Genomic DNA, 95,399 nt, shown 5'->3' on the forward strand with positions numbered 1-95,399 from the left:
GCTTCGCGCTGGCGGCTGAGGTCTTCTTCGCGGCGGTCTTTTTGGCCGCCGCAGGTTTCCTGGCCTTGGCCGGCTTCTTGGCATTCGCCGTGCGCAACGCGGCCTCGAAGGCCAGCCTGGCCCAGGGCTGCATCAGCGGCGGCGATTCCAGCGCCTCTTCGGGCGGCTGGTAGTAGCTGATCACCTGTCGCTCGCCGGTCTTGGTCGCATAGCTGAAGGGCTGGCAGCCCGCCGCGACAAAGCGCTCACGCGTCACGTCGTCGGTCTTCAGATAGAGCTGGTTCTGGATGACCAGGGCCATGAAGAGGCCATCCACATAGAGGCCGTGGCCGCCGAACATGCGCAGCGGCCGCACCGGGCCCAGGGGCTGCAGCAGTTCGATGCAGAGTTCGATGTAGGGATCCATGGCGCTTGCGTTCAGCCCTTCCACGTGAACGGAAAGTGCAGCTGGCGCAGGAAGCCGTCCGGCACATAGTCGCCCAGCACGCCGTAGTGCTCCGGCCATTTGCGATCCGACTGCACCGCCGTGCCGAACAGGTGGTCAAGAAACGCGAAGTGAGCCGCGTAGTTCTTGTCCAGCGCTTCCTGGTCCTGCGAGTGGTGCCAGTGGTGGAAGTTGGGCGTCACGATGATGTAGCGCAGCGGCCCCAGGCGCACGCTGACGTTGGCGTGGTTGAACACCGCCTGGAAGCCGACGACGACGATGTAGGCGTCGATGACCTCCTTGCTGAAGCCCAGCACGAAGATGGGCGCCAGCACCAGGGTGCGGGTGATGATGAGCTCCAGGATGTGCTGGCGCGAGCCCGCCAGCCAGTCCATGCTTTTCACGCTGTGGTGCACGGCATGCAGCCGCCACAGCATGGGCACCTCGTGATAGGCCCGGTGCGTCCAGTACTGCACCAGGTCGGCGACCAGGATGATGAGGAAGAGGGCGATGGGGAAGGGCAGGCCCTGCACCCAGCCCTGGATGCCGTCCTTGGCCGCCCAGCCGAAGAATTTGTGCACCAGCAGATTGGTGGCCAGCATCACGAAGCCGACGGCCAGGTGGTTGACGATGAAATGCTGGAAGTCCGTCTGCCACTCCGGGCGGAACACCGGCTGGTCGCGGCGCAGCGCGAACAGCTTCTCGATGAAGACGAAGATCAGCGTCGAGCCCAGCAGGTCGAGGATGAACCAGTCCAGGCCGACATAGGGCGTGTGGTCGGGGAAGTTGGGGTCGACCTCGACCTTGTGGCCGCCCAGGGCCAGCGCCAGGCCCAGCAGCACAAAGGTCCACAGTGCCAGCCAGCGCATGCGGCTGAAGACGATGTTGAACAGCGCCAGCCCGCCCGACAGCACCAAGGCCCAGTACAGCAGGCGCCGGATCACGTCGACGTTGTAGGACTGGCGCAGCTGCGGCGTCGTCAGGTACTCGGGGAAGTGGAAGGCCAGCACGCCGAGAAAGCACAGGATGGCGAGCGTGAGCGCGATGACGCCGCTGATCATGCCGCGGCCCGGCTTGAGCGCCCCGCTCGATTCGCTGAGCTGGCTGAGCTTGTTCAGCATCTGTTGTTCTCCCTGCGTGATGGTTGCGTGGCACGACTTTAGTGATGCCGGCCCATGGCCCACAATGGCCAGATTCCCAGGTTCGCAAGGAAGTCTCACCCTTGGACGCCAACGACCGCGCCGCCATCCGGCACAAGCTGATCGAACAAAGGCTGACTTTGCCCAACCGCCTGGACCTGGCCGCCGAGCTGCAGGAGGTGCTGAGCGTCTGGCTGCTGCGCCGCCGCGAGACCACCATCGGCGCCTACTGGCCCATCAAGGGTGAGTTCGATCCGCTGCCCACCCTCTACCGCTGGGGCGAAAACCATCCCCATCGCCGCATCGGCCTGCCGGTGGTGGACAAGGTGCACGGCACGCTGCGCTTTCATGTCTGGTACCCCGGCTGCCCGATGGAGGAAGACGCCTTCCACATCCCCAAGCCCAAGGACACCGAGGAATTCAGGCCGCAGCTGATGCTGGTGCCCTGCCTGGGCTTCGGGCCCGCTGGCCTGCGGCTGGGCTATGGCGGCGGCTTCATGGACAAGACCCTGGCCGAGATGCAGCCGCGGCCGGCGGCGGTGGGCATTGGGTATGCGCATGGGTTCCTGCCGTTGCTCAAGCCCAGTGCGCTGGACATGCCGCTGGATGCGATGCTGACGGAGGAGGGGGTGGTGTGGGATCGGGAGGGGTGACGATGGTTTGGGTTGCTTTTGCTTAGGGCGTGTCTGCTCGCTGCATTGCCGGGAGTCCGTCCCGGCGGCCGGGTAACTTTCTTCTGCGGGGCCAGAAGAAAGTCACCAAAGAAGAGGCCCTGAACCGCACACCAGCACCACACGGCCGCGTTGCGGCGTGCAACAGCCAACGCGGCATGCCCACAAGCGACCCGCTGCGCTCTCGCGTCTGACTTGTCACGACCAACATCCATCGCACCAGCAGCCCGTCCGACGCGCGGCTGCACGCCGGGCTCACCAAAACAGCCCAATGCAGCGCCGCCCGAGCGGCGCGGCTGTTCGGTATTTGCCGGGCGTCGGCGTGCAGCCGCGACTTAAGCGGCGTGAAGGTCCGATCGCTGGTGCTCGGCACAAGTGGTGGGCGAGAGCGCAGCGGTTCGCTTCGGGGTGCAGCCCGCTTCGAGCAACGCGAGCACCTGGTCCCGCTCGAGTGCGGATTGCATTGAGCGCTCCTCTTTTGGTGACTTTTCTCTGGCGCGTCAGAGAAAAGTTACCCGCCCTCGCGGGGCGGATTCCCGCGGCAGTGCACGCGAGTCATGAGGACTTGGGCAAAGACAACCGGATGAGTCCGCCTGTCTCACAATCCAATATCTCCCCTGACACACGCAAATCCGATGTCCAAGCCCACCCTGCTGATCCTGAGCGCCGCTGCCGCCCTGCTGCTGACCCAGGCCGCCCACGCCGCCGCCAAGCTCGACGCCAAGGGCGTCAAGGGCTATGAGATCAATGCAGTCGACAACGACAAGGTCGGCGACGCCAAGGTCATCGGCAGCTGCGACGGCGGCGCCAAGAAGCTGACCTACGTGCGCAAGTGAATGGAGCGGCAATGAGCCTCTACACCGACCACCTCGCCGCGCTGCAACAGCACGCCGAATCCGCGCTCGAGCGCACCGGCTTCGACACGCTGCTGATCGCCTCCGGCATCGAGAAATACGCTTTTCTCGACGACCGGCCCTATCTCTTCCAGGCCAACCCGCATTTCAAGCACTGGCTGCCGCTGACGAATCACCCGCATTCCTGGCTGGCGGTGCGGCCGGGCCAGAAGCCGCGCGTCGTCTACTTCCAGCCCGATGACTACTGGCATGTGCCGCCGAGCGCACCGAGCGGCGAGTGGGTGGATGCGGTCGAGCTGGTCGTCATCCGTGAGCCGGAAGAAGCGGCCAAGGCCCTGGCCGATCTCGTCACGGCGCGCACGGCCATCGTCGCCGAGGCCGATGCCGCGCTGCCGGGCCTGGAACCCAACAACCCCGAGGCGCTGCTCAACCTGCTGCACTGGGCGCGCGGCGTGAAGAGCCCCTACGAGCTGGCGCAGATGCGCGCCGCACAACGCCGCGCCGTACCCGGCCACAACGCCGCGCGTGCGGCCTTCCTGCGCGGCGAGAGCGAGGCCGGCATCCACCGCGCCTATCTCGTCGCCACCGGCCACACCGACCGCGACCTGCCCTACACCAACATCGTCGGCCTCAATGAGCATGCCGCGGTGCTGCACTACCAGTACCAGGACGAGAGCCCGCCGCCGGAGATGCGCAGCTTCCTCATCGACGCCGGTGCCCAGGTCAACGGCTATGCCAGCGACATCACCCGCACCTGGGTGGCGCCGGGCCATGACGAGTTCGCGGCCCTGGTCGCGGCGATGGAGGTCGAGCAACTCGGCCTCGTCGACGAGGTGCGCGACGGCGTCGACTACCGCGACATCCATCTCAGCACCCATCGCCGCATCGCCCGCGTGCTGCGCGGAGCCGGCATCGTGAAGATGAGCGAGGAGGCCATCGTGGAAGAGGGCGTCACCAAGCCCTTCTTCCCGCACGGCGTCGGCCATCTGCTGGGCCTGCAGGTGCATGACGTCGGTGGCTTCATGGCCAGCGAGAGCGGCGGCGTGGCCGACAAGCCCGAGGGCCACCGCTATCTGCGCCTGACACGGCCGCTGCAGGCCGGCATGGTGGTCACCATCGAGCCGGGCCTCTACTTCATCCCGACGCTGCTGCGCCAGCTGCGCGCCTCGCCCCAGGCTGCCCAGGTGGACTGGGACGCCGTGGAGCGGCTGTCGCGCTATGGCGGCATCCGCATCGAAGACGACGTGGCCTGCCGCGGCGCGGGCGAGGCGCCCGAGAACCTGACGCGGGACGCGTTCGCGGCGGTGTGATGCGTTTACCCCTCGCCCAACCTCGCGTCGCTGAACGCGTGCGAGTCTGGTCGGTCTTGCAGACCGCGCTGCGGCCAGTGCCGCAGCCCTTCGGCAGGCACATCGCGTCCACTGGACGCCATGTGTCCGGCCTCAGCCCCCGCGGGGGCGGCGATGCTCGCGGCATCAAGCCACAAGCACATCGCCCAAGGCGGGCCGGCTAGGGAGCGGCCCGTCGCTCGGCCCGCAAGCTGGCATGGACTTGGTGACCACGTTGCTGGCCAGCGCACTCGCGCTGCCTGCCAGCGCGCCGGCCGCCGAAGCCCAACTGGGCCGCGTCGAGGTCTCGGGCGAGGCCGCCACGGCACGCGAGAAGAAGACGCTGGGCCAGCTCTTCAAGGCCGAGGCGCTGTTCGAGAAGCACCGCGCGCTGGCGCCGGCCGCGGCGCTGAAGTTCAAGGTCTATGCGCGCACCCAGGCCGATGCGGCGCCCAGCCTGGAGCTGGGCTTGATGACGCCGGCCGGCCGGCGGCCGCTGGCACTGGATGGCGAGGACCGCTTCGTCATCGACCCCGCCTGGCGGCAACTGGACGAGCGTACCGAGGTGCGCAGCCGCCTGGCCGATGGCCGCGTGACCTGGCGGCCCGACATCCGCACGCCGGGCGTGCCCGCGGGCGAGCGGCGCCTGGGGGACCTGCGCCTGCAATGCCGCGTCGCCTTTGGCAGCGGCGTGGCGCGCGGTGCGCTGTTGTTCGGCTTCCTGCCCCTGGATACCGCCGACTGTGCAGACCGCGACTGGAGTCCCAGCAACTTCGCCGACAAGCCCGTCTTCGCGGTGACGCTGGTGCACGGTGAGCGGTGGCTGACGCTCAGCGCGCGGCTGCTGCACGGCCTGCGCGACGACGGCGGGCCCAAGTACGACTGGGGCTACTCGCTGCGCGAGCGCATGTTCCGGGTGCCCATGGGTGACGAGAGCTGGCCGGACGACACGCGCGTCGTCTTCGAGGCCATGGATGACCCGCCCGCGGCGCCGGGCGCGGCGCTGCAGGCGCTCAAGGATGAGTGGGCGCTAGCGGCACTGGCCCTCGAGCCCGGCCTGACGCCCGCCGAGGTCGCTCAGCGACTGGGCAAGGCCAGCGACAACACGCGCTTCGAATCGGGTCGGCGGCTACAGCGCCACGTGCGGGAGCTCAAGATGCCGGCAGGACCGCTGCAGTTGGAACTGGTCAGCCTCTTCGATGCCGACGACCGGCTGATCAAGTCCTCGCTGCGACGCTTCGAGTTGCCCAAAAAGCCTTAGCGCGGATCGCCGTACTGCACGCCACGCCCGTGAGTGCCGACATAGACGCGGCCAAACATCTTGGGGTCGCCGCTGATCTGCAGGATCAGGCCCCATTGGTGGGCGTCGTCGTTGATGCGCTGCCAGCTCGCGGCGCCGTCGGTGGAACGGAAGATGCCGTACTGGCCGGCGACGCTGCCGACGAGGTAGAGGGCTGGCTCCTGCTTGCTCGGTGCCGCGCGGCCGAAGCCGAAGGCGTGGATCTGCGAGACGGCGGGCAGGCGCTTGAAGCCCTGGCCGTCGCCGGCACGGTAGAGACCATGGAAGGCCGCCAGCCAGAGCTCGCCTTCGCGGCCGGGCGTGGCGTAGAGCCTGTCCTGGCCGCCACGGTCGTCGCCGCGGTTGCTGCGGTTGTTGCTGCCGGCGGCGGCGCGGGTAACGGGGCCGTCGGGCAGGGCGAGTGGCTTGGCGGCGAAGGTCAGGCCGGCATCGTTGCTGGCGTAGAGCGTGTCGTCGAACAGCGCCATGGCGTGGAAGCGCTGGGGGTTCACGCGGTCGGCGATGACGCGGGTGCCGGCGGGCAGGCGCTGCACCGGCGTCCAGGTCTCGCCACGGTCGTGGCTGACATGTGGCGTGCCGCCTTTGGGCGTCCAGACCCAGGCCTTGCCATCGGCCGACACGGCGACAAAACCGTCGCTGGACTTGGCATCGGGCACGCTGGCCGGCGCGCGCCAGGTGGCGCCGCCGTCCAGCGAATAGCCGAGGTTCTTGCCGCCATCGCGCGGGTGGCCGATGCGGACGATGACCTCGGGCGCGAGTTCCGCCCCGGTCACGTCATGCGTGTTGCCGAAGAAGGGCGGCTTGGGGTTGCCGGCCGCCGGCTTGTCCAGGTCGGTGTGGACGAAGCCCGAGTAGTCGCCGATGGCCGTCACCAGCGGCACGCCTTTCGTCGGGCTGTGCAGGGCCAGGGCCACGGTCTCCTCGATGCCGGCGGCCATGACCTGCCAGTGCGTGGGCTTGGCGGCATCGGCCTGCGTCAGGTCCAGCGTCTCCCAGCCGCCGTAGCCGGTGGTGAAGAGGGCGTGGTCGGGGTTGGCGGGGTTGATCTTGACGTCGTAGAGCCAGTGCAGATGCGTGTCGGCGACGTAGGGGGCGGCCGAGGCGTCGAACTGCGCTGCGGGAAAGAGGGGCCGCCAGGTGGTGCCGCCATCCGTGCTGCGAAACAGCTGGTCGCCCGCGCCGCGGCCGGCGGTGCTGGCCAGCAGTCGCTGCGGATGGCCGGGATCCACGGTCACCGTCGCATAGCCGAAAGGCTGTGTGGCGCTGGGGCGCTCGGGCGTGATGTCGGCCCAGGCCTGCCTGGCAGTGTCGTAGCGCCAGACGGCGCCGTCCTTCATGCGATGCGGGCCGGGATCACTGGCATAGGCGATGTAGAGGCGCCCGTCGCTTGCCAGCGTGGCGCGCATGGGGCGGTGCTGTGTCGGCGCGCCGGGCACGGGTTGCCAGCTTGCGCCGGCATCGCGGCTGAACCACAGGCTGGGCCGGCCCACGACCGAGACACCTGCGTAGATCGTGCGGCTGGGCTGGCCGCGCTTGCCGCTGCTCGGATCGAAGAGGACGAAATTGATGGTGGCCTTGCCATCGTTGCCGCCCCAGCTGGGCGGCGCGCCGTCGGACTCGTTGCGGCGCCAGGCCGAGTCGGGGAAGGTGTCCACGCGCTGGAAGGTCTTGGCCGCATCGCCGCTGCGCCACAGGCCGGCGAGGCGCGAGGCGAGGTAGAGGACGCGGCCATCGTTCGGGTCGACGGCCAGGCGCTCACCATTGCCGCGGCCGCCCTCGTTGCCGCCGAGCTTGAAGGGCAGGTCGGTGCGCTGGAAGCTGCGGCCGCGGTCATGTGAGCGCAGCACGGCGCCATTGGGCACGACGGGGTTGGTGTAGGTGCCGCAGGCAAGGTAGAGGGCGTCGGGGTCGTTGGGGTCGACGGCCAGGCTCTCGACGCCCATCAGGTTGACTTCGCTCAGCGGCAGCCAGTCCAGCAGCGGTTGCCACGGCCCGGTCGCGGTGTCGCGACGGTAGGCGCCGCCCATGTCGGTGCGGGCATAGGCCAGGCCCGGCACGGCGGGATGAAAGGCGATGCCATCCACGAAGCCGCCGCCGACGATGGCGACCGGGCGCCATTGATAAGGTGCGCCGGCCGGCGGTGCAGCAAGCGCCGACGCGGCGGCCAGCGCCAGGGCGCCCAGCCAGGGCTTGATGGGTTTCATGTCTCCGGCTCTTCTTTAAATGACAGCGCTGGACATCGTAATTTGTTCGCGCGACGAACAAATACGGTTTACCCGTGGAAACCGGCTGTCTCGGCTGGCCTGTTGCGGAGGGCACGGCGTCGCCAACAATCACGGCATGCTGAGCGCTGCCCCTTCAACGCTGACCGTCCCGCGCAACTTGGCCCTGCTGCTGCTGGTGCTGGCCACCGCGCCGCTGCACGTTCTCGCCGCGCCCGCGGAGGCTCCCGTTGCCAGCCCGACGCCCCTGAACCTGCGGCTGCCGCGACCCGGCGCTCAGACCGTCGCGCTGCCCGCGCCTGAACGCCAGCGTCCAGCGCTGCGCCTGGAGCCGCGAAAGTCCTTCATCGAGCAAGGCATCGAAGGCAGTCGGGAGGCGTTGATCGCCTGCCAGAACGGCGCCTATCCCGGCGCGACAGTGGCGGCGCATGGCGTGCAGGTCAGCGGTGGCGACTCCCAGCCGGGGCATTGCTACCGGTTCTGAGCGACGCGATCAGCCCATCGCACGCCGCTTCGACGAGATCCAGCACCTCGTTGAACCCCGCCGCACCGCCGTAGTAAGGGTCGGGCACGTGGCGCTTGCTGGCTTGTGGCGCGTAGTCCAGCAGCAGCTTCAGGCGATGGCGTTGGTCAGGCGGGCAAAGACGTTCGGCGTTGGCGAGGTTGTCCGCGTCCATCGCCAGCACCAGGTCGAAGCGACTGAAATCCTCGGCGATCAGCTGGCGTGCGCGCAGGGTGCTCAAGTCATAGCCGCGCTTCAACGCATGCGCCTGGCTGCGCTCATCCGGCGGCGCCCCGACGTGATAGCCATGGGTGCCGGCCGAGTCGACCTCGACGTCCAGCCCAGCCGCTTTCAGCTTGGCGCGCATGACGCCCTCGGCCGTCGGGCTGCGGCAGATATTGCCCATGCAGAAGAACAGGATGCGGCGCGTCATGGCCACATTCTCGGCCGGGCTAGAAGCGCATGTCGGCGCGCAGCGAGACCACGCGGAAGGTGCGGTTGCGCGACCAGGTGTCGGTCATCAGGTTGTGGCTGGTCACCGGATCCACGTAGACCGCCTCGGAAGTGACCTGCGCATCGCGCGGCAGCAGGTTGGCCAGCGACAGCCGCCAGTTGATGCCGTCGCGCACCGAGCCGCTGGCCCAGGAAAGATAGGCGTCGAACTGGCGGCGCGAGGTTTCCTCGCGCCGCAGGTTCTCGGTCTGCTGCACGCGGGTGCCCGGCACATAGTTGAAGTTGAAGCCGCTGCCGAAGTTCTGGCCCAGGGCCTTCCAGCGATGGTCCAGGCCGAAGTTCAGGCTGCCGCGCGGCTGCTGGTCCAGGCGGGCGTTGGAGCCCGGGATGCCCTTGACCTTGCTGTCGAAGACGGCGATGTTGAAGCGCAGCAGCAGCAACTGCCATTCCGGCGGCGCTTCCTCCCACAGCTCGTCCAGGCGCGCCTTGACCTCGAACTCCACGCCCATGGTGCGCGCGCCTTCCAGGTTGCGCGGGCGGCTGACCCAGCGCTGCGAGGTGCTGTCCCAGGGCACGGTCTCCAGTTCGATGCGGCTGCGGATCAGGCTCTTGATGTCGCGCACGAAGGCGCTGCCCGACACGATGCCGCCGGTGGGCAGCCAATGCTCCAGGCTGAGGTCCACGCCGGTGGCGAGTTCGGGCCTGAGGTCGGGGTTGCCGGCGCGGTCGGCATAGGTGGGCAGGTTGGGGCCGGTGGGATAGGTGGTGTTGATGGTCGGCCGCGCGATCAGGTCGTTGAGGTTGGGCGAGCGGTAGCTGCGCGTCAGGCTCAGGCGCACCTGGTCCTTGGGGAAGGCCTCGGGCTTCCACAGCAGGTGAAAGAGCGGCGAGGTGACCTGGGAGACGTTGCGCGTGTCGGGCAGCAGGCCGGCCGCGTCGGCCTGGGTCTCGATGCGCTCGTAGCGGATGCCGGCATAGACCGACCAGATCTTGCTCGGGCTCCACTCGTCCTGCGTATAGCCGGCGAAGCGCTGGCTGCGCGAGCCCAGGGTGTCGCCGAACTTCTGCAGGCCCGGCGATTCCTGGCCGTCGATCAGCGTGCGGCGCACCTGGGTGCGCTGGCTCTGCTCATGCTCGAGGCCGGTCACCCATTGGTGTTCCTTGGCCGTCTTCAGGCTCCACTTGGCGCCCAGGCTGGTCTGGTCGTCGTCGGTGACGTTGTGGTCGTCCTGGACGCGCTGCATGTCGACGCCGACGTCCTTCAGCGTCTCGCGGCGCTGGCTGTTGCTGCTGCTCTTGAAGCCGCCGCGGCCGACGCGGAAATCCCAGGTCTCGCCGACGGCAGGCCGGTAGCTGGCCGACAGGTTGACGCGGATGTTGTGCATGCGCCCGTCGGACTCGCCGTGCACATCACGAAAGCGCGTGAAGCCCACGGCGTTGTTCTGGCTCGAGCCCTCGTTCTGCGACAGCGCGAAGAAGGGTGCGAGGTTGAAGCTCAGCGTGTCGCTGAACTTCCAGCGCAGCCGCGCATTGCCGTTCAGGTTGGTGCTGTGGCCCAGGCTCTGGCCCTGCTGCACGGTCTCGTTGAGTACCTCGCCGGTGTCGGTGTCGACGACGCGGTTGTGCGAGTCGATGTTGTTGAAGCGCCGGTGCATGCCACCGTTGGTGGACACGGCGCCGACGAATTCGTCGCCGTTCGGCCCACCCCACTTCAGGTTGCGCGTCCAGCTGAAGTCGGCCTGTGGCTCGCCGCGGTCCTGGCCGAGGGTGAAGCGAAGCTCGTGGTTGGACTTCTGCAGCGGCTCGCGCAGGATGATGTTGATGGTGCCGGCAATGGCGCGCGCACCGGTCTCGGCGGTCGGGGCACGGTAGATCTCGATGCGCTCGACCTGGTCGGGCGGCAGGTCCTCCACGGCGAAGCCGGCCGGCGCGCGTTCGCCGTCGACGAGGATCTGCGTGAAGCCGCTGCCCAGGCCGCGCATGCGGATGTCGCCGCCGCGGCCCGGGCGGCCGCCGATGGTGACGCCGGGCAGGCGGCGCAGCACATCGCCCAGCACCGTGTCGCCATAACGGTCCAGGTCCTCGCGCTCGATGACGATCTTGCTGGCCGTGCTGTTGCGGCGGCGGCTGTTGGCGGTGGGGCCGCTGTTGATCTCGACGCGATCAAGGCGGTTGCCGCCGCTGCTGGCGGCGGAGGCCGGCGCGGCGGGTGGGGGCGGTTTGGAGGGCGATGTCTGGGCCGCGCACAGGGCGTTGGCACACAGCATTGCCAGCGCAACAAGAAGGCGGCTCATGGCCGCGCATTCTTGCGGAGCGGGGTGGTCCCCGCGCACGTAAAGCGCTCATTTACATGAGCGCAAGCGACGCTCTCAGAACCGCCAGCCGAGACCGACGCTGGCCAATGTCGGGTTGACCTTGAACTTGCCGGCCGACGCACCGTTGGAATAGACGGTCGTGCCCAGGCCGACCTTCTTCAGGTCGAAGTTCAGATAGGTGCCCTTGGTGAGCTCGACATCGGCGCCGACCTGCCAGGCAGCGCCAAAGCTGTTGTGCTTGATGCTGGGCTTGAGCGCGGTCTGCACGGCGGGTGCGAACTCGACCGAGGAGAAGTTGGTGTAGTTCAGGCCGGCGCCGACGTAGGGCCGGATCGTCCCCGTCGGGTTGAAGTGGTACTGCAGCGTCAACGTCGGCGGCAGGTGCTTGAGCGAGCCGATGGCACTGCCGTTGGAATAGAGGGTCTGCTTCTGCGGATAGGTCAGGATCAGCTCGGCTGCGACGTTGGGCGTCACGAAGTAGCTGAAGTCGACCTCGGGAAAGGTCTTGTTGTTGATCGACAGGCCCAGACCCGTGCTGTCCTTGTTGGCCGAATCGAGATGCAGGGCGCGCACGCGCACGAGCAGCGGGCCTTCGTCGCCTTCTTTGGCCAGGGCAGGTTGCAGCGCGAGGGCGGCCGCAGCGATGGCGACCAGGCGCAGGGCAGGGGAGAACTTCATCAATGACTCCAGGTGAATGGGACGGATCCCGATGGAGGCATTGCACGCGCAGCAGGCGCGGCGCGGTTTGAGGCAACACAAGGCGGCGCCGGTCGGCGCCGCGTTCAGCGTGGGGTTTTGCGCTGGCTCAAACCTTGTTGCCAAGGCCGAGGCGTTTGCACAACTCCAGCGTCAGTGCGCTCTGGTTCAGCGTGTAGAAGTGGATGCCGGGCGCGCCGCCGTCGATGAGGCGCTCGCACAACCGCGTGATGACGTCCAGGCCGAAGGCGCGGATGCTGGCGGCGTCGTCCATGAAACCTTCCATCTTCATCTGCACCCAGCGCGGGATGTCGATGCCGTCGCGCTGCGCGAACTGGGCGATGCGGCCGTAGTTGTGGAAGGGCATGATGCCCGGCACGATGGGCTGGGTGACGCCCAGCTTGCGGGCCTCGTCGACGAAGTGGAAATAGGCGTCGGCGTTGAAGAAGAACTGCGTGATCGCGCCGTTGGCGCCGGCACCCATCTTGTCGACGAAGTGCTGCAGGTCGCGCGCCGCATAACGCTGCTGCGGATGCACCTCGGGGTAGGCGGCGACCTCGATATGCCAGTCCCTGCCTTGGGTCTCGCGGATGAAGCTGACCAGCTCGGACGCATAGCGGAACTCGCCCGCCGTGGCGGTGCCGCTGGGCAGGTCGCCGCGCAGCGCGACGACGCGGTGGATGTTCTGGGCGCGATAGGTCGACAGGATCTCGGCAATGCTTTCGCGCGTCGACCCCACGCAGCTCAGGTGCGGGGCGGCCTCGAAGCCCGCCGCGGCGATGTCCATGACAGCGCCCAGGGTCTTGTCGCGCGTGGCGCCGCCGGCGCCGTAGGTCACGCTGAAGTACTGGGGTGACATGGCGCCCAGCTCCTGCACGACGGTCTTGAGCTTCTCGACGCCGACCGGCGTGTTCGGGGGAAAGAACTCAAACGAAACGGCTGTCATCGGGACGCCCACAAGAAGAATTCGCGATTGCCATCACCGCCGGTGATGGGGCTGTCGAAGTAGTCCAGCACCTTGAGGCCGAGGGCCGTGCAGGCCAGGCGCACGCGGGCTTCCAGTCGCGGGTAGTCGGCCTCGTCCTTGACGAGACCGCCCTTGCCCAGGGCTTGTGGCCCCAGTTCGAACTGCGGCTTGATGAGCACGAGCAGATGGCCGTGCACTTCGAGCCACGGCAGCAACTCCGGGAGGCTGCCGATCATGGAAATGAAACTCAGGTCGCCGACGATCAGCGTGAAGCCGCCCGTCGGCTGGTGTTGGCGCAGCACGGCCAGCTCGCGCACATGCACGCCTTCCAGCGCGGTCACGCGAGCATCGGCCTGCAGCTTGGGATGGATCTGGCCGTGGCCGACGTCCACGCCGACGACATGGCGGGCGCCATGGGCCAGCAGGCAGTCGGTGAAGCCGCCCGTGCTCTGGCCGATGTCCAGCACCGTGGTGGCCGTGACGTCCACGCCGACGCGGGTGAGCGCGCCTTCCAGCTTGAGCCCGCCGCGCGACACATAGCGCAGCTCCGCGTCGTCGGTGACGCGCAGCTGGGCCGTTTCGGGCAGGTCCTCGCCGGCCTTCTTCAGCACGGCCCAGCCGGTGGGCGAGGCCCATTCGGCGGCACCGTTGCTGATCAGGCGTTGCGCGACGGAACGCGTCGGCGCAAGGCCCTGGGCGACGAGGAGCTGGTCGGCGCGCATTGAGGGCTTAGTAGCGGTAGGTATCCGGCTTGTAGGGGCCGGCCTTGTTGACGCCGATATACGCGGCCTGCTCTTCGGTCAGCTCGGTCAGCTGCGCGTTCAACGTGGTCAGCTGCAGGCGGGCGACCTTCTCGTCCAGGTGCTTGGGCAGCACATAGACCTGGCCGACGGCGTAGTTGTCCTTGTGCGCGTAGAGCTCGATCTGGGCGATGGTCTGGTTGGCGAAGGACGAGCTCATCACATAGCTCGGGTGGCCCGTGCCGCAGCCCAGGTTCACCAGCCGGCCCTTGGCCAGCAGGATGATGCGCTTGCCGTCCGGGAAGATGACGTGGTCGACCTGGGGCTTGATCTCTTCCCACTCGTACTTCTCGAGGGCCGCGACCTCGATCTCGTTGTCGAAGTGGCCGATGTTGCAGACGATGGCGTTGTTCTTCATCGCGGCCATGTGCTCGTGGCGGATGACGTTCTTGTTGCCGGTCGTCGTCACGAAGATGTCGGCCTTGTCCTGGGCGTATTCCATCGTCACGACGCGGTAGCCTTCCATCGCGGCCTGCAGCGCGCAGATGGGATCGATCTCGGTGACCCACACCTGGGCCGACAGCGCGCGCAGCGCTTGTGCCGAGCCCTTGCCCACGTCGCCATAGCCGGCCACGACGGCGATCTTGCCGGCCACCATCACGTCGGTGGCGCGCTTGATGCCGTCCACCAGGGACTCACGGCAGCCATAGAGGTTGTCGAACTTGCTCTTGGTGACCGAGTCGTTGACGTTGATGGCGCGGAACAGCAGCGTGCCCTTGGCCGACATTTCCTTCAGGCGGTGCACGCCCGTCGTCGTCTCTTCGGTCACGCCGATGATCTCGGCGCTCTTGCGGGTGTACCAGGTGCCGTCCTCGGACACCTTCTTGCGGATGGCGGCGAACAGGATGCGCTCTTCCTCGCTGCCCGGGTTGTTCAGCACGGACAAGTCCGTCTCGGCCTTCTGGCCCAGGTGCATCAGCAGCGTCGCGTCGCCGCCGTCGTCCAGGATCATGTTGGGGCCTTCGCCGGCCGTGCCCTTGTCGCCGAACTCGAAGATGCGGTGGGTGTAGTCCCAGTAGTCTTCCAGCGTCTCGCCCTTGTAGGCGAACACGGGGGTGCCGACGGCGGCCAGCGCGGCGGCGGCATGGTCCTGCGTCGAGAAGATGTTGCACGAGGCCCAGCGCACTTCGGCGCCCAGGGCTTGCAGGGTCTCGACCAGCACGGCCGTCTGGATGGTCATGTGCAGGGAGCCGGTCACGCGGGCGCCCTTGAGCGGCTGCGTGGCGGCGTATTCCTTGCGGATGGCCATCAGTGCCGGCATCTCGTGCTCGGCGATCTTGATTTCCTTGCGGCCCCAGTCGGCGAGCGACAGGTCCTTGACGATATGGGCGGGGATTGCAGCGGTCATGAGCGGGCTCCTTCAAGCGAATGAAGCCGCTGGCGGTGACGGTACGAGGGGAGTTCATCCTCACCCAGGCACGGTCGGCCAGCGGGTGAGCGCAGTTGCAGGGGGCAAACTTCCGAGCCTGGCCTCAAGGGGTGAGGTTGCAACGCTCCTCGGAAGAGGCGGCATTCTAGCCGGCCGCGCTGCGAAGAAGCGAGATGTCTTCTCGCGGCGGGGCGCCAAATAGGCGACGGTATTCACGGCTGAACTGCGAAGGACTCTCGTAGCCGACCCGGTGGGCGGCGCTGGCGGCGTCCAGGCCGTCGCCCAGCATCAGCCGGCGGGCCTGCTGCAGGCGCAGGTTCTTCTGGAACTGCAGCGGCGACAGCGCGGTGAGCTGCTTGAAGCGCAGATGCAGCGTCGAAGGGCTCATGTGGGCCAGCGCCGCCAGCTCGTCGATGGACAGCGGCTCCGCATAGCGGCGCGACAGCTGCTCGATGACACGGCCGACGCGGCGGGTGACGCCGTCGGTATGCACCAGCGAGCGCAGCCGCGGCCCCAGCGGACCGGTCAGCACGCGATACAGGATCTCCCGCTGCACCAAGGGGGCCAGCGTCTTCAGATCCTGCGGGCTGTCCAGCAGCTGCAGCAGGCGCAGGGCCGCGTCCAGCAGCGGTGCGGTGACGGGCGCGACGTGCAGGCCGGTGTCGCCGCCCTCCGGCGGTGCGTCGCCATCCAGCAGCAGTTCGGCCAGCGCCTGCGTCTCGCAGCTCAGGCGCACGCAGACATAGGGCTTGGCCGGGCTGGCCTCCAGCACCTGGCCGCGCGGCAGCATGGTCATGGGCACGACCAGGCACTGCATCGCGTCGTAATGCACCACGCGCTCGCCGAGCTGGGCGCGCTTGCGGCCCTGCAGCACCAGCACCAGGCCGGGCTCGTAGACAGCCGGCACCGGTTGGGCCGGCGCGCTGGCGCGGATCAGCCGCAGCCAGGGCAGGGCGGTCGTGTGCAGGCCGTCGCCGGGCGCTCGAGACAGCGCCGCGGCGATGGCGCGTTCGCGCAAGGTCTGCAGGTCGTCATCAGTGGGCATGTGAGCGATTGTGCAAACGCTTCGGGTTGCCAAGGGCCTTGTGTGGGCTTTGGATCGGAGGATCGGGCAAGCATGGGCTAGGTTTGTGCTGGGCGAGCGGGGGGCGAGTTTCCTAAGCTGTCGTCATCCCGTTGATGATCCCCTTCAAGGAGTTCCACCATGACGCATTCGCACCTTCCCCGCCGCCGCCTCGGCAGCCATGGCCCCGAGGTCTCGGCCCTGGGCCTGGGCTGCATGGGCATGTCCGATTTCTACGGCCCGGCCGACGATGCCCAGTCGCTCAGCGTGCTGCACCATGCACTGGACATCGGCATCAATTTCCTGGACACAGCCGACATGTACGGCGTGGGTGCCAACGAGCGCCTGCTGTCGCGACTGCTGGCCACGCGCCGCAGCGAGGTTGTCATTGCGACCAAGTTCGGCAATGTGCGTGCGGCTGACGGCACCATGCTGCGCATCGACGGCAGCCCGGCCTATGTGCGCGAAGCCTGCGATGCGAGCCTGCAGCGCCTGGGCGTGGAGCACATCGACCTCTACTACCAGCATCGCGTCGACAAGAACACGCCCATCGAGGAGACCGTCGGCGCGATGGCCGAGCTGGTAAAGGCCGGCAAGGTCGGGCACCTGGGCCTGTCCGAGGCGTCGGCCGCGACCATCCGCCGCGCGCATGCGGTGCACCGAATAGCCGCCGTGCAGACCGAATACTCGCTGTGGAGCCGCGACGTGGAAGCCGAGATCCTGCCGACCTGCCGTGAGCTGGGCATCGCGCTGGTGCCCTACAGCCCGCTCGGTCGCGGCTTCCTGACTGGTGCGATCCGCTCGGCCGAGCAACTGGCGCCCGACGACCGCCGCCGCATCCACCCGCGCTTCCAGGGCGGCAACCTGGACCACAACCTCGCGCTGGCCGATGCGCTGTCGGCGTTGGCCGAGGAGTGGAGCTACACACCGGCCCAGCTCGCGCTGGCCTGGCTGCTGCACCAGGGCGACGACATCGTGCCCATCCCCGGCACACGCAGCGTCAAGCGGTTGGACGAGAACGCGCTGGCCGCGCGCATCCACTTCGACGCCGGTCGGCGCGAGCGCATCAACGCACTGCTTGCCGCGCACGCGGTGGCCGGCACGCGCTACCCGGCGGCGCAGATGGGGGCGCTCAACGTTTAGCGGGAAGCGGTCGTGCTGCGTAGGCCCAGAACCGCGGCAGCAGGAAACCGGTGGCGATGACGCCGGCCAGGCAGATCGCGCCGCCGATCCAGATCGCCGGCGCCACGCCCCAGGCATCCGCCATGAAGCCGGCCCGCGCATTGCCGACCAGCGGGCCGGTCAGGTAGCTGATCATCTCGATGCCGGCCAGCCGCCCGCGCAGCGAGTTCGGGATGGTCTCGTTCCAGATCGTGCCGCGGAACACGCCGCTGACCATGTCGGCGGCGCCCGCCACCGCGAGACACACCAGGCCCAGCACCAGGCTGGGCGCGAAGCCCAGGGCCACGATGCCGATGGCCCACACGGCCGCCGCGATGACGACGGCGCGACCGTGGCGGCTGACCTTGCCGGTCCAGCCGCTGAACAGGCCGATGACGAGGGCGCCCACCGACATGGCCGACAGCAGCCAGCCCACCGACTCGGTGCGCCCGTCCGCCGCCGCCATGGCCGGGAACAAGGCGACCGGGAAGGCGAAGGCCATCGCGACGATGTCGACGATGTAGGTGCCCATCAGCTCCGGGCGCTTCCACGCAAAGCGCAGGCCCTCGGCCAGGTCGGCCAGCAGATGCGGGCGTTCTTCGGGCGTGTCGAGCGTGCCAATTGCTTCACGCGGAATGCGGGCGATGAAGTACAGCGCCGCGGCGAAGGTCACGAAGTCGAAGACATAGGCCCCGACCGCCCCCCACTTCGCCAGCAGGATGCCGGCCAGCGCCGGCCCGGCCACCATGCCCACGGTGCCCCGCACCGAGGACAGGGCCGCCACGGCGGCGAACTCCTCGGGCCGCGCAAGCTTCTGCGTCAGCGCCTCCAGCGCCGGGCGGTGGAAGCCGCTGGCGCCCTGCAAGATCGCCACCAGCGCGTAGATGGCCAGCACGCTGGGCGTGGCGCTCAACGCGTTGGCCAGCAGGCCGGTCAGGCACAGCGCCATCAGCGCCTCGGAGCCGATCAAGAGGCGTTTGCGGTCCACGCGATCCGCCACCGCGCCGCCCAGCAGGCCGCAGACGACAACGGGGATCAGCTGCACCAGGCCGAGCAGGCCGACCTGGGCGTTGGAATGTGTCAACTCATAGAGCTGCCAGGGCACGGCCACATAGCTGACCATGGTGCCCAGGCCGGAGATGAACTGGCTGGCGAAGAGGCGTCGGAAGGCGGTGTTGCGGCGCAGCGGCGCTATGTCAAGAAGCATTCAGTGAGCTTGGCTTTCGAAACGAGTGAAGCGCGTTTCGAGGTCCCATTGCAGGCGGGCCTTGGTGTGGGCGGTGAGGAAGTCGCGGCAGCGGGCCGCCTTGGCCTCGCGGCCTGGGCGTTCGCCGGCGCAGGCGGCGTTGACGCGTCCGGTGGCCGTGTCGGCCAGCAGCGCCTGCCCCTCGACAAAGCCGTAGTGGAGGGCATTGCGCGACAGTTGCTTGAAGTCACGGTAGCTCAGCTTCGGATAGCTGGCCGCGGCGCGCTGGTACTCGTTGGTCAGGTCGATGCGGAACACGCCTTCATCGTCGGCCGACAAGGCCGTGGGCACGCCGAACTGGCGGTAAAGCAGGAAGGGATGCTGTTCGCCCTTGAGGTCGTGCACGATGGCATTGCTGGTCAGGTTGATCTCGACGGCGATGCCGCGCCTGGCCATGTCGCGCAGCGTGTCGAAGGCGCCCGTTTCCAGGCCGATGGCCTCGCCATGACCGATGCGGCGCGCGCCGGCGATGTCCAGCGCCTGGCGGATGTGGTCCTTGAAATCCTCGGGCGGTACGAGGCCGAAGCCGAACTCGCCGGCATGCAGGCTGACCTTGACCTCGGGGTAGAGCTTGCCCAAGGCGCCGATGACAGCCATCTGCTCCTTGTAATGGCGCAGCGTGCCGGGGTCGTCCTCGGGTGCGACGAGGTTCAGGCCGACGTAGCGCGGGTCGGCTTTCACGAGCAGGAAGGCCAGCGCGATCTGCGCATTGACCTGCTCGGGTGGGAAGGTGCGGATGACCTGGGCCAGATAGCGCAGCGCCACGCCGCAGCCCGGCTCGGCATTGGCCTGGCCGCAGTGCGACAGCTCGCGCCAGCGCTTCTCGATGCGGTCCAGTTCGGTGCGTGTGTCGGTGACGATGCGCTGCAAAGCCGGGTGATTCGCCCAGTCCTTGGCGGAGCGGTCGGCGCGGAAGGCGCCTGGCTCGGCCGCGGCGATGGCGCGCGCCTTGTCCATGCCCCAGGACTGCAACAGCTCCAGGTAGACCGTGTTCTCGGCGCCGCGTCGGTTGGTCGCCTCGCGCAGCATGTCGCCCTCGCGGCCCAGCGTGCCGGGGATGAAGCGGCCGAAGGTGTCGAAGACCTGGTCGTGGCCCGACTTGGTCCCGCGCTCGTAGTTGCGCACCGAATAAGCGTCGACGAGTTGGCGGTAGTTCACGGCGTCGGCTGCGTAGTCCTTCATGGCCGGCCGCGACGCGTCGCAGGGCGGGAAGCTGATCTGGCCAGTGATCGGCGCCACGCATTTGCCGTCCTCGGCCGCCCACTGGATGATGTTCTCGGCATAGATGCTGCCGTCCAGGTGGTTGTGCAGGTCGCCGCCCTTGGGAAAGGCCGCCATGAACTGGCGCAGCAGCCAGGGGTTGCCGCGAGCCTGCTCAAGCGCGCGGGCGGCACCGGCCTCGTCGGCATGGGCCATCGGGCACAGGGTCAGGGCGAGAAGCAGTGGGGCAAGACAGCGCATGGCGGCAACTCGGGGTCAATCGTGACCGTGCGATCCTAGGGGTGATCTACACACCGCAGCGGTGCGGCCCCCACGTCTGAGTCGTTGCCGCGGCGGCTGCGCGGCCTAAACTGAAGCCAGCGTCACGGCGACGGTTCGTGACCGCGGCGTTGACGTGCGAACCGCGAGGAGATCGCCAATGAAGATCTGGCTTCAGGCTGCCGCAGCATGTTGCACCGCGTGTGTGCTGGCCCCCCCTGCATGGGCCGATCTCGTGATTGACGAGTTGACGATCCACTCGGCAGCGCTTTACTCCGGGCCCGCCGGCGCGCTGTCGCAGATCTCAGACTGGTCGTTGGCGTCCGGGCTGCCACCTGTTGCCGCGGTCGCGAGCGTGCGTCTCGCGGACTCGCTGGCAGCGTCCGCGCGCCTGACCCCCGACGGCTTCTTCATGAGCAAGTCGCGTTCCGAGAACGACTTCTTTCCGCCTGCCGGCACGAACACGGCGGGTGCAGCGACCCGCTACGAACTGACGGTCAGTGCCAACGCGGCCAATACGCCGCTGTTGCTGGATTTCAACGTCTTCGGCAGCAAGGTCTTCGGCAACGCCTACTACGGCGACGGCCGGATGAAGGTCGAAACGTCGGTGTTCATTTCAGCTTCCAGGAACGGCGCACTGGCCAACTACATCTGGGGCTACGGCGACGGTGTCGTTCTCGACAGCACCGCCTCGACAGCCGACCGTTTCAGTCGGGTGTCATCGTCGGTGGACTCGCAAGGGATCGGGCTGCCGGCCGACCACGAGTTCCTCGGCTACCTGCCGATGAGTTTCATTTCCGCTGGCAGCGTCGACCGCGACGCGTTTTCCGGCCATCTGGACTTCGGCCTCTTGCAGCCCGGTGAGACCTTCACGCTGCGCTACGAGTCGCGAACGTATGTGCAGAGCGAAATCCGGTACGCCGGAAAGTCCTCAGCCGAATTGATCGATCCATTTTTGCTCGGCGGCGCGCCGGCGCCCGCGCTGGAACTCTTCGGTCTCGTGCTGCCGCAGGCGGCGCCGGTTCCGGAGCCGGGCCGCGCCGGGCTGCTGCTGGCCGGGTGTGCTGGCCTGTGGTGGGCGTGGCGACGCCGGCCAGTCGGACTCGGACGCTCAAATCTTCCCTAGCCAGCCGCCCGTCGAGCACGCGCTTTCTCGTCAGCCGGCCTCGACCCCCAGGAACTCCGCCAGCCGGATCCTCTCCACCTCCAGCGCCGGTTTGAAGGCCGCGTCGCGGGGTGCCCGGCCGGCGACGTAGCCGCAGTCCAGCTGCAGCCGGCCGCTCTTGACGCTGGCGTTGCCCCAGCCGATGACCTGGTCGCGCCACAGCAAGGGCAGGGCGTAATGGCCGCGCACCCGCTTGGCCGCGGGCGTGTAGGCCTCGAAGCGGTAGGCCCAGCCCCACAGCAGCTCGAAGCGGCGGCGGTCCCAGACGACGGGGTCGAAGGGTGCCAGCAGCCGCACCTGGGAGGGGATGCGCCAGCCGCGCGTCGGGTCTTCATTCGCCGGCCAGTACCAGTCCACGCCGTCGATGCGTGTGTGGGCGAGCCGCTCCTTGGCGCGGGCGATGGTGGCCGGGGCCAGCTCGCGCCACTGATGAGCGCCGTGGAACAGCATGCGGATGACCAGGGACAGGCTGCCGGCCGGCAGCGGCGCGTACTTCTGCACCAGCACGTCGGCCAGCGCGTCCATGGCTTCCTGCGGGTCGGGGTGGGCTTCCCAGGTTGGCCCGAGGCGGTAGACGCGCGTGCCGCTGTCACGCCGCACCACATCCAGATGGCCGCGGTAGTGCAGGCCGTCGAGCAGCTCGGTGGACAGCCGGCTGTTGCCGCCGAACCAGTTTTTCACCGGGCCGTGGCCCAGCGCCGCGTCGACCTCGGCCGGGTGGGCCTCGCCCAGGCGCTCGACCTCGGCCAGCACGGCCTTGGCCAGCTTCCAGCGCGGCTTGTCCCAGACGCGGCGCGTCGTGCGCGGGTGCATCAGCGCGCGCAGCTCGGGCGTGACAAAGCCGTAGTTGATGAAGAAGTCTTCCTGCAACGGCAGGCGCGGGTAGCGGCGCTCCAGGTCGCCGGCCTGGTAACCCTTGACGCGGTGGCGCAGCGTCAGGTCCTGGGCGCGGGCCGGGGCGCGCAGCGGGTCGGCCTGCACGAAGCCGCCGAGCTTCTCGACGGCCTTGACCAGCGTGGTGGGCGTGAAGAGGCTGCGGGCCACCGCGTGGCGGCGCAGCGCAGCGAGATCAAAACCTTGAGACATTCCTGTCGGGTTCCTGCGGCAGCGCCTGCTTGCGGGCGAACATGTCGGCATCGGCATGCCTGAGCAGGCTTTCGGTGTCCTGGCCGTCGTCGGGGTAGAGGGCGATGCCGAAGCTGCTGCCAACCTGGAATTCGGCCGGCGCCAGGCCCGCCAGGCTTTCCAGCGGCGCGCTCATGGCGGCCTCGAGGTGGTTGCGTGCGGCTTCGGCGTCGGCACGGTTCTCGACCGACTCGAGCAGCATGACGAATTCGTCGCCGGCGTAGCGGGCCACGATGTCGCCGATGCGCACGCCGGCGCGCAGTCGCTGGCCGACTTCCTTCAGCACGGCGTCGCCGACGCCATGGCCGAAGCGCTTGTTGACGTCCTTGACGCGTTCGAGGTCGACGAACATGACGGCGAAGGGCCAGCGGTCGCCGCGCCGCCGCTGCTGCAGGATGCGGTCCTCGATGCGGCGCAGGATGGCGCCGCGGTTGGACAAGCCCGTGAGCTGGTCGGTCAGCAGCCGCCTTTGCATGTCGGCGAAGCTGCGCGCGAGCTCACCCAGCTCGTCGGTGCGATGCACCTCCGGCGGCTCGTCGAGCACACCGTCGCCGACGCGCCGGGCCGCCTCGGCCAGCTCGCGCAGCTCGCGCGTGACGATACCCAGCACCGCCCAGCCCAGGCCCAGCGCGATGACGACGCCCAGGCCGGCCAGCATGGCGGCCTGCACGAAATTGCGCTGCACGCCGGCCAGGAAGTCGGCGCGCGGCACGGCGACGATGATGAGCCAGTTCAGGCCCAGGGCCGGCTCGACGCGGGCATAACCGAGCTGCACGATGCGGCCGTTGGCATCGGCGAAGCTGGCCGTGCGCGGCGCGGTGCCCAGCGCTTCGGCCCCGGCCGCCGTGCGCTGGCGCACGGCGTCGAAGGCGGCGACGACGAGGGCGTCGCTGCTCTGGGTGGCGTTCAGCCGCTCGTGCTGGCCGACGCCCAGCGTCTTCATGTGCGCGCCGCGCGACACGCCCACCAACGGGCCGTCCCCCTCGACGACCATCGCGACGGCGTTCTCCGTCAGCGCCAGCCGCTGCAGCAGGGCGTTGACCTGCTTGAGCGGCAGGTCGGTCGCCGCCACGCCCTCGGGCTCGCCGACGTCGTTGCCGACGCGCTTGGTGCGCGTCGTGACGAGGTCCAGCGTCTTGAAGTCGATGTAGACCGGCGTCCAGCTCAAGGGCGCCGGGTTGGCCAGGGCCGCCTGGTACCAGGGCCGCTCGCGCGGCTCGAAGACCTTGTCCTCGGTGACCGGGGAGCGCAGTTCGCCGGTGATGCCGCTGAGGCGGTAGATGGTGCGTGGGCCTTCGCCCTGGGTGCGCGTCCTGACCTCGGCCTCCAGCTCGGAGAAGCGCCACAGGCCGAGAAAGTGGCCGTGGCGGTCACCGTAGTAGACGTAGTTGTTGGGGTCGCGATGCACCGAGGTGGCCAGCCAGAAGCGGGTGCGCAGCGCGCCCAGTTCCTTGGGCAGGTTCTCGGGCGCCGGCAGACCGGTGGGGAAGGCGGCCTCCAGCACGGCGTCGGCGCCGCCGACATGGCGCTCCAGCGACACGGCGATGCGGCCCACGGCCTCGACCAGCAGCTGGCCAGACAGCGTGTCCACCGTGTCGCGCCCGGCCCGCCAGGACAGGGTGCCCACCAGCAGCACCAGGGCCAGCACCAGCACGACATAGGGCAGCGTCAGCAGGCTGCGCAGGCTCAGTCGGTCGGTCAGGGTCCTGATCGGCAAGGGAGGAGCTCCAGGCGGGTTGAGGGCGGCGGCGGCAGGTTAGCAGGGGCGGGCGTCGCGGCGTAGCCCCCGGCGGCCCGTTGGCGGGGTCCTCGGCGCGCCGCACTAGAATTCAAGGTTGCCCTGCGGTTTTTGCGGCCGCCCACCCAAGGAATTCAACGTGTTCATCTCCAACGCCTACGCCCAGGCCGCCCCGGCTGCCGCCAGTCCCGAAAACGGCCTCCTCGGCATGCTGCCCCTGGTGCTGATGTTCGTCGTGCTCTATTTCGTCATGATCCGGCCGCAGATGAAGCGCCAGAAGGAGCACAAGGCCATGATTGAGGCGGTGCAGAAGGGCGACGAGGTCGTCACCGCCGGCGGCATCATCGGCAAGGTTGCCAAGCTGGGCGACAACTTCATCCACCTCGAAGTTGCCAATGGCGTCGAGCTGCAGATCCAGCGCAGCGCCGTCACCCAGGTTCTCCCTAAGGGCAGCTTGAAGTAATCGGCCCTGCGCCCATCTCCCGGGCTCTACGCGCCGGGCGCTGACAAGGAAGTCCCCATGAACCGCTATCCGCTCTGGAAGTACGCGATCCTGCTCGTCGCGCTGCTGATCGGCACTCTGTACACCCTGCCCAATCTGTTCGGCGAAGCGCCGGCGGTGCAGGTGTCGAGCGCCAAGGTGACCGTCAAGGTCGATGCGTCGATGACGTCCCGCATCGAGGCCGCGCTGCAGCAAGCAGGCATCAAGGCGGACTTCGTACAGTTCGACGGCAACTCGGTCAAGGCGCGCTTTTCTGACACCGACGTCCAGCTCAAGGCCAAGGACGCGATCAGCAAGGCGCTCAACCCCGACGCGAACGAGCCGACCTACATCGTCGCGCTGAACCTGCTGTCGCGCTCGCCCCAGTGGCTGTCCAGCCTGCATGCCAACCCGATGTACCTGGGCCTGGACCTGCGGGGTGGCGTGCACTTCCTGATGCAGGTCGACATGAAGGCGGCGCTGACCAAGAAGGCCGAGTCGCTGACCGGCGACGCGCGCACCATGCTGCGCGACAAGAACATCCGCCACGCCGGCATCAGCCGCGATGGCAACACGGTGATCATTGCCTTCCGCGACGCCGAGCAGCGCACTGCCGCGCTGAATCTGCTGAGCAACCAGTTGCCCGATGTCGTCTGGACGCCGCTGGGCGAGGGCAGCGAGCTGCAACTGGCCGGCAGCCTCAATCCCAAGGCGCAGATCGGCGTGCAGGAAGCCGCCATCAAGCAGAACATCACGACGCTGCACAACCGCGTCAATGAACTCGGCGTTGCCGAGCCCGTCATCCAGCAGCAGGGCTCAGACCGCGTGGTCGTGCAACTACCCGGCGTGCAGGACTCGGCCAAGGCCCAGGACATCATCGGCCGTACCGCCACGCTGGAACTGCGCATGGTGGACGACGGCAGCGAAGCGCTGGAGGCGCTCAAGGGCAACGGCCCCGTGCCCTTCGGCACCGAGCGCTTCATCGACCGTGGCTTCGGCCCCATCATCGTCAAGCGCCAGGTGGTGCTGACCGGCGATGCGCTGGTCGACGCGCAGACCGGCTTCGACGAGAACCACCAGCCTTCCGTCGACCTGACGCTGGACGCCAAGGGCGCCCGCATCTTCAAGGACCTGACGCGCGAGAACATCGGCAAGCGCATGGCCATCATCCTGTTCGAGAAGGGCAAGGGCGAGGTCGTGACGGCACCGGTCATCCGCGGCGAGATCCCGAACGGCCGCGTCAAGATCTCGGGGGCGATGACCACGCAGGACGCCAACGACACGGCCCTGCTGCTGCGCGCCGGCTCGCTGGCCGCGCCGATGGAGATCATCGAATCGCGCACCATCGGCCCGAGCCTGGGCAAGGAAAACATCGAGAAGGGCATCGCCAGCGTCACCTGGGGCTTTGCCGCGGTGGCCGCCTTCATGTGCGTCTACTACCTGCTGTTCGGCGTGTTCTCGTCGCTGGCCCTGGGCTTCAACCTGCTGCTGCTGATCGCGGCGCTGTCGCTGATGCAGGCCACGCTGAGCCTGCCGGGCATCGCCGCCATCGCGCTGGTGCTGGGCATGGCCATCGACTCCAACGTGCTGATCAACGAGCGCGTGCGCGAGGAACTGCGCGGCGGCGAAACGCCCCAGCAGGCCATCCGCCTTGGCTACGAACGCGCCTGGGCCACCATCCTGGACTCCAACGTGACGACGCTGATCGCCGGCGTGTCGCTGCTGGTGTTCGGCTCCGGCCCCATCAAGGGCTTCGCCGTCGTGCACTGCCTGGGCATCCTGACCTCGATGTTCTCGTCGGTCGTGTTCTCGCGCGGCCTCGTCAACCTCTGGTACGGCCGCCAGAAGAAGCTCAAGAGCGTGTCCATCGGCCAGGTCTGGAAGCCCGAGCCTGACGCCCAGGCGACCGACGTCGCCAAGGCCTGAGAAAGCTAGAACATGGAACTCTTTCGCATCAAGCGCGACCTGCCGCTGATGAAGCATGCGTTGATCTTCAACGCCATCTCCTTCATCACCTTCGCGGCCGCCGTGTTCTTCCTGATCACGCGCCCCCTGCATTTCTCCATCGAGTTCACCGGCGGCACCGTCATCGAGGTGGCCTATCCGCAGGCGGCCGAGATCGAGAAGACCCGCCACACCATCGAGAAGATGGGCTATGGCGAAGTCCAGGTGCAGAACTTCGGCTCCTCCAAGGACGTCATGATCCGCCTGCCGGTGCGTGCCGGCGAGAAGCAGACCGAGGTGGTCGGCAAGGTCTTCAATGAGCTGTGCGTGGCCGAAGCCGGCACCGTCACCGAGCACCAGGAAGTGACGGCCCAGGGTGAGCAGGTCAGCAAGCAGATCTGCAAAAAGCCTGACGGCGCCGAGCCCATCAAGCTGTCGCGCGCCGAAGTGGTCGGCCCGGCCGTCGGTGCCGAACTGGCCCAGGACGCCGCCAAGGCCCTGGCCGTGACGGTGATCGGCATCATGATCTACCTGGCCATCCGCTTCGAGTGGAAGTTCGCGGTCGCCGGCATCATCGCCAACCTGCACGACGTGGTCATCATCCTGGGCTTCTTCGCCTTCTTCCAGTGGGAGTTCTCGCTGGCGGTGCTGGCGGCCATCCTGGCGGTGCTGGGCTACTCGGTGAACGAGTCCGTCGTCATCTTCGACCGGGTGCGGGAAGCCTTCCGCAAGTTCCGCAAGATGAACACGCACGAGGTCATCGACCACGCCATCACCTCGACGATGAGCCGCACCATCATCACCCACGGCTGCACCCAGCTGATGGTGGTGTCCATGCTGCTGTTCGGCGGCCCGACGCTGCACTACTTCGCCGTCGCCCTGACCATCGGCATCCTGTTCGGCATCTATTCCTCGGTATTCGTGGCGGCGGCCATCGCGATGTGGCTGGGTGTCAAGCGGGAGGACCTGGTCAAGGCCTCGGTGAATCGTGACGACCCCAACGATCCGAACTCCGGGGCCGTCGTGTAGAGTGATCGCAACCATTCACTCAAGCCGCGCCGCCATCAACCGTCCATGACCGCCGCTCGTAACCAGGCCCTGGCGACCCAGGCGCGGCGCGTCTATCTGGAAGCCCTGGTGCGCGGCATGACGCCGCTGGTCGCGGCCGTCGGCCAGGGCGCCGCCCAGTTGCTGGCCCAGGGCGCGCCCCACGCCATCATGATGGCCCGGCGCGACGCCGTGCAGGCCTGGCAGAAGCTGGGCCCGAACTGGCAGATGGCCATCGTCGCGGCGCTGCGCCACGCGGCCGTGCATGGTGTCTCCGACAACGCCCGCGAGCACGATTCGACCGTGCCGGCGCAGTCGCTGAAGATGAGCCTGGTCGATGATTCGACCATCGAGCGCGAGATCACCAGCTCCCGCCTGGCTCTGGTCATGATGGACCGCGCCACCTGGGAGTTCACCGACCTGCGCACCCGCATGCAGGCCCTCGAGGCCCATGACGACCTCGACCCCCTGGACCTGCTGCGCGCCCACGTCGTCGCCCGTGTGGCCCTGGATGCCTGGTCGCGCGTCGGCCTGGACGCCAACATCTGGCAACTGCTGCACCACGAGCTGCACGAGGAATTCGCCCAGCTCATCAGCGAGGCCTATCACGAGACCAACCGCTGGCTGATCGCCCAGAAGGTGCTGCCCGAGGTCGACCTGCGGCCCTTCATCCGCCGCACGGCCCAGGCCGCCGCGGCAGCCACGGCAGCGGCCACCGGAGCGCCTGTCCCCCCGCCGCCGCCGGCGTCGCCCGGCCCCGGTCTGGCCCCCACGTCGGGCCCGGTGCCCATGGTGTCGGCCCGCAGCAAGGCCAGCAGCCAGGCCGATGAGGTCATGGCCCAGCTGCAGCGCGTGCTGGCCCGCCATGTGCCGGGCTTCCCGGTCACCAAGAGCCAGGTGCCGGCGCGCCCCGGTGGCGGCAAGCCCAGCCTGGCCGACGTGGCGCCCAGCCATCCCGCCAGCCTCGGTGGCAGCGCTGGCGCGTCGACCAGCGATGCCTCCGCCGCTGGCGCCAGCAGGCCCTCGCTGGCCGATGCGCCGCCCGCCCTGGCCGCTTCGCCACGGCTGCTGGGCGCCATCAAGCATGCCCAGGAGTCCTTCCAGCGCCGTCCCGGCACGGCCGGGGCCGACACGGGCTCCGGAGGCAGCGCGAGCGCGCCGCGCGCGCTGGAGGAGATCGGCGCCCGCAACCAGGCCTTCAAGCAGGTCCTGAAGCAGGCCGCCAGCAACCCGGCCGAGCGCGCGACCATCGAGATCGTCGCGATGATGTTCCAGAACATCCTGACCGAGGAGCGCATCCCGGCCACGGTGCGGGTCTGGTTCGCGCGCCTGCAGATGCCGGTGCTGCGCGTGGCCGTCAGCGAGCCCGACTTCTTCGCCGCCGCAGACCACCCCGCGCGTCGTCTCATTGACCGCATGGGCGCCTGCGTGATGGGCTTCAACACCGCCCACGCCACCGGGCCGGGCGCGGAGCGCGCCAGCAACGATGCGCTGGAGCGCGAGATCAAGCGCGTCGTGCAGGTCGTCGAGGCCTACCCTGACACCGGCCGCCGCGTCTTCGCGACCGTGCTGACCGAGTTCGAGAAATTCCTCGACCACTATTTCGAGAACGAGAACCAGGCCTCCAAGCGCGGCGTGTCGCTGGCCCAGCAGGTCGAGCAGCGCGAGACGCTGGCCATCCAGTACACCATCGAGCTGCGCAAGATGCTGTCCGAGGTGCCGGTGCAGGATGGCGTGCGCGACTTCCTCTTCCACGTCTGGGCCGACGTGCTGGCCGTCACGGCCGTGCGCGCCGGTGCCCAGTCCGACGTGACCAAGGTCATGAAGCGGGCCGCGGCCGACCTGATCTGGAGCGCCAGCTCCAAGGCCTCTCGCGAGGAGCGTGCCGAAGTCATCCGCCGCCTGCCGCCGCTCTTGAAGACGCTGCGCGACGGCATGGGCCACGCCGGTCTGCCGATCGACAAGCAGGACGAGCATGTCCGCTCGCTCAACAACGCGCTGGCCGCGGCCTTCACGGCCAAGACGGCGGCGATTCCGCGCGAGCGCCTGGACGAGTTGATGGACCAGCTCGAGACGCTGGAAGCCATGCTGCCCGAGGACGTCGAGGGCGGCGACAGCCATGTCGACGAGATGCTGGTGCGCGACCTGTCCGGCCACGAGTCCGAGGGCATGGAAGTCGTTGCCGAGGGCGGTTCGGCGCCGACGCCGGCCATGGTCGCCTGGGCCCGCGAGCTGCAGGTGGGCGGCTGGTTCATGCTGGACTACCGCGGTCGCAACGAGCAGGTGCAGCTGGCCTGGCGCGGCCTGCGCAAGCAGCTCGCCCTCTTCGTCACGCCCAAGGGCCGTGGCGTGCTGTTCTCGCTGAACCGCATGGCCGCCTTCCTGCAAGCCGGCCTCTTGCTGCCGGCCCAGGACGAGGCCCTGACCGTGCAGGCGACGCGCAAGGCGCTGGCCAAGCTGGATGCCGACCCGGGGCAATTGCTCAAATGATTTCGGGTCAGACCTGGGCGCGAAGCGCACTGCTCTGACCCCCACTGACTCAAGAATTGAAAACGGCGCCTGAGGCGCCGTTTCTGTTTGCAGATCCCGAGGATCAGTGGATCAGCCGCTCTTCCGGTGCGACGAAGAGTTCGTCGAGGATCAGCGCATCAGGCTCCTCGCCCAGGCTCCAGAACACCATCAGCACGATGATCTTCAGGTCTTCCAGGTCCATCGGGTTGCCGGAGATGGCCATGGCGCGGTCGATGACCATCTCGCGCATCGGCCCGGGCAGCACGCCGGCGGATTCGAGGAAGCTGACGAAGCTGATCGAGGCTTCGCCCAGGTGCTCCATCTCGGCAGGCGAATAGACACGCATCGCGTGTTCACTCTGCTCGCCCTGGTAGGACTCGCCGGACGCGGCCAGACCGTCCAGCCAGGAGAGGGCTTCCTGGATTTCATCGTTCTCGAAGCCCACCGCCGTCAGCTTGCGCGCCAATTGCGCATGGTCGGGGCAGGCGTCCGGGCGCCAATAGGTCTCGTAGAGATAAACCAGGACATCGAACATCGTGAGGGGATGATAGCCCAGGGTCTGGCGGGCCTCGGACGCGAATAACCCCTCGGATCGGGCTCTGATATCCGCGGTTAAGCTTGCTATCCCGCTCTACGGCGCTGGAAAAGCTGGCCCGCCAGGCGGGCCACCTGGCCGTCCAGTTCCAGCTCCAGCAGGGCCGCGCTCAGCTCGGCTGCCGGCCAGCCGCTGCGGGCCATCAAGGCGTCCAGGCTGACCGGGTCGAAGCCCATGGCGTCCAGCAGCGCCTGCTGCTCGTGCGGTGTCTCCGTGCTCTCCGGCGCCGCGCTGGCGGCGCCCAGCGGTGGCAGCTCCTCCAGCACATCCTCGGCCGACTCGACGAGCTTGGCACCCTGGCGGATCAGCGCATGGCAGCCGCGCGCCTGCGGCGAATGGATGGAGCCGGGGATGGCGAACACCTCGCGGCCGGCCTCGACGGCCTGCCGGGCCGTGATCAGCGAGCCCGACTGCACGGCCGCCTCGACGACGAGGCAGCCCTGGGCCAGGCCGGCAATGATGCGGTTGCGCTTGGGAAAGTTGGCCGGCAGCACCGGTGTGCCCAGCGAGTATTCGCTGACGATGAGGCCGCCGCCGGCCAGCAGCCGGGCGGCGAGCTGGGCGTTGTGGCGGGGGTAGACCTGGTCCAGGCCGGTGCCGACGACGGCGATGGTGGCGCCCTCGGCGTCCAGGGCCCCCTCGTGGGCGGCGGCGTCCACACCCAGGGCCAGGCCCGAGACGATGGTGTAGCCGGCACGCGCCAGCGCGCGGGCAAAGGCACGCGCGTTGTCGCGGCCCTGGGCGGTCGGGTTGCGGCTGCCGACGACGGCCAGGGACGGCGTCGCCAGCAGCTCGCGGCGGCCCTGCAGCCACAGCAGCAGCGGGGGGTCGGCCGTGGCCAGCAGGCGTGGCGGGTAGTCGGCATCGCCGAGCGCGAGCAGGTCGTGGCCGGGTTCAGTCAGCCAGGCCTGGGCCTGGGTGATGAGTTCCTGGAGATGGTCAGGCGGCTTGCTGAAGGCTTCGCGCTGTTTGCCCGGCAGCGCCTGATCCAGGGCCGCGGCCGGCAACTCGAAAACCGCTTGCGGGCTGCCGGCCATGGCCAGCAGGCGCCGAGCAGCGGCCGGGCCAACGCATTCGGTCAGCCGCAGCCATGCCGCCAGCTCGGCGGGGTCGAGCATCAGGGTTGGGTGAAGCGGTCGCCCGGTCGAACAGGCTCTTTCACCGAGATGATCAGCGCATAGGACACGCGCTCATAGACCTCGAAGACGAACAGGACGCCGTGGCGTTCGTCGGGGAGCTTGATGTTTTCGGCCTTGTCCTGCGTCTTGTCCACGACCCGGGCGCCGTCGCGCCACAGCGCGAACACATGGCCGCGTTCCACGCCGTCGCGCTTGCCGCGGTTCAGCGCGACGATCTGGTTCTGGCCCGCATTCAGCGCTTCGCCATAGACCGACGCGATTTGACCCGTCATGCTCCTGTCCGGCGCATGGGGCACATAGCGCTCGAGATTGCGCGACGGGGCCGGCGCCAGGCGGTCGCCAACGCCCACTTCCTGCTTGATCTGCCGGATGGTCATCGTGGCGGGCACGATGTCGGTCTTGCCATCGGGGCCAGGGCGTTCCGCGCCAAGGCGGGTCAGCTCGGCCAAGCCGACGTAGGGCGCCTCGTAACCGAGGATCTCCTTGGTGGTGGGGTCGGTGATCGGGCGGGCATTGCGGAAGACGCGGAAATCGGTGCCGCTGCCGAAGTCGCCGCGGGCATAGGCCAGGTCACCCTGGCCGAGCAGCACATGGCCTTCCTGGGCGGCGACGATGCGCGGCGCCGTCGCCAGCGCGTCGGTCTCGAAGACGACGGCGTCGGTCAGGAAGGGCTGGATCAGATGCAGGGGGATGGTCGGGATGGGGTTGCCGTCCATGGCCGAGATGCGCATCTGCGGGCGCAGCTTGACGACGCCATTGCCGCCCTGGTTGCCGCCGACGCCCTGGGCGAACTGCAGCCGGGCCCGGCCGTCGATCTTGACCAGCATCAGCACCTGGCCGGGATAGATCAGGTGCGGATTGCGGATCTGGTCGCGGTTCATGCCCCAGAGTTCGGGCCAGCGCCAGGGGCTCTTCAGGAACAGCCCGGAGATGTCCCACAGGGTGTCGCCGGGTTTGACCACATGCTGGTCGGGGGCGTTGGGCGCCAGCTCGGACAGCGGCACGCCGGCGGAAGCGACCTGGTCGGCCACGCGGCGCTGTTCGCCGGTGACGGGCAGCTGGGCCGCTGTCTGGGCCCAGGCTGAGGTCGCCGTCGCGAGGGCGAGGCTGGTCGCAAGGACTGCGAAGTGGACGGGGCGTGCAGCGGGCATCGGGCGCGGTCTCCGAGGGGATTGCCGGATCGGCGAAAATCCGGGTGATTCTGCCCGCAATCACAGGGGGCAACCAACAACCGCTAGCGCTCGTTTGCGAGTGCTTACAAGGCGCCATGGCCCAACTAGACATCCTCCGCTACCCCGACCCGCGTCTGCACACCGTTGCCAAACCGGTGTCCGCCGTGGACGAACGCATCCGCCAGCTCGTCGATGACATGCTGGAAACGATGTACGCCGCCGACGGTGTCGGCCTGGCCGCGACGCAGGTCGACGTCCACGAGCGCGTCATCGTCATCGACACGTCGCAGGATCGCGACACTCCGCGCGTGCTGATCAACCCCGAGCTGGTCAAGACGAGCGAGCGCATGGTCGAGGGCGAGGAGGGCTGCCTGTCCGTGCCGCAGATCTACGACAAGGTGCCGCGCCATGCCGAAGTCACCGTGCGCGCGACCAACCGCGATGGCGAGGTCTACGAGTTCGACGCCGAGGGCCTGCTTGCCGTCTGCGTGCAGCACGAGATGGACCACCTGCTCGGCAAGGTCTTCGTCGAATATTTGAGCCCGCTCAAGCGCGACCGCATCAAGACCAAGATGGTCAAGAAAACGCGTGAGGAAGAGGCCGAGGCCAAGAAGCGCAACCAGAGGTTCTGATGCGGGTTGTCTTTGCAGGCACGCCGGAGTTCGCCGCGGTGGCGCTGGACGCGCTGCTCGACGCCGGTTTCACGGTGCCGCTGGTCTTGACCCAGCCCGACCGGCCGGCGGGCCGCGGCATGAAGCTGCAGGCGTCAAGCGTGAAGCAGCGCGCCGTCGCGGCCGGCATCACTGTCGCCCAGCCCCAGGGCCTGAAGCTGGATGGCAAATACGCCGTCGATGCGGCGGCGGCCCGCGAGGCGCTGCTGGCGGCGGACGCCGACGTCATGGTCGTCGCCGCCTATGGCCTCATCCTGCCGCAATGGGTGCTGGACCTGCCCCGCCGCGGCTGCCTGAACATCCACGCCTCGCTGCTGCCGCGCTGGCGCGGCGCGGCGCCCATCCACCGCGCCATCGAGGCCGGCGACGCCGAGACCGGCATCACCATCATGCAGATGGACGCGGGCCTGGACACCGGCGCCATGCTGCTGATCGGCCGCGAAGCTGTTCGGCCCGACGACACGACGGCCGTGCTGCACGACCGCCTGGCCGCGCTGGGTGGCCAGCTGATCGTCGAGGCGCTGCAGGCCGAGCGCCTGACGGCGACGCCGCAGCCGGCGGAAGGCATCACCTACGCCCACAAGATCGAGAAGGCCGAGAGCGCCATCGTCTGGACGCAGCCAGCCGCCGAGATCGAGCGCCGCCTGCGGGCCTTCGACCCCTTCCCGGGCGGCGTCGCCACGCTGGCCGGTGAGGCGATCAAGGTCTGGCGGGCCGAAGCCGTCGACGGCAGCGGTGCGCCGGGCGAGATCATTGCCCCGGGCCCGGTCGTTGCCTGCGGGGAAGGTGCCTTGAGACTCACCGAACTGCAACGCGCCGGCGGCAAGCGCGGACCGGCGGCAGCCTTCCTGCAGGCCCGGCCGATTGCGGTCGGCGAGCGCTTCGACGCTTGAAACCGGGGCCGCGTGGCACCATCTGCCACGCCATCCCTCACTTCCGAGCGCGCTGACATGTTCAATCTGGTGAAGACCGCCGTCCTGATGGCCGCCATCACGGCGCTGTTCATGGCCATCGGGTCCTATGTTGGTGGCCAGGCCGGCATGCTGATCGCGCTGCTGGTGGCCGTGGGCATGAATTTCTTCGCCTACTGGTTCTCGGCCGAGATGGTGCTGCGCATGTACAACGCCCGCCAGGTGGATGCGAGCTCGGCGCCGCAGTTCTACGGCATGGTGCAGGAGTTGGCCCAGCGTGCCGGCCTCCCCATGCCCAAGGTGTATCTGATCGACGAGGACGCCCCCAACGCCTTCGCGACAGGCCGCAACCCGGAGCACGCGGCGGTGGCGGCGACGACGGGCATCCTGCGGGTGTTGTCCGAGCGCGAACTGCGGGGCGTCATGGCCCATGAGCTGGCCCATGTGGCCCACCGCGACATCCTCATCAGCACGGTCAGCGCGACGATGGCCGGTGCGATCTCCATGCTGGCCAACTTCGCCGGTTTCTTCGGCGGCCGTGACGAAAACGGCCGGCAGACCAACATCATCGCCAGCATTGCCATCGCCTTCCTGGCGCCCCTTGCCGCCGGCCTGATCCAGATGGCCATCAGCCGTGCCCGCGAGTTCGAGGCCGACCGCGGTGGCGCCGAGATCTCCGGCGACCCGGCCGCGCTGGCCTCTGCACTGGACAAGATCCACCGCGTCGCCCAGGGCATCCCGCTCAGCACCGCCGAAGCCCACCCCGAGACGGCGCAGATGATGATCATGAACCCGCTGTCCGGCGGCGGGCTGCGTGGGCTGTTCTCCACCCACCCGTCGACCGAGGAACGCGTCACGCGGCTGCTCGCCATGGCGAAGCGCTAGCCCGGCTCGGTCTCAAGTTACCCTCGCGCCAGCCGATAGCTGAGCCCATGAAGCGCCTTCTTCTTGTCCTGCCCCTGCTCGCCGCCCTGTCCGCCTGCGAGCAGCTCGGCATCGACGACCCCGTCAAGCTGGCCGCCGCCAAGGAAGCCGAGGGCAAGGCCATCGGCAGCGCCTGCCGGCATGCGATGCGCGCCATCGAGGACTGCTATGTGCTGAACCCCAAGGCCCAGAAGGCCGCGGTCTACACCGGCTGGCGCGAGATGGACGAGTACATGCGCGAGAACAAGCTCGAAGGTGTGGCGCCCGTCGTGCCGCGTCCGGGTTCGGTCAAGCCCAAGGATGACGAGGCTGAAGCCAAGCCAGCCGAGAAGACTGCTGAAAAAGCCGCTGAAAAGCCGGCCGAAAAGGGCAGCGACAAGGCCAAGGGGCACTGATCCAGCCCCGGATCAGCGCATTCAGACGCATTTCGCGCCTTCCATCCTGCGCACCGTCGCCTGCCCCCAGCCGCCGCCGAGGCGGCCCGGCACCATGGGCACCATCGCAACCTCGATGGAGCCCACCATGAACACCTCCCGCCGCCTCTTCGCCGTTGGTCTCGTCGCCGCCGCCGTCTTCAGCGGCTCCGCCCAGGCCTGGAGCTGGAGCATCAACAGCGAGCGCGTCAACGGCAACGGCGACATCGCCACCGAGACCCGTGACACCGGCGCCTTCGACGCCGTCGCGCTGACCGGCGGCTTCAATGTCGTCATCCGCCAGGGGGCCGGCAACAAGGTCGAGGTCAAGGCCGACAGGAATCTGCTGCCGCTGATCGAGACCCGCGTCGTCGATGGCAGCAAGGGTCGCACCCTCGAAATCTCGCCCAAGAAGGGCGTCAACGTGAACAGCTCGACCAACCCCAGCTTCACCATCGAGATGCCCACCCTGCGTGCGATCTCGGTGGCTGGCTCGGGCACCGTCAAGGTCGAGGCCATGAAGACGGCCGGCGTCGACGCTGCAATAGCCGGCTCCGGCGACATCCGCTTCGCCGGCCTGGACGCCGAGCGCCTGGGCATGAAGGTCAGCGGCAGCGGCGACATCGTCGCGGCCGGCCGCTGCGCCAGCGCCAATGTGTCCATCGCCGGCAGCGGCGACGTGAAGGCGGCCGACCTGGTGGCCGAAGACGTCAAGGTCACCATCGCCGGCAGCGGCGACGCCCAGGTCAATGCGACCAAGCGCCTCAACGTCTCCATCGCCGGCTCGGGCGACGTGAAGTACGCCGGCTCGCCGGAAATCACCAGCTCCGTCGCCGGCAGCGGCAAAGTCCGTCGCATCGGCCAGTGATTGAAGTGCCGCCGACAATGGCGGCATGAGCTTGTCTTCGAGGTTGCGTGCGCTCGCGGCCGATCCTGATTTCCGCCAAGGCGCGCGCGACATGGCCTCGCCCTCCCTGGGCCTGGCCGCCTGGGGGCTGGTGACCGGCGTCACCATGGTGAAAAGCGGCCTGAGCATCCCGCTGGCCATGGGCATGTCGCTGCTGGTGTTCGCCGGCAGTGCCCAGCTGACCGCCCTGCCGCTGATCGCCGCCGGCGCCCCCCTGTGGGTGCTGCTGGCCACGGCCTTCTGCGTCAACCTGCGCTTCGTCATCTTCAGCGCGCAATGGCGCAACTATTTCGGGCATCTGCCAAGGGCCCGCCGGCTGACCCTGACCTATTTCGCGGCCGACCTGAACTTCGTCTACTTCGTCAAGCGCTACCCCGACCCGGTGCCTGCGCCCGAGCAGCCGCGCTATTTCTGGAGCGGCGTGGCCGTCAACTGGCCGACCTGGCAGCTCTGCTCCTTCACCGGCATCCTGCTGGCCGAGCGCATCCCGACGCATTGGGGCATAGGCTTCGCCGGCGTGATGGCCCTGCTGGGCCTGTCCTATTCGCTGCTGACCGAGAAGATGCTCTGGTGGGTGGCGATCACGGCCGGCGCCGTGTCGATCGCGACCTATTCGCTGCCGCTCAAGCTCAACATCCTGTGTGCCATCGTTGCCGCGGGCGCGGTGGGCTGGTGGCTGGACAGCCGGAGGGCCAAGGCATGAGCGAGCGCCGAGCGCAGGGCCGCCCCAAGCCGGCGCGTATCCCCTCGGGGGATCGGGCGGCGTACTCGCTGACCGAGGGGCAGACATGAGCGAGTGGATGATCTGGATCGCGCTGTTCGGCCTGGGCGCCATCACCGTGCTGACGCGCGGCTTCTTCATGATCGGCGAGAAGCCCTTGCCCATCCCCGACTGGCTGCGCGAACTGCTCAAGGTGGCGCCTCTGGCCGCTCTTGTTGCTGTCGTGGCGCCGGAGATCTTCATGACGCAAGGCCACGTCATCACGACCTGGCAGGACGCGCGCTGGCCCGCCGCCGTGGCGGCAACGGCCTACTACTTCTGGCGCAAGGGCATCCTCGGCACCATCCTTGTCGGCATGGCGGTGATGCTGCCGCTCAAGCTCGGACTCGGCTGGTAACCGCGCCGGAACGCGGGGCGGAGAGAATCGCGGCATTCCCGATTCCTCAACTTCGCATCGTCCGACCATGAACGTCATCCGCTTTACCGACCTGATCGCCGCCGGCAAGGTGGCCGGCCAGCGCGTCTTCATCCGCGCCGACCTCAACGTGCCGCAGGACGACGCCGGCAACATCACCGAGGACACCCGCATCCGCGCCTCGCTGCCGGCCATCAAGATGGCCCTGGACGCCGGCGCGGCCGTCATGGTCACCTCCCACCTGGGCCGCCCGACCGAGGGCGAGTTCAAGCCCGAGGATTCGCTGGCACCGGTGGCCGCGCGCATGGCCGAGCTGCTGGGCCGCCCGGTGCCGCTGCAACGCGACTGGGTCGACACCGTCTCCGTCGCGCCGGGTGAGCTGGTGCTGCTGGAGAACTGTCGCGTCAACAAGGGCGAGAAGAAGTGCAGCGAGGAGCTGTCCCGCAAGCTCGCGGCGCTGTGCGACATCTTCGTGAACGACGCCTTCGGCACGGCCCACCGTGCCGAGGCCACGACCTATGGCATCGCCAAGTTTGCCAAGATCGCTTGCGCCGGCCCGCTGCTGGCGGCCGAGATCGACGCCATCACCAAGGCCCTGGCCAACCCGCGCCGCCCGCTGGTGGCCATCGTCGCCGGCTCCAAGGTGTCGACCAAGCTGACCATCCTGCAGAGCCTGTCAAGCAAGGTCGACGGCCTCATCGTGGGCGGCGGTATCGCCAACACCTTCATGCTGGCCGCAGGCCTGAAGATCGGCAAGTCGCTGGCCGAACCCGATCTGGTCGACCAGGCCAAGGCCGTCATCGAAGCGATGGCCGCGCGCGGCGCCGCCGTGCCCATCCCCGAAGACGTCGTGACGGCCAAGACCTTTGCCGCCGGTGCGACAGCCTCCGTCAAGGCGGCTGTCGACGTGGAAGACGACGACCTCATCCTCGACATCGGCCCCAAGACGGCCGCCAAGCTGGCCGAGCAGCTCAAGGCCGCCGGCACCATCGTCTGGAACGGTCCGGTCGGCGTCTTCGAGTTTCCGGCCTTCGCCCATGGCACCGAGGCCATCGCGCGCGCCATCGCCGAGAGCGTCGCCTTCAGCATCGCCGGTGGCGGCGACACGCTGGCCGCCATCGCCAAGTACGGCATCGAGAAGGACGTGGGGTACATCTCCACCGGTGGCGGCGCCTTCCTGGAAGTGCTGGAAGGCAAGACGCTGCCGGCCTTCAAGATCCTCGCCGAGCGCGCAGCGGCCTGATTTCACGGTCACGGGCGGCCGCGCTGGCCGCCCGGCATCACCGGCCACCACAATGGCCGGATGGTCCTGCGCTGGCTTCTCGCCCTGCTCGTCGTCACGACGCTGCTGGGCCTTTATGCCAACGAATACTGGATGACCCGCCACCTCGTGCTCGATGGGCGCGGTGCCGGGCAGCATCTGGAGGTCATCGACGACCAAAGCAGCGGCGGCAAGAGCGTGGCGACGCTGGATGCGCCCGCGGGCGGCCCGGTGGCCATGCATTGCGAGATTCGCCCCGGCTATGAATGGCCCTATTGCGAACTGCAATTCGAGATGAAGGGGCGGATGCTGGACCTGCGCAACTTCAGCCACATCCGCCTGTGGCTGCATGCCGACGGGCCGTCGCTGGACCATGGCCCGGCCCAGGTGCGTGTCTTCCTGCGCAATGCCAACCCGGCCTATACCAAGCCGGGCGACGCCGAGAGCCTCAAGCCCCAGGAGGTCACGTTCGCCCCGGGCGCGCAGCCTCAGCCGGTCGAGCTGCGGCTGTCGCAATTCGCCGTCAGCTCCTGGTGGGCCCAGACCCATCACCTGCCCATAGCCCTGGTGGGGCCGGAGATGGACAGCATCCGCGTCATCAGCTTCAGCACCAGCGGCCAGGTGGCGCCGGGCCAGCATCTGATCCGCGTGGACCGCGCCGAGCTCGTGGGCGACTGGGTCGCGCCCGAGACCTTCCGCCTCGGCCTCGTCGGCCTGTGGATGTTCAGCCTGCTGGGCTATCTGGCCTGGGAGAGCTGGTCGGTGCATGGGCGCCTCAAGCGCTCGATGAAGCGCTCGCGGGCGCTCGAGAAGATGGCCCTGCGCGACCCGCTGACCCGCGTCGCCAACCGCGACGGCCTGAACCGTGCGCTGGAGCTGCTGATGCAGGTGCAGGGCGACATGAGCTTCCCGCTGTCGGTCGTCTTCGTCGATGCCGACCATTTCAAGCGCGTCAACGACGAGCATGGCCACGACGTGGGCGATCAGGTGCTGGTGCTGCTGGCCCGCACGCTGCGCGCCAACCTGCCGCGCGACGACCTGCTGGCGCGCTGGGGTGGCGAAGAGTTCGTCATCGTCATGCCGCAGACGCCGGCCGACGAGGCCGTGGCCGTGGCCGAGCGGCTGCGCCAGGTCATGGCGCGCGTCGAATGGCCGGCCGGCCTGAAGGTGACCGCCAGCTGGGGCGTGGCCCAGGCCACGACGCCGGCCGAGGTGGACACGGCCCTGCGCGAGGCCGACCAGGCCATGTACCGGGCCAAGCACGAAGGCCGCGACCGGGTGATATCCGCTTCGGCATAGATCGCCAGAAAACCTGCATCAACCGGGGCTGAAACGCGGCGTAACCTACGGGGGTTATCCCTGGAGACACGCCCTCATGGAAAAGAACAACGCTCCCTTGTCGCCTGCCGAAGCCGCGCTGCGCGACGCCGCCCTCGACTACCACCGCAGCCCGACGCGCGGCAAGATTTCCGTCACGCCGACCAAGGCCCTTTCCAACCAGCGCGACCTGTCGCTGGCCTATTCACCGGGCGTGGCCTATCCCTGCCTGGACATCGAGCGCGACCCGGCGCTGGCCGCCGAGTACACCTCGCGCGGCAATCTCGTTGGCGTCATCACCAACGGCACCGCCGTGCTGGGCCTGGGCGACATTGGCCCGCTGGCGGCCAAGCCGGTCATGGAGGGCAAGGGTTGCCTGTTCAAGAAGTTCGCCGGCATCGACGTCTTCGACATCGAGCTGGCCGAGCGTGACCCGGACAAGCTCGTGGAGATCATTGCCGCGATGGAGCCCACGCTCGGCGGCGTGAACCTCGAGGACATCAAGGCGCCGGAATGCTTCTACGTCGAGAAGAAGCTGCGCGAGCGCATGAACATCCCCGTCTTCCACGACGACCAGCACGGCACGGCCATCATCTCGTCGGCGGCACTGCTCAACGGCCTGGAGCTGGTGGGCAAGGACATCGCCAAGGTCAAGGTCGCGGTGTCGGGTGCGGGCGCCGCAGCCATCGCCTGCCTCGACGTCATGGTGGGCCTGGGCGTGAAGCGCGAGAACGTCTTCGTCTGCGACTCGCGCGGCGTCATCCAGAGCGAGCGCGAGGATGCCAAGGCGGGCAAGCTGGATGAGTCCAAGCAGCGCTATTGCCAGATCACGACGGCACGCACCTTGGCCGATGTGGTGGATGGCGCCGACGTCTTCCTCGGCTGTTCGGCCGCGGGCGTCCTGAGCCCCGACATGGTCAAGACCATGGGCAGCCAGCCCATCATCCTGGCCCTGGCCAATCCCGAGCCGGAGATCCGCCCCGAGCTGGCCAAGGCGGTGCGGCCCGACTGCATCGTCGCCACCGGCCGTTCGGACTATCCGAACCAGGTCAACAACGTCCTCTGTTTCCCCTACATCTTCCGCGGCGCCTTGGACTGCGGCGCCACCAAGATCACCGAGGGCATGAAGCTGGCCTGCGTGCGCGAGATCGCGGCGCTGGCCAAGGCGGAGACGTCGGATGAAGTCGCGGCGGCCTATGCCGGCCAGGAGCTGGCTTTCGGCCCGGACTATCTCATCCCCAAGCCCTTCGACGCGCGCCTGATCCTGCGCATCGCGCCGGCCGTCGCGGCGGCGGCGGCGGCCGACGGCGTCGCCACGCGCCCCGTCACCGACCTGCTCGCCTACCGCCAGTCGCTGGAGCGCTTCGTCTACCAGACCGGCATGTTCATGCGCCCGGTCTTCGCCGCTGCCAAGACGGCGCCGGCCCGCGTCATCTACGCCGAGGGTGAGGACGAGCGCGTGCTGCGTGCCGTGCAGGTGGCCCTGGACGAAGGCATCGCCAAGCCGACGCTGATCGGCCGCCCCGCCGTGCTCGAGGCGCGCATCCAGCGCGCCGGCCTGCGCCTGAAGCTCGGCGACGATGTGGCCGTCATCGATCCCGAGGACGACCCGCGCTTTCGCCTCTATTGGGAGGCCTACCACCAGCGCATGAAGCGCGAGGGCGTGACGCCGGAGATGGCCAAGTCGGCCGTGCGCCGCTCCAACACGGCCATCGGCGCGCTGGCCATCCAGCTGGGTGATGCGGACGCGATGATCTGCGGCATGGTCGGCCGCTTCGACCGCCACCTCGAGCAGGTGCGTGACCTCGTCGGCCTGGCCCCGGGCGCCCGCCAGTTCGCCGCGATGAACGCGCTGATCCTGGAGCAGATGACGCTCTTCATCACCGACACCTTCGTCAATGACGATCCGACGGCCGAGGAGCTGGCTGACATTGCCGCCATGGCCACGGAAGAGGTGCAACGCTTCGGCTTGCCACCCAAGCTGGCCTTCGTCAGCCACTCGATGTTCGGCTCATCCACGCGCCCGTCGGCCGTGAAGATGCGCCGCGCCCACGAGCTGTTCGCGGCCGCCCACCCCGACGTCGAATGCGATGGCGAGATGCATGGCGACGCGGCCCTGTCCGAGAGCGTGCGTTCGGCCTTCCTGCCCGACAGCAAGCTCAAGGGCGCGGCCAACCTGCTGGTGCTGCCGACGCTGGACGCCGCCAACATCCTGTTCAATGTGCTGAAGATCAGCGCCAGCCATGGCGTGACGGTCGGTCCCATCCTGCTCGGCGCGGCCAAGCCGGTGCACATCCTGACCCCTTCGGCGACGGTACGCCGCATCGTCAACATGACGGCCCTGGCCGTGGCCGAAGCGAACGGGGTGCGCCGCTGAAGCGCAAGGGTGGCATCGCGGTCCTCTCTGATACCGTGTTTGCGTGAAGCTCAGCGCCCACCCCTCCCGCCGCCTGCTGATCGCCTTGCTGGCCGCCTGCCCGGCTGCCCGGGCGGGTGCCGCCGACCTGGTGCTGTACTACGAGGAGCGACCGCCGCTGATGAGCCGCCAGGACAACCAGCTGACGGGCGTCCAGGGCGCGCCGGCCATGGCCGTGTTGCAGCGCGCCGGCATCACGGTGGAATTGCGCGAGGCGCCCGTGGCGCGCCAGGTCGCCATGATCAAGCGCAACGCCGAGCCGGCCTGTGCGCTGGGCCTGTACCGCACCCCTGAGCGCGAGAAGGTCGGCAAGTACTCGCGGCTGCCGGTCTACAGCAGCCCGCCCCAGAGCCTGATGATCCGCAAGGATGGGCGGCTCAAGGACATCCATCGTTTCGCCATGGTCCTGCAGTCGCCCAGCGTCACGCTGGCGCTGCGCCTGGGCTATTCCTACGGGGCCGAAACCGACAAGGCCCTGGCCGAGAGCAGCGCCAAGGTCGTCCGCTCGTCGGACCACAGCCTGGCCCGCGCCCGCCTCGTGCTGCTGGGCATGGCCGACGCGGCCCTCTTCACCGAGGAGGAAGGCGAAGCCCTGATCAAGCAGTTGGGGGAGGCCGGCGCCGCGCTGGAACTGCGGCGCCTGCCCGATGCGCCGCCTGGGGAAGGGCGCTTCTTCTTTTGCAACAAAGCGCTGCCGGACCGGCAGCTGCGAGCCATTGACGACGCGATGGGCGCCCCCCGTCCAGGTCCCTAGCCGGGCGCGCTGCTGTCGAGGGCCTGGCGCTCCGGCCGGAAGGCGGCAGCACCGAACTGCGCGAGCGCCACGCCGGCCAGGATGACGGCCGCCGCCAGCACCTTGTGCAGGGAGAAGGCCTCGCCGCCCCAGGCCCAGGCGGCCAGGCCGGCGATCAGCGGCATCAGGTAGATCAGCGGCGCGGTGCGAGCCACGCCGCGCATTTCATTCGCCCAGCCCCAGGCCAGCCAGCCCAGGAAGCCACCGCCGATGACCTGCCAGGCCAGGCCCGGCCAGATCCAGGTCGGCTGGGCCGGCCAGTCCATGGCCAGCAGGGCCGGTGAGCACCACAGCAGCATCGGCAGGGTGCAGATCAGGCTGCCATAGGCGAGCACCGTCACGCCGCCGTGGTGCTGGATCAGCGGCTTGCTGGCCACCGTGTAGTAGCTGAAGAGGGCGGCGGCGACCAGCAGCGTCAGGTCGCCCAGACCCGCCCGCCAGTCGGCGGCCAGCAGCTTGTCGGACGTGAACAGCAGGGCGCCGGTCGCGGCCATGGCCACGCCGGCCACCTGGCCGCGCGACAGGGTCTCGATGCCGCTGAAGCGCAGGATCAGCAGCGTGAACACCGGCCCGCAGGCCAGCAGCACGCTGGCACTGAAGGCGGTGGAGCCCTGCATGCCATAGGCCGACAGCAGCAGGTGCAGGCCCTGGCCGATCAGCGTCAGGCGCACCAGCGGCCAGACCTCGCCGCGGTCCAGCCGGGGCCAGCGCAAGCCGAAGCGCCAGCACAGCAGGGCCACGGCGCAGAAGGGCATCAGCAGATAGCGCAGCCCCAGGAAGCCGGTCGGGCCGACCTGGGTGAACAGGGCTTTCGACAGCGGGAAGTTCAGTCCCCAGGTCAGCACGACGGCCAGGGCGGCAACAAGGGGAGCGGTCTGGCGGTCCTTCATATCGGCTAGCATATTCTCATATGAGAGAAGAATTCTCTGAATTGAGCGACGAGGGCCAGTTCGAGCGCCAACTGGCCGAGCGCCTGGCCGCGCTGCGCACGCAGGCCGGTTGGTCGCTGGACGAACTGGCCTTGAAGAGCGGCGTCAGCCGCGCCACGCTGAGCCGGTTGGAGCGCGCCGAGACCAGCCCGACGGCCACATTGCTGTCCCGGCTGGCCCGCGCCTATGGCCTGCCGCTGAGCCGGCTGCTCGCCGAGGCCGAGGCGCTGCCGGTGCGTCTGCTGCGCGCCGCCGACCAGCCGCGCTGGCATGACGTGCAAAGCGGCTTCGAGCGCCTGATGCGCTGCCCGCCGCTGGCTGGCTTCGCGACCGAGGTCATCGAGGCCCGCCTCGCGCCCGGCGCCGAGTTGGCCTATGACGAGCCCACCGTCGCGCGACTGGAGCACCACCTCTGCCTGCTCGAGGGCGGCATCACGCTGACCCTGCAGGGCCAGGCCTTCGAGCTGGGCGCTGGCGACTCGATCAGCTTTCGTTGCCTGGGCCGCAGCGTCTTCACCAACCCGGGGCCCGAATCCGCGCGCTATCTGCTCGCGATGACAGTGCCTTCGCTGTAACTGGTATCGAACCACCATGACCGCAGACCCGCCCATCCGCCTCGCCCCGCTCGACCCCGGCCACCCCGATGCGCAGGCCTTGATGGCCTTGTCCGAGGCCTATATGGGCGCCCTCTATCCGAGCGAGAGCAACCATTTCGAGCCCGCCGACGGCCTGCGCGCGCCGCAGGGCAGCTTCCTCGGGTTCTGGCGCGGCGAGCAACTCGTCGGCTGTGGTGGCGTCAAGTACTTCGATGCCGACGGCTATGGAGAGATCAAGCGCCTTTTCGTCCTCGACAGCGAGCGCGGCCGCGGTGTCGCGCGGCAGCTGATGGCGAAGTTAGAGGCCGGGCTGCTGACGCGCGGCGTGCGGCTCGCGCGGCTGGAGACGGGCATCCACCAGCCCGAGGCCCTGGCTCTGTACCGGCGCCTGGGCTATGCCGAGCGCGGCCCCTTCGGCGGCTATGCGCCCGACCCGCTGAGCGCCTTCTTCGAGAAGACGCTGGCCTGAAACGAGACGAAACTCCGGCGGGGCCACGCGGACCATAATCCCGCGCCACCAGATAAGTTGAGACAAGCCATGACCCGCGCCACCAAGATCGTCGCCACCCTCGGCCCCGCTTCCAACACGCCGGAGATCTTGGAGAAGATGCTCCGCGCCGGTGTCGACGTCGTGCGGCTGAACTTCTCGCATGGCAAGGCGCAGGACCACATCGACCGCGCCACCATGGTCCGCGAGGCGGCACTGCGCGTCGGCAAGTCGGTGGCCATCATGGCCGACCTGCAAGGCCCCAAGATCCGCGTCGGCAAGTTTGAAGGCGGCAAGATCGAGCTGATCCCCGGCGCGCCCTTCATCCTGGATGCCGACCGCACCGAACTCGGCAACCAGGACATCGCCAGCCTGGACTACAAGGAACTGCCGCGCGACGTGAAGCCCGGCGACACGCTGCTGCTCAACGACGGCCTGCTGGTGCTGACCGTCGAGTCCGTGCGCGGCGCCCAGGTGCACACCATCGTCAAGCTGGGCGGCGAGCTGTCCAACAACAAGGGCATCAACAAGCAGGGCGGCGGCCTGACCGCGCCCGCGCTGACGGGCAAGGACATGGAGGACATCAAGACCGCGATGTCCTTCCAGTGCGAATACCTGGCGGTGAGCTTCCCCAAGAACGCCACCGACATGGAAATGGCGCGCCAGCTGGCCAACGTGGCCGGTGAGCCCTATCGCCACAAGCCGGCCATGATCGCCAAGATCGAGCGCTACGAGGCCATCCCCCACCTGGAAGCCATCCTGAAGGCCAGCGACGGCATCATGGTGGCGCGTGGCGACCTCGCCGTCGAGGTCGGCAATGCCGCCGTGCCGGCGCTGCAGAAGCGCATGATCAAGATGGCCCGTGAGCTGGACAAGGTGTCCATCACGGCCACGCAGATGATGGAGTCCATGATCGTCAACCCGGTGCCGACGCGCGCCGAGGTCAGCGACGTGGCCAACGCCGTGCTGGACGGCACCGACGCCGTCATGCTGTCCGCCGAGACGGCCGCCGGCAAATACCCCATCGAGACGGTCGAGCAGATGGCCAATATCGCGCTGGAGGCCGAGCGCGCCGAGTTCGTCAGCCTGGACACCGACTTTGCCGGCCGCCAGTTCGGCCGCATCGACCAGTCCATCGCCATGGGCGCGCTGTTCACCGCCTACCACCTCGGTTGCAAGGCCATCCTGGCCCTGACCGAATCCGGCTCGACGGCACTGTGGATGAGCCGCCATCGCATCCAGGTGCCCATCTTCGGCCTGACGACCCAGCCCGTCAGCCAGCGCAAGATGGCGCTGTACCGCAATGTGCTGCCGCTGTTGATGCCCAAGTTCGAGGACCGCGACGTGGCCCTGGCCGCGGCCGAGAAGATCCTCGTCGAGCGCGGCGTGCTGATGCCGGGCGACACCTATGCCATCACCTGCGGCGAGCCGATGGGCTATCCGGGCGGCACCAACATGCTGAAGGTCTGCCGCGTCGGCTGACGACCTAGTGGCTGTGGCCGACGTGGCTCTTGGGCGGTAGCTCGGCACCGGGCTCGGCCAGGCTCTCCAGGATCGCGCAGGCCGGCTCGTCGCCCTGGCAGCGGGCGCGCAGTGCTCGCAATTCCTTTTCCAGTTCCTGCAGCGCCGCGATGCGCGCGCTGACGTGGCCGATGTGCGCGTCCAGCAGCGCATGGGCCTCGCCGCCATGCCCACCGCCTTGCATGGCGAGCAAGGCGCGCACCTCGGCCAGGTTCATGTCGAGTGAGCGGCAGCGGCGGATGAAGTGCAGGCGCTCGGCGTCGGCCGGGCCGTAGACGCGGTAACCGGCGTCGGTGCGCGGCGGGGCGGCCAGCAGCCCCTCGCGTTCGTAGTGGCGGATGGTGTCGACCGGCGTGGCGGTCAGGCGGCTGAGTTCACCGATACGCATGTCGCCATTCTCCGCTTGACTCTGGAGTGGCTCCAGGGTTTGCAATGCAGGCTTGCGCCACAGAAGGTCTTCGCATGAGCCACGCCTGCCATCACCACCCTCACGATCACGACGTCAGCCCCGGCAATTCGCCGGCCTATCGCCGCGTGCTCTGGGTGGCCCTGTTGCTGAACGCCGGCATGGCCATCGTCGAACTGGCCGCGGGCTGGCAGGCCGGGTCGCTCGCGCTCTGGGCCGACTCGGCCGACTTCGTCGCCGACGCCGCCAACTACGCGGTGTCGCTGATGGTGTTGGCCTCGACGCTGGCCATGCGCGCACGCGTCGCCTGGATCAAGGGCGCCGTCATGGGCCTGATCGGCGCGGCCGTGCTGGCCAAGGCGGTCTGGGCGCTGCTGCACGGCGCGCCGCCGCAGGCACTGACGATGGGCGTCGTCGGCATGCTGGCGCTGGCGGCCAACGTGGTCGTCGCACTGATGCTCTACGCCTGGCGCGAGGGCGACGCGAACATGCGCGCCGTCTGGCTGTGCAGCCGCAATGACGCCCTCGGCAATATCGCCGTCGTCGCCGCGGCCGGCGCGGTGGCGTGGACGGGTGCGGCCTGGCCCGACCTCGCCGTGGCGGCGGTGATGGCCGTGCTGGCCCTGTCCAGCGCCCGCGTCGTCATGCGCCACGCGAACGAGGAGCTCAGAGCGGCAGCAGTGCCAGCGCCGTGACGGCCATCACGGCCGTGGCGAACCAGCCCATGCGGCGCAGCCTGGGGCCGATGACGTGGTCGCCCATGACGGACTTGCGCGTGGCCAGCACCATCATCGCGGCCATGATGGGCACGGCGCTGATGCCGTTGAAGACGGCCGACCAGAACAGCGCGCGCACCGGGTCCAGCGGCGCGAAGCACAGGGCCACGCCGCCCAGCGTCGCGATGGCGATCACGGCATAGAAGCCGCGGCCCTCGCCGCGCTCCAGCTTCAGGCTCAGGCTGTCCTGCCAGCCCACCACCTCGGCCACGGCATAGGCCGCGGAGCCGGCCAGTACCGGCACGGCCAGCAGGCCGGTGCCGATGATGCCGAGGCAGAACAGCAGCGCCGCATGCTCGCCGGCCACCGGCTTGAGCGCCTGCACGGCCTGGGCCGAGGTCTGGATGTCGTGCACGCCGGCGGCATACAGCGTCGCGGCGGTGGACAACATGATGCAGAAGGCGATCAGGTTGGAGAAACCCATGCCGACATGGGTGTCCAGCTTGATGCGGCGCAGATGGCGGCGCACGTCCGCGGCCTTGCAGGGCCGGCCGGCGCAGGCCTCCACCTCCTGGCTGGCCTGCCAGAAGAAGAGATAGGGGCTGATGGTGGTGCCGAACAGGGCCACCACCATCAGCACCGTGTCGCGGCTCCAGCGCAGCTGCGGGTGCACGATGCGCAGCAGCACCTCGCCCCAGTTCAGGTCGATGACGAGGACGACGCCGACATAGGCCAGCAGGGCCAGCGTCAGCCATTTCAGCCAGCGCACATAGCTCTCGTAGGCGAGGAAGACCTGCATCAGCACGCTGGCGGCGCCAAAGGCGATGGCATAGACCAGCGTCGGCCCGCCCACCAGCATCTGCACCGCGCTCGACATCGCGGCGATGTCGGCCGCGATGTTCAGTGTGTTGGCCGCCAGCAGCAGGCCCACCATCAGCAGCAGCACCGGGCGCGGGAAGGCCTGCTTCATGTTGGCCGCCAGGCCGCGGCCGGTCACATAGCCGATGCGGGCGCTGACGATCTGGATGGCCGCCATCAGCGGCAGCGTGAAGATGACGCTCCACAGCATGCCGTAGCCGAACTGCGCGCCGGCCTGGGAGTAGGTGGCGATGCCACTGGGGTCGTCGTCGGCCGCGCCGGTGATGAGGCCGGGTCCGAGCTGTTTCAGCGGGCGGCGGAGGCGGGCAAGAAGCGGCATGGCGGGCACAGACTAGCCGAGGGCGGCTGCGCTCTGCTGTCGGAGATCAACTTCTTCGGTCGTCAGCGCTGGCGCGGCGGAATGCGTCGCGTCTGGCCGATGGCCAGCGTGAAGAAGTCGTCTGCCGGCAGACCGAGGGCCGCGCGCTGCCGCTCAAGCTGGCGCGGCGGCTCGTCCAGGGCCTCGTCGGTCAGCTCGAAGGTGCCCCAGTGCACGCCCAGAGATGCCTTCGCGCCAAGGTCGGCGTGGATCTTCAGTGCCTCCTCGACATTGATGTGCTGGCTCTGCATGAACCAGCGCGGCTCGTAGGCGCCGATGGGGATCAGCGCGATGTCGAAGCCGCCTCCTTGCGAGCCCTGTTGCTGCTCGGCGAAGCGCTCGCGGATGTCGGCGAAGTCGCGCGAATAGCCGGTGTCGCCGGCGAAGAACAGCTGGCAGTCGGACGCGAACACCGCGAAGCCGCCCCACAGCGTCTTCATGCGGTCGTTCAGGCCGCGCGCCGACCAGTGCTGGGCCGGCACGAGGACGATCTGCACGCCGCCCAGGGGTTCGGCCTGCCACCAGTCCAGCTCCACGACGCGCGCGATGCCGCGGGCCTGGAACCAGTCCCTCAGGCCCAGCGGCACGACGAACAAGGGGCTGCCACCGGCCTGGCGGGCCAGGGCGCGCACCGAGGCCAGGTCGAGGTGGTCGTAGTGGTTGTGCGAGACGAGCACGGCGTCGATGTGCGGCAGTTCCGCCAGCGCGATGCCCGGCGGCTGCTCGCGCTTGGGGCCTGCAAAGGCCAGCGGCGAGGCGCGCTCGGAAAAGACCGGGTCGGTCAGCAGGTTCAGGCCGCCGAGCTGGGCCAGCACGGTGGCGTGTCCTATCCACGTGACGGCCGGTTGCTGGGCGGCGCCGTGATTGGCGCGGATGAAGCCGAGATCGGCGGCCTGCGCCGGGATGGGCGCCGCGGGGCGTTTGGGCAGGCCCTGCCGCGCGGCGTTCCATTTCCAGCGGATCACCTCGGCCAGGGACTTGGGCTCGAAATCGCCGTGGTTGTTCTGGAAACCCCCGTCACGATGATGGGGAGGACGGTTCACTTCGTGATGATGTCGCGATGGAAGAAGGCCATGCGCGCCAGCAGCTGGTTCTGCGTGGCGAAGGGCACGTGGGCGGCGTCCATGGCCAGTTGCAGGTTCTCGACCAGGGCATTGAAGGCAGCCCGGTCGATGCCCAGATGGGTGTGGGCGTCCTTCATGCCAACGCCGTCATAGGTGCAGGGCCCGCCCGCCACGACGCAGAAATAGTCGGCCAGCACGCGCTTCAGGTGCTTGATGTTGATGCCGTCGAAGTAGCGCGCGATGCGCGCGTCCTGCAGCATGCGGTCGTAGAAGTCGTTGGTGAAGGCCTGGATGGCCTCCTTGCCGCCCAGGTCGCGGTAGAGGCGGTCGTCGGCCGGAATGGGCGCCACGCCAGGCATCACCGTGCTGGGCTGGGCCTGGGCTTGCGCCAGCGGGGCCGACAGGGCCAGGGCGAGGGCAGCGAACAGCAGGCGGGACTTCATTGGCACGGCGTGGGGAGTACGACAGGCCAGTCTAGCGAGGCCTCCCCAGCCGTGGCAGCCCGGCCCGGCGGGTTTTCGTGCGCCGGTCACGTTCCACCGGCCGGCCATCCACCCTGGGCTGTCTCGGAATTGGCTGGCACGGCATGATGCGGCCTCATGGCCGGGATGTGGAGTCGGTGGAGGCGCAAGATGCTGGGCGGCGCGGCCGCGCTGCTGCTGTGTCCGCTCGTCGGCGCCGAGCCCGCCCGCCCGCTGGTGATGCTGGTGGAGACCAGCGCGCTGATGCCCCATGCCCGCATCGAGGCCGACCGCGTCGTCGAAGGCCTGAACCTGGACATCGGCCAGGCCCTGGCCCGGCGCCTGGGCCGCGAGCTGGTGGCCCGCCCGACGCCGCGCAAGCGCCTGGCCGAGGCCCTGCAGCGCGGCGAGGGCGATCTGCTGTGCGACTACCAGAGCGACTGGCTGCCCGGCGCCTTCGCGTGGAGCCGCCCCTTCATCCCTGACCAGGCCCTGCTTGTCACTGCCGCCACGGCCCCCGCGCCGGCCGGTTTGACGGCGCTGGCGGGCCAGCCCGTGGGCACCGTGCGCGGCTATGTCTACCCGGAAATGGCCGACGCGCTGCGCGCCGGCTTCCTGCGTGACGATGCGCCCGATGCGGTGGCCAACCTGCAGAAGCTGGAGCTCGGCCGCATCCGCCATGCGCTGACGGGCCGGCGCGTGCTGGAGTACCAGCAGCGCATCGGCCACTTCAAGCTGGCCCTGCATCCGCCGCTGGTCGTCTCCGAGGTGATGGCGCAATGCGCGCTGTCGCCCAGCAGCCCGGTGGGCCTGGCGGCCTTGAACGCAGCCATCCAAGGCCTGGTGAGCGAAGGCGAACTGAATCGCCTTTTCGCCCGTTACCGCTGAAGCCTCAGCCTTCGCCGATGCGCTTGGCCAGGTGGGCCAGCGCCTCTTCCACCTGGTCCACCAGCACCAGGCAGAGGTCGCCCGGCTGCAGGCGCGCCAGCGCACGGTCGATGGCCGTGAACTCGCCGATGATTTCCTCGATGTGCCTGGTGCGCGAGGCGCCTTCGAGCCCGGCGCGCAGCAGCGCCACGACCTCGCCCGCCGCACGGCCGCGCTGGCAGGCGTCTTCGTAGAGGATGACCTCGTCGAAGGCGCCGCCCAGGATCTCGGTCTGCACGCGGATGTCCTCGTCGCGCCGGTCGCCGGCACCGCTGATGACGACGCTGCGCGTCTTGGCCGGCAGCGCCGCGACGGCGCCAACCAGGGCCTTCATCGCGTCGCCGTTGTGGCCGTAGTCGGCAATGACGGTGGCGCCGCGGTAGTCCATCACGTTGAAACGGCCGGGGGCGTTGTCGGCGTCATTGGCGAAGCTGGCGACGCCGCGGCGGATGGTGTCCCAGTCCAGGCCCACGCCCCAGGCCGCGGCCACGGAAGCCATGGCGTTCTCGACCTGGAAGCCGATCAGGCCGCCGCGCGTGATCGGGATGTCGCGCAGCGGGATGCTCTCGCGCCAGACGCCTTGCGCGGCGACGAGCTGGTCGCCGTCGACATAGACGCAGCGCTTGCCCTGGGCGCGATGGGTGGCCATCAGCGGGTGGTGGCGGTCGGCGGCAAAGTAGATGACCTGCCCGGGGCAGACGGCGCTCATGCTGGCCGTCAGCGGGTCGGTCGCGTTCAGCACCGCGTAACCGGTCGGCGCCACGTTCTGCACGATGACACGCTTGACCAGCACCAGGTCCTCGGCCGTGTGCAGGAAGTTCATGCCGAGGTGGTCGCCCGCGCCGACATTGGTGACGACGGCGACCTGGCAGCGGTCGAAGCCCAGGCCCTCGCGCAGGATGCCGCCGCGTGCGGTCTCCAGCACGGCGGCTTCCACGTCGGGGTGCATCAGCACATTGCGCGCGCTCTTGGGGCCGGAGCAGTCGCCGCTGTCGATCTGGCGGCCATCGACATAGACGCCATCGGTGTTGGTCATGCCGACCTTCAGCCCGCAGCTCGCGAACATGTGGGCGATCAGGCGGGTGACGGTCGTCTTGCCGTTGGTGCCGGTGACGGCGACGACGGGAATGCGGCCGTCCTCGGCGACGCTGCCCGCCTTGTGGCCGGTGCCGAAGAGGTGGCCGATGATGCCCTCGCCGACATTGCGGCCCTTGCCGTAGCTGGGGCTCAGGTGCATGCGCAGGCCCGGCGCGGCGTTGACCTCGACGATGCCGCCGCTGATCTCCTCCAGCGGCCGCAGCACGCTCTCGGCGACGACGTCGACACCGCAGACATGCAGGCCGACGACCTGGGCCGCAGCGATGGCGCGTGCGGCCACCTCGGGATGCACGTCGTCCGTCACGTCGGTGGCCGTGCCGCCGGTGGACAGGTTGGCGTTGTTGCGCAGGATGACGCGCTGGCCCTTGTCGGGCACGGACTCGGGCGCCAGGCCCTGCTGGGTCAGGCGCGCGACGGCGATGTCGTCGAAGCGGATCTTGGTCAGCGAGGTCGCATGGCCGTCGCCGCGGCGCGGGTCGGCGTTGACCTTGTCGACCAGTTCCTTGACGGTGTGGCTGCCGTCGCCGATGACATGGGGCGGGTCGCGGCGGGCCGCGGCGATGAGCTTGTCGCCGATGACGAGCAGGCGGTAGTCCGAGCCCGGCAGGAATTTCTCGACCATGACGGGGCCGATCTCGTCGGCAGCCTTGTAGGCGGCCTCGATGCCTTCGCGCGTCGTCACATTGACGGTCACGCCCTTGCCCTGGTTGCCGTCCTGCGGCTTCACGACGACGGGCAGGCCGATCTCCTGGGCCACGGCCCAGGCGTCGTCGACCGACTCGACCGGGCGGCCGATGGGCACCGGCACGCCGGCGGCCTGCAGCAGGCGCTTGCAGAGGTCCTTGTCCTGGGCGATGGATTCGCTGACGGCGCTGGTGGCGTCGACTTCGGCCGCCCAGATGCGGCGCTGCTTGGCACCCCAGCCGAACTGCACCAGGCTGCCCTGCGTGAGGCGGCGGAAGGGAATGCCACGGGCTTGCGCCGCGTTGACGATGGAGCCGGTGGAAGGGCCGAGGCGGATGTCCTCGTCCAGCTCGCGCAGCTGGGCGAGCACCGCGTCGGCATCGAATTCACCGCCGCTCAGCGCCGCCAGCACGAGCTTGAGCGCATGCTCGAAGGCCAGCCGGCCGACGTCTTCCTCGCTGTACTCGATGACGAGCTGGTAGGTGCCCGCCTCGGGTGTCACATGGGTCTGGCTGAAGGTGACCGGGCAGCCGGCCTGGGCCTGCAGGGCCAGCGTCGCCTGCTCGAGCACCTGGGCCAGGGAGGCATCGGCGCGCAGTTCACCGACGGTGGGGAAGAGCTGGCGCAGGCGCGGCTCGAAGCCGGGCAGGCGCTCCAGCGAGCGCTCGGCCTCGTTGCAATGCACGACGGCCTCGATGGCCGTGTGGCGGCTCCACATATTGGGGCCGCGCAGGGCGCGGGTGCGGGAAACGTCCATGTTTTTGGGGGTCTGTTGACGCTATGCCAAGGGGTCGCGAAGGCCCGCCGCCACGGGCCAATCTAGGCGCGGCACGCCGCCCGCACTGATGTGCGGGCAAGCGGCGCAACAACGAGTGGCCCGTGGCGGCGGGCCTTCCCGGAGGGTTGTGATCAGAAGAGGCGCATGCGGCGTTGCAAATCCTCGCCGGGCAACCAGCCCGGCTGCGGCTTGCGCCTTGCCTGCGCCCCTTCTGATCACAACGCGACCCCTTGGCATAGCGTCAACAGACCCTAGGCCAGATGGAGTTCGGGAACGAAGGTGTCGAGGCCGGCGGCGATGAGCTCGGGCGAGATACCCAGGGCCCAGGCGGCGGCCACGGCAGCCAGCAGCGTGGAGGCGTCGACGGCCTGGGCGCCGAAGCGGCGCAGCAGGGCCTCGATGTTGGCGCCGGGCGTCTCGGCCGGCCCTTGCGCCAGCACGGCGGCGCCGCCGCGCAGGAAGACGGCGCGGCCACCGCGGTCGCGGTGGTGCTGGATGGCCTCCAGGCCGCCGTCCTCGGCATAGAAGACGACCTCGCCATCGCTGAGTTCGGCCATGTCGACGAGGCGGGGGTGAGCCGCATTCAGCACGCTGGCGCCGTCGCTGAGCACGACGTCGATCTGGGTGCGCAGCACCTTGTAGAGCTGGTCGGCGTCCTGCACGTCGAACTCGGCCAGCGCCTCGATGCCGTCCATGTCGGTCACGACGCCGACCGAGGCACGGTCGTAGGCGAGGCCGTCACGCAGCACGGAGGCGGGGTCGTTCTCGACGACGACGGCATTGACGCCGCGGTTCATCAACAGGCGGTGGGCGGCGTCCCAGCGGGCGCTGTTCTTCTTCTCGACGCGGCGCGTGCCCAGGAACAGGCCGTCGCGGCAGGCCAGGCCGACGTGGCGGCCGTTCAGGTGCAGCAGCCAGGCGACCAGGCGGGTGACCTGGTGGCCGCCGCGCGAGCCGGCCACGCCGACGATGGGGATGCGGCCGGTCTCGTCCTCGGCGAAGAGGTGGTCGATGATGGCCTGGCCGACGGGTTGTGGCGAGCCGCCGGCGGGCTTCAGATGCATCAGCAGGCCCGGGCCGGCGTTCACTTCGACGATGGCGCCGCCGGTCTCGCTCAGCGGCTTGCCGATGTCCTCGGTGACGAGGTCGACGCCGGCAATGTCCAGGCCGATGGTGCGCGCGGCCAGCGACACGGCATGCGCGACCTCGGGGTGGACTTCGGCCGTGCAGTCGATGGCGACGTTGCCATTGCGCTGGATCAGCACTGCCTTGCCGGCCTCGGGCACGGCCTCGGGCGTGAGGCCCTGGCGCTGCAGGTCCAGCAGCACGACGGCGTCCTCGTGCAGCACGATGCGGTTGAGCGGGAAGTCCTCGGTCAGGCCGCGGCGCGGGTCGGTGTTGATCTGGCTGTCGACCAGCTGGGTGACGGTCTGGCGGCCGTCGCCATGCACCCAGGCGGCCTCGCCGCGTGCCGCGGCCACCACCTGGCCGCCGACGACCAGCACACGGTGCTCGTTGCCGGGGATGTAGCGCTCCACCAGCACCGAGGAGCCATGGTTGTTGGCCAGCGCGAAGGCCGCGTCGCAGTCTTCCCGGGTGGCGATGTCCAGCGACACGCCGCGGCCGTGGTTGCCGTCACTGGGCTTGACGACGACGGGCAGGCCCAGGTCCTGCGCGGCAGCCCAGGCCTCGGCGGCGGTCTTGACCTCCTGGCCCGCGGGCACCGGCACGCCGACGGCCTTCAGCAGCGTCTTGGTCAGGTCCTTGTCGCTGGCGATGCCCTCGGCGATGGCGCTGGTCATGTCGGTCTCGGCCGTCCAGATGCGGCGTTGGCGCGCACCGTGGCCGAGTTGCACGAGGTTGCCGTCGTTCAGGCGGATGTGGGGAATGCGGCGGTCGGTGGCCGCGGCCACGATGGCGGCAGTGGAGGGGCCGAGGTAGCAGTCGTCGAGCTTGTCGCGCACCCGGGCCACGGCAGCGGGCACGTCAAAGGCCGTGTCGTTGATCACCGCCATGATCAAGGCATGGCCCTCGGCCAATGCCGCACGGGCGACCTGCTCGTCACGGGCGCGGAACACCATGCGGTAGACGCCGCGCTGGCTGGTCGAGCGCGTCTGGCCGAAGCCGGTGGGCATGCCCGCCAGGTTGAGCAGCTCGATGACGATGTGTTCCAGCACATGGCCGCACCAGGTGCCTTCGCGCAGGCGCTCCAGGAAACCGCCGCGCTCACCGACGCCGCAGTGGTGCTCGACGAGGTTGGGCAGGGAGGCCGTCAGGCGGTCGTTGAAGCCGGGCAGCAGATGGCTGGGATGGTCCTCCAGCTCGCCCAGATCGAGCCAGACCTCCAGCACCGGCCGGTAGGTCCACATATTGGGCCCGCGCAGGTAGTTGATGCGCAGCAGGCGGATGTCTTCTTTAGGGCTCATGAGGTAGGGGGTAGGCACGGCAAGCGCTTGGAATTGTGCGCTGAAGTCATGGCGGAGAATCGGCGGCGTCCGTAAGAGCAAACAACAACATGCAAGACCATCCTCCCGCGACCGCGCCTCATCCGCAAATGGCTGCCCTGCAGGGGCGGCTTCTGGCTGGCGAGAACGTGGTGGCCACGCTGGAGGTTGACCTGGACGCCCACGGCCGCTTCGGCCAGGGGCTGATTGCGCTGACGAATTCACGTCTGCTGGCCCATGAGCCGGGCGCTGGCGGCTGGGCGGAGTTCCCGCTGGCGCCGGGCCAGAGTCTCAAGCTCAGCGATCACGGCGGCCTCGCCTTCATGGAGCTGTTCGATGCCGCCCGCCGCCTGGCGCGCTGGCGCTTCACGCTGGCCTGCAACCCGGCCGCCGTGCGCTTCGTCGACGCCTTCGACCGCGAGGTGCAGCGCCTCTCGGGCCAGGCCGCGCCCGAAGAGATCGACACGGGCGAAGACTCGACCTTCGATTTCGGCGAGGCCAGCAAGCCGCCCAGCACCTGGGTGCTGCTGCGGCTGTGGCGCTTTGCGCGGCCCTACCAGGGCCAGCTCCTGCTGGGCTTCTCGCTGATGCTCGGCTCGATTGGCGCGACCCTGGTGGCGCCTTACCTGAGCATGCCGCTGATGGACAAGGTGCTGATCCCGTTCCAGAACGGCCAGTCGATCGACACCAGGCTGGTCGGGTCGCTGCTGGGCGGCCTGCTGGGTGCGGCCTTGTTCTCCTGGCTGCTGGGCTGGGCCAAGACCTATCTGCTGGCGCTGGTGTCCGAGCGCATTGCCGCCGATCTGCGCACGGCGACCTTCGACCACCTGCTCGGCCTGTCGCTGGAGTACTTCGGCAACAAGCGCACCGGCGACCTGATGGCGCGCATCGGCTCCGAGACCGACCGCATCAGCGTGTTCCTGAGCCTGCATGCGCTGGACTTCATCACCGATGTGCTGATGCTGCTGATGATCTCGGCGATCCTGTTCAACATCCACCCGGGCCTGGCGCTGGCCACGCTGGTGCCCTTGCCCTTCATCGCCTGGATGATTCACCTGGTGCGCGACCGGCTGCGCACCGGCTTCGAGAAGATCGACCGCGTCTGGGGCGAGGTCACCAACATCCTGGCCGACACCATCCCGGGCATCCGCGTCGTCAAGGCCTTTGCCCAGGAGAGGCGCGAGGCGCAGCGCTTTCGGGAGGCCAACGCCAAGAACCTGGTCGTGAACGACCGCCTCAACAAGACCTGGAGCCTGTTCGGGCCCACGGTCTCGCTGCTGACCGAGATGGGCCTGCTCGTCGTCTGGGGCGTGGGCATCTGGCTGATCTCGCACCAGAGCATCACGGTCGGCACGCTGACGGCCTTCCTGGCCTACATCGGCCGCTTCTACGGCCGGCTGGACTCGATGAGTCGCATCGTCTCCGTCACGCAGAAGGCCGCGGCCGGCGCCAAGCGCATCTTCGACATCCTCGATCACGTCTCCAACGTGCCCGACCCGGTCAACCCGCAGCCCTTCGAGAACGTCACCGGCGCGATCTCGATGCAGAACCTGAACTTCCGCTACGGCTCGCGCTCCGTCATCCGCAACCTCAACCTGGACATCCGCCCCGGCGAGATGGTGGGCCTGGTGGGCCACAGCGGCTCGGGCAAGAGCACGCTGGTGAACCTGATCTGCCGCTTCTACGACGTGACCGAGGGCGCCATCAAGGTCGACGGCGTGGACCTGCGGCGCATCAAGGTGACCGACTACCGGCGCCATATCGGCCTGGTGCTGCAGGAGCCCTTTTTGTTCTTCGGCACGATTGCCGAGAACATCGCCTACGGCAAGCCCGAGGCGACGCGCGACGAGATCGTCGCCGCCGCGCGGGCCGCCCATGCCCACGAGTTCATCCTGCGCCTGCCGCATGGCTACGACAGCCTCGTCGGCGAGCGTGGCCAGGGCCTGTCGGGCGGCGAGCGCCAGCGCATCTCCATCGCCCGCGCGCTGCTGATCGACCCGGCCATCCTCATCCTCGACGAGGCGACGAGTGCGGTGGACACCGAGACCGAGAAGGAGATCCAGCGCGCGCTGGACAACCTCGTCAAGGGCCGTACGACGATCGCCATCGCCCACCGCCTGTCCACCTTGCGCAAGGCCGACCGCCTCGTCGTCATGGACCGCGGCGAGATCGTCGAACTCGGGCCGCATGACGAACTGATCGCCCGCCAGGGACACTACTGGCGCCTTTGGGAAGCCCAAGCCCGCCGCGTGGACCAGGAAGATCTGGAAGATCACGCCGTCGCCCCCAACCCCAGCGCCCATACCGCCGATGCTTGATACCGCCTTGCACGACCGCGACCGCGAACTGGATGCCGCCAGCGCGGAACACGGCTTCGACCCCGCCGTTCCCCTCCAGATCGGCGGCCGCTACACCTCGCTGGTGCGCGATGGCCGAACCCTCTACCTGAGCGGCCAGATCCCGCGCATCGGCGACCACATCGCCGTCACCGGCATCGTCGGCGCCGACGTCAGCCTGGAGCGCGCCAAGCGCGCCGCCGCCATCTGTGCACTGCGCGCGCTGACCCTGCTGCGCCAGGAACTCGGCAGCCTGGCCCGGCTGCAGGCCGTGCTCAGGATGACGGTCTTCGTGCATTGCGACGCCGGCTTCACCCAGCAAAGCGAAGTGGCCGACGGCGCTTCCGACCTGATCTGGCGCGTGCTGGGCACGGCTGGTGCGCACACGCGCACCTCGGTCGGCGTGCTGCAGCTGCCCAAGAACGCGGCGGTCGAGGTCGACCTGATCGCCACCAGCGTGGAGTCCTGAATGTCCCCATTGCCCTTTCGCGAGCTGCGTCTGGATACCTTCGGCAAGCTGCTGCTGACCGACCTGAACGGCGACGAGCATGTCGGCGTCACCCCGGTGCGCGCCCACCCGATCTCGGCGCCGGACGAAGGCCTGTCGCTCGTCGGCTCGCACGGCCATGAGCTGGCCTGGGTGGAGCGCCTGTCGGCCCTGCCGGAGGGGCCGCGCCGCCTGCTGGAGGCCGAGCTGGCGGCCCGCGAATTCCACCCGACGCTCAAGCGCCTGATCTCGGTCAACACCTTCGCGACGCCCAGCACCTGGCGCATCGAGACCGACCGCGGCGAGGTCGACTTCGTGCTGAAGAGCGAGGAAGACATCCGTCGCCTCGAAGAAGGGCGCCTGCTGATCGCGTCCAGCCACGGCGTGCAGTTGCAGGTGCCGGACCGCTGGGCGCTGGACAAGCAGTCCAAGAAGCTGCTGGAACGCTTCCTCTAGAAGCGAAAAAGCCGCCTGGGAAGGCGGCGGCTCCGACGCGAGCGTGCGTGGTGCTCAGCTCGCTTCGCTCATCTGTGACTGCAGATAGTTCTGCTGGCCGACGGTGTTGACCAGTTCCAGCTGCGTCTCGAGGTAGTCAATATGCTCCTCGGTGTCGTCCAGGATGGCGACGAACAGTTCGCGGGACACGTAGTCGCGCACGCTCTCACAGTAGGCGATGGCGTCCTTCAGATGGGCGTAGCCAGCCTTCTCGATCTTCAGGTCGCACTCCATCGTCTCAACGGCGTTTTCGCCGATGTAGAGCTTGCCGAGGTCCTGCAGATTGGGCAGGCCGTCCAGCGTCAACACGCGCTCGATGAGCTTGTCGGCGTGCTTCATCTCCTCGATGGACTCGTCGTACTCGTGCTTGGCCATCTTCATCAGCCCCCAGTTCTTCAGCATGCGGGCATGCAGGAAGTACTGGTTGATGGCGGTCAGCTCCAGCTTGAGCTGGGCGTTCAGGTGGGCGATGACTTGGGGGTCGCCTTTCATGGGGGCTCCAGATTCGTGAAATTTGACGCCAGTATCCCCAGCGAAAGCCCTTCGGCAAAACCGCTCTGTTTGCAAATGAGACCGATTCGCATTAGACTTCGCACCCATGATTGTCTGTGTCTGCCACCGAGTCTCTGATCGCGACATCGCGATTGCCGCCTCCAGCGGCTGCCCGAATTTCGAGGCCCTGCAGGACGACCTGCGCGTGGCCACGGCCTGCGGTGCCTGCCGTGACTGCGCCTGCGCCGTCTTCGAGGAAAGCCGTGTGGAAGGCGGCGCGCCGCGTACTCGCGGCATGGCTGTCGCGGCCAAGTTGATGCTGGTGGCCTGACCCTGCCGGGCGGCGGCCCTCGCTGCCCTTACAATCCCGCGCTTCGGCTGGCAATCGCCACCGGCGTATGTTCTGTCTGATCTTGAGTGTTGTGTTTTGCCGCAGCCGCTCGGGCTGAAGGCGAATTTGATTCAACGACACCAAGGAAATTCTCATGAGCACCATGCAAACCGGCACCGTCAAATGGTTTGATGACGGCAAGGGCTTCGGCTTCATCACGCCGGCCGACGGCAGCAAGGACCTGTTCGCCCACCACAGCGAAATCAAGAACAACGGCGGCTTCCGCACGCTGGCCGAAGGCGCCCAAGTCGAATTCGAAGTGAAGCAGGGCCCCAAGGGCCTGCAAGCCGCGAACATCCGCGCGCTGTAATTCACGCCCCGGCCTAGTGCCCCGAGCCCGCGCCCTGCGCGGGCTTTGTGCTTTCTGGGCCTGCCGTCGACAATCCACCTCTTATGTCCGCATTGCCCATTGCCGCCCCCAAGGCCCTGACCGCTTACCGCCCCTTCTGGGCCAAGCGTTTCGGCCCCGCGCCCTTCCTGCCCATGAGCCGGGCGGAGATGGAGCAGCTCGGCTGGGATTCCTGCGACATCATCATCGTCACCGGTGATGCCTACGTCGACCATGCCAGCTTCGGCATGGCCGTCATCGGCCGCACGCTGGAGGCCCAGGGTTTCCGCGTCGGCATCATTGCCCAGCCGGACTGGAGCAGCGCCGACGCCTTCAAGGCGCTGGGCAAGCCCAATCTGTTCTTCGGCGTCGCGGCCGGCAACATGGATTCCATGATCAACCGCTACACGGCTGATCGAAAAATCCGCAGCGACGACGCCTACACGCCCGGCGGCGAAGGCGGCAAGCGCCCTGACCGCGCAACGCTGGTCTACACCCAGCGTTGCCAGGAAGCCTTCAAGGACGTGCCCATCGTCATCGGTGGCATCGAGGCGTCTCTGCGTCGCATCGCCCACTATGACTACTGGCAGGACAAGGTGCGCCGCTCCGTCCTCGTGGACAGCAAGGCCGACCTGCTGGTCTATGGCAATGCCGAGCGCGCCATCGTCGAGATCGCCCATCGCCTGGCACGCCGCGAGCCCATCGAGGCCCTGACCGATGTGCGCGGCACCGCCTTCATGCGTCGCGACGGCGACCCGACGGCCGAGGGCTGGTTCGAGCTCGATTCGACCGAGGTGGACCGCCCGGGCCGCATCGACGAGCTGATCAGCCCCTACCAGATCATCGAAGAGAACAAGGCCTGCGCGTCCAACGACGAGCCGGGCGCGCCCAAGCCCATCACCCTGCACAAGACCGGCCGCATCCAGATGCCGCCGCGCGACCACACCGTCGTGCGCCTGCCGGCCTATGAAAAGGTCAAGAGCGACCCGGTGCTCTATGCCCACGCCAACCGCGTGCTGCACCTCGAGACCAACCCCGGCAACGCCCGCGCGCTGGTGCAGCGCCACGGCGAGCGCGACCTCTGGATCAACCCGCCGCCCATCCCGCTGACGACGCCGGAGATGGACCACGTCTTCGACCTGCCCTACGCGCGCAGCCCGCACCCCAGCTATGCGGACGACAAGGGCGGCCACGACGGCGCGACCAAGATCCCGGCCTGGGAAATGATCCGCTTCAGCGTCAACATCATGCGCGGCTGCTTCGGCGGCTGCACCTTCTGCTCCATCACTGAGCACGAGGGCCGCATCATCCAGAGCCGCTCGGAAGACTCCGTGATCCGCGAGATCGAGGAGATGCGCGACAAGGTCAAGGGCTTCACCGGCATCGTGTCCGACCTGGGCGGCCCCACGGCCAATATGTACCGCATCGGCTGCAAGAGCCCCGAGATCGAGGCCGCCTGCCGCAAGCCCAGCTGCGTCTACCCGGGCATCTGCCCGAACCTGAACACCAGCCACGACCCGCTGATCAAGATGTACCGCCGCGCGCGCGCGCTGCCGGGCGTCAAGAAGATCCTGATCGGCTCCGGCCTGCGCTACGACCTGGCGGTGGAGTCGCCCGAGTACGTGAAGGAACTCGTCACCCACCACGTCGGCGGCTACCTGAAGATCGCGCCCGAGCACACCGAGGGCGGCCCGCTGTCCAAGATGATGAAGCCGGGCATCGGCAGCTATGACCGCTTCAAGCAGATGTTCGAAGCCGCGAGTGCGGCAGCCGGCAAGAAGCAGTACCTGATCCCCTACTTCATCGCCGCCCACCCCGGCACCAGCGACGAGGACATGATGAACCTCGCCGTCTGGCTGAAGAAGAACGGCTTCCGCGCCGACCAGGTGCAGACCTTCTACCCCAGCCCGATGGCCACGGCCACGGCGATGTACCACTCGGGCAAGAACCCGCTCAAGGGCATCAGCCGCGACGAGACGCGCGGCGAGAGCGTCGACATCGTGCGCGGCGAGCGCCGCCGCCGCCTGCACAAGGCCTTCCTGCGCTATCACGACGCCAACAACTGGCCGCTGCTGCGCGAGGCCCTCAAGGCCATGGGCCGGGCCGACCTGATCGGCAACGGCAAGCACCATCTGATCCCGAGCTATCAACCGCTGACCGACGGCAGTTACGAGAGCGCGCGGCGCAAGAACTCCACCACCGGCAAGCCTGCGGCCCAGGCGCCGATGAAAGCCGCCACCCCACGCAAGGGCCAGCTCTTGACCCAGCACACCGGCCTGCCGCCGCGTGTAACCGGCGCGAGTCGTAACAGCGCGCCGCGTCCGGGCAAACCCGCAAAACGTTGAGGCGATTCGCAGGACTTTTGCCCCTGCTTTTCGTGACTACAAGGCCGAGGATGCCGTACGCTTGCGGCTACTTGACGAGTAGGAGCCGCGGCCGCGCCGTGATGCCCCAGCCCCGGAGCCCTCGCCCCCATGCAAGAAACGCCCGCCGTTGACGACGACCTGCTCGAGCTGCTCGATGAACCCGAGCATGCCGAAGGCGAGCATCGCCCGCAAAACCGGCCCTGGCGCATCCTCATCGTCGACGACGACGGTGACGTCCACAAGGCCACCGAACTGGCCATGCAGGGCCTGACCGTCGAAGGCCAGCCCCTCGTCTTCCTGCACGCTTCCTCCGCCGCCCAGGCCCGCCAGCTGCTCGCCAGCGAGGACGACCTTGCCGTCGTGCTGCTCGACGTCGTCATGGAAAGCGAAGACGCCGGCCTGCAACTGGTGCGCCATATCCGCGACGAGCTGCGCCTGAACGCCGTGCGCATCGTGCTGCGCACCGGCCAGCCCGGCTATGCGCCCGAGATCGAGACGGTGCAGGCCTATGACATCAACGACTACAAGACCAAGTCGGAGCTGACCCGCACGCGGCTGTACACGGTGCTGACCGCGGCCGTGCGCTCCTACCGCCAGATCTGCGCGCTGGAGGCCAACCGCCGCGGCCTCGAGATGATCGTCGACAGCAGCACCTCGCTGTCGCGCATGCGCGGCCTGTCGCGCTTCGCCGAAGGCGTCGTCACCCAGCTCTGCGCCTTGCTCGGCATCCTGCCCGAGGGTCTGGTCTGCGCCCAGGTGGGCGGCGAGACGGGCGACGAAGTCCGCATCGTCGCGGCCGCCGGCCAGTACAGCGGCCTCATCGACCGGCCGCTGGCCCAGGTCAAGATCGCCACCGTGCGCGACCGCCTGGAACGCTGCCTGGCCGAGGAGCGCAATCTCTACGACGACGGCACGGTGCTGTACTTCGGCATGGGCCAGGGCCGCGCGATGGCCGCGCTGGTGGATGTCGGCCGTGAGCTCGACGAGCTCGACCAGCAGCTGCTCAAGGCCTTCTGCTCCAACATCGCGGTCGGCTTCGAGAACGTCGTGCTGTACAGCCAGCTGCTGGACCAGGCCTACAACGACCCGCTGCTGCGCCTGCCCAACCGCAACCGCTTCGTCGAGCTGCTCGACAAGAACCTGAAGGACCCGTCGGGCGTCACCCTCGCGCTGATCGACATCGACGACTTCTCCGACATCAACGACGCCTTCGGCCATCACTTCGGTGACCAGGTGCTGCAGGCCGTCGTGCACCGCATGAGCGAGATGCTGGGCCTGAACACGGCCATGGCCCGCGTCGGTGCCGACACCTTCGGCGTGCTCGGCGAGCATGCCAAGGTCTGCCCCGACACCGTCAACAGCGTCTTTGCCGATCCCTTCGTCGTCGCCGGCGAACGCCTGCAGCTGTCGGCCACCACCGGCCTCGTGCGCCTGGGCGAATCCAAGGCCGTCGGTTCCGAGCTGCTGCTCGATGCCCAGATCGCGCTGAAGCGTGCCAAGCAGCAGCAGCGCGGCTCATCCCAATACTTCTCTGCCGCGATGGGCAGCGATGCGCGCGAGCGCTTCAAGCTGCTCAAGGGCCTGCGCACCGGCTTCGAGGAAAGCCAGCTCTTCGTCGTCTACCAGCCCCAGGTCGACCTCGGCAACGGCCGTGTCATCGGCTGCGAGGCGCTGCTGCGCTGGCGCACGCTGGACGGTCGCTTCATCCCGCCCGACCAGTTCATCCCGCTGGCCGAGCAGAGCGGCCTCATCATCCCCATCGGCGAGTTCGTCATGCGCACCGCCTGCGGCCAGCTCAAGAAGATGCAGGCCCTGGGCCACGCCGACTTCCGCATGGCCGTCAACGTGTCCATGGCCCAGTTCCGCCACCCCGGCTTCATCGACATGCTGGGCCGGGCGCTGAAGGACTGTGGCGTGCATGGCGAAAACATCGAGCTCGAGATCACCGAATCCATGGCCATGGAAGACGCCGACCTCGTACTGCGCGTGCTGGCCGACATCAAGCAGCTCGGCTTCAGCGTCGCCATCGACGACTTCGGCACCGGCTTCTCGTCACTCAGCCAGTTGCGCCAGTTGCAGGTCGATCGCCTCAAGATCGACCGCGCCTTCGTGCAGGAGGCGCAGGCTTCCTCCGCCGGCTCGACGATCGCGCAGATGGTCATCAACCTGGGCCGCGGCCTGGGCCTGACCGTCATCGCCGAAGGCATCGAGACCGAGGAGCAGCGCCAGTACCTGATCGGCCTGGGCTGCCACGAAGGCCAGGGCTGGCTGTTCGCCAGGCCCATGCCGGCCGATCAACTTGAAACCTGGATGTCGTCGCGGGCCTGACCCTTCAGGTGTTCGGCAACACCACCACGTTGCCCAGCTGACGGCCGCCCTCGACCATCTCGTGGGCAGCGGCCGTGTCAGCCAGCCCGAAGCGCGCCGCGATCCTCACGTCCAACCCGCGCGCCAGCGCCGCGTGCACGCCCGCGATGCCGGCGGCAAGCCGTTGCGCGTTCAGCTCGTAGACGATGAAAAAGCGCAGCGCCAGGCCGTGCACGAGGTAGTCCCTCAGCGGCAGCACGGCCTGCCAGTCATCCGAGCCATAGACCGTGGCGCGGCCACCCGGCCGAATGGTGCGCGTGTAGCTGGCCGCGTTGGCTGACAGATTGACCTCGATGACGCGGTCCACGCCGCAGCTGCCGGTCAGCGCCGCGATGCGCGCGGCCACATCCTCCTGCCGGTAGTCGATGACGGCGTCGGCTCCCGCCGCGAGGGCCAGCGCCGCCTTGTCGGCCGAGCTGACGCTGGCGATGACGCGCTTGCCGGCCTGCGCCGCGAACTGCACCGCCAAGTGGCCGACGGCACCCGCGCCGCCCTGGATCAGCAGCGTCTCGCCTTCGACGGCATCCTCGCCATGCACCGCCTCCCAGGCTGTCAGCGCCGGGATGCCCAGGCAGGCGGCGGTCTCGAAGCTCACGCCGTCGGGTAGCGGCACGGCGAGGCCGGCCGGCAACGCCACGCACTCCGCGGCCGTGCCGAAAGGCCGCTTCCATTGTCCGTTGAACAGCCACACGCGCTCGCCCAGCCGTGCGGCCGGCACGCCCTTACCAACGGCTTCGATGACGCCGGCACCGTCGCTGTGCGGCGTCACCTCCGGGTGGCGCATCTGCGGCGCTCTGCGGCTTTTCACATCGGACGGGTTGACGCCCGAGGCGTGGATGCGCACGAGCACCTCGCCCGGGCCGGGCTCGGGCACGGGCACCGCCACCAGGCGCAGCACCTCGCGGGCGGGGCCGGCGCGGTCGTAGCGGATTGCGCGCATCGTCGGCAGGTCGGAACTCATTGGGTACTCCTCAATAGGGGCCGCCAGCCTCTCACGCGGCGGTGCCGCTGTGAAGTACGCACAATCTTCTGCCTCGGTATCACGGAGGACACCTTGGACGCCCCGCAAGACGAAGCCGCGCCGGCCTGGCGCGCCTGTACCGTGTCGACCACGCTGGAGGTCATCGGTGGCCGCTGGAAAGCCGTCATCCTCTTCCACCTGCTGAGCGGCATGCGCCGCTTCAACGAGCTGCAGCGCGAACTTGGCGCCGTCACGCAGCGCGTGCTGACCATGCAGTTGCGCGAGCTGGAGGCCGATGGCATCGTGGTGCGCACGGTCTACGCCGAAGTGCCGCCACGGGTCGAGTACCGCCTCACGCCCTTCGGCGAGAGCCTGAAGCCTGTGCTGTTGAGCCTGCGCGACTGGGGCGAGCGACACCGTGCCGAGGTGGCCGCATTGCGCGGTTGAAACCGGGATGAAACTCCGACGCACCTAAACTCCGCGCCGTCGATTGACGACAGCCAGGAGCGTTCATGAGTCTCGCCAAGATCCTCGTCGCCCAGGGCGGCGGTCCCACCGCCGTCATCAACCAGAGCCTCGTCGGCGTCGTGCTCGAGGCGCGTCGCCAGGCCGGCGTGGGCAAGGTCTACGGCGCCCGCCATGGCGTGCGCGGCATCGTCAACGAGGACTTCGTCGACCTGACGCAGGAGACCAGCCACAACCTCGAGCTGGTCGCCAACACGCCGGCCTCGGCGCTGGGCTCCACGCGCGACAAGCCCGATGCCACCTACTGCCGCGAGATCTTCACGGTGCTGCAGGCCCATGGCATCACGCACTTCTTCTACATCGGCGGCAACGACTCGTCGGACACCGTGCGCATCGTGTCGGAAGAGGCGCAGGCGGCGGGCTACCCGCTGCGCTGCGTCCACATTCCCAAGACCATCGACAACGACCTCGTCGGCAACGACCATACGCCCGGCTATGCCTCCGCGGCGCGCTTCGTGGCCCAGGCCTTTGCGGGCGCCAACCTCGACAACGCGGCCCTGCCCGGCGTCTATGTCGGCGTCGTCATGGGCCGCCACGCCGGCTTCCTGACGGCCGCCGCGGCCCTGGGCAAGAAGTTCGAGGACGACGGCCCGCATCTCATCTACCTGCCCGAGCGCCACTTCGACAACGAGCAGTTCCTGCGCGACGTGAAGGCCACCTACGAGCGCTTCGGCCGCTGCGTCATCGCCGTCAGCGAGGGCATCCACGATGCCTCCGGCACGCCCATGCTGTCCAAGCTGGCGGGCGACCTCGAGCGCGACGCCCACGGCAATGTGCAGCTCAGCGGCACCGGCGCGCTGGCCGACCTGCTCTGCGAGGAGATCAAGGGCAAGCTGGGCATCAAGCGCGTGCGCGGCGACACCTTCGGCTATCTGCAGCGCAGCTTCCTGGGCTGCGTCAGCGACGTCGACCAGCGCGAAGCCCGCGAGGTCGGCGAGAAGGCCGTGCAATACGCCTTCCACGGCGACCGCGACGGTTCGGTCGCCATCAAGCGCGTCGGCTACTACGCGGTGGACTACGAACTGTTGCCCCTCACTGCCGTCGCCGGCAAGACGCGCACGATGGAAGACGAGTTCATCAGTGCCAGTGGCACCGACGTGACCGATGCCTTCCGCCTCTACCTGCGCCCGCTGCTGGGTTCGGGCATGCCGGATGCGTTCAGGTTGAGGCCGAATCCGGTGCCCAAGGTGCTCAAGCGCGGTTGAGGCGGGCAAGCGCCCAGGTTTCGGCGCGGTGCTGCAGTTGGTGCAGGGCCAGCGTCGACAGCACCCAGGCCAGCACGAGGTAGGTCGCTGGCGGGTGTGGCCGTGCGGAGAACAGATAGGCCAGCGTGAGCAGGCTGGGTAGCAAGGCGAAAGGCGAGCCCCAGCGATCGGCCAAAGCCAATGTGTTCGTGACGGGACGGCAGACGGCATCCAGCAGGAAGTTGCCACCCAACCTGTTCTCGAATCGTGCGGCACCGACCAGCACGTAGAGCACGGCGATGGCGATCACGGCGGCCCAGGGGTCTGCGGGCGATGCCCAGCGGAACAGCAACGCGCCCACCGGCACGAGCAAGCCGAGGCAGGCCGCGCTGAAGACCGGATGCAGAGGCCAGGCCAGCAAGGCGCCCATCCACAGCACGAGCCAGGGCGCCGCGTCCAGCAGCATCTGCAGCAATGCGGCGATGTGATCCGGAACCGGCAGCGCCATGGCCGTGAGGTCCCACCCCTGGCCGAACGCTGCCAGCAGGGCTGCGGCGGCGACCACGCCGAGGCCGATGGCTGGCTGTCGCGGATGTCGGCGCCAACGCTGCAGCGGCAAGGTGAGTGCGGGCCTGTCGGGGCGCTGCAGTGCCACGCCGTGATGCATGAAGAGGCCGAAGATGTGGCTGACGGCAAGCCAGCCGGCGCCCCACAGGCACCACATCGTCATGCGCAACGTCGCCAGGTCCCTGTCATCGGATGCCAACAGGAACAGCGCGAACACCAACCCTCCCAGCAGACCGGCGCGCAACAGCCAGGCCGCCTGCAACTGCTTGTCGAGGGATCGACGCATCATCGGATCGATGCCGCACTGCCCCAGTGTGCGAGGGTCCATGCCGGACAGCATTCGCATCAGCACGGGCCGCAGCAGCGTGGCGATCCACAAGCCCCTGCCCCGCTGGCCGCGCAACTTGTCGAGTTGCCGCAGTGGCTTGACCCTCTCCCTCAATTCCTCGCTGGGCATGGCGGGGCGCGTCAGCCGCGTGTGCAGGGTCTGCTGCACGGCTGCGGCGAGCTGGGCGCCGATCTGGCGCTCGACACGAAAATCGCCCTGCCAATCGAAGTAGTGATTCAGCGCGAACACGAAGTCGTCCGGCAGGTTGTCGTGCTGGATGACCCAATGCGCGAAGTGCGCCGACCACTCGGCATGGCTTGCCAGGGGTTGGGCCTCCAGCAAGGCGTGCACAGCCGGCCACGCGGCTTTCAGGGACGGCGACCCTTGCTGCTGCCACAGCGCATGCAGGCTCTGGACGATGTCGTGAGGTGACTCAGGTTCGGGAGGCGCTGCGTCTTGGGCCGCCTTCGTGCGCGAGACGGACACAGGGGCGACGGCCGATTCCGGTTCTGGATCCACCGGGTCGGGGGCCGGGAACTCCTGTGACTTCGCCCACTGCTGTGTCCGCTCGTACGCGCTGCGCAGCGCCTGGTAGGCCTGGGCGTCGTCATCCGGCCGTGTCACGCGCAGCTTCAGCGCATAGGCTTTCTTGATCGCCCCCAGCGCTGTCGTCGGCTCAATGCCCAGCAGGGCCCAGTCCTGGTCCCACATGGCTCAGCCCTGGCTCGCGCTGCGCGACAGCCAGCGCAGGACGGCTTCGTCGATGGCCGCCTGGGCCTTGACGAGCAGGAAGCTGGCGAAGCTCCAGCAGCCCCAGATGATCAGCGCGTGCCGCGGGCCATCCAGCGCAAAGCTGCTGAGAGCGACCGCCAGCGGGACCCAGCAGGCCAGCGAAGAGCCCCAGTGGTCGCTCACGACCAGGGCGTTGCCGATCGGACGGCCCACGGTCGCCACGGGGCCGACGATTGCGCTGGGCAAGCGCTCTTCGAAGGCCAGGCTGCTGACGCACGTCCACAAGCAGGCCAGCCCCGCCCAGGTGGCTGGCGCCAGCAACTGGCCGAACATGGCGTGGAAGACGAAGAGGGCGGCGATGAGCGAGGCGGCCAGCGCGCGGCTGCGGTCGGCGCTCAACGCCCACTGGCCCATGAGCAGGCCGGCCGCGATGCACAGAAAGCCCCACGCGTCGCCGATGGGTGTTGGCCATTTGCCCGCGAACACGCCGAACAGCGCACCCGCTACGAACAGCCCCAGGCCGATCCAGGTGCGGTGGGCCGGCGCAAGAGTGGGCGGTGGCGCGTCCCCGCCAGCGCGGTCCAGCACCTTCAGGCCATCCCGCAGGCAGGCGCCCAGAATGGACGACACGCCCCGCCAGGCCATCACGCTCAGCGCGACGGCCACGGCTGCCATGCTGGCCGACTGCAGGTCTGAAGTGGCCACGAACAGCGCGGCGGTGATGAGCAGCAGCAGCGGCGCCCAGCGCAGAAGCAGGCCGGTCAGCAGCAGGAAGTCCAGGCTCTTCTGGGACGTGGGCTGCAGACCGAGGCGCGTCAGCAGGTGCTCGCCCAGGCCGGCCTTGATGCGCGCGAGCGTCTGCGCGCTGGCGGCGCCGGCGAGCCATGCCTTCCAGCGGGTGCGGGGGTGGGCATTCAGTGCGTCGAGGCTGAACAGCGGCGCCGCCTGGCTGAGCAGCTCCGGATCGTTCAGCAGGCGTGGTCTCACGTCGTCCAACAGCGCATGCAAGGCCTGCGCGAGTTCGGGACCGAGCTGCTGCTCACTGCGGTAGTCGTCGCGCCAGCCGAAATAGGTTTCCAAGTGCGCCAGCATTGCACCCGGCATGGCCGGGTGCCGCAGCGTCCAGTCCGCAAAAGCCTGCGACGCCGAGGCCGCGGCACTGAGCGGCAACGCCTCGAGTTGCTCGCGCAGATACGGCCAGTGGGCCACGAAGGCCTCGTGCCCGTGCTCGTTCCAGACGGTCTCGGCCTGCTCCACCAGCGTGACGGGGTCGGCACGGGGCGCGGTCAGCGCCAGGTCCTCGGACGGGGCTGGGGCGGGCGTTTCCAGGCGTTCCGTCGGGACTTCCGTGGGGGCTTCGGGAGCCGGCGCTTCTTCGCTGCTCCATTTCGCCCACTGCTGTACGCGCTCGTACGCCGAGCGCAAGGCCTGATAGGCCTCGGCATCGTCATCCGGCCGCGTGACGCGCAGCTTCAGCGCATAGGCCTTCCTGATCGCCGCGAGGTCTGTCGTCGGCTCCAGCTCCAGCAGGGCCCAGTCTTGCTCCTGCATCGCGTCAGAACCTGAAGGACGTGTCGATGCTGTCCAGCGCTTCCTTGAACTGCTGGCGCGCCGCGCGGATGGCGCGCTGGTCCTGCGTCTGCAGCACCAGCTCGAACTGGGCCAGCCAGTCCTGCAGCATCACGCGGTCATTGCCCAGGCGGTCCTCGAACAGGCGTTTGGCGCGCTCGATCTGGTAGCGGTTGTCCTGCTCATCGCGCGGGTGGCGCTTCAGGGCCTGCAGGCGTTCGCGAGTCGTGGCGATCTCGGCGGGGCTCAGGCGTGCGCCCTGGCTTTCGATGACGAGTTCGTGGCGCTTGCCCCCCGGGAAGTCGTGGGCCTCGACCTCGAGCAGGCCGTTGGCGTCATAAGTGAAGCGGACATCCACCCCACCCGCGCCGGCGGGTGCGGGCGCGATGGGGATCTCGAGCTTGCCCAGGGACAGGTTCTCGGACCCGACCGGCGACTCGCCCTGGCGCACGTCGACGAGGATCACCTGCTGCTGGTCGGCGAGGGTGCGGTATTGCTCCACACGCGAGACCGGCACCGGCGTGTTGCGTTCGATGATGGGCGAGAAGCGGTCGTTGACCATGCGGCCGCCTATGGCGGTGGCCGCGATGATGCCCAGCGAGTAGGGCATCACATCGGTCAGCACGATGTCGTCCAGCGCCGCGTCACGCGCCTTCAGGCCGGCCTGCACGCCGGCGCCCATCGCAATGGCGAGGTCGGGGTCGAGGTTGCGCAGCGGCAGGCGCTGGAACAGGCGCGCGACGAGCTGGCGCACCATGGGCATGCGCGCCGCGCCGCCGACGAGGATGACCTCGGCCAGGCCGCCCGGGTCGAGTTGGGCATCGGCCAGCGCGCGTTCGATGGGGCGGCGCAGGCGCTGCAGCAGATCCTGCGATGCGGCCTCGAAATCGGTGCGGCTCAAGGTGGCGCTCAGAGGGCGCTCGCGCCAGACCGTGCTGACCTCAGCGCTGTCCCGCTCGCCGAGGTCGCGCTTGGCCTGCTCGGCCAGGCGCCACCAGGTCTCGCTTTCGAACCAGGCCTGGCGCTCCTCGGTGCTCAGCGCGGCGCAGTGCCTGGCGAACAGCTGGGCGATGACGCGGCTGAAGTCTTCGCCGCCCAGCCGCGTGTCGCCGGCGCTGGCGCGCACTTCGACGACCCCTTCGAAATACTCCAGCACCGACACGTCGAAGGTGCCGCCGCCGAGGTCGAAGATCAGGAAGCTGCTGTGCTCGGGGCGTTCCTGCAGGCCATAGGCCAGGCCGGCGGCCGTGGGCTCGTTGAGCAGACGTTCGACCTTGAGCCCGGCGATCTCGCCCGCCGTGCGCGTGGCGCGGCGCTGGGCTTCGTTGAAATAGGCCGGCACGGTGATGACGGCCTCGGTGACCGGCTCGCCCAGGAAGGCTTCGGCATCGGCCTTCAGCGACTGCAGCACCAGCGCCGACAGCTCCTCGGCACGCAGTGATTTCTCGTGCCGGCCGGTGCGCAGCGTGATGCGCTTGTCACTGCCCATCCAGCGCTTGAAGGCGAGGGCAGTGGACTGGGCATGCAGGCCGGCGCGCTCGCGAGCCGCCAGGCCGACGAGGGTGTGGCCCTGCTCGTCCAGGCTGACGGCGGACGGCGTCAGAAAATCCCCATGGGCATTGGGGATCAGCACCGGTGCGCCGTCGCGAAAAATGGCGGCCGCGCTGTGCGTGGTGCCCAGGTCGATGCCCAGGATCATTTTGTAAGCCTCCCGTGAATACGGGCGGCAGCTTAGCGGCTTATGGCCTGGCTCAGGGCTTGGGCTTGATCAGCTTGGTATGCCAGTCGTTGACCGCCATCAGCGCCGCCGAACCGAAGTGGCGGTGCACATCGGCCACCATCTCGCCATTGATGATGACGGGATCGGTGTCGACGGCCTTGCGCGCCACCTCCAGGTCCTTGGTGGCGAAGATGAAGAGGCCGCGCAGGTCGTTCTGGCCATCCAGCGGGCCGGCATAGACGAGCAGGCCTTCCTTGGCCAGGCGCTGCATATTGGCGAAATGGCCCTTGAACATCGCGTCGCGCTCGGGGCCGTCGGGCATGCGCTTGGGGCCGGTCTTCAGCAGCACGAGGACATAGGGGCGCAGGCCCTGGTCGTTGGCGCCCCAGGCCTGGGCCTTGGCGGCGTCATAGGCGGGCGCGGCCTCCTGGGCGTGTGCGCTGAAGGCACAGAGCAGGGCGAGGGTGCAGGCGGCGATTCGTTTCATGGTGTGGCGACACGGCAGTCGGAATGCGAGGATTGAACCGCACTCAAGCTCCTGCGAGACCGCGATGAAACCCACCCCACCCGGCTGGCCGCGCCTGTCCTCGGCCATCTACTGCGAGAACGCGCGCGAAGCCATCGCCTGGTACCAGAAGGCCTTCGGCTTCGAGGTCGTCATCGTCGTGGACGACCCCGACGGCAGCGTCATGCACAGCGAGCTGCGCTACGGCGAGGCCATGCTGATGGTGGCGGAGGGCAGCGCCGAGCGCGAGGTGCGCTTCGGTGCGCCGCTGCGTTCGCCCAAGGCCGCTGGCGGCGCCAACACGCAGAGCCTGTTCCTCTATGTGGACGATGCGGATGCCCACTGCGCGCAGGCCCAGGCCGCCGGCGCCCGCGTGACCTATGAGCTGACCAACAACGACTACGGCCCTGAATACTGGACCGACCGCAGCTATGGCTGTATCGACCCCGACGGCCATCTGTGGTGGTTCAGCCAGCGCCTGCGCAACCCCGGGGCCTGACCCCTGCCGAAAGGCACTTGCCAGCCGACGATTGAATCTTCTACATTTGTAGTACGACAACTGTAGAAGAATGTCATGGACGAGGAAATCGGCGCGGGCGAGGTCTCGCTGAGTGATCTGCAACTGAGCCTCATGCGCGTGCTCTGGGCACGCGGCGAGGCCAGCACGGCGGAGGTGGCCGAGGCTCTGCGTGGCGAGCGCGACCTGGCGCACACGACGGTGGCGACCTTGCTGACCCGGCTCGAGAAGCGCGGCCTGCTGAGCAGCCGCCGTGAGGGCCGGGCGCTGCTCTACCAGGCGCTGGTGACCCAGGCTGATGTGCAGCGCTCCATGGTCGGCAGCCTGGTCGACAGCCTGTTCGCCGGCCGTGCCAGCGCCCTCGTCAGCCATCTGCTGGACGCCCGCGGCGTCGATGCCAAGGAGCTGGCCGAACTGCAGGCACTGCTGAAACAACGCAAGGGAGATGCGCGATGACCGATGTGCTGCTGACCTGGCTGTGCAGCTATCTGCTGCACAGCAGCCTGTTGATCGGCGCCTTGTGGGCCGCCGAGCGCGCGCATCTGTTGGCCCGCCTGGCCACGTCCACGCAGGAGACGCTGTGGCGCCTGGCCCTGCTGGGTGGCCTGGTCAGCGCCAGCCTGCCGCTGCTGCCTGCGCTGCCGCAAGCCGCGCCGGCCGATGTCGCGCCACCCACTTTCGTTGCGCATGAGCCCGCGCGTGATCGCGTGCAGACGCCGGCCGATGTCCAGTCGGTCGTCGTCGAAGCGCCGCCGGCCGTGCGACCCAGCGCCCAGCTCGGCGCCTTGCCGATCGCGACCCCGCTGGCGCCCAAGGCCCATGACGTCGCCGTCGGCTTCGTGGCGCTGTGGCTGGCCGGCGCCGTGCTGATGCTGCTGGGCCTGGCCCTGCAATGGGCCTGGCTGCGCCGCGCCGTGCGGCGCCTGCCCGCATTGGCCGATGTGCGCTGGCGTGCGCTGGCGGGCCGCCTCGCGGCCGACCTCGGTCTGCCCCTGCCGGCACTGCGCCATGCGCGCCCGGGCTGGGCCAGCCCCTTGCTGGCGCCAGGGCGCGTGCTCTGCCTGCCCGCTTGGTGTCTGGACCTGCCCGACGACGAAGCCCGCGCGGTGCTTGGCCACGAACTGGCCCATCTGCGTCGCCGCGACCCGGCCTGGCGCCTGCTGGCCGCCGTCATGAAGGCCCTGCTGTGGCCGCAGGCGCTGAACCGCGTCGCACTGCAGCGCCTGGATCTGCTGGCCGAGCTGGCCTGCGACGCCGCCGCCGCGGCGCCCTCGGGCCAGCGCCTGGCGCTGGCGCAAAGCCTGCTGCGCTGCGCCGAGGCGCTGAAGGCCCAGGGCGGCCGGCACGGCCCGGCCCTGGCCTGTGGCGCCGCCAGTGCGGGCTCGCCATTGTTCGCCCGTGTGCGCCGCCTGCTGAAGGGCGATGACGAGACGCCTCGTGAGCGCCGCGGCCTGCGTTGGGGCCTGGTGGCCGTGATCCTGGCCGCCCTCGTCGCGATGCCGGCCGTCGTCGTCAGCCACACCGACGGGCGCAGTCTGCTGGACCGCTTCGACCTTGGCGGTCTGGGCGACAGCATGGCCTTCTCGGTACGCGGCACGCGCATCTACAGCCGCTATCCGGGCGGCAGCTTTGCGGTGACCTTGGATGGCAAGGCGGCCTTCAACGACGCCGAGGACGAGGTGCAGACGCTGACCGGCACGCTGACCGTCAAGGAACGCGAGGGTGGGCTGACGCGCGAGATGGTGCTCAAGTCCATGGGCGAGGGCCGCATCGAGCGTGAGTACCGCGTCGGCGGCCACAGCCTGCCCATGGACGAGGCCGGCCGCCAGTGGTGGGCCAAGGCCGTGCAGCGCATGGCCGAGAGCCTGACCGATCCCCAGGTGAGGGCCCGCAAGCTGTTCGCCAAGGGCGGCATCGACGCCGTGATCGCCGACGTCGAGCGCGCCCAGGAGGACTTCCAGCGCCGTCGCCGCATCGAGGCCGCGCTCGGGCTCGGCGCGCCGATGCCCGCGGCGACCCTGGACCGTCTCATCGCCGCATCCGCGGGCCTGCAGGGCGCCTTCGAGCGTCGCGAGGCCCTCAGCGCCATCGCCCGCCAGCCGCTGGCCGAGCCGCAGCAACTGAGCTGGCTGGCCGCCGCGGCCGGCATCGACGGCGACTTCGAGCGCCGCGAGGCGCTGGGCGCGCTGGCCCCCAGGCTGCTCGACAGCCCTGCCGTGCTGGCCGCCTGGACCGCGGCGCTGGACCGTATCGGTGGCGACTTCGAATTGCGCTCGGCCATCGACAAGCAGGTGTCCGTCACGCCCCAGCCCGCCGTACTCGCCGCTGCCGTGCAGGCCGCGACGCGCATCCAGGGCGACTTCGAGAAGCGCGAGGCCCTGGGCGCCGTCGCACAACGCATGCAGGGCGATGAGACCGAACTGGTCGATGCCTATGCCCGCGCCGCCGGCGGCATCTCAGGTGGCTTCGAACGGCGCGAGGCCCTGAACCGCCTGCTGGACCGGCCCAAGCTGGGCCCCGCGGGCGTGGAGCGCGTTCTCACCAGCGCCGAGAGCATGGAGGGCGGCTTCGAGCGCCTGCAGGTGCTGCTGCGCGTGGCGGAGAAGCTCGGCCAGGCCAAACCGGTCGACGCCAGCCTTGTCGAGCGCCTGCGCCGCGCCGGCCGCGGCTTGGGTGATCATGAGCGGGGGCAGATCGAGAATGCCTTGGACAAGCTCGGCTAGCCGGAAGTCACTTCCGCGCAGCCCTGCTTGCTGCGATGCTGCGCGCCGTTCGCCATCCCGGACGGAGCCCATCTTGCAAAGACGCATCTTCATGAGCAGCGCGGCCCTGGCCGCGGCTGCCACGGCGGCGAGTGCCGCCGAACCTGAGGCCGCCGCCATCGAGGCCTGCGCGCGCGACTACATCGAGGGCTGGTATGCCGGCGACGCGGCACGCATGGAGCGCTCACTGCATCCCGAGCTGGCCAAGCGCATCGTCAAGCGCCTGCCCGACGGCCGCGGCGAGCTGCAGAACATGGGCGCGATGACGCTGGTGCAGTACACGCGCAGCCACAAGCCCGAAACCGGCAAGCGCGCCGACGTGAAGATCCTCGACGTCTTCGGCCGCACCGCCAGCGTGCGCGTCGACGCCGAGGCCTGGATCGACTACATGCACATGGCCCAGGTCGAGGGCCGCTGGCGCATCGTCAATGTCTTGTGGGAGCTGAGGGCTTAGTCAGGCACGGCCTGGATCAACTTCTCCAGGCCGACACGTACTTTCAACCCCGCTAGCGGCACCACGGCCGCGATGCCGAACTCCGGCTTGGCCGTGTCGCGTTTGGCCGGTTCGATGCGCAGATTGCCCTGGCGGTCCGTCAGCACGGCCACGAGAGGCGTGCTGGCGCTTTCGCCGCGCTTCATCACCATGCCCACTTCGCCGGACTTCAAGCGCACCGTGCAGCCCGGCGGGTAGAGGCCGAACTCCTTGATGAGGGCGGCGGTCAGCGGATCGCCCTTGGCGCATTGGTATTGCAGCCGCGCCGCGGCATCGGCCAGCAGGGGCGGGCGCTTCAGGCGCGGGCTGAGCTTGGCGGTGAAGCAGTCGGCGCTGTGCACCAGCTGCGCCACCGCGTTGACCTGGGCCGGACGATGCGGGTAGCCCGTGCCGTCGTGCTCTTCATGGTGCTGGCGCACCGCCTCCAGCCAGTCGGTGTCCGTCACGCCGGCCATCTCCAGCATGGCCGCGCTGCGCTCGGGGTGGGACTCGATCTCGGCGCGCTGCAGCGGCGTGACCGGCGACACCTGGGTCACCAGCTTGTTCTGCAGCTCCGCCATGGCGATGTTCATCGTCAGCGCGGTGCGCAGCACGCATTGCTTCTGCGCTGTCGACCAGCCCAGCCGGCTCGCCGCCAGGCAGGCGGCGGTGGCCGTGTGCACGGCATGCCGGCTGGCATAGGCGGTCGGGCCGCCTTCGACGGCCTCGGCCCGCACCGCCTGCAGGATGGCCAGATCGGGGTCGCGCTCGATGAGAGCCATCAAGGGACGGGAGGCCTGGTCCAGTGACTGCGTGAAGTCGCTCGTCGGGCTGGCGCGCAGCAGCCGCCCGACCTCGCCCATGCTTTCGTCCCAATACGCCGGCAGCTGGTCGCGCCGCGCGTTGGCGATGCGGCGCGCCGTGTCGTCGAATTCGCGCACGTCCACCGTCGCTTCGCGTTCGATCAGCTTCTCGAGCTGATCGACGCTCTCGAATTGATGGCCGCGTGCCAGCAGCAGGCGCCCGCTGCCGTCGAAGATGCCGAACGGCGTGGGCTTGCCCGCATGAAAGCGGGTCTTGTGCAGACTCAGAGGCTGAAAGTTCATGGCCTACCGTGAGTGGCCCGCATCGTCTCCAATGCGCCCCGGCCAACCCAACGTCCTTGTATTTATGACGGGGGCGATTACAGCCGGGGTCGGTCGCCGGTGGGTAAGTTTTCCGTAAGGCGGACCGTGACAACCGACACGGGAGCGCCGGTGTAAACGAACGTCACGGGCCGCCAGGCCCGTTGCCATCGGGGTGAAAGCCTGTTTCAGTTTTACCCGGCGCGCTTGGCGAGCACCGCCCGCGCCACGCGCGACACCGGCGGGCGGCCCAGCACGTTCGAGATGAAGGCGCCGGCATCGACGAGCCGGTCGAGGTCGATGCCGGTTTCAATGCCGAGGCCGTTCAGCATGAAGACGACGTCCTCCGTCGCGACATTGCCCGTCGCCCCCTTGGCATAGGGGCAGCCGCCCAGGCCGGCCACGCTGGCGTGGAAGCTGTACAGGCCCAGCTCCATGCTGGCGTAGATATTGGTCAGCGCCTGGCCATAGGTGTCGTGGAAATGGCCCGACACCTCGGCCAGCGGGAAGTGCTTCAACGCCCTCTCCATCGCCGCCTGCACCTTGCGCGGCGTGCCGACGCCGATGGTGTCGGCGATGTCGATGGCGTCCACGCCCAGCTCGCGCAGCGGCTTCACGACGGCCTCGACCTGGTCGGCGGTGATCTCGCCCTCATAAGGGCAGCCGAGCGCGCAGGACAGCGCAGCGCGCACCTTGATGCCGGCTGCATGCGCGCCTTCAATCACTGGCGCGAAGCGCTCCAGGCTCTCGGCGATGGAGCAATTGATGTTCTTCTGCGTGAAGGCCTCGCTGGCCGCCGTGAAGACGAGGATCTCGTCGGGCTGGGTGGCCAGCGCCGGCTCCAGGCCCTTGAGGTTGGGCACCAGCACCGAATAGCGCACCCCGGCGCGGCGGGCTATGGCCGCCATCACGGCCGTGTTGTCTCCCATCTGCGGCACCCATTTCGGGCTGACGAAGCTGGTGACCTCGATCTCCTTGAGCCCGGCGTCCTGCAGCATCGAGACCAGCTTGGCCTTGTGCTCGGTGGAGACGTTCTCCTTCTCGTTCTGCAGCCCGTCGCGCGGGCCGACGTCGAGGATCTTGACGTGCGAGGGCAGGGCCATGGTCTTCAAGCCTCCAGCTTCAGCAGCTCGGCGCCGTCGCCGACCTGGTCGCCGACGGCGAACAGCAGCTCGGCCACCTTGCCGTCGCGCGGCGAGGAGATGGTGTGCTCCATCTTCATCGCCTCCATGACGGCCAGGGGCTGGCCCTTGGTGACGGTGTCGCCGGCCTTGGCGAGGAAGGCCACCAGCTTGCCGGGCATGGGGGCGGTCAGTCGGCCGCCTTCGCTGGGCGAGTCGCCGGCGTGGGCGATGACGTCCACTTCGGTCAGCACGGCTGAGCCATTCGCTGAGAACACGGCGACGCGCTCACCCTGGGCATAGGTCTTCACAGCGACACGCTCCGTGCCGAGGAAGAGTTCATGCGTCTCGGCGTCGGCCGACTGCACGGCGAACTCGATGGCTTCGCCCTCCACCGTCAGCGTCATGCCGCCGCGGTGATGGCGCGACAGCAGCACCTCGTGATGGCTGCCGCCGGCTTCGAGGTCGAAGCGGCGCGTGGCCGAGCCGAACATGCGCCAGCCGTCGCGAGCGCTCCAGGGGTCGCGGCCCTGGGTCGCGCCTTCGATCGCCAGCGTGTGGGCGACGACGGCAGCCGCGCTGACGCGCAGCGCCAGGCCGGGCTGGTCGAACAGCACCGCCTTCTCGCGTTCGATCAGGCCGGTATCGAGGTCAGCGTTCGAGAAAGAGGTCGTCGCTGCGCAGCGGCGCAGGAAGGCGACATTGGTCTGCAGGCCGACGATATGGGTGTCGCGCAGCGCCAGGTCCAGCCGGGCCAGCGCCTGGGCGCGGTCCTCGCCCCAGACGATGAGCTTGGCGATCATCGAGTCGTAGTAGGGGCTGATGGCATCGCCCTCGCGCACGCCGGCGTCGATGCGGACATTGCCGCGCTGGAAGGCCACGTGGGCCGGCCAGCGGGCCACGTCCAACGAGCCGGTGGCGGGCAGGAAGCCGCCGTCGGGGTTCTCGGCGCAGATGCGGGCCTCGATGGCGTGGCCGTGCATGCGCAGCTCCGATTGCTTGAGCGGCAGCGGCTCGCCCGAGGCCACGCGCAATTGCCACTCCACCAGGTCCTGGCCCGTGATGGCCTCGGTGACCGGGTGTTCGACCTGCAGCCGCGTGTTCATTTCCATGAAATAGAAGCGGCCATCCTGCTCGGCGATGAACTCGACCGTGCCGGCGCCGACATAGCCGACCGCCTTGGCGGCCGCGACGGCGGCCTCGCCCATCTGGGCGCGACGCTCGGGCGTCATGCCTGGCGCCGGGGCTTCCTCCAGCACCTTCTGGTGGCGGCGCTGCACCGAGCAGTCGCGCTCGAACAGGTAGACGCAGTCGCCCTGCGAATCGCCGAAGACCTGGATCTCGATGTGGCGGGGCTTCTGCACATAGCGCTCGATCAGCACCGCGTCGTCGCCGAAGCTGTTGATGGCCTCGCGCTTGCAGGAGGCGAGGGACGCGTCGAATTCGTCCGCGTTGTAGACGGCACGCATGCCCTTGCCGCCGCCGCCGGCGCTGGCCTTGATCAGCACCGGGTAGCCGATGCGGTCGGCTTCACGCTTGAGCAGGGCGGGGTCCTGGTCGGCGCCGTGATAGCCCGGCACCAGCGGCACATTCGCCGCTTCCATCAGGCGCTTGGATTCGGCCTTCAGGCCCATCGCGAGGATGGCGCTCGGCGGCGGACCGATGAAGACCAGGCCAGCGTCGGCGCAGGCTTGCGCGAACGCTTCGTTCTCGCTCAAGAAGCCATAGCCGGGGTGGACGGCCTGCGCGCCGGTGGCCTTGGCGGCCTCGAGGATGCGCTGCCACTGCAGATAGGAGTCGCGCGGCGCCGGACCGCCGATGTGAACGGCTTCGTCGCAGGCCTGCACGTGCTGGGCTTGCGCGTCCGCGTCGGAGTAAACGGCGACCGTTTGAATGCCAAGGCGGCGCGCAGTCGCGGCGACTCGACAGGCGATTTCGCCCCGGTTGGCGATGAGGATCTTCTTGAACATTTCTTCTTGTCTCCGGTCTCGTGAACCTTCTACACGGTGTTCAGGCGGTGCCAGGGTCGCTGGCGGTGATGAGGCGGGCAGGGTTTCAGCCGGGCTGGCCTTGCTGCATGCGCTTGCGCCGCGCCTCGTAGTCGTCATAGGCCGGCGCGTTGCGCTTTTCGCAGGCGCGGCGGTCCTGGGCGTTGCTGCCGTTGCTGGCGCACTGGGCCTGCGCGATGTCCTGCACCTGGTCGTAGACGAAGGCGCAGCCGGACAGGGCCAGCGTGGCGATGAGCAGCAGAACGGTCTTCATATCAGTGCGTGCAGACCTGCACCTTGGCGGCCGCGTCTGACGGCGTCAGCTCGGCCTCGGTCGAGCAGCGCATGCCCAGGCGCGCCAGCAGCTCGCGGTCCTTCTCGGCCTGCGGGTTGCTCGTCGTCAGCAGCTTGTCGCCATAGAACATCGAGTTGGCGCCGGCGAGGAAACAGAGCGCCTGCATCGTCTCCGGCATCTCCTCGCGGCCGGCCGACAGGCGCACCATGGCGCGCGGCATGGTGATGCGGGCGACGGCGATGGTGCGGATGAATTCCAGCGGGTCCAGCGGTGCGGTGCCGGCCAGCGGCGTGCCTTCGACCTGCACGAGGTTGTTGATGGGCACGCTCTCGGGGTAGGGGTCGAGGTTGGCGAGCTGGGCGATCAGGCCGGCGCGCTGGCGGCGCGTCTCGCCCATGCCGACGATGCCGCCCGAGCAGACCTTGAGCCCTTGCTGGCGCACCCGCTCCAGCGTGTCCAGACGGTCCTGGTAGGTCCGCGTCGTGATGATCTGGCCGTAGAACTCGGGCGCCGTGTCGAGGTTGTGGTTGTAGTAGTCGAGGCCGGCAGTTTTCAGCTGTTCGGCCTGGCCGTCTTCCAGCATGCCGGCCGTCAGGCAGGTCTCCAGGCCCAGGGCCTTGACCTCGGCAATCATCTCGCCGATGGCCTCCAGGTGGCGCGGCTTCGGCGAGCGCCAGGCAGCGCCCATGCAGAAGCGGGTCGCGCCGTTCTGCTTGGCGGCGCGGGCGGCTTCCATGACCTCCTGAAGCGGGATCAGCTTCTCGGCCTTGAGCCCGGTGTCGAAATGGGCCGACTGCGGGCAGTAGGCGCAGTCTTCCTCGCAGCCGCCGGTCTTGATGGACAGCAGCGTGGACAACTGCACCGCGTTGGCATCGAAGTGCTCGCGGTGCACCTGCTGGGCGCGGAACAGCAGGTCGTTGAAGGGCAGCTCGAACAGCGCGGCGATCTCGGCCACGGTCCAGGGCTTGGCCTGGCGGCGGTCAGCGTCGGTGGTCGGGGTGAGGGTCTGGATCTGGTTCATGCGGAGATCAGTGCAGAGATGTCGAGACTGGCAGGGGCTGCCAGCGGGTCGGAAAGTCGGGGCAGATGGCCAAGGCAGGGCGCCTTCAGGCCGGTTTGCAGGGCCGCCAGATTGTCGGCGACATGGGGTTGCTGCGGGTCTACCGTGTTGGCGACCCAGGCGGCCAGCGTCAGGCCACGGGCGCGGATGGCTTCAGCCGTCAGCAGCGCATGGTTGATGCAACCCAGGCGCAGGCCGACGACGAGGATGACGGGCAGGCCCAGGTCGACGGCGAGGTCGGCGGTGTCCCAGCTGTCGGTCAGCGGCACGCGGAAGCCGCCGACGCCTTCGACGAGGGCGATGTCGGCCTTGGCCGCGGTGGCGCGGATGGCGGCCAACAGCGCGTCGCGGTCGATAGAGCGGCCTTCGAGCTTGGCGGCGATATGGGGGGCGCAAGGCTCGCGGAATTGCAGCGGACCGACTTCGGTGTCGCTCAGGCCCAGGTTCTGCGCCGCGAGCAGCGTGGCGACGTCATCGTTGACCCAGCGACCGTCGACGAGTTCCTGGCCAGCCGCCAGCGACTTGATGGGCGCGACGCGCAGGCCACGCGCCGACAGCGCACGGGTCAGCGCGGCGGTGACGAAGGTCTTGCCGATCTCGGTGTCGGTGCCGGTGATGAAGTAGGCGCGGCTCATGTCAGCGGGATGGGGAACTTATTGGGCCCTGGCGGCCACACAAGCGCAGGTGGCCGTGGCGGTTGTGCCGTCGGCCGAACCAGCGGCTGCAATCAGCAACAGGAGTCAGCATGGGCATTTTCGACAAGGGCGCGACGCTCGTTTCCGTCTGGCAGAAGATCAAGGTGGACGCCGAGAAGGCCCGTGGTGGCAAGAAGCCGGGCGGCAAGATGGGCTTCGAGCCCCTCATCAAAAGCCTTGAAGCCGCGATGAAGAACAAGACACCCGAACTGGGCAAGATCAAGGCCGGCATCGCGGCGCTGCGCATCGACCTCAACAAGTACAAGGCCACGCTGGATCCGGTCGCCGAGAAGGGCTTCATCGCCGGCATCACGGCCTTCGTGAAACTCGTCACCGACCTGGAACAGGGTGCCGAGGGCGCGATCAAGCTGGGCGCCGGTGACCCGGCGATGGTGGCCAAGCTGACCGATTTCGCGCGCATCAACGCGATCATGAAGGGCTTCACCGACGAACTCGACGTCGCCCTGAAGGAATTGGCCAAGCTGACCAAGGGCGACATCAAGGTCGGCAAGGACGACCTCAAGCCCATCCAGGCTGCGTACATGAAGGCCAAGCGGGCCATGGATGGCGCGATCAAGACTCAACCCGCATACGAGAAGGCTTTCGCCAAGCTCTCGTCCATGTGAGCGTCCTGCCGTGCGTCGCCAGTGAGGGCGGCGCGCTCCAGGGCTTGCAGCAGCGCGTCCACGTCGGCGGCGCTGTGCGTCGCGCACAGCGTGATGCGCAGGCGCGCCGTGCCCGCCGCGACCGTGGGCGGGCGGATGCCGGGCACGCGCAGGCCGGCGGCCTCCAGCTCCGCAGCCAGCGCCATGACCTCGGCATTGCCGCCGACGATGAGGGGCTGGATGGGCGTTGCCGCGTCAGTGAGTGACCAGCCCAGGCGCGGATGGCGGGCTATCAGCGCGATCAGGCCGGCGCGCAGCCGGGCTTGCAGCGCGACGAGGTTGGCGCGGCGCGTGGCGCCGAGCGGGCCTTCGATCAGCTCGAAGCTGGTCAGCAGCGCGTGCTCGATGGCCGGCGGCGAGGCGGTCGAGAAGATGAAGTTGCGCGCGGCCTGCAGCAGGTAGTCGACGATGGTGGCGTGGGCCGCCACAAAGGCGCCCGCGAGGCCGGCGGCCTTGCCCAGCGTGCCGACCAGGATGAGGCGCTCGCTGTGCAGGCCAAAGTGCTCGAGCGAGCCGCGGCCCTTGTCGCCCAGCACGCCGAAGCCGTGGGCGTCGTCGACGATGAGCCAGGCGTCGAATTCGTTCGCGAGAGCGAGCAGCTCGGGCAGCGGCGCCAGGTCGCCGTCCATGCTGAAGACGGCGTCGGTGACGATGAGCCTCACCTGGGCTGTGCTGGCCGCCAGCAAGGCGCGCAGGCCGGCCACGTCGGCATGGCCATAGCGCGTCACCTTGGCCTTGGCCAGGCGGGCCGCGTCGATCAGCGAGGCGTGGTTGAGCTGCTCCGAGAAGATCTCGGTGTGCTCATCGCCCAGGGCGGTGACGACGGCGAGATTCGCCATATAGCCGGTGCAGAAACCGATGGCGCGGGCCTGCGGGATGTGCGGCGCGTACCAACGCGCCAGCGTCTCGCTGACGGCCTCGTGTGCGGCGCTGTGGCCGCTGACGAGGGGCGAGGCGCCGGAGCCGCCGCCCCACAGGCGGGCGCCTTCAGAGATGGCGTCGGCAATCGCAGGCTCCGCAGCCAGGCCCAGGTAGTCGTTGGAGCAGAACATCAGCAGCTCGCGGCCGTTGATGCTTTGGCGGGGAGCGGTGCCGTTGTCGGCGGTACGCAGTTTGCGCGTCAGGCTCTGCGCCGAGATGGCGGCGAGCTTGGCGCTCAGATGATCAAGCAAGGACATCGTTCAAGGTCGCCGTCACGGCCTGGGCCAGGAAGGCCGCGGTCGCGTCGTCGATCAAATAAGGGGGCATCAGGTAGACGGTGCTGCCGATCGGTCGGATCAGCAGTTCGTGTGCGCGCGCCGCGAGGTGGAAGCGCTCGGCGAAGCGCGGTGGCGCCTCTTGCACATCGAAGGCCAGGATCATGCCGCGTTGGCGCAGATGCTTCACACGTGGGGTGGATTGAGCCAGAGGCGCGAAGGCGCGGGTCAGGCGTTCGGCCTGGGCGCGGTTGGCGTCGAGCTGGCCGGCGTCGAAGCGGTCCAGCACCGCATTGGCCGCCGCGCAGGCCAGCGGGTTGCCGGTGTAGGAGTGCGAATGCAGGAAGCCGCGCGTGACGTCCTCGCTCCAGAAGGCGGCGAACACGTCGTCCGTCGTCAGCACGAGGGACAGCGGCATGGTCCCGGCGGTGATGCCCTTGGACAGCAGCATGAAGTCAGGCCAATCGGCGCCGGTTTGTTCCCACGCGAAGAAAGTGCCCGTGCGGCCACAACCGACGGCGATCTCGTCGGCGATCAGGTGCACGCCGAACTCGCGCGTCAGCTCGCGCAGGCCCTTCAGATAGGCCGGCGAGTACATGACCATGCCGGCCGCGCCCTGGATCAGCGGCTCGACGATGACGCAGGCTATTGAGGCGTGCCGTTCGGCCAGCAGCGCGCGCATCGCGGCCAGCGCCTCGGCCTCGTTGCCCAGGCGCGCGTCGGGTGACGCGACGATGTGGGCGCGCATCAGCAGCGCGTCGTAGGCGTCGCGGAAGACCTGCACGTCGGTCACGCTCAAGGCGCCCAGCGTCTCGCCGTGATAGCTGTTCTTCAGGCAGACGAACTCGCGCTTGGTTGTCAGGCCGCGGTTCTTCCACGAATGGAAGCTCTGCTTCAGCGCGATCTCGACGGCGCTGGCGCCATCGCTGCCGAAGAACACATGCCCGAGCGCGCCGCCGGTGCGGGCCGACAGCCGCTCGGCCAGCCGCACGGCGGGCTCGTGCGTGCAGCCGGCCAGCATCACATGGGGCAGGGTGTCGAGCTGGGCCTTGATGGCGTCGTGCAGGGCCTTGTCGCTGTGGCCGAAGAGGTTGACCCACCAGGACGAGTTGGCGTCGAAATAGCGCCGGCCGTCGGTATCGAACAGCCAGGGGCCGTCGCCACGCGCGATGGGCAGCGGCGGCACGTCGACGAGACGCGCCATCTGCGTGCAGGGGTGCCAGACGGCGGCGCGGCTGCGCTCTTGGAGGGAAGTCATGCGGGAGAGGGGCGCCGCACGCGGCGGAACAGCGCGCGCACGAACTTGAAGCAGAACCAGGTCAGCACGCCCATGACGGCGAGGGACGTCACGAGCAGCGGGAAAAAGATCAGGGGGTGTGCCCAGGCCAGCCACAGCATGGTCGGCACGGCCACGTCGCCGGCCAGCGACAGGCCGATGTTGGAGAAGGGTTCGGGCGAAGTGTTGGCGGCAGCGCGCGTGCTGGCCTTGGCCGTGTGCGCCGCGGCGGCAAGACCACCGCCGGCCAGCGCGGCAACGATGCCCCAGGCCTGGCCATGGTCACCGGCCCAGCCGCTGACCAGGCCGGCCACGAGGGCCGCGCCCGCGGGAATGCGGATCAGCGTGTGCAGCGCATCCCAGGCGCTGTCGACCAGCGGGACCTTGTCGGCCAGGAACTCCACCATCGTCATGACGGCCGCGCCGCCCATCACCAGCGGTGAGGCCAACACCTGCAGGCCCAGCGGCAAGGCGATCCAGCCCCAATGCCCTGCGATACCGACCAGCAGCACCGTCAGATAAAGGCGCAAGCCGCTGGCCCAGCCGAGGGCGGCGGCAAGGGCAAGCAGTTGGATGGCGTCTAGCTTCATGCGGTCAGGCCGAGCCTGCTGCGCGATCTCGCGATGGCGTCAGCGTTGAAAGCACCGGACAGGGCAGCGCGCAGGGCGTCCTTGCTTTGTGACCGAAGCGGAGATTCCGGTGAGTCCAGAAGCTGCTGCACTGGGCGCATCGACGCAAACCATGGTTCGGCCTGCAGGCGGATGACCTCGGCCATGAGTGCCGCGCAAGCGGCGATGGATTCGGCATCCTGGCCGTATTCGAATCGGGCCGCATAACGCAAAGCGGAGGCGTCTACGAGGCCGTCTATCTGCGGGCCATTCAGGTGCATGCCGTCTTCTTTTGTGTCGTTCAATACGCGAATTCCGAGGTGCATGCGAAACATCGGCCCGAAGGTGTACTTGTGGATATGGACAAACTCCACAACCAGGTCGCCGGGGCGCGTAAAGAAGGACGGCTTGGTTCGCGTGAAGGCGAGCGGCGCCAGGCCTTTGGCTAGCAGACGAAGCACCTTCTGCGCGTCCAGGCTTTCGCGCCTTTTTTCAAGGCTTCCCGGCACTGCCGGCGCTGACGAAACTGCGTTCATCAAGGGGTCTCAGCCTGCCAGCCAACTCGGCTTGGCCTTGTTGAGGAAGCTCTGCACCCCTTCGCGCCCTTCGGCGCTGGCGCGGATGTCGGCGATGCGGCGCGCGGTCATGTCGCGCAGCTCGGGTGTGATCTCGCGGCTGGCCACGTCCTTGACGAGTTGCTTGCAGGCGCGCGCGGCGGCGGGGCCGTTGGCGGTGATGGCGGTTACGAGCTCATCGACCTTGCTGTCCAGCGCATCGGCCGCGACGACCTCGTGCACGAGGCCCAGCGTCTTGGCCTCGGCGGCAGCAAAGCGCTCGGCCGTCACGAAATAGCGCCGCGACGCCTGCTCGCCCAGGGCCTTGACGACATAGGGGCCGATGGTGGCCGGCAGCAGGCCCAGCTTGGCCTCGCTGAGGCAGAAGCCCGTCGTGTCCACCGCGACGACGATGTCGGCGCAGGCCACCAGGCCGACGCCACCGGCATAGACGTCGCCCTGCACGCGCGCAATCACCGGCACCGGGCAGGAATAGATCACCCAAAGCATCTCGGCCAGCTTGGTGGCGTCGGCATGGTTCTCGTCCCAGGAGTAGCCGGCCATGGCCTTCATCCAGTTCAGGTCGGCACCGGCGCAGAAGGCCTTGCCCTCGGCGGCCAGCACGATGGCGCGCAGGTCGTCGCGCCGGCCCAGTTCGGTGAAGGCCTCGGTCAGCTCCTTGATCAACACCTCGTTGAAGGCGTTACGGACTTCGGGGCGGTTCAGCGTGACGCGGGCGACATGGCCCGCGGTCGTGACGGTCAGGCAGCTGCTCATGGGGAGGTCGGCTCGGGTTGGGCCGCGGCCAGCGGCTTGCACATCAGCACGGAACGGTAGGTCTTGCCCTGCCACTGCACGGCGCCGACCTCGGCATAGCCGCGGCGGGCATAGCGGGCGCGCAGGGCGAGGGCGGGCTCGGCCGTATCCAGCGCGATCTGTTGGTGGCCCTCCGCCTGGGCCCAGGCTTCAGCTGCCGCAATGAGTTGCTCGGCCAGGCCTTGGCCACGGCAATCGGGGTGGACCGCCAGCTGCGACAAGATGGCGGTGCCGGGCCGGGTGTACAGCGGCGGGGGCGGGTCGGCGATATAGGCCTCATCGGCAGGCTTGGGGCCGCGCACGGCAACGGTGCCCACGAGCCGGCCGCCCAGCTCGGCGACAAAGCCCTGGGCGCCGGCCAGACGGTCGCGCGTGACTTCCACGCTCTGATCCACCGCGGTGAAGTTCCAGCCCTGGGCGGCCAGGCTGGCGTAGGACGCATGCAGCAGATGGGTCAGCGTCTGCAGGCAGTCGGCGGCGGACAGGGGGCGGATGCTGATGTCAGGCATGGCTCATGGGGTTGCTGTCTGGGCGGTGCCAAGGTGCACGAGATTGGCTTTCAGCAGCACATGCGACTTGATGGTGCCGGCGCGGCACTCGACGTGGTTCGGATCGTCCAAGCTGCGGCCCTGGTAGTTGGAGACGATGCCGACGATGCCGTTGGCGCCGGCCTTGCGGGCGGCGAGCGCGAGCTTGTTGAGCGCATCGAGCAGCGCGCGATCGCAGACCTCGGCGTCGGTCGGCTTGCGGTAGCCGATGTCCTGGGTCGAGCCAATGCCGTGCACTTCGACGCCCGCGGTGAGGGCTGTGCCCTCACCCGCTGTCGAGGCACCGAAGGCGACATGCAGATCGCCCATCAGGGCGCGCCCATCCGCGTTCAGCACCGGCGCGATGGGATGGATGATGGCGTCGTTGCGGGCCATGGCGGGCTGGCCGAGCCCCAGCGCAGCGGCTGCCAGCACAGGGGCCAGGCGAGACCAGGAAGGCAGATGCATCGCCATCACATCCGGAACACGCCGAACCTGGTCTCGGGAATCGGTGCGTTCAGCGACGCCGACAGCCCCAGCGCCAGCACGCGGCGCGTGTCGGCCGGGTCGATGACGCCGTCGTCCCACAGGCGTGCCGACGCGTAGTAAGGATGGCCCTGGTCCTCGTACTGCTGGCGCAGCGGTGCCTTGAAGGCTTCCTCCTCGTCGGCGCTCCACGCGCCGCCCTTGGCCTCGATGGCATCGCGGCGGATGGTCGACAGCACGCTGGCGGCCTGCTCGCCGCCCATCACCGAGATGCGCGCGTTCGGCCACATCCACAGGAAGCGCGGGCTGTAGGCGCGGCCGCACATGCCGTAGTTGCCGGCGCCGAAGCTGCCGCCAATGATGACGGTGAACTTGGGCACCTGGGCGCAGGCCACGGCCGTCACCATCTTGGCGCCGGCGCGGGCGATGCCGTCGTTCTCGTATTTGCGGCCGACCATGAAGCCGGTGATGTTCTGCAGGAAGACCAGCGGGATCTTGCGCTGGCAGCACAGCTCGATGAAGTGGGCGCCCTTGTTGGCGCTCTCGGCGAACAGGATGCCGTTGTTGGCGACGATGCCGACCGGCATGCCCTCGATGTGGGCGAAGCCGCAGACCAGCGTGGCGCCGTAGCGGGCCTTGAACTCGTCGAATTCCGAAGCGTCGACGATGCGGGCAATGATCTCGCGGATGTCGAAGGGCTTGCGCGTGTCGGTGGGGATCACGCCATGCAGTTCGGCCGGGTCGTGGGCCGGTGCCTTGGGTTCCTGCATCGCCAGCGGATTCGCCTTCGACCAGTTCAGCCGCGCGACCGACTGGCGTGCGATGGCCAGCGCATGGGTGTCGTTGTTGGCGAGGTGGTCGGCCACGCCCGACAGGCGGGTGTGCACATCACCGCCGCCCAGGTCCTCGGCCGTGACGACCTCGCCGGTGGCGGCCTTCACCAGCGGCGGGCCGCCCAGGAAGATGGTGCCCTGGTTCTTGACGATGATGGTCTCGTCGCTCATCGCCGGCACATAGGCGCCGCCGGCCGTGCACGAGCCCATCACGACGGCGATCTGCGGGATGCCTTCGGCGCTCAGATTGGCCTGGTTGAAGAAGATGCGGCCGAAGTGGTCGCGGTCGGGGAAGACCTCGTCCTGGTTGGGCAGGTTGGCGCCGCCGCTGTCCACCAGGTAGATGCAGGGCAGGCGGTTCTGCTGGGCGATCTCCTGGGCGCGCAGATGCTTCTTGACGGTGATGGGGTAGTAGGTACCGCCCTTCACGGTCGCGTCGTTGCAGACGATGACGCAGTCGACGCCCGATACGCGGCCGATGCCGGCGATGACGCCGCCGCCCGGCGCGGCGTTGTCATACAGGTTCAGGCCGGCCAGCGGCGCCAGCTCCAGGAAGGGCGTGCCCGGATCCAGCAGCATCTCGACGCGGTCGCGCGGCAGCAGCTTGCCGCGCGCGGTGTGCTTGGCGCGTGCGGCGTCGCCACCGCCCAGCGCGATCTGCGCCAGCTTGGCGTTCAGGTCGTCGAGGTGGCCGCGCATGGCCTCGGCATTGGCCTTGAAGTCGGCCGAGCGGGGGTTGAGCTGGGTGTTCAAAACCGGCATGGTGTCTCCCGGCGAGCGCTGCCGAATCCAGGATTAAGCAAGGCTCAACTTAGTGTGAGCGGCCTTGTGAGCCGCGTAAGGTCCGCCAGAATAATCCAGGGTGAACACGGATGCAATGCCGACTTGAGTATTACTCAAGAATTGCGCAGAATGCGGCCTCGATGACGACCGCCGCCACCGCAGTGCCTCAGCGCAGATCCCCCGCCGGCCCCAAGGCCGAGCAGCGCGTGCGCGACATCCTGCGCGTCGGCCGCGAGGTGTTTGCCGAGCGCGGCTACGAGCGCGCCACGACGACCGAGATCGCCCAGCGCCTGGCCATCTCGGAAGCCACCGTCTTCACCTATTTCCGCGGCAAGCGCGAGCTCTGCATGCGCGTCATCCAGGACTGGTATGACGAGATCATCGACGCTATTCGAGCCGGCCTGCCGCGTGAGGCTTCGGTGCGCGAGCAGCTCGAGTTCGTCGTGCTGACGCATCTGCGCCTCTTCCTGATCCAGGGCACGGGGCTGTGTGCGCTGGTGCTGTCGGAGGGGCGCACCAAGGGCCAGGATCTGGGCGAAGGCTTTGTCGAGCTGCAGCGCCGCTACACCGCGCCGCTGATGGACCTGCTGTCCCGTGGCCAGGAGGCCGGCGAGGTCAGGCGCGACATCCCGCTGCGCCTGCTGCGCTCCCTCGTCTTCGGGCCGATGGAGCACATGCTGTGGGAGGTGGTCATCACCGGCCGCCAGATCGATGTGGAGATGAGCGCCCGCGACCTCGTCGCCCTGCTGTGGCCGGCCCTGCAGGCGCCGGACCAGGAACTGCAGAAGCTGCGTCGGCTGCGTGGCCAGCTGCAAGAGGCGCTGGGCCAGGTCTAACGGGTCCAGGCCTGCACAAGCACTGTCTCGCAGACCTTGAACAGCAGCCAGGCCGCCATCGCCGCCAGGGTCGAGCCCAGCAGCTCCAGCAACTGCCGCAGGCCGCCGTCCTGCAGCCCTTGCCAGCCGTACTCCGACAGCAGGGCCGCGTTGGCGCTCACCAGCCGCACCAGGTCCAGCGTCAGCAGCCCGAAGGCGATGAAGCTCAGCACCATGATGCTGAAGCAGGCGATCCGGTGGCGGCGCAGCCAGCCGACGAAGCCCGAAATCGTGAGCATTGCGCGTACTCCTCCTGTGTTCGGCATTCTCAGTCATCGCTAGGATCCAAGCTCCTGCGAGGGAAGGGGAGGCGCCGATGAGTGCAATGAGAATCTGGCTCGCCATGAGTCTGCTGCTTGCCTGTGCCTGGGCGAGGGCGCAGACCGACGCGGTCGATGCGGACTGGCGCTACCGCATCCAGCCGGGTGACACGCTGATCACGCTGACCGATGCCTGGCTGGCGCCGCCCAAGACCTGGCGCGACCTGCAAAAGCTCAACCGCGTGCCCGACCCGCTGCGCCTCATGCCCGGCTCGACGCTGCGCATGCCCGTGGCCTGGCTGAAGCGCGAGGCCAGCGTCGCCGAGGCCGTGTTCGCGCGCGGCCAGGTCACGCGCCAGCGCGGCAGCGCCAGCGAGGCACTGCTGGCGGGCGCCACGCTGCAGAGCGGTGACCGGATCAGGACCGGTTCCCAGTCCAGTGCCAGCCTGCGCTTCGCCGACGGCTCGCGGCTGCTGATCCCGCCGGAAAGCGACATCACGCTGGAACAGCTGCTGGTGCTCGGCCGCGGCGCCATCCCCGCCGTGCGCATCGGCGTGCAGCAGGGCGGCGCGGACAGCCGCGTCGCGCCCAACGCCCAGCGCGTGCCCCTTTACGAAGTGCGCACACCCCACGTGAACCTGGGCGTGCGCGGCACCGAGTTCCGCGTGCAGACGGCCGCTGGCGCCAGCCGCATGCAGGTGCTGTCCGGCGCCGTGCATGCCGATGGCCTCGGCCCCGACGTGGCCAGCGGCCAGGGCCTGTTGGCCGAAGGCTCGGCACGCTCGGTCGCGCCGCTGCTGCCGGCGCCCGATCTGGGCGGCCTGACCCCCGTGGCGGAAAGGCTGCCCCTGCATCTGGCCTGGGTCGGCGGCCCGGCCGGCGCCGCCACCTGGCGCGCCCAGCTCTTTGTGCAGGGCGACTTCGATCGCCTGCTGCTGGATGGCAAGTTCGGCGAACCGGCGGCGACCTGGCCCGAGGCCCGCGAACTGGCCGACGGCGACTACACGCTGCGCGTGCGTGCCATCGACGCGCGCGGCCAGGAGGGCGCCGCGGCTGACGTGAACATCCGCCTGCAGGCGCGGCCCGAGCCGCCCTTCATCCAGGCGCCGCCGCCCAACGCCGTGGTCTACAGCGGCAGCGGCAGCAGCAACGGCACTGTCATCGTGGTCTGGGCGCGCAACACCGCGGCGCCTCGCGTGCGACTGCAGGTGGCGCGTGACGCCGCGTTCCGCGACGTCGTGCTCGACACGCCGCCGCTGGACGACAACGGCAATCAGCTCGACCTGCCCTACGGCGAATACCACTGGCGCATCGCGGCGGTGGAGGCAGGGGGGCGAGTCGGGCCCTTCAGCGACGCGCAGCGCTTCTTCCTCGTGCCGCCGCCGCCCGCGCCGCCGCCGGCCGAGCCCGAGGTCAGTGGCGACGAGCTCAAGCTGCGCTGGCGCGCCGACGCCGGCGTCGCGCGCTATGAGCTGGAGTGGAGCAAGACCGAGGCCTTCGACGGGGCCGACGTGCAGCGCTTCGCGACCGACAAGGCCGAGGTCACGCTGCCCAAGCCCTCGCCGGGCAAATACTTCCTGCGCGCCCGGGCCTTCAACGCCACCGGCGCGGCCAGCCCCTGGGGCCAGACGCAGATGATCGAGCAGCCCTATCCGCGCTGGCTCTGGTTGCTGCCGCTGCTGCTGGTGCCGTTGCTGTGAAACCGCTGCCTTGAAACGCTGGCCCTGGCTCGCCCTGCCCGCAGCCCTGCTGCTCTGGGCATTGCTGAGCCTGACCGGCGCCCAGCCGCGCATCGACCGCGCCATCGGCGACCTGCTGGTGCGCGCCGCGGCGCCGCCTGCGGCTGCACCCACCAGCGTCGTGGTCGACATCGACGACGCGTCCTTGCGCGCGCTGCGCGAGCCGCTGGGCGAGTGGCCGTACTCGCGCGAGGTTCATGCGCTGATGCTGGACTACCTCGGCCAGGCCGGCGCCCGCCTCGTCGTCATCGACATCGTCTTCTCCGGCCCGCGCGAGGGCGATGCGCGGCTGGCGTCGGCGCTGGCCTCCGGCCCGCCGACGGTGCTGGCCGCGGCGGGGCTGCGCCAGCGCGCCGCCGTCGAGCTGGTGCCGGCCAGCGCCGCCGAGCAG

Annotated in this window: 89 protein-coding genes and 1 riboswitch (1 of these 90 cut by a window edge); of the genes, 44 read left to right on the forward strand and 45 right to left on the reverse strand. The window is 68.8% G+C overall.

The features are described 5' to 3' along the window. Nucleotides 1–406: the 5' portion of a TfoX/Sxy family protein gene (locus AC1D2H_RS05375; RefSeq protein WP_478010170.1), read on the reverse strand. It extends 122 nt beyond the left edge of the window; the window shows 406 of its 528 coding nt (coding positions 1–406); its start codon is at nt 404–406; the stop codon falls past the left edge of the window. An 11-nt stretch (nt 407–417) separates the two neighbouring features. Then, complete coding sequence (locus AC1D2H_RS05380) at nt 418–1,545, reverse strand: sterol desaturase family protein (RefSeq protein ID WP_478010171.1); 1,128 nt, start codon at nt 1,543–1,545, stop codon at nt 418–420. 101 nt (nt 1,546–1,646) lie between these two features. Here AC1D2H_RS05380 and AC1D2H_RS05385 point away from each other — a divergent pair, with 101 nt between their 5' ends. The 4 genes from AC1D2H_RS05385 (at nt 1,647) to AC1D2H_RS05400 (ending at nt 5,677) form a co-directional block, all read left to right on the forward strand. Next, nucleotides 1,647–2,216, forward strand: a complete 570-nt coding sequence (locus tag AC1D2H_RS05385) for a 5-formyltetrahydrofolate cyclo-ligase (protein WP_478010172.1) — start codon at nt 1,647–1,649, stop codon at nt 2,214–2,216. Between the two features lie 653 nt (nt 2,217–2,869). Beyond that, nucleotides 2,870–3,070 (forward strand): DUF1161 domain-containing protein, encoded by a 201-nt coding sequence (locus AC1D2H_RS05390; RefSeq protein ID WP_478010173.1) that lies wholly within the window; start codon nt 2,870–2,872, stop codon nt 3,068–3,070. Between the two features lie 11 nt (nt 3,071–3,081). Next, a complete protein-coding gene (gene pepQ, locus AC1D2H_RS05395) occupies nt 3,082–4,398 on the forward strand; it encodes a Xaa-Pro dipeptidase (protein ID WP_478010174.1) in 1,317 nt (438 codons plus the stop codon). A 235-nt stretch (nt 4,399–4,633) separates the two neighbouring features. Beyond that, entirely contained in the window at nt 4,634–5,677 is a 1,044-nt protein-coding gene (locus AC1D2H_RS05400) for a hypothetical protein (RefSeq protein WP_478010175.1), read from the forward strand. Here AC1D2H_RS05400 and AC1D2H_RS05405 read toward each other — a convergent pair. Continuing rightward, the gene (locus tag AC1D2H_RS05405) at nt 5,674–7,920 is read right to left on the reverse strand and encodes a hypothetical protein (protein WP_478010176.1); all 2,247 of its coding nucleotides are present in this window, start codon (nt 7,918–7,920) and stop codon (nt 5,674–5,676) included. The genes AC1D2H_RS05400 and AC1D2H_RS05405 overlap by 4 nt on opposite strands. 19 nt (nt 7,921–7,939) lie before the next feature. Here AC1D2H_RS05405 and AC1D2H_RS05410 point away from each other — a divergent pair, with 19 nt between their 5' ends. Next, complete coding sequence (locus AC1D2H_RS05410; protein WP_478010177.1) at nt 7,940–8,422, forward strand: hypothetical protein; 483 nt, start codon at nt 7,940–7,942, stop codon at nt 8,420–8,422. On the opposite strand, the gene AC1D2H_RS05415 is transcribed toward AC1D2H_RS05410, so the two are convergent. From AC1D2H_RS05415 to AC1D2H_RS05445, 7 genes are all read right to left on the reverse strand, one after another. Then, nucleotides 8,379–8,873 (reverse strand): low molecular weight protein-tyrosine-phosphatase, encoded by a 495-nt coding sequence (locus tag AC1D2H_RS05415; RefSeq protein WP_478010178.1) that lies wholly within the window; start codon nt 8,871–8,873, stop codon nt 8,379–8,381. The genes AC1D2H_RS05410 and AC1D2H_RS05415 overlap by 44 nt on opposite strands. 19 nt (nt 8,874–8,892) lie before the next feature. Then, complete coding sequence (locus tag AC1D2H_RS05420) at nt 8,893–11,187, reverse strand: TonB-dependent receptor plug domain-containing protein (protein ID WP_477927889.1); 2,295 nt, start codon at nt 11,185–11,187, stop codon at nt 8,893–8,895. 75 nt (nt 11,188–11,262) lie between these two features. Continuing rightward, the gene (locus AC1D2H_RS05425; protein WP_478010179.1) at nt 11,263–11,886 is read right to left on the reverse strand and encodes an OmpW/AlkL family protein; all 624 of its coding nucleotides are present in this window, start codon (nt 11,884–11,886) and stop codon (nt 11,263–11,265) included. Between the two features lie 127 nt (nt 11,887–12,013). Then, nucleotides 12,014–12,850, reverse strand: coding sequence for a methylenetetrahydrofolate reductase [NAD(P)H] (gene metF, locus AC1D2H_RS05430; RefSeq protein ID WP_478010180.1), 837 nt, complete (start codon nt 12,848–12,850; stop codon nt 12,014–12,016). Then, the gene (locus AC1D2H_RS05435; protein ID WP_477927895.1) at nt 12,847–13,593 is read right to left on the reverse strand and encodes a TlyA family RNA methyltransferase; all 747 of its coding nucleotides are present in this window, start codon (nt 13,591–13,593) and stop codon (nt 12,847–12,849) included. The genes metF and AC1D2H_RS05435 overlap by 4 nt, the downstream gene beginning before the upstream one ends. A gap of 7 nt (nt 13,594–13,600) precedes the next feature. Then, nucleotides 13,601–15,019, reverse strand: a complete 1,419-nt coding sequence (gene ahcY, locus AC1D2H_RS05440) for an adenosylhomocysteinase (protein WP_478010181.1) — start codon at nt 15,017–15,019, stop codon at nt 13,601–13,603. Nucleotides 15,020–15,099: 80 nt separating this feature from the next. Further along, nucleotides 15,100–15,176: riboswitch (S-adenosyl-L-homocysteine riboswitch) on the reverse strand. 9 nt (nt 15,177–15,185) lie between these two features. Next, nucleotides 15,186–16,085 carry an AraC family transcriptional regulator gene (locus AC1D2H_RS05445; protein ID WP_477927899.1) on the reverse strand — a complete coding sequence of 300 codons (900 nt, stop codon included), beginning with the start codon at nt 16,083–16,085 and terminating at the stop codon, nt 15,186–15,188. A 159-nt stretch (nt 16,086–16,244) separates the two neighbouring features. Here AC1D2H_RS05445 and AC1D2H_RS05450 point away from each other — a divergent pair, with 159 nt between their 5' ends. Continuing rightward, nucleotides 16,245–17,246, forward strand: coding sequence for an aldo/keto reductase (locus tag AC1D2H_RS05450; RefSeq protein ID WP_478010182.1), 1,002 nt, complete (start codon nt 16,245–16,247; stop codon nt 17,244–17,246). Here AC1D2H_RS05450 and AC1D2H_RS05455 read toward each other — a convergent pair. Both AC1D2H_RS05455 and AC1D2H_RS05460 read right to left on the reverse strand, forming a co-directional pair. Next, complete coding sequence (locus tag AC1D2H_RS05455; RefSeq protein ID WP_478010183.1) at nt 17,236–18,471, reverse strand: MFS transporter; 1,236 nt, start codon at nt 18,469–18,471, stop codon at nt 17,236–17,238. The genes AC1D2H_RS05450 and AC1D2H_RS05455 overlap by 11 nt on opposite strands. Further along, nucleotides 18,472–19,971, reverse strand: a complete 1,500-nt coding sequence (locus tag AC1D2H_RS05460; RefSeq protein WP_478010184.1) for a hypothetical protein — start codon at nt 19,969–19,971, stop codon at nt 18,472–18,474. It abuts the gene before it with no gap. 178 nt (nt 19,972–20,149) lie between these two features. Between AC1D2H_RS05460 and AC1D2H_RS05465 the strand changes: the two genes are divergently transcribed. Further along, nucleotides 20,150–21,115, forward strand: coding sequence for a PEP-CTERM sorting domain-containing protein (locus tag AC1D2H_RS05465; protein WP_477927907.1), 966 nt, complete (start codon nt 20,150–20,152; stop codon nt 21,113–21,115). 30 nt (nt 21,116–21,145) lie between these two features. Here AC1D2H_RS05465 and AC1D2H_RS05470 read toward each other — a convergent pair whose 3' ends face one another. Together AC1D2H_RS05470 and AC1D2H_RS05475 are read right to left on the reverse strand one after the other, a co-directional pair. Further along, nucleotides 21,146–22,240: a DNA glycosylase AlkZ-like family protein gene (locus AC1D2H_RS05470; protein ID WP_477927909.1), complete on the reverse strand. Its 1,095-nt coding sequence runs from the start codon at nt 22,238–22,240 to the stop codon at nt 21,146–21,148. Then, nucleotides 22,224–23,996: a diguanylate cyclase domain-containing protein gene (locus AC1D2H_RS05475; RefSeq protein WP_477927911.1), complete on the reverse strand. Its 1,773-nt coding sequence runs from the start codon at nt 23,994–23,996 to the stop codon at nt 22,224–22,226. The genes AC1D2H_RS05470 and AC1D2H_RS05475 overlap by 17 nt, the downstream gene beginning before the upstream one ends. Before the next feature lie 160 nt (nt 23,997–24,156). Here AC1D2H_RS05475 and yajC point away from each other — a divergent pair, with 160 nt between their 5' ends. Genes yajC through AC1D2H_RS05495 form a run of 4 tightly spaced genes read left to right on the forward strand, consistent with a single transcriptional unit; the run spans nt 24,157 to nt 29,979 of the window. Further along, entirely contained in the window at nt 24,157–24,480 is a 324-nt protein-coding gene (gene yajC / locus AC1D2H_RS05480) for a preprotein translocase subunit YajC (protein WP_477927913.1), read from the forward strand. 57 nt (nt 24,481–24,537) lie between these two features. Beyond that, nucleotides 24,538–26,424 carry a protein translocase subunit SecD gene (gene secD, locus AC1D2H_RS05485; RefSeq protein WP_478010185.1) on the forward strand — a complete coding sequence of 629 codons (1,887 nt, stop codon included), beginning with the start codon at nt 24,538–24,540 and terminating at the stop codon, nt 26,422–26,424. A gap of 12 nt (nt 26,425–26,436) precedes the next feature. Beyond that, nucleotides 26,437–27,471, forward strand: a complete 1,035-nt coding sequence (secF, locus tag AC1D2H_RS05490) for a protein translocase subunit SecF (protein WP_478010186.1) — start codon at nt 26,437–26,439, stop codon at nt 27,469–27,471. Nucleotides 27,472–27,516: 45 nt separating this feature from the next. Continuing rightward, on the forward strand, nt 27,517–29,979 hold the full coding sequence (locus AC1D2H_RS05495; RefSeq protein ID WP_478010187.1) for a DUF1631 family protein: 2,463 nt from the start codon (nt 27,517–27,519) through the stop codon (nt 29,977–29,979). Between the two features lie 103 nt (nt 29,980–30,082). Here AC1D2H_RS05495 and AC1D2H_RS05500 read toward each other — a convergent pair whose 3' ends face one another. The 3 genes from AC1D2H_RS05500 to AC1D2H_RS05510 form a co-directional block, all read right to left on the reverse strand. Further along, a complete protein-coding gene (locus AC1D2H_RS05500; RefSeq protein ID WP_477927921.1) occupies nt 30,083–30,535 on the reverse strand; it encodes a Smg family protein in 453 nt (150 codons plus the stop codon). A gap of 86 nt (nt 30,536–30,621) precedes the next feature. Continuing rightward, the gene (gene dprA / locus AC1D2H_RS05505) at nt 30,622–31,713 is read right to left on the reverse strand and encodes a DNA-processing protein DprA (protein WP_478010188.1); all 1,092 of its coding nucleotides are present in this window, start codon (nt 31,711–31,713) and stop codon (nt 30,622–30,624) included. Continuing rightward, nucleotides 31,713–32,885, reverse strand: a complete 1,173-nt coding sequence (locus AC1D2H_RS05510) for a LysM peptidoglycan-binding domain-containing protein (RefSeq protein WP_477927926.1) — start codon at nt 32,883–32,885, stop codon at nt 31,713–31,715. The genes dprA and AC1D2H_RS05510 overlap by 1 nt, the downstream gene beginning before the upstream one ends. A 116-nt stretch (nt 32,886–33,001) precedes the next feature. Between AC1D2H_RS05510 and def the strand changes: the two genes are divergently transcribed. The 11 genes from def to AC1D2H_RS05565 all read left to right on the forward strand — a co-directional run bounded on the left by def (nt 33,002) and on the right by AC1D2H_RS05565 (nt 43,616). Continuing rightward, complete coding sequence (def, locus tag AC1D2H_RS05515) at nt 33,002–33,538, forward strand: peptide deformylase (protein ID WP_477927928.1); 537 nt, start codon at nt 33,002–33,004, stop codon at nt 33,536–33,538. Further along, complete coding sequence (fmt, locus tag AC1D2H_RS05520) at nt 33,538–34,470, forward strand: methionyl-tRNA formyltransferase (RefSeq protein ID WP_478010189.1); 933 nt, start codon at nt 33,538–33,540, stop codon at nt 34,468–34,470. The genes def and fmt overlap by 1 nt, the downstream gene beginning before the upstream one ends. Before the next feature lie 57 nt (nt 34,471–34,527). Continuing rightward, a complete protein-coding gene (gene htpX / locus AC1D2H_RS05525; RefSeq protein ID WP_478010190.1) occupies nt 34,528–35,373 on the forward strand; it encodes a zinc metalloprotease HtpX in 846 nt (281 codons plus the stop codon). A 47-nt stretch (nt 35,374–35,420) separates the two neighbouring features. After that, the gene (locus AC1D2H_RS05530) at nt 35,421–35,807 is read left to right on the forward strand and encodes a hypothetical protein (protein ID WP_478010191.1); all 387 of its coding nucleotides are present in this window, start codon (nt 35,421–35,423) and stop codon (nt 35,805–35,807) included. Nucleotides 35,808–35,934: 127 nt separating this feature from the next. Then, complete coding sequence (locus AC1D2H_RS05535; protein ID WP_478010192.1) at nt 35,935–36,693, forward strand: head GIN domain-containing protein; 759 nt, start codon at nt 35,935–35,937, stop codon at nt 36,691–36,693. A gap of 25 nt (nt 36,694–36,718) precedes the next feature. Further along, nucleotides 36,719–37,435: an AzlC family ABC transporter permease gene (locus tag AC1D2H_RS05540; protein ID WP_478010193.1), complete on the forward strand. Its 717-nt coding sequence runs from the start codon at nt 36,719–36,721 to the stop codon at nt 37,433–37,435. 85 nt (nt 37,436–37,520) lie between these two features. Continuing rightward, nucleotides 37,521–37,850, forward strand: coding sequence for an AzlD domain-containing protein (locus AC1D2H_RS05545; protein ID WP_478010194.1), 330 nt, complete (start codon nt 37,521–37,523; stop codon nt 37,848–37,850). A 67-nt stretch (nt 37,851–37,917) separates the two neighbouring features. Continuing rightward, entirely contained in the window at nt 37,918–39,111 is a 1,194-nt protein-coding gene (locus tag AC1D2H_RS05550) for a phosphoglycerate kinase (RefSeq protein WP_478010195.1), read from the forward strand. 60 nt (nt 39,112–39,171) lie between these two features. Then, on the forward strand, nt 39,172–40,428 hold the full coding sequence (locus AC1D2H_RS05555; RefSeq protein WP_477927944.1) for a GGDEF domain-containing protein: 1,257 nt from the start codon (nt 39,172–39,174) through the stop codon (nt 40,426–40,428). A 76-nt stretch (nt 40,429–40,504) separates the two neighbouring features. Beyond that, on the forward strand, nt 40,505–42,823 hold the full coding sequence (locus tag AC1D2H_RS05560; RefSeq protein WP_477927946.1) for an NADP-dependent malic enzyme: 2,319 nt from the start codon (nt 40,505–40,507) through the stop codon (nt 42,821–42,823). Nucleotides 42,824–42,866: 43 nt separating this feature from the next. Further along, entirely contained in the window at nt 42,867–43,616 is a 750-nt protein-coding gene (locus AC1D2H_RS05565) for a transporter substrate-binding domain-containing protein (protein WP_478010196.1), read from the forward strand. Here AC1D2H_RS05565 and AC1D2H_RS05570 read toward each other — a convergent pair. Further along, entirely contained in the window at nt 43,613–44,545 is a 933-nt protein-coding gene (locus tag AC1D2H_RS05570; protein WP_478010197.1) for a DMT family transporter, read from the reverse strand. The two genes, AC1D2H_RS05565 and AC1D2H_RS05570, sit on opposite strands and share 4 nt — an antisense overlap. Nucleotides 44,546–44,565: 20 nt before the next feature. On the opposite strand from AC1D2H_RS05570, the gene AC1D2H_RS05575 reads away from it, so the two are divergent. The 3 genes from AC1D2H_RS05575 to pyk all read left to right on the forward strand — a co-directional run bounded on the left by AC1D2H_RS05575 (nt 44,566) and on the right by pyk (nt 47,149). Next, the gene (locus AC1D2H_RS05575) at nt 44,566–45,159 is read left to right on the forward strand and encodes a helix-turn-helix domain-containing protein (protein WP_478010198.1); all 594 of its coding nucleotides are present in this window, start codon (nt 44,566–44,568) and stop codon (nt 45,157–45,159) included. Nucleotides 45,160–45,175: 16 nt separating this feature from the next. Continuing rightward, nucleotides 45,176–45,649 carry a GNAT family N-acetyltransferase gene (locus tag AC1D2H_RS05580; protein WP_478010199.1) on the forward strand — a complete coding sequence of 158 codons (474 nt, stop codon included), beginning with the start codon at nt 45,176–45,178 and terminating at the stop codon, nt 45,647–45,649. A gap of 69 nt (nt 45,650–45,718) precedes the next feature. Continuing rightward, nucleotides 45,719–47,149 (forward strand): pyruvate kinase, encoded by a 1,431-nt coding sequence (gene pyk, locus AC1D2H_RS05585; RefSeq protein WP_478010200.1) that lies wholly within the window; start codon nt 45,719–45,721, stop codon nt 47,147–47,149. Nucleotides 47,150–47,153: 4 nt separating this feature from the next. On the opposite strand, the gene AC1D2H_RS05590 is transcribed toward pyk, so the two are convergent. Then, complete coding sequence (locus tag AC1D2H_RS05590) at nt 47,154–47,576, reverse strand: MerR family transcriptional regulator (RefSeq protein ID WP_478010201.1); 423 nt, start codon at nt 47,574–47,576, stop codon at nt 47,154–47,156. 74 nt (nt 47,577–47,650) lie between these two features. On the opposite strand from AC1D2H_RS05590, the gene AC1D2H_RS05595 reads away from it, so the two are divergent. Continuing rightward, complete coding sequence (locus AC1D2H_RS05595; RefSeq protein WP_478010202.1) at nt 47,651–48,289, forward strand: cation efflux transmembrane domain-containing protein; 639 nt, start codon at nt 47,651–47,653, stop codon at nt 48,287–48,289. On the opposite strand, the gene AC1D2H_RS05600 is transcribed toward AC1D2H_RS05595, so the two are convergent. The 3 genes from AC1D2H_RS05600 to AC1D2H_RS05610 all read right to left on the reverse strand — a co-directional run bounded on the left by AC1D2H_RS05600 (nt 48,261) and on the right by AC1D2H_RS05610 (nt 51,054). Then, on the reverse strand, nt 48,261–49,508 hold the full coding sequence (locus AC1D2H_RS05600) for an NRAMP family divalent metal transporter (RefSeq protein ID WP_478010203.1): 1,248 nt from the start codon (nt 49,506–49,508) through the stop codon (nt 48,261–48,263). The two genes, AC1D2H_RS05595 and AC1D2H_RS05600, sit on opposite strands and share 29 nt — an antisense overlap. Before the next feature lie 62 nt (nt 49,509–49,570). Then, nucleotides 49,571–50,590: an MBL fold metallo-hydrolase gene (locus tag AC1D2H_RS05605; protein ID WP_478010204.1), complete on the reverse strand. Its 1,020-nt coding sequence runs from the start codon at nt 50,588–50,590 to the stop codon at nt 49,571–49,573. Further along, the gene (locus AC1D2H_RS05610; RefSeq protein ID WP_478010205.1) at nt 50,587–51,054 is read right to left on the reverse strand and encodes a group I truncated hemoglobin; all 468 of its coding nucleotides are present in this window, start codon (nt 51,052–51,054) and stop codon (nt 50,587–50,589) included. Before AC1D2H_RS05610 ends, AC1D2H_RS05605 begins: the two co-directional genes overlap by 4 nt. 189 nt (nt 51,055–51,243) lie before the next feature. Here AC1D2H_RS05610 and AC1D2H_RS05615 point away from each other — a divergent pair, with 189 nt between their 5' ends. Next, nucleotides 51,244–51,960 (forward strand): substrate-binding periplasmic protein, encoded by a 717-nt coding sequence (locus tag AC1D2H_RS05615; protein WP_478010206.1) that lies wholly within the window; start codon nt 51,244–51,246, stop codon nt 51,958–51,960. A 4-nt stretch (nt 51,961–51,964) separates the two neighbouring features. Here the strand turns inward: AC1D2H_RS05615 and cphA are convergent, their stop codons facing one another. Then, nucleotides 51,965–54,538, reverse strand: a complete 2,574-nt coding sequence (cphA, locus tag AC1D2H_RS05620) for a cyanophycin synthetase (protein ID WP_478010207.1) — start codon at nt 54,536–54,538, stop codon at nt 51,965–51,967. A gap of 272 nt (nt 54,539–54,810) precedes the next feature. After that, nucleotides 54,811–56,985 carry a cyanophycin synthetase gene (locus AC1D2H_RS05625; protein WP_478010208.1) on the reverse strand — a complete coding sequence of 725 codons (2,175 nt, stop codon included), beginning with the start codon at nt 56,983–56,985 and terminating at the stop codon, nt 54,811–54,813. 89 nt (nt 56,986–57,074) lie between these two features. Between AC1D2H_RS05625 and AC1D2H_RS05630 the strand changes: the two genes are divergently transcribed. From AC1D2H_RS05630 to AC1D2H_RS05640, 3 genes are read left to right on the forward strand one after another with little or no spacing between them, the layout of a single operon-like run. Further along, nucleotides 57,075–59,321 (forward strand): cyanophycin metabolism-associated ABC transporter, encoded by a 2,247-nt coding sequence (locus AC1D2H_RS05630; protein ID WP_478010209.1) that lies wholly within the window; start codon nt 57,075–57,077, stop codon nt 59,319–59,321. Next, nucleotides 59,314–59,808 carry a RidA family protein gene (locus AC1D2H_RS05635; protein WP_478010210.1) on the forward strand — a complete coding sequence of 165 codons (495 nt, stop codon included), beginning with the start codon at nt 59,314–59,316 and terminating at the stop codon, nt 59,806–59,808. The genes AC1D2H_RS05630 and AC1D2H_RS05635 overlap by 8 nt, the downstream gene beginning before the upstream one ends. Continuing rightward, on the forward strand, nt 59,809–60,282 hold the full coding sequence (locus tag AC1D2H_RS05640; protein ID WP_478010211.1) for a cyanophycin metabolism-associated DUF1854 family protein: 474 nt from the start codon (nt 59,809–59,811) through the stop codon (nt 60,280–60,282). A 54-nt stretch (nt 60,283–60,336) separates the two neighbouring features. Here the strand turns inward: AC1D2H_RS05640 and bfr are convergent, their stop codons facing one another. Continuing rightward, nucleotides 60,337–60,813, reverse strand: a complete 477-nt coding sequence (gene bfr / locus AC1D2H_RS05645) for a bacterioferritin (protein ID WP_477927977.1) — start codon at nt 60,811–60,813, stop codon at nt 60,337–60,339. Between the two features lie 106 nt (nt 60,814–60,919). Between bfr and AC1D2H_RS05650 the strand changes: the two genes are divergently transcribed. The 4 genes from AC1D2H_RS05650 to AC1D2H_RS05665 all read left to right on the forward strand — a co-directional run bounded on the left by AC1D2H_RS05650 (nt 60,920) and on the right by AC1D2H_RS05665 (nt 66,226). After that, nucleotides 60,920–61,144, forward strand: a complete 225-nt coding sequence (locus AC1D2H_RS05650) for a (2Fe-2S)-binding protein (protein ID WP_477927979.1) — start codon at nt 60,920–60,922, stop codon at nt 61,142–61,144. A 163-nt stretch (nt 61,145–61,307) separates the two neighbouring features. Continuing rightward, nucleotides 61,308–61,514 (forward strand): cold-shock protein, encoded by a 207-nt coding sequence (locus AC1D2H_RS05655; protein ID WP_477928045.1) that lies wholly within the window; start codon nt 61,308–61,310, stop codon nt 61,512–61,514. An 83-nt stretch (nt 61,515–61,597) separates the two neighbouring features. Beyond that, nucleotides 61,598–63,877: a YgiQ family radical SAM protein gene (locus AC1D2H_RS05660; protein WP_478010212.1), complete on the forward strand. Its 2,280-nt coding sequence runs from the start codon at nt 61,598–61,600 to the stop codon at nt 63,875–63,877. Nucleotides 63,878–64,006: 129 nt separating this feature from the next. Beyond that, entirely contained in the window at nt 64,007–66,226 is a 2,220-nt protein-coding gene (locus tag AC1D2H_RS05665) for a putative bifunctional diguanylate cyclase/phosphodiesterase (protein ID WP_478010213.1), read from the forward strand. A 4-nt stretch (nt 66,227–66,230) separates the two neighbouring features. Here the strand turns inward: AC1D2H_RS05665 and AC1D2H_RS05670 are convergent, their stop codons facing one another. Further along, complete coding sequence (locus AC1D2H_RS05670; RefSeq protein ID WP_478010214.1) at nt 66,231–67,226, reverse strand: NADPH:quinone reductase; 996 nt, start codon at nt 67,224–67,226, stop codon at nt 66,231–66,233. A gap of 93 nt (nt 67,227–67,319) precedes the next feature. On the opposite strand from AC1D2H_RS05670, the gene AC1D2H_RS05675 reads away from it, so the two are divergent. Both AC1D2H_RS05675 and AC1D2H_RS05680 read left to right on the forward strand, forming a co-directional pair. Next, nucleotides 67,320–67,673 (forward strand): winged helix-turn-helix transcriptional regulator, encoded by a 354-nt coding sequence (locus tag AC1D2H_RS05675; protein WP_477927983.1) that lies wholly within the window; start codon nt 67,320–67,322, stop codon nt 67,671–67,673. A 65-nt stretch (nt 67,674–67,738) separates the two neighbouring features. Then, nucleotides 67,739–68,956 (forward strand): 6-phosphofructokinase, encoded by a 1,218-nt coding sequence (locus AC1D2H_RS05680; RefSeq protein ID WP_478010215.1) that lies wholly within the window; start codon nt 67,739–67,741, stop codon nt 68,954–68,956. Here the strand turns inward: AC1D2H_RS05680 and AC1D2H_RS05685 are convergent. Genes AC1D2H_RS05685 through AC1D2H_RS05700 form a run of 4 tightly spaced genes read right to left on the reverse strand, consistent with a single transcriptional unit; the run spans nt 68,943 to nt 74,338 of the window. Continuing rightward, nucleotides 68,943–70,541 carry a hypothetical protein gene (locus AC1D2H_RS05685; protein ID WP_478010216.1) on the reverse strand — a complete coding sequence of 533 codons (1,599 nt, stop codon included), beginning with the start codon at nt 70,539–70,541 and terminating at the stop codon, nt 68,943–68,945. The two genes, AC1D2H_RS05680 and AC1D2H_RS05685, sit on opposite strands and share 14 nt — an antisense overlap. Before the next feature lie 3 nt (nt 70,542–70,544). Continuing rightward, nucleotides 70,545–72,113 carry a hypothetical protein gene (locus AC1D2H_RS05690; protein ID WP_478010217.1) on the reverse strand — a complete coding sequence of 523 codons (1,569 nt, stop codon included), beginning with the start codon at nt 72,111–72,113 and terminating at the stop codon, nt 70,545–70,547. 4 nt (nt 72,114–72,117) lie between these two features. Continuing rightward, a complete protein-coding gene (locus AC1D2H_RS05695; protein WP_478010218.1) occupies nt 72,118–73,830 on the reverse strand; it encodes an Hsp70 family protein in 1,713 nt (570 codons plus the stop codon). A 52-nt stretch (nt 73,831–73,882) separates the two neighbouring features. Continuing rightward, nucleotides 73,883–74,338, reverse strand: a complete 456-nt coding sequence (locus tag AC1D2H_RS05700; RefSeq protein ID WP_478010219.1) for a YciI family protein — start codon at nt 74,336–74,338, stop codon at nt 73,883–73,885. 64 nt (nt 74,339–74,402) lie between these two features. On the opposite strand from AC1D2H_RS05700, the gene AC1D2H_RS05705 reads away from it, so the two are divergent. The 4 genes from AC1D2H_RS05705 (at nt 74,403) to AC1D2H_RS05720 (ending at nt 78,089) form a co-directional block, all read left to right on the forward strand. After that, entirely contained in the window at nt 74,403–74,855 is a 453-nt protein-coding gene (locus AC1D2H_RS05705) for a VOC family protein (protein WP_478010220.1), read from the forward strand. Nucleotides 74,856–74,930: 75 nt separating this feature from the next. Continuing rightward, nucleotides 74,931–75,329 (forward strand): BlaI/MecI/CopY family transcriptional regulator, encoded by a 399-nt coding sequence (locus tag AC1D2H_RS05710; protein ID WP_477927997.1) that lies wholly within the window; start codon nt 74,931–74,933, stop codon nt 75,327–75,329. Then, nucleotides 75,326–77,596 (forward strand): M56 family metallopeptidase, encoded by a 2,271-nt coding sequence (locus AC1D2H_RS05715; RefSeq protein ID WP_478010221.1) that lies wholly within the window; start codon nt 75,326–75,328, stop codon nt 77,594–77,596. The genes AC1D2H_RS05710 and AC1D2H_RS05715 overlap by 4 nt, the downstream gene beginning before the upstream one ends. Nucleotides 77,597–77,669: 73 nt before the next feature. Next, nucleotides 77,670–78,089 (forward strand): nuclear transport factor 2 family protein, encoded by a 420-nt coding sequence (locus AC1D2H_RS05720; RefSeq protein ID WP_477928001.1) that lies wholly within the window; start codon nt 77,670–77,672, stop codon nt 78,087–78,089. On the opposite strand, the gene AC1D2H_RS05725 is transcribed toward AC1D2H_RS05720, so the two are convergent. The 6 genes from AC1D2H_RS05725 to bioD all read right to left on the reverse strand — a co-directional run bounded on the left by AC1D2H_RS05725 (nt 78,086) and on the right by bioD (nt 84,330). Further along, a complete protein-coding gene (locus AC1D2H_RS05725) occupies nt 78,086–79,213 on the reverse strand; it encodes an HD-GYP domain-containing protein (protein ID WP_477928003.1) in 1,128 nt (375 codons plus the stop codon). The genes AC1D2H_RS05720 and AC1D2H_RS05725 overlap by 4 nt on opposite strands. Before the next feature lie 212 nt (nt 79,214–79,425). Continuing rightward, nucleotides 79,426–80,334: a hydroxymethylglutaryl-CoA lyase gene (locus AC1D2H_RS05730; protein ID WP_478010222.1), complete on the reverse strand. Its 909-nt coding sequence runs from the start codon at nt 80,332–80,334 to the stop codon at nt 79,426–79,428. 5 nt (nt 80,335–80,339) lie between these two features. Next, complete coding sequence (locus tag AC1D2H_RS05735; RefSeq protein WP_478010223.1) at nt 80,340–82,322, reverse strand: acetyl/propionyl/methylcrotonyl-CoA carboxylase subunit alpha; 1,983 nt, start codon at nt 82,320–82,322, stop codon at nt 80,340–80,342. Nucleotides 82,323–82,407: 85 nt separating this feature from the next. After that, the gene (locus AC1D2H_RS05740) at nt 82,408–82,614 is read right to left on the reverse strand and encodes a hypothetical protein (RefSeq protein ID WP_478010224.1); all 207 of its coding nucleotides are present in this window, start codon (nt 82,612–82,614) and stop codon (nt 82,408–82,410) included. A 1-nt stretch (nt 82,615) separates the two neighbouring features. Further along, nucleotides 82,616–83,656 (reverse strand): biotin synthase BioB, encoded by a 1,041-nt coding sequence (bioB, locus tag AC1D2H_RS05745; RefSeq protein WP_477928011.1) that lies wholly within the window; start codon nt 83,654–83,656, stop codon nt 82,616–82,618. Then, nucleotides 83,653–84,330 (reverse strand): dethiobiotin synthase, encoded by a 678-nt coding sequence (gene bioD, locus AC1D2H_RS05750; RefSeq protein WP_478010225.1) that lies wholly within the window; start codon nt 84,328–84,330, stop codon nt 83,653–83,655. Before bioD ends, bioB begins: the two co-directional genes overlap by 4 nt. Nucleotides 84,331–84,440: 110 nt before the next feature. Here bioD and AC1D2H_RS05755 point away from each other — a divergent pair, with 110 nt between their 5' ends. Continuing rightward, nucleotides 84,441–85,016 carry a hypothetical protein gene (locus AC1D2H_RS05755; protein ID WP_478010226.1) on the forward strand — a complete coding sequence of 192 codons (576 nt, stop codon included), beginning with the start codon at nt 84,441–84,443 and terminating at the stop codon, nt 85,014–85,016. Here the strand turns inward: AC1D2H_RS05755 and bioF are convergent. The 8 genes from bioF to AC1D2H_RS05795 are packed head-to-tail and all read right to left on the reverse strand — an operon-like array spanning nt 84,971 to nt 92,113. Continuing rightward, complete coding sequence (bioF, locus tag AC1D2H_RS05760; protein WP_478010227.1) at nt 84,971–86,233, reverse strand: 8-amino-7-oxononanoate synthase; 1,263 nt, start codon at nt 86,231–86,233, stop codon at nt 84,971–84,973. The genes AC1D2H_RS05755 and bioF overlap by 46 nt on opposite strands. Next, the gene (gene bioA / locus AC1D2H_RS05765; RefSeq protein ID WP_478010228.1) at nt 86,220–87,509 is read right to left on the reverse strand and encodes an adenosylmethionine--8-amino-7-oxononanoate transaminase; all 1,290 of its coding nucleotides are present in this window, start codon (nt 87,507–87,509) and stop codon (nt 86,220–86,222) included. Before bioA ends, bioF begins: the two co-directional genes overlap by 14 nt. Next, nucleotides 87,506–88,117, reverse strand: a complete 612-nt coding sequence (locus AC1D2H_RS05770) for a DUF4126 domain-containing protein (protein ID WP_478010229.1) — start codon at nt 88,115–88,117, stop codon at nt 87,506–87,508. The genes bioA and AC1D2H_RS05770 overlap by 4 nt, the downstream gene beginning before the upstream one ends. Next, on the reverse strand, nt 88,114–88,671 hold the full coding sequence (locus tag AC1D2H_RS05775; protein WP_478010230.1) for a hypothetical protein: 558 nt from the start codon (nt 88,669–88,671) through the stop codon (nt 88,114–88,116). Before AC1D2H_RS05775 ends, AC1D2H_RS05770 begins: the two co-directional genes overlap by 4 nt. A 9-nt stretch (nt 88,672–88,680) precedes the next feature. Further along, nucleotides 88,681–89,466 carry an enoyl-CoA hydratase/isomerase family protein gene (locus AC1D2H_RS05780; protein ID WP_478010231.1) on the reverse strand — a complete coding sequence of 262 codons (786 nt, stop codon included), beginning with the start codon at nt 89,464–89,466 and terminating at the stop codon, nt 88,681–88,683. Continuing rightward, entirely contained in the window at nt 89,463–90,014 is a 552-nt protein-coding gene (locus AC1D2H_RS05785) for a GNAT family N-acetyltransferase (protein WP_477928025.1), read from the reverse strand. Before AC1D2H_RS05785 ends, AC1D2H_RS05780 begins: the two co-directional genes overlap by 4 nt. A 3-nt stretch (nt 90,015–90,017) precedes the next feature. Beyond that, the gene (locus tag AC1D2H_RS05790; RefSeq protein ID WP_478010232.1) at nt 90,018–90,500 is read right to left on the reverse strand and encodes a hypothetical protein; all 483 of its coding nucleotides are present in this window, start codon (nt 90,498–90,500) and stop codon (nt 90,018–90,020) included. A gap of 5 nt (nt 90,501–90,505) precedes the next feature. Then, nucleotides 90,506–92,113, reverse strand: coding sequence for a carboxyl transferase domain-containing protein (locus AC1D2H_RS05795; RefSeq protein ID WP_478010233.1), 1,608 nt, complete (start codon nt 92,111–92,113; stop codon nt 90,506–90,508). Nucleotides 92,114–92,274: 161 nt separating this feature from the next. Between AC1D2H_RS05795 and AC1D2H_RS05800 the strand changes: the two genes are divergently transcribed. Next, nucleotides 92,275–92,970, forward strand: a complete 696-nt coding sequence (locus tag AC1D2H_RS05800) for a TetR/AcrR family transcriptional regulator (protein WP_477928031.1) — start codon at nt 92,275–92,277, stop codon at nt 92,968–92,970. On the opposite strand, the gene AC1D2H_RS05805 is transcribed toward AC1D2H_RS05800, so the two are convergent. Continuing rightward, nucleotides 92,967–93,248 (reverse strand): hypothetical protein, encoded by a 282-nt coding sequence (locus AC1D2H_RS05805; protein WP_477928033.1) that lies wholly within the window; start codon nt 93,246–93,248, stop codon nt 92,967–92,969. The two genes, AC1D2H_RS05800 and AC1D2H_RS05805, sit on opposite strands and share 4 nt — an antisense overlap. A 104-nt stretch (nt 93,249–93,352) precedes the next feature. On the opposite strand from AC1D2H_RS05805, the gene AC1D2H_RS05810 reads away from it, so the two are divergent. Together AC1D2H_RS05810 and AC1D2H_RS05815 are read left to right on the forward strand one after the other, a co-directional pair. Then, nucleotides 93,353–94,969 carry a FecR domain-containing protein gene (locus tag AC1D2H_RS05810; RefSeq protein ID WP_478010234.1) on the forward strand — a complete coding sequence of 539 codons (1,617 nt, stop codon included), beginning with the start codon at nt 93,353–93,355 and terminating at the stop codon, nt 94,967–94,969. A gap of 10 nt (nt 94,970–94,979) precedes the next feature. Continuing rightward, the coding region (locus AC1D2H_RS05815) for a CHASE2 domain-containing protein (protein WP_478010235.1) at nt 94,980–95,399 on the forward strand (420 nt) is incomplete at its 3' end.

The organism is Roseateles sp. P1_C1_2 (genome assembly GCF_056406535.1).

Excerpts from the sequence above, each read along its gene's own strand:
- AC1D2H_RS05380 (WP_478010171.1), bottom strand. The coding sequence starts at position 1,545 with ATGCTGAACAAGCTCAGCCAGCTCAGCGAATCGAGCGGGGCGCTCAAG.
- AC1D2H_RS05390 (WP_478010173.1), top strand. The coding sequence starts at position 2,870 with ATGTCCAAGCCCACCCTGCTGATCCTGAGCGCCGCTGCCGCCCTGCTG.
- pepQ (WP_478010174.1), top strand. The coding sequence starts at position 3,082 with ATGAGCCTCTACACCGACCACCTCGCCGCGCTGCAACAGCACGCCGAA.
- AC1D2H_RS05400 (WP_478010175.1), top strand. The coding sequence starts at position 4,634 with ATGGACTTGGTGACCACGTTGCTGGCCAGCGCACTCGCGCTGCCTGCC.
- AC1D2H_RS05405 (WP_478010176.1), bottom strand. The coding sequence starts at position 7,920 with ATGAAACCCATCAAGCCCTGGCTGGGCGCCCTGGCGCTGGCCGCCGCG.
- AC1D2H_RS05410 (WP_478010177.1), top strand. The coding sequence starts at position 7,940 with ATGACAGCGCTGGACATCGTAATTTGTTCGCGCGACGAACAAATACGG.
- AC1D2H_RS05415 (WP_478010178.1), bottom strand. The coding sequence starts at position 8,873 with ATGACGCGCCGCATCCTGTTCTTCTGCATGGGCAATATCTGCCGCAGC.
- AC1D2H_RS05420 (WP_477927889.1), bottom strand. The coding sequence starts at position 11,187 with ATGAGCCGCCTTCTTGTTGCGCTGGCAATGCTGTGTGCCAACGCCCTG.
- AC1D2H_RS05425 (WP_478010179.1), bottom strand. The coding sequence starts at position 11,886 with ATGAAGTTCTCCCCTGCCCTGCGCCTGGTCGCCATCGCTGCGGCCGCC.
- metF (WP_478010180.1), bottom strand. The coding sequence starts at position 12,850 with ATGACAGCCGTTTCGTTTGAGTTCTTTCCCCCGAACACGCCGGTCGGC.
- AC1D2H_RS05435 (WP_477927895.1), bottom strand. The coding sequence starts at position 13,593 with ATGCGCGCCGACCAGCTCCTCGTCGCCCAGGGCCTTGCGCCGACGCGT.
- ahcY (WP_478010181.1), bottom strand. The coding sequence starts at position 15,019 with ATGACCGCTGCAATCCCCGCCCATATCGTCAAGGACCTGTCGCTCGCC.
- AC1D2H_RS05445 (WP_477927899.1), bottom strand. The coding sequence starts at position 16,085 with ATGCCCACTGATGACGACCTGCAGACCTTGCGCGAACGCGCCATCGCC.
- AC1D2H_RS05450 (WP_478010182.1), top strand. The coding sequence starts at position 16,245 with ATGACGCATTCGCACCTTCCCCGCCGCCGCCTCGGCAGCCATGGCCCC.
- AC1D2H_RS05455 (WP_478010183.1), bottom strand. The coding sequence starts at position 18,471 with ATGCTTCTTGACATAGCGCCGCTGCGCCGCAACACCGCCTTCCGACGC.
- AC1D2H_RS05460 (WP_478010184.1), bottom strand. The coding sequence starts at position 19,971 with ATGCGCTGTCTTGCCCCACTGCTTCTCGCCCTGACCCTGTGCCCGATG.
- AC1D2H_RS05465 (WP_477927907.1), top strand. The coding sequence starts at position 20,150 with ATGAAGATCTGGCTTCAGGCTGCCGCAGCATGTTGCACCGCGTGTGTG.
- AC1D2H_RS05470 (WP_477927909.1), bottom strand. The coding sequence starts at position 22,240 with ATGTCTCAAGGTTTTGATCTCGCTGCGCTGCGCCGCCACGCGGTGGCC.
- secD (WP_478010185.1), top strand. The coding sequence starts at position 24,538 with ATGAACCGCTATCCGCTCTGGAAGTACGCGATCCTGCTCGTCGCGCTG.
- secF (WP_478010186.1), top strand. The coding sequence starts at position 26,437 with ATGGAACTCTTTCGCATCAAGCGCGACCTGCCGCTGATGAAGCATGCG.
- AC1D2H_RS05495 (WP_478010187.1), top strand. The coding sequence starts at position 27,517 with ATGACCGCCGCTCGTAACCAGGCCCTGGCGACCCAGGCGCGGCGCGTC.
- AC1D2H_RS05500 (WP_477927921.1), bottom strand. The coding sequence starts at position 30,535 with ATGTTCGATGTCCTGGTTTATCTCTACGAGACCTATTGGCGCCCGGAC.
- dprA (WP_478010188.1), bottom strand. The coding sequence starts at position 31,713 with ATGCTCGACCCCGCCGAGCTGGCGGCATGGCTGCGGCTGACCGAATGC.
- AC1D2H_RS05510 (WP_477927926.1), bottom strand. The coding sequence starts at position 32,885 with ATGCCCGCTGCACGCCCCGTCCACTTCGCAGTCCTTGCGACCAGCCTC.
- def (WP_477927928.1), top strand. The coding sequence starts at position 33,002 with ATGGCCCAACTAGACATCCTCCGCTACCCCGACCCGCGTCTGCACACC.
- fmt (WP_478010189.1), top strand. The coding sequence starts at position 33,538 with ATGCGGGTTGTCTTTGCAGGCACGCCGGAGTTCGCCGCGGTGGCGCTG.
- htpX (WP_478010190.1), top strand. The coding sequence starts at position 34,528 with ATGTTCAATCTGGTGAAGACCGCCGTCCTGATGGCCGCCATCACGGCG.
- AC1D2H_RS05530 (WP_478010191.1), top strand. The coding sequence starts at position 35,421 with ATGAAGCGCCTTCTTCTTGTCCTGCCCCTGCTCGCCGCCCTGTCCGCC.
- AC1D2H_RS05535 (WP_478010192.1), top strand. The coding sequence starts at position 35,935 with ATGAACACCTCCCGCCGCCTCTTCGCCGTTGGTCTCGTCGCCGCCGCC.
- AC1D2H_RS05540 (WP_478010193.1), top strand. The coding sequence starts at position 36,719 with ATGAGCTTGTCTTCGAGGTTGCGTGCGCTCGCGGCCGATCCTGATTTC.
- AC1D2H_RS05545 (WP_478010194.1), top strand. The coding sequence starts at position 37,521 with ATGAGCGAGTGGATGATCTGGATCGCGCTGTTCGGCCTGGGCGCCATC.
- AC1D2H_RS05550 (WP_478010195.1), top strand. The coding sequence starts at position 37,918 with ATGAACGTCATCCGCTTTACCGACCTGATCGCCGCCGGCAAGGTGGCC.
- AC1D2H_RS05555 (WP_477927944.1), top strand. The coding sequence starts at position 39,172 with ATGGTCCTGCGCTGGCTTCTCGCCCTGCTCGTCGTCACGACGCTGCTG.
- AC1D2H_RS05560 (WP_477927946.1), top strand. The coding sequence starts at position 40,505 with ATGGAAAAGAACAACGCTCCCTTGTCGCCTGCCGAAGCCGCGCTGCGC.
- AC1D2H_RS05570 (WP_478010197.1), bottom strand. The coding sequence starts at position 44,545 with ATGAAGGACCGCCAGACCGCTCCCCTTGTTGCCGCCCTGGCCGTCGTG.
- AC1D2H_RS05575 (WP_478010198.1), top strand. The coding sequence starts at position 44,566 with ATGAGAGAAGAATTCTCTGAATTGAGCGACGAGGGCCAGTTCGAGCGC.
- AC1D2H_RS05580 (WP_478010199.1), top strand. The coding sequence starts at position 45,176 with ATGACCGCAGACCCGCCCATCCGCCTCGCCCCGCTCGACCCCGGCCAC.
- pyk (WP_478010200.1), top strand. The coding sequence starts at position 45,719 with ATGACCCGCGCCACCAAGATCGTCGCCACCCTCGGCCCCGCTTCCAAC.
- AC1D2H_RS05590 (WP_478010201.1), bottom strand. The coding sequence starts at position 47,576 with ATGCGTATCGGTGAACTCAGCCGCCTGACCGCCACGCCGGTCGACACC.
- AC1D2H_RS05595 (WP_478010202.1), top strand. The coding sequence starts at position 47,651 with ATGAGCCACGCCTGCCATCACCACCCTCACGATCACGACGTCAGCCCC.
- AC1D2H_RS05600 (WP_478010203.1), bottom strand. The coding sequence starts at position 49,508 with ATGCCGCTTCTTGCCCGCCTCCGCCGCCCGCTGAAACAGCTCGGACCC.
- AC1D2H_RS05610 (WP_478010205.1), bottom strand. The coding sequence starts at position 51,054 with ATGAAGTCCCGCCTGCTGTTCGCTGCCCTCGCCCTGGCCCTGTCGGCC.
- AC1D2H_RS05615 (WP_478010206.1), top strand. The coding sequence starts at position 51,244 with ATGCTGGGCGGCGCGGCCGCGCTGCTGCTGTGTCCGCTCGTCGGCGCC.
- cphA (WP_478010207.1), bottom strand. The coding sequence starts at position 54,538 with ATGGACGTTTCCCGCACCCGCGCCCTGCGCGGCCCCAATATGTGGAGC.
- AC1D2H_RS05625 (WP_478010208.1), bottom strand. The coding sequence starts at position 56,985 with ATGAGCCCTAAAGAAGACATCCGCCTGCTGCGCATCAACTACCTGCGC.
- AC1D2H_RS05630 (WP_478010209.1), top strand. The coding sequence starts at position 57,075 with ATGCAAGACCATCCTCCCGCGACCGCGCCTCATCCGCAAATGGCTGCC.
- AC1D2H_RS05635 (WP_478010210.1), top strand. The coding sequence starts at position 59,314 with ATGCTTGATACCGCCTTGCACGACCGCGACCGCGAACTGGATGCCGCC.
- AC1D2H_RS05640 (WP_478010211.1), top strand. The coding sequence starts at position 59,809 with ATGTCCCCATTGCCCTTTCGCGAGCTGCGTCTGGATACCTTCGGCAAG.
- bfr (WP_477927977.1), bottom strand. The coding sequence starts at position 60,813 with ATGAAAGGCGACCCCCAAGTCATCGCCCACCTGAACGCCCAGCTCAAG.
- AC1D2H_RS05650 (WP_477927979.1), top strand. The coding sequence starts at position 60,920 with ATGATTGTCTGTGTCTGCCACCGAGTCTCTGATCGCGACATCGCGATT.
- AC1D2H_RS05655 (WP_477928045.1), top strand. The coding sequence starts at position 61,308 with ATGCAAACCGGCACCGTCAAATGGTTTGATGACGGCAAGGGCTTCGGC.
- AC1D2H_RS05660 (WP_478010212.1), top strand. The coding sequence starts at position 61,598 with ATGTCCGCATTGCCCATTGCCGCCCCCAAGGCCCTGACCGCTTACCGC.
- AC1D2H_RS05665 (WP_478010213.1), top strand. The coding sequence starts at position 64,007 with ATGCAAGAAACGCCCGCCGTTGACGACGACCTGCTCGAGCTGCTCGAT.
- AC1D2H_RS05670 (WP_478010214.1), bottom strand. The coding sequence starts at position 67,226 with ATGAGTTCCGACCTGCCGACGATGCGCGCAATCCGCTACGACCGCGCC.
- AC1D2H_RS05680 (WP_478010215.1), top strand. The coding sequence starts at position 67,739 with ATGAGTCTCGCCAAGATCCTCGTCGCCCAGGGCGGCGGTCCCACCGCC.
- AC1D2H_RS05685 (WP_478010216.1), bottom strand. The coding sequence starts at position 70,541 with ATGTGGGACCAGGACTGGGCCCTGCTGGGCATTGAGCCGACGACAGCG.
- AC1D2H_RS05690 (WP_478010217.1), bottom strand. The coding sequence starts at position 72,113 with ATGCAGGAGCAAGACTGGGCCCTGCTGGAGCTGGAGCCGACGACAGAC.
- AC1D2H_RS05695 (WP_478010218.1), bottom strand. The coding sequence starts at position 73,830 with ATGATCCTGGGCATCGACCTGGGCACCACGCACAGCGCGGCCGCCATT.
- AC1D2H_RS05700 (WP_478010219.1), bottom strand. The coding sequence starts at position 74,338 with ATGAAACGAATCGCCGCCTGCACCCTCGCCCTGCTCTGTGCCTTCAGC.
- AC1D2H_RS05705 (WP_478010220.1), top strand. The coding sequence starts at position 74,403 with ATGAAACCCACCCCACCCGGCTGGCCGCGCCTGTCCTCGGCCATCTAC.
- AC1D2H_RS05710 (WP_477927997.1), top strand. The coding sequence starts at position 74,931 with ATGGACGAGGAAATCGGCGCGGGCGAGGTCTCGCTGAGTGATCTGCAA.
- AC1D2H_RS05715 (WP_478010221.1), top strand. The coding sequence starts at position 75,326 with ATGACCGATGTGCTGCTGACCTGGCTGTGCAGCTATCTGCTGCACAGC.
- AC1D2H_RS05725 (WP_477928003.1), bottom strand. The coding sequence starts at position 79,213 with ATGAACTTTCAGCCTCTGAGTCTGCACAAGACCCGCTTTCATGCGGGC.
- AC1D2H_RS05730 (WP_478010222.1), bottom strand. The coding sequence starts at position 80,334 with ATGGCCCTGCCCTCGCACGTCAAGATCCTCGACGTCGGCCCGCGCGAC.
- AC1D2H_RS05735 (WP_478010223.1), bottom strand. The coding sequence starts at position 82,322 with ATGTTCAAGAAGATCCTCATCGCCAACCGGGGCGAAATCGCCTGTCGA.
- AC1D2H_RS05740 (WP_478010224.1), bottom strand. The coding sequence starts at position 82,614 with ATGAAGACCGTTCTGCTGCTCATCGCCACGCTGGCCCTGTCCGGCTGC.
- bioB (WP_477928011.1), bottom strand. The coding sequence starts at position 83,656 with ATGAACCAGATCCAGACCCTCACCCCGACCACCGACGCTGACCGCCGC.
- bioD (WP_478010225.1), bottom strand. The coding sequence starts at position 84,330 with ATGAGCCGCGCCTACTTCATCACCGGCACCGACACCGAGATCGGCAAG.
- AC1D2H_RS05755 (WP_478010226.1), top strand. The coding sequence starts at position 84,441 with ATGGGCATTTTCGACAAGGGCGCGACGCTCGTTTCCGTCTGGCAGAAG.
- bioF (WP_478010227.1), bottom strand. The coding sequence starts at position 86,233 with ATGTCCTTGCTTGATCATCTGAGCGCCAAGCTCGCCGCCATCTCGGCG.
- bioA (WP_478010228.1), bottom strand. The coding sequence starts at position 87,509 with ATGACTTCCCTCCAAGAGCGCAGCCGCGCCGCCGTCTGGCACCCCTGC.
- AC1D2H_RS05770 (WP_478010229.1), bottom strand. The coding sequence starts at position 88,117 with ATGAAGCTAGACGCCATCCAACTGCTTGCCCTTGCCGCCGCCCTCGGC.
- AC1D2H_RS05775 (WP_478010230.1), bottom strand. The coding sequence starts at position 88,671 with ATGAACGCAGTTTCGTCAGCGCCGGCAGTGCCGGGAAGCCTTGAAAAA.
- AC1D2H_RS05780 (WP_478010231.1), bottom strand. The coding sequence starts at position 89,466 with ATGAGCAGCTGCCTGACCGTCACGACCGCGGGCCATGTCGCCCGCGTC.
- AC1D2H_RS05785 (WP_477928025.1), bottom strand. The coding sequence starts at position 90,014 with ATGCCTGACATCAGCATCCGCCCCCTGTCCGCCGCCGACTGCCTGCAG.
- AC1D2H_RS05790 (WP_478010232.1), bottom strand. The coding sequence starts at position 90,500 with ATGCATCTGCCTTCCTGGTCTCGCCTGGCCCCTGTGCTGGCAGCCGCT.
- AC1D2H_RS05795 (WP_478010233.1), bottom strand. The coding sequence starts at position 92,113 with ATGCCGGTTTTGAACACCCAGCTCAACCCCCGCTCGGCCGACTTCAAG.
- AC1D2H_RS05800 (WP_477928031.1), top strand. The coding sequence starts at position 92,275 with ATGACGACCGCCGCCACCGCAGTGCCTCAGCGCAGATCCCCCGCCGGC.
- AC1D2H_RS05805 (WP_477928033.1), bottom strand. The coding sequence starts at position 93,248 with ATGCTCACGATTTCGGGCTTCGTCGGCTGGCTGCGCCGCCACCGGATC.
- AC1D2H_RS05810 (WP_478010234.1), top strand. The coding sequence starts at position 93,353 with ATGAGTCTGCTGCTTGCCTGTGCCTGGGCGAGGGCGCAGACCGACGCG.